Here is a 113596-nt window from a genome sequence, read left to right as displayed (position 1 = left end):
AACGCAAGAGTTTGTTGATAACTACAAAAGCGCACTTGCCGAGTTACAAGGGCTTATACTTCCTAAATCAAAAACTGGTAAGCTAGTCGAAGGTTCATTCGCATGGCTCCTTAAACAGTATTTTAATAGCTCCAATTGGCATAACCTCGCTAAAGCCACAAAGAAACAAAGAGAATACACTCTTATGAAAGTGTGCGATACTATAGGTCACATTTCATACCAAGCAATCGAAAAGAAACATATCATAGCCGGTGTTGAACGGCGCAAAGAAACACCAGCAATGGCTAGAGACTTTCTACAATCCCTAAATGGGCTTTTTAAATGGGCAATTGAACAAGGACTTTTGGAAAGCAACCCTACTTTAGGTATCACAAGACCTCCTCTTAAAAATAAAGAGGGCTTTCCCGTTTGGACAGAAGAAGATGTTGAAAAATATTACCAACGCTGGTCACATGGTACCCATGAACGCGTTTGGATTGATGTTCTTTTATATACGGGTCTGCGTCGTGGTGATGCGGTCCGCATTGGCTGGAAAGACGTCAAAGATAATATCATTCACATCAAAACAGAAAAGAGCCAATTTAAAACAGATGTCTTTCTCCCAATTTTGCCAGAATTAGCCAAAACGCTTGAAGTTGGTCCTATTGGAGAAGAAACATTCATTTGTGGTAAACGCGGGAAAAAAATACCCAAAAAAAGCTTCGGAATTACATTTTATAATGCTTGTACCCAAGCAGGTATCAAAAAATCAGCGCATGGCTTAAGAAAATTAGCAGCAACACGCGCAGCTAACTCTGGTGCAACAGTATCACAACTCAAAGCACTCTTTGGCTGGACAAATGACAGTATGGCATCTCTTTATACCAAGAGCGCAGATCGCAAAAAACTCTCCCTTGAATCGATACAAAAGCTCCAAAAAAGTTAGGGATAGAGATAAAAAAACATAATAGAATCAATAAGCACCTAATCCCTTACTACAAATATAACTTTTTGATTTAATTATTATTTGTTACCGTTGCTAGAAATAACAATGAAATAATGAACTCAAATATTGATGAATGAAACGGAAGGTTTAAATTGAAAATATTAATTCCAGATGACTATCAAAAAGCCACCCTAACATTACAGTCTATTACAAAATTAATGAAATTGCATGAAGTGCTGGTTATAAATAATTTAGCTAAAGAATGTGATTTAGAAGATAAGCTCAAAGAGATAGATATTCTTATCTTAATCAGAGAGCGGACTATAGTTGATAGAAATCTTCTCCTGAAACTGCCAAATTTAAAATTAATCTGCCAAACAGGCCCTATAGGTTCACATATTGATATAGAAACTTGTAGAGACTTAGGAATTGAAATATTAGACGGTGGTGGAGATCCAACTTCTGCTGCTGAATTTGCGTGGCTCTTAATTATGTCTGCGCGTAGAAAACTCTGTAAATCTGTATCTGATATGAAAAAAGGACGATGGCAAACAACATTTGGCAACCAAATGAAAGGGGCTACTCTTGGAATATTCGGGTTTGGCCGTATTGGTAAAATGGTTGCTCAATATGCTCAAGCTTTTGGCATGTCCATTTTGGTTTATGGGAGCGAGCGTTCAACGCAAGAAGCAAAAAATTTAGGTTATCATTTTACGCATTCAAAAGATGAATTTTTTACACGTCCTGATGTTATATCCGTCCATTTACGTTTAAGCGATAAAACCAGAGAAATCATAAAATTAGATGATCTATTGAGCATGAAACCACATGCTATTTTTGTTAACACAGCGCGTTCAGCTTTGGTTGAAAAAGGGGCGATAGAAAAAATACTAAGTTTGGAAAATTCAACTTACTTTGCACTGGATGTTTATGACAGCGAGCCAGTATATGAGAGCAAATTATTGCAATCAGATAGAGTTCTTTGCACACCGCATCTGGGCTATGTGACTGAAGAAAGCTTTGAGAATTATATTGAAAAAGCTTGCCAAAATATAGCGTCTTTTATAAAGAGCGCTTAATGCCGGCTGAGCCAATGTTTGTAAAATTTATCTTATATCGCTAGCCTATCAAATTTGCACGACACATATTGGCTGGACAGATGACGCCATGTCATCTCTTTACACAAAGAGCGCAGACCGTAAAAAACTCGCTCTTGAAGCTATAAAAAAACTTCAAAAAGATGAGGAATAGAGGCAAAAAAACGTAATAGAATCAATAGCGAATAAAACCCTCACTATTAATATAACTTATTGACTTAATTATTATTGAGTATCCATACGGTGGTATTGAATATTCGGTTGAGTTAAAAAAATAGCATTTTCGCTGCTACCACATAGAATATTGACAATTCTTATGAACAAAAAGGGGTCTATTACCCCTAGACCATATTTAATCTTTAAAAACCTTCCTGTTGATAGACAAATTAATACGTCATCTAATCCTTATAATTTAGATGCGTCTTGTAAAAGTGGCTATATTAGCGAAAATTTAATTATGATGTTTTCTGTAGTGATCGGAGAGCCTTATTCAATTAAGTTTGAAGGCGAACATATAGTAAATAACCTGCTTTCTTTAGAGGATAATAAAAAAGATTATACAGAATTAGGATCTGAAGTTGAGTTAGATTTTCATACAGAAAATGCTGCACTAAAATTTATAACGGGTTTAAATTTATCTCCTAAAGGGATCCTTTTATCTGGTGTTCGCAATGATGTTGATGGCCCGTTAACGAGAATATCTGATGCACGTCTAGCTTTAAAACTTTTAAGTGAGGAGGATTTGAGGAGCTTAAGGGATAATTTATATATAATTAATGTTCCCTATAGATGGAGAAAAAATGGGGTAACCTCTACAAGTAAAGTGCCCCTAGTTCACAGGGACAGTGAATTCCCAGATATCAGCGCTGTTTTTTATCCTGGCATGTTAGAACCACAGTCAAAAAAGCCAAGGAAGCTTTAGATCATTTTTATGAAGCTATTAAGGCTGTATCTTTTGGAATTGATGTACCACTAAGGAAGATTATTATACATTGATAACAGAAGGGCTCTACACTCTAGAGATAAATTTTTTGGATCATTTGATAGTTATGAAAATCCAATGCGGTGGATTCAAAGAGTGTTGGTCTCTGCAGATTTATGGAATCATAGATATATAGAACAAATAAAAGAAAGAGTATTTGATTTTCAATGTTAATGTCCTGATAATGATATAATGTTGAGTATTATTCTGGTTTATATATTGACGATACATCTCATATGTATAGGTTTCTCCCGCATAATCAGATGAGGTTACTACCTAATTATAAGCTATGGTAGCCAATTGATTTTCTATGGCTGCATTTGATCTTTGTTATTTTTTCCCTTCCTTCAAGCCGCTAGGGGGATTCCCCTATCAAGCCCTTGAAAAAGCGATTTGGAGTAATTTCATAATGCGAAACCAAAACATAGTGACAAACTTTTCTATTGTTTTCACAAGTATGACGGTTTGCATGGTTGCCCCCTTCAAGCACAGTGGATTTTTTTCTTGCACGATGGAATCTTTCATATATGAGACAACATAATTAATTTATAACAGATAATTCAATGTATTATCTAAAAAATGCAACGAAATAGCTATTAATGTGAACATATGAATTAAAAAAACAAACATCGCGTACAAATAAATTCAAACATAATTGTGCACACGACTTATAACATTTTTTAGATGAACAAATAATAATACACCCCATGTCTTTAAACAAAGAATGAAAATCATAAAATGATCTCTAAGGATAATAGGAACTCTCCACAAAGAAGAGACAGAGATGAGGACTCCAAAGACTTCATCATCACTATCCTTCACCATTTTGTTAACATATTAATTTTATACAAGAATCTTTCCCTCGGAAGAAATAGCATTTGCAATAGCTTCTTCGCTTGCCTCATCGGGTAATAACATCTCATTATGAGCACATCCCGATGGGATCATAGGAAAACAGTTTTCTAAATGATAAACACGACAATCAAAAAGAACAGGCTTATCACAGTCAATCATCTGCTGAATTTTATCATCAAGTTCATCGGGTTTTGAACAATGAATTCCCACGGCTCCATAAGCTTGTGCCAATTTCACAAAGTCAGGCATAGATTCCGTATAAGAATGAGAAAGACGATTACCATGCAGCAATTGCTGCCACTGGCGAACCATCCCCATATACTGATTATTTAAAATGAAAATTTTTACAGGTGTGTCATGCTGAATAGCTGTTGCAAGCTCTTGAATATTCATCTGAATGGAGGCATCACCAGAAATACACACAACAAGCGCATCAGGATGTGCTATTTGAACACCGATAGCGGCCGGAAGACCATACCCCATCGTTCCAAGACCACCAGAAGTCATCCAATGTTTTGGTTCATCAAAATGATAATACTGTGCTGCCCACATCTGATGCTGTCCGACATCCGTTGTAATATAAGCGTTCGCATCTTTGGTAAGGGCATACAGCCGTTCAAGAGCATATTGCGGCATAATGACATCTTTTTTCTCCGCATATGCCAATGAATTACGAGCTTTCCAACGGTTAATTTGCGTCCACCACGCCTCACGGACTTCACTGTTAAACGCTGGTTGCTGTATTTTTAAGAGTTGCGTCATATCTCCTAAAACACAAGCCACATCACCAATAATTGGAACTTCTGCTTTTACAATTTTATTGATGGAAGAAGGATCAATATCAATATGAATAATACGCGCATGAGGTGCAAATGCATCAAGGCGCCCCGTGATACGATCATCAAATCGTGCTCCAACAGCTAACATGACATCACAATCATGCATGGCCATATTAGCCTCATAGGTTCCATGCATTCCAAGCATTCCAAGCCAATTTTTACCGGAAGCAGGATAAGCACCAAGTCCCATTAATGTTGAAGTAATCGGAAAATCCCCCAATTGAACCAAATTACGTAAAAGCTGTATAGCTTTCATCCCCGATGAAATAACACCACCACCAGAATAAATAATAGGGCGTTTTGCCTCAACTAAAAGAGAAACGGCAGATTCAATAGCCTTAATATTCCCTTTCAACGATGGAAAAGAATGTAAAGACTCCTGAACTTGAGGTGCTCTATAAAGTCCTGAAGCAAATTGAACATCCTTAGGAATATCAATCAAAACCGGCCCAGGACGACCTGATTGAGCAAGAGCAAAAGCTTCATGAATAATAGCCGCAAGATCATTGACATTTTTAACCAGCCAATTACGCTTCGTACAAGGCTTTGTAATTCCAACTGTATCAGCCTCTTGAAAAGCATTTGTTCCAATCACCGTTGTTGACACCTGCCCAGAAAAACAAACAAGAGGTATCGAATCCATAAGAGCATCTTGCAAAGGTGTCACAGCATTCGTTGCCCCTGGACCAGAAGTCACAAGCATAACCCCTACCTTCCCTGTGCTGCGTGCATAGCCTTCAGCCGCATGCCCTGCAGCTTGTTCATGGCGCACCAAAATATGCTGGAGTGTATCTTGGTGATAAAGAACATCAAAAATAGGCAAAACAGCCCCACCAGGATAACCAAAAATATGTTCAACGCCTTGATCTATAAGAGCCTGAACCACTATTTCAGCGCCCGACATTATTTTTCCATCTGCACTCTCTTGCTTTCTTGGATCATTTCTCATTTTTCCCACTCACCTACTTTATAGGACAATAAAAAAGCCCCTAACGGAGCCCATAAAAAAAGCCCCCAAAGGAGCCCATTACACAACACATACTGTATGATTACCCCCCATTATTCCAACGTATAAAATATATAAAAAATTCCTTGTAGACAGATTTCTAATTCCATTGATACCATTCGTCAATAAAAAATTATATTTTCTAAAAAATTTCTTTTTTACGAATTATCTTTTATCTTTCGAAAGTTTCTTTGCAAGGCTCCAGCTCTTTTATCAAAAAGTAAGCATCCATTCTTCATCAAATTGATTACGAAACCATGTCATTTGTCTTTTTGCATATCTCCTCGTTTGTATTTTCACCGCTTCAAGAGCACTCTCAAAGCTTCTATATCCATCCAAATAAGCCATAAACTCAGGTATACCAATAGCCTTCATTGCTGGTAATGAAGGGGAAAGTTTAAGTTTTTTCATAGCCACCACTTCTTCTAAAGCTCCTCTTTCAATCATAGAATCCAAGCGTTTATGAATACGTTCATAAAGCAAAGGACGTGGTGGCATGAGAAGAATTTTTTCGGTCAAATTCGGCGCAATGAGAGGTGTTGTTTTTTGTTTCTGCCACCAACTGAGCGTCTTACCGGTTGCATCATAAACTTCCAAAGCACGGACAATACGCTGTCTATCATGCGAAGAAATTTTTTCAGCAACAACAGCATCAATCTGCAACAACTGGCGATAAAGACTTTCAGGTCCCTCTTTATCAAGCAGCAAACGCCACTGCTGCCGCACAACATCTGGAACATGAGGGACTTCCGAAATCCCCTCTAAAAGAGCACGAAAATAAAGTCCTGTTCCACCAACAAAAATAACTGATCTTAAAGAAAAAGTAGCCAATAGCTTCTCGACATCATACAACCATTGCCCTACTGAATAGTTCAAAGTAGGACTCACATGACCATAAAGATAATGGGGAACAATCGCGGTGTCAGCCTCCCCCGGCCGTGCCGTTAAAATATTTAAAACATCATAAACCTGCATTGAATCAGTATTAATAATGAGAGCATTCTTTTCTTGAGCCATTTGCAAGGCAAGTTCTGACTTCCCACTTGCCGTTGGCCCTGCTATCAATGTAATTGTTCTTTGTGCCATAAATAGCAATTTCTCCCAATCAATAACTTATTGCAACATACAGACACCCCCAAAGCCACTATCTTCTCTCCATTATCATAGAGTAAATACTTCAAACAAAAATACGAACACAAATTCCCCTTAAGACAAAGCCCCTTATGAAACTTATAAAAAAGAAAAAATAGACTTAAGAACAACACCAAAGGAATTTCCAAGCATTTTTTGCTATCATAATTCAATAACAAACCACAGCTATAATAATTTTGTCCGTTTAGGCCATTAAAAACATACTCTTTGTCATCATTTATGAAAATAATACTGAGCTTAACCTATACAATCAAACAGCTTTATTTTTTCCTATAAAAACAGCATGCTACTCTGATTTATAATAGGAGATTCAGAAATTGTCTTCTTCACGCTCTTTTTTTATAACTATTTTTTCATCCATCACCAAGAAAGGTGTAAATATATATAACTAATTTAGTCTAATATGATTTTTCTCTGAGAGAGCTTTTTTCAAACTGAAGTGAAAAAACGTTCTCTATAGCACACAAAATACAATCACAAAGTGCTAAAATTCTCACTAGATACAACATTATTTATAATAATAATTGACTTAAATACAAAACATAGATCTCCTATGCACTATTTTAAAGCCTAAGCTGTTGCAAAGTTGGAAATCTAGCAAATCTATGATGGTAGCAACTTGTACTTTTATTTAACGCAAAAATAGAGCTGCCCAATGAATTTTATATTGCACACCCCATGCTCTCTATCGTGAAATGAATTTGAGAAATATTGGACATCACATGCCTAGCTTGCAAAATATCCCATATACTAAGGCTGATAAAAAACAAAAAATAATTTTTAAGGATCAATCCATTAGGAGCGTTACGAACCGTAACTCTCCATCTGGACGCGCTACAATAAATAGAGCATTTTTGCGTCCAGCTTCACGTAATTTATGAATACGTTTTTTAGCCTCATCAATTGTTGTGATAGAACTCTGATTGATATCAACAATCACTTCACCAACGCGAATACGCTTTTTATCCGCTGCACTATTTTGTGCAACAGATGTCACCACTAGTCCTCGAAGTTTATCCGAAATTGAATAACGATGACGCAAATCCTCCGTCAGTTCAGATAACGTCATTCCCATAAATTGCATTGTCACGTTTTTCGACAGATCTTGATTTTTTTTATCATCAACTTCTTCTTCTGTATCTTCATTTGGATCTGTTTCAATCAAACGTCCAAGCTTAACTTTTACTGTTTCTTCTTGCCCATTCCGTAAAACAGTAACATCCACCACCTTTCCTTCTGAACTTTCTGCAACTAAACGCGGCAAATCACGTGCATGCTTAATTTTGGAATTACCAAAAGAAAGAATAACATCTCCAGTTTGTAACTGGCTATTATCTACATTATTTTCTTCCGTCTGTTCTATTTTACCAGCCACCAATGCTCCCACAGCATTGTCCAATTTTAAACTTTTTGCAATATCCTCTGTTACCGGCTGAATACGAATAGCCAACCAACCACGTCTTATTTCTCCAAAATCACGCAATTGATTAATAACAGAAAGAGCCATATCCGATGGAATAGCAAATCCAATACCGATAGATCCTCCCGAAGGTGAAACAATTGCTGTATTAATGCCAATGACTTCACCATTTCTATCAAATAACGGACCACCAGAATTGCCCCGATTAATTGCTGCATCTGTTTGAATAAAATTATCATAGGGACCAGCATTAAGATCACGGTTACGCGCAGAAATAATACCAACCGTCACACTGCCACCAAAACCATAAGGATTACCAATAGCCATAACCCAGTCACCAATACGTGCTTTTTCTGAGTCACCAAAACGCACAGCTTTTAATTTTTTACTTCCTGCATCGACTTGAAGCAACGCCAAATCAGTTTTGCTATCCTTTCCAAGAAGCTTTGCCTTTAGTTTTGTACCATCCGTAAAATTAACTTCAATATCATCAGCATCAACAATAACATGATAATTTGTAACAATAATCCCTTTTTGCGCATCAATCACAAAACCAGACCCTAAAGAACGCACCTTTTGAAATTGACTATCTTTTTGAGCATCCTTGGGTGTAAAAAAATCACTAAAATATTCCTCCAGCAATGAATCTTTTGGGATAACGGGTACCGAGGTATTTTCATCCTGTTCTGTTCCTTCAACAGTCTGTGCCGTGGAAATATTCACAACTGTTTCCAAAAGCTCAGAAGCTAAATCAGGAATAGAAAGCAATGCCTCGCTTGTCTCTGCTCCCCAAGACAAACCTGACCCTGATAGAAACAAAGTCACACAAAAAACAACTCTTGTGATAAAAAACTTTAAAAACGTATTTTTACTCACGACACTTCTATCCATGACATGCCTTTAATCAAAGATGCAAAGAGCCCCACTAAATTTATCTACATAAAACCAGCACGGCTCGATACTCTCTACCACTTTTACCATAAAAGAAAATGGTCACAGATCATTCTTTTCATGCAAAATCTCGTATCTGCAATCCATTATTTTATCTATTCTCTCCCGATTTTGGATCAGTTTTACTAATGCCAGTATTCATTGTCGGTAAGAATGCTTTATTTGCCTGCGGCGGATTACGAAAATAGAAAAAGAAATCCTCATTTGGAGAAATCACCATCGGTGTTTTCTCTAAATTCTTGTATTGTTCCATCGCCAACCAAAAATCGTAAAAAGACGGATTAGCCTCCCTCGCATTCAATAAAAGACGAATACTTTCAGCCTGACCTTCACCACGAGTAATTTCAGCATCACGCTTTGCCGCTGCTACAATTTCTTCATATTCACGATTAGCTTCTGCTACAATACGATCTCGCTCTTGTTGACCACGAGCACGGATATTTTCCGCAGCAGCTTCACGTTCAGCTGCCATTTGCCGATAGACATCTTCTGAAACAGCATCAGTCAAATCGGTTTTACGAATACGCACATCAACAATGGTAATACCCAACGAACCTGCATCTACAGAAAACTGCTTCTGTACTTCAGCCATCATCGCGCCTCGTTCATCCGATAAGGCTGCTTTAAATTCTCGCTTACCATAAACAGCACGCAAAGCGTCAATAAACCGTGGTGCAAGGTTTTCACGTGCCGCAATTTGTGGACGCCCAGAAGCAATGCGCTGTAAAAACAACTTAGGATCTGTAATACGGTAAATAAAGAACGCATCCACCTCATAATACGCACCACCACGAACCTGTACAGATTGTGTAGGAACATCGTAACGCAATAACCGATTATCAACAATGATCATCTTATCGATAAAGGGCGCCTTGAAATAGATTCCAGGATTAGATTCTACCTGAACAATTTGTCCAAAACGCTTAATTGCTACTTGTTGACGAGGATAGACGATAAATACGGACATCCACAAAATCATCAAAACAAACACTATAGCACTAAAAACAAACAAAAAGCGAGATTGCTGCATAATTAATCTCCTCCAGAAATACGAGAATCTAAGAGTAACGCAGGACGCGCTGATGTTGCCTTTACTTTTTCCGATGACTTGCTACGCAACAATTCGTTCAAAGGTAAATAAGGCACCGCTGGAGAATTTGCCTGATCAAGAACCAGCTTATTTGGTGAAGAAAGAATCCGCCCCATCGTCTCCATATAGAGACGATAGCGAGCAGCTTCTGGTGAAATCGCAGCCTCACGAGCTATCGCCTGAAAACGTTCAGCACGCCCTGTTGCCTCTTCAACCATTTGTGCCTTTTCACCTTTTGCGATTTCCCGTGTGCGTGAAGCTTCACCATTTGCTAAACCAATTTTCGTAAAACGCACACGATTCCCCTCTTCAATCATTCTTCCACGTTCCTGCTCCGCCTGCTGAACAGAATTAAACGCAGCAGCAACCTTTGTCGGAGGAGCAGCTTCACTGATAGACACACGACTTATTTCAACACCAAGTTGATATTTATCTACAGTCAACTGAATAATCTTTCTGACGTCATTAGCAACTTCCTCTTTCTTGTCACGTAAAACATCATCAACCGGCCGCGAACCAATGACCTCACGCATTGCACTCTCAGCAACTTGGCGGACTGTTCCCTCTTGATCATTCACATTGAATAAAAACTGACTAGGGTATGAAATCCGATAGTAAACGGAAAAGTTAACATTAACGATATTCTGATCACTTGAAAGCATTAAGCCATCACTTTGTTGCGCCTGACCAGGCTTCCCACCAATCGCAATTGTTTTTTCCGTTAAAGGTACTTTCATATAGGTCTCAATTGGCCAAAAATGAAAATGCAACCCATCACCAATAATGCCTTCTTTAGGGATGCCAAAGCGCAACTCTACCGCTTGTTCATTTTGCTGAACAATATAAATTGACTGGTATAGCCAAAAAAACACAATAAGCAGAAGGAATAAAACAGAAAAACTGCTTCTCCCGAATTGTTTAAACTGATCCTGCCCTTTGCGCAAAATATCATTAAGATTAGGACCATTTTCGCCACCATTACCGCCACCAGAACCAAAGAGATTCTTAGCTGGTGTTTTTTTGTCACCACTGTTTTTATCGCCACTCCACGGGCCACCACCATTTTGATTTGTCCAGGGCATTATCACCTCTTTAACTGATTACCACTACTCGAACACCAACCATTTGCTTGATCTTATAGGGTGTCTCTTACCTCATTACAATACAACTGATAACCCCTTCCACTTCATATTACAAAAAATTATTTCCGCTCATAAACAACAAAACGTGTCGGATGACTATCTTTATCCCCTTTTGGAATATCTTGTGTTTGCACAATAGTCCACTTTTCTTTATCAAAAACAGGAAAAAAACTATCACCTTCTATAGAAGCTAAAACTTCTGTAAGAAATATTTTATCAGCCATATGCAACCCTTGTTGAAAAATTGCACCACCACCAATAATAAAAATTTCCTCTACATCATTTTGAGAAGCAACGCTTGTTGCAAGAGAACAAGCTTGCGATAAAGAGTGAGCAACAACAGCCCCCTCAGCACAAAAGGTACAATCACGCGTAATGACGATATTTGTACGCCCTGATAAAGGTCTCCCGATAGAATCCCAAGTTTTTCTTCCCATAATAATGGGCTTACGCAACGTCAAAGCTTTAAAGCGTTGCAAATCCGTCGATAAATGCCACGGCATTGCACCTTCACGACCGATAACACCATTTTCTGCAACAGCAGCAATTAAACAAATGGAAATCGTCATATTGCTACCGGCGCTTTAATATGAGGTTGTGCTTCATAATTAAGCAACTCAAAATCCTCAAATTGAAAAGAAAAAAGATCTGTTACCGCTGGATTTATGCGCATACATGGCAAAGCATTTGGTATACGAGACAATTGATATTTTGCCTGTTCAAAATGATTAGAATAAAGATGAGCATCTCCCAGAGTATGAATAAAATCGCCTACTTTAAGACCGCTTACTTGCGCAATCATCATCGTTAGCAATGCGTAGGATGCAATATTGAATGGAATACCTAAGAAAATATCCGCCGAACGCTGATAAAGTTGACAAGATAATTTACCCTCCGCAATGTAAAATTGAAAAAGACAATGACACGGAGGTAACGCCATTTCCTCTATTAATGCAGGATTCCAAGCTGATACAATCAAGCGACGAGAATCTGGCGTTTCCTTAATCATCGTTAAAAGATTGTTAATTTGATCAATATGGCGTCCATCAGGAGCAGGCCAAGAACGCCACTGATAACCATAAACAGGACCAAGATTTCCCTTTTCATCAGCCCATTCGTCCCAAATCGACACACCATGCTCTTTCAACCAAGCGATATTTGTATCGCCTTTAAGAAACCACAAAAGCTCATAAATAATTGAACGTAAGTGTAGCTTCTTTGTTGTCAACAACGGAAATCCTGCTTGTAAATCAAAGCGCATCTGATACCCAAAGATAGATCGCGTGCCAACACCCGTTCGATCTGTCCGATCAATACCCTGATTTAAAACATGAGATAAAAGAGCAAGATATGACTTCATAGGGCTATTATGTCCGATTCTTCTCATTATAGAAAATAAAAACTGTAAAATCCGTACAAACATAATTCAAATCTTTTTCCAAAAACATCTTACACAAGAAATTATCATGATCTGACTAAATTTTTGATGCAAAAGATAAAATACTATAGACAGCTTCTAAAAAAATGACATAAATGAACAAAGATGGATAAACATCAAATAAAGGGATCGACTATGGAAAAACAAGAAGCTTTAAAACCACATGATACAAGAAAACGTATCTGGGCTATCGTGTCCAGTGCATCAGGTAATCTAGTAGAATGGTATGACTTTTATGTTTATTCCTTTACATCTATTTATTTTGCATCACAATTCTTTCCCTCAGATGGCAATGTCGTTACGCAACTTTTAAAAGCGGCTGGTGTCTTTGCTATTGGTTTTCTTATGCGCCCAATCGGCGGATGGCTTTTTGGCTTCATTGCCGATCGTTACGGACGCAAACGCTCAATGCTTATCTCTGTTTTTATGATGTGTGGTGGTTCGTTCTTAATCGCCCTACTTCCTACCTATGAAACCATTGGAGTGGCAGCAGGAATTCTTTTACTTTTACTCAGAATGCTTCAGGGGCTTTCTGTCGGTGGTGAATATGGTACAACAGCAACTTATATGAGCGAAATCGCCCTCAAAAATCGCCGCGGATTTTTTAGCTCTTTCCAATATACCACACTGATTGGTGGTCAACTTCTAGCCAGTCTCGTTATATTCATTTTAGCGCTTTATCTCACCGAAGATCAGCTAAAAGCGTGGGGCTGGCGTATTCCATTTGCTATTGGTGGATGCGGCGCAATTGTTGCGATTTATCTACGCCGCACACTCCATGAGACAACGACCAAAGAAAGTCGTTCTAGTGCACAAGCTGGTAGTATTAGGGGACTTCTGAGCAACCACCGAAAAGCTTTTTTTCTAGTTATCGGCTTTACCGCTGGAGGATCGCTCACATTTTACACCTATACGACTTACATGCAGAAATATCTGATCACAACCACCGGCTTTGATAAACATACAGCCACAACTATAATGACTGCTGCACTCTTTGTTTTCATGTTACTCCAACCCCTCTTTGGTTCTCTCGCAGATAAAATTGGAACAAGAACTTCTCTCCTTATTTGGAGTGTCTTATCTATTATCTTTACCATTCCTGGACTTAATATGATTGGTAATACTGATAGTACATGGATTGCTTTATCAGTCATTACTGGAATGCTCTGCATTATGAGCTTTTATACATCTATCTCTGGCATTGTAAAATCAGAAATGTTTCCCGCTTCAGTACGAGCAATAGGAGTTGGGCTCTCTTATGCTATTGCCAACGCACTGTTTGGCGGTTCTGCTGAATATGTCGCGCTTGGATTAAAAGATCTTGGATATGAATCTGTCTTCTATTTTTATATAACCGGCATGATGATTATTGCATTCATTGCTGTTCTCTTAATGCCAGATGCTCGCAAAAAAGGGTATTTACAAGGAGACGATATTCATTAACCTTTAATGTTAACAAACAAGGGTTTCAACAAAAAAAGCAAAGCCCAGTATTCTGGGCTTTTTTATATTCTTTCCAATAGAAGTTTAAAGCTCACAGTTTTTTATCCCTTCAAACACTCTAAAGAAGCAATGTTCCCTCCTACACACGCCGCTTATAAAAACAAATGGCTTCATATTATTATGTAATAAATACTTCTTTTGCTGAATTTAATTCACTGAAGATAAAAAACGTTTGATTTATTTTAATATTCCCATTCCCACTCAACGTTGAAGAAAAGTGATTATCTTTCAAGAAATTTTATCAATAATAAAGATTACACTCATGATTTTGTTTAATACGTTCTTAATAGTACCCCCCTCATGCAAAACAAATCCTTTCATGAAAAATAGAAAATACCATTATATTATGAATTCGCACACTTTTTTGAGAAACATTTCTCAATGCACCCAACTCCATTTCACAACGACACCCGTGAATGACATAACGTAAAAGCCCCGTAAAGTATAAACATGGGCATCACTCTCTTTACACTTAATAAAAGTGCAAGCCGCTATCATTATACTATTGAGGAACTCTTAATATTGTACTCCCCCTTAACACTTAAGATCATTCCTAAAAAGTATTTTAACTGATACACCAACCTCGCATGCAATAGTCAATAACATCATTTTACGAAACAACATCAAGCATATAAACTAAAGAGTATCATATCTTCATAAGCACTCTGCATATGCAAATAATTCACAATCAAACAAAAAATAATATTTCCTTAAGGATAGTAAAAAGCGCATAATTTACGCAATATAACAACACCATAAGCCCAAAACAGCACTGATAGCTCTAGAAAAAATCTTTATGTTTCCCTGAAAAATTATCATGGTACAATGGCGTTTTTATAATGCACATCGTAAATAGCTTTAAAAAGAAGAAAAGTTATAAATCTAAAAGGGGAATACTTCATGAATAATCAAACAACTTTAGACCCACATGATACAAGGAAACGTATTTTTGCTATCATGTCCAGCGCATCAGGAAATCTGGTAGAATGGTACGACTTCTATGCTTACTCCTTTGCATCGGTTTATTTTGCCTCACAATTTTTTCCTGAAGATGAAGATATCGTTACACAACTGTTAAAAACAGCAGGAATCTTTTTTATTGGCTTTCTTATGCGTCCAATTGGAGCATGGCTCTTTGGATTCATTGCGGATCGTTATGGACGTAAACGCTCAATGCTTATTTCTGTTTTTATGATGTGTGGTGGCTCTTTTCTCATTGCCATACTTCCTACTTATAAAACCTTGGGAATAACAGCAGCATTCCTTCTCCTTTTTGTCCGTATGTTTCAAGGACTTTCCGTTGGAGGTGAATATGGTACAGCAGCAACTTATATGAGCGAAGTTGCACCCAAAAATCGTCGCGGGCTCTTTGCTTCTTTTCAATATGCAACAACGATCTCAGGTCAACTTCTCGCAAGTTTTATAATATTTATTTTAGCCCTTTACCTTACTGAAGATCAGTTAAAAGCGTGGGGATGGCGTATTCCTTTTGTGATTGGTGGCTTTGGAGCAATCGTTGCAATTTATCTGCGTAGTTTGCTCCATGAAACAACAACCCACAAAAGCCGCTCTGAAAAACATGCTGGTAGTCTTCGAGAACTTTTTCGCAATCATAAAAAAGCTTTCTTTTTGGTTGTTGGCTTTACAGCTGGTGGATCACTCACATTTTATACATACACTACTTATATGCAAAAATATCTGATCACAACCACCGGCTTTGATAAACAAACTGCAACAACGATAATGACTGCCGCCCTCTTTATTTTTGTGCTACTCCAACCCCTTTTTGGTTCCCTAGCCGATAAAATTGGAGCAAGAGCTTCACTCATTAGTTGGGGGCTATTATCCATTATCTGCACTATCCCTGTACTTAAAATGATCGGTAATGCCCATAATCCATGGACAGCACTCTTAATCATTATTGGAATACTCTGTGTTATGAGTTTTTATACGTCCATTGCTGGTATCATAAAAGCAGAATTGTTCCCTGCTTCAATCCGAGCAATTGGTGTTGGATTTGCTTTTGCCATTGGCAACGCACTCTTTGGCGGTTCTGCCGAATATGTAGCGCTTGGATTAAAAAATATGGGATACGAATCTGTTTTCTTTTTTTACATAGTTGGTATGATGGTCATTGCACTCATCTCTATTCTTCTTATGCCCGATATAGATAAAGGAGGATATCTCGATAAAGACGATAGACTTCATTAAACTTATTTTCTGGATAAAAAAAAAGCCCAAGAAATTGGGCTTTTTTTATCTCCTCTCCATCCTAACAAAGAACGAAAATTCTGCCCCGCATTCGTCTTACAAACAACTCAGTTTCTCTTAAATTGTCTATAGTTACTGCCCTCTTTATGTAATTTACTTGATAAGATTCTATAGGCAAGCCCTACCCTAAATATTTATCATGATATCTGAAAAACACCTCATACGGAAAACCTTATATGAGCCTTACCTCCCCCTCCTAAATAATGATGTGTGGTGATACAACAAGATAAGCAAGGACACAAAATCCCCTTTTACATTATTTAAGCTTTATGAAATGTCTTCAGTTTTTGGGCTTTCTGCTCATAAAGACCATCTCTTCTATAATCTTCCGGTATGCCAATAATTGCATTCTTCTCATAAAGTTTAAAGGTATCTTGATCTACTTTTCAATGTTCTCTCCCTTTAAATGCAACGTGATAACTTTTTATTCTATAACACAAGTAAAAATCTTAAAACGAATGACAACATAACTCTAATAAATCATCTTAAAGAGTTTCCCTAAGAAATTATTATAATACAATTGAATTTTTCTGGAAATCATAAACAATTATGTTTAGAAAATATAAAATATAAATCCAAAAGGGGAACAATTCATGAAAAATGAAACAACTTCAGCATCACAGGATGCAAGAAAACGTGTTTTTGCTATTATAGCAAGCGCATCAGGAAATCTCGTAGAATGGTATGATTTTTACGTTTACTCATTTGCATCAATTTATTTTGCATCACAATTCTTTCCCTCCGATGGTGATACGATTACGCCACTGTTAAAAACCGCGGGTGTGTTTTTTATTGGCTTTCTTATGCGCCCTATTGGAGCTTGGTTTTTAGGATTTGTCGCCGATCGTTATGGACGTAAACGCTCGATGCTTATATCCATTTTTATGATGTGTGGTGGCTCTTTTTTCATCGCCATACTTCCCACCTATGAAACCTTAGGAATAACATCAGCAATCCTTTTACTTTTAGCTCGAATGATGCAAGGACTTTCAGCGGGTGGTGAATATGGTACAGCAGCCACTTATATGAGCGAAGTTGCTCTCAAAAAACATCGTGGGCTTTTTGCTTCTTTCCAATCAGCCACCCTTATTACAGGTCAACTTCTTGCCAGCTTCATTATATTTATTCTAGCATCTTATCTCTCTGAAGATCAGTTAAAAGCATGGGGATGGCGCATTCCTTTTGTGATTGGTGGTTTCGGGGCAGTGATTGCGATTTATCTGCGTCGTTCTCTCCACGAAACAACCACGAAAGAAAGCCGCTCTCACAAACACTCTGGCAGTCTTAAGGAACTTCTCACCAAGCATACAAAAGCCGTTGTCGTAATTGCATGCTTTGCATCAGGAGGATCACTCACATTTTACACCTTTACGACTTATATGCAAAAATATCTAATCACAACCACCGGCTTTGATAAACATACCGCAACAACGATTATGACAGCTGTACTATTTATTTTCATCCTATTCCAACCCATAGCTGGTATCATAGCCGATAAAATTGGAACAAAAACTTTACTTATCATTTGGAGTATACTCTCTGTCATCTTTACATTTCCTGGACTCTGGATAATCGGTAATACGCATAGTATATGGGTTGCCTTTTCCGTCATTATTGGCTTGCTCTTCATTATGAGCATGTATACATCCATCTCTGGTGTCGTCAAATCAGCAATGTTTCCCTCTTCAATACGCGCATTAGGCGTTAGCATCTCTCATGCCATTGGCAACGCCTTATTTGGTGGTTCTGCTGAATACGTCGCGCTTGGATTAAAAAAGTACGGTCATGAATCACTCTTTTATTTTTATATAACCGTCGTGATGATCATGGCATTCATTGCTCTTCTCTTTGTCCCGAGTATGCGTAAAGGAGGCTACCTCCAAGAGGATGAAAAACATTAACCCTTTTTATCAACGAAAAAGCCCAAGAAATTGGGCTTTTTTTATCATTATCACAAATTTAATATTGTTTAAATTTTATGAAGTGCATTAAGGTGCTTAGCAACTAGATAATAAAAAGTCAGTCGACTTTTTCTACGCTCTCCAGACATCATCTCAGCCACTTTTGAAACAGCCATTTTAGCACTCTTCTCATCGGCTTCTAAAACATCTTGAACCCATTTTTCAACACGTTCTAACTCTTTTGGATCCGATGTAGCAACAAGCGCTGCATCCTGCTTTTTCATCACTAAAGCTAAACGACGGCTAAGTCGTTCTACTGCTGCTTCATCGGGATTTGAATCATATAGTTTAATATCTGCTAAATTATTTGTCATTTTGCATCATCTCCTCTCCAAAAATGAGCGGACTATACTTTACAGCCGCATCATATAGCTCCATAAATAATTAGAGGATTAAAAATATTAACAACCCCCCCTTTTCCTAAGACTGTTCTTCATCTATATTTAGAGGGCTGGTTTACCAGCTATGGTAATAAATGGACGGTGAAATAAACCTATTGGACCCGGGGGCGGTACCCGGCGCCTCCACCAAAATATAAGAAACCAAAGTTATATTTTGGTGGGGGCGAAATAGGATCGACAAGGGTGTAAAGATCGCTCTTTTACTCGGCATTGTACCACCGTTATCGGGCTAAATGAGTAGTTGCAAATGACAACTATGCGGAAGCACGTCTCGCCGCTTAAGGTGGTGTGAATGTTTCAATTTGAGCCTTAAACCGTCGCAGGTTTAAGCGGGGTTCGGAGGCACCTGGCAACAGAAGCCTTCACTTTTTTAAATGTTGTTGATTGATCTTTCAGACGTTATCAGACATTATTTACCATAGAGTTTCGTATTTATTCGATTTATTGAGGTGCATCGTAGAAAAAATACTGCTAATTTAAAATATATTCTGTCACACAATATCAATACGCCCCATTCTGCTACGTGAAATAAAAGGAATAAACTTCGATGGTTAAAGATCAAATCCGTTACGATATTCTCGTTCAGGATGCGCTTCGTGGAGTTATCCGTAAAGTTTTATCGGAAGTTGCCAAAGCAGGTCTTCCGGGAAATCATCATTTTTTTATAACTTTTTTGACAAATGCCCCAGGCGTTAAAATTTCTCCTCGGCTAAAAAATCGCTATCCCGAGCAAATGACAATCGTCTTACAACATCAATTTAGAGATCTCAGTGTTTCAGAAACAGCTTTCGAAGTAACCCTCTCTTTCAGGGAAATAACCGAAAAGCTCGTGATTCCTTTTACTTCCATTCAGGTCTTTTATGATCCTGTAGCAGCATTTGAAGCAGCATTTGATCTGCCCTCAAATCTGACCTCTGGAGAAAGTGAAAATTCAGAAAATACCTCAACTACGCCCATTACCTTATCAAACAAACAAAAAATAGAAAATACGCTTACAAAAGAACAAAATCTCAGTACAAACAAAGAACCTTCAAATAACGATGCAAAACAAAGTCAAAGTGCTGATGTTGTCTCTTTAGATTCCTTTCGGAAAAAATAATTTTTCTCATGACTGAATTGATTAATCTTCGCCAATTTCGAAAACAAAAAAAACGTACAGAAAAATCTCTTCGTGCTGAGCAAAATCGTTATCGTTTTGGACGAACAAAAACTGAAAAAAATTTTGAGCAACAAAAATCTTTAAAAACGCAAAAATTTCTTGATCAAAATCGTTTACGAAACGACGAATAAAGGTGGAAAAATGCACGAAAATAATTCTATCGATTGGTCAAAAGTCATTCCACGAAAGATATCTGTTCGCGTTGATGGACACGCAACAAGCGTCTCTTTAGAACCACCATTTTTAGATATTCTAAAAGATATAGCCCGCCAAAAAGGACAATCTTTAGCCTTTATTATCACCGATATTGATAGCAAAAGACCACAACAAGTAAATCTTTCGGCTTCGTTACGCGTTTATGCCCTTCAAAGCGTTCTCACCCAGCGCCTTTAATGTTTGTGCTTATTTTTTTACGTTCTCTTTCTGTCTGTTTAACTGAAACTGTTGTGACTTTTTAAGAGAAGTTTTTTTAATCTAGAACTTCAATAAAAAAAAGACTACAAAAGAGAGATAATGAGTAATTTTTCTGATCACACCATACCTTTCTTTGAAGAAGATTCCCCTCCAGACCATGATAAGAAGAGCTCTGGTTTTTTCTCCCATACTCTAAAAGAACAAAAATCATATAACACAGATTATTTAGAACAACTCAATCCAGAACAGCAACAAGCTGTTATGAATACTGAGGGACCTCTTTTAGTTCTTGCAGGTGCTGGTACAGGAAAAACGCGCGTTTTAACAACCCGTATTTCTCACATTTTACGCTCTGGACTTGCCTCTCCTCAGCAAATACTTGCTGTCACTTTCACCAACAAAGCAGCACGTGAAATGAAAATACGTATTGGTGAACTTATTGGAGAAGTTGTTGAAGGTATGCCTTGGCTTGGAACCTTTCATTCCACTGGCGCTAAAATTTTACGCCGTCACGCAGAACTTGTTGATTTAAAAAGAAACTTTACAATTCTCGATAGCGATGATGTTCTTCGACTTTTAAAACAGCTTATTCAAGCTGAAGGATTAGACGATAAGCGTTGGCCCGCACGAAACCTTGCCATGATGATTGATTCTTGGAAAAATCAAGGACTTTCACCAAAACATATCTCAAAAAGTGATGCTCATTCCTTTGGTAACGGCATGGGACGTGAACTTTATCACAATTATCAAAATCGATTAAAAGATCTTAATGCTTGTGATTTTGGTGACCTTCTACTTCATTCTATCTCTATCTTCCAACATAATCCAGATATTCTTCGCGAATATCATTCTCAATTTCGTTATATTCTTGTCGATGAATATCAAGATACAAATACAGCACAATATCTTTGGCTTCGCCTTTTGGCCCAACATCCTCAAGGTCAACATGTTAATCTTTGTTGTGTTGGCGATGATGATCAATCCATTTATGGATGGCGTGGTGCAAAAGTCGAAAACATATTACGTTTTGAAAAAGATTTTCCTTCTGCTAAAATTATTCGTCTAGAACGCAATTATCGCTCAACATCCCATATTCTCAAAACCGCCTCCCATCTCATTGCTCATAATGAAGAAAGGCTGGGAAAAGTCCTTTTTTCTGCTCAAATAAAGAGTGAGGAAGAAAAGGTAAAAATTCATTCAGCATGGGATTCGGCAGAAGAAGCACGAGCAATCGGAGAAGAAATCGAACGCGCACAACAAACCGGTCATGCATTAAATCATATGGCTATATTGGTACGCGCATCATTTCAAATGCGTGAATTTGAAGATCGCTTTGTAACACTTGGCCTTAATTATCGCGTCATTGGTGGTCCTCGTTTTTATGAGCGAATGGAAATACGTGATGCCATGGCTTATTTACGCGTTGTTGTCCAACCTACTGATGATTTAGCTTTTGAGCGTGTTATTAATACACCAAAACGCGGCATAGGAGATGCAACCCTGCGCATTCTTTATGAGAGTGCACGTGCACGTGCTGTTCCTCTCTTTTCTGCTGCCGCTGACATCATTGAAACAGATGAATTAAAGCCTAAGGCGCGCAGTGCGTTACGAAGCCTCATTGAAAGCTTCCGCCGCTGGCAAAATATGCTTCAAGACACTCCTCATAGAGAACTTGCCGAGATCGTCCTTGATGATTCTGGTTATACAACCATGTGGTTAGAAGATCGCTCACCAGAGGCTCCTACAAGACTAGAAAATCTTAAAGAAATGATTCGTTCCATGGAACAATTTGAAAATCTTCAAAGTTTTTTGGAACATGTTGCACTCGTTATGGAAACGGAAAATAATGAAAATATGGATGCAGTCAACATCATGACACTTCATTCAGCCAAAGGACTTGAATTTGAAACAGTTTTCCTTCCAGGTTGGGAAGAAGGACTCTTTCCCCACCAACGCTCATTAGATGAAGGTGGACGTTCAGGATTAGAAGAAGAACGGCGCCTTGCTTACGTAGGTCTAACAAGAGCAAAAAAACATTTGCATATATGGTTTGTATCTAATCGAAGAATTCATGGACTTTGGCAACCTGCTCTTCCCTCCCGTTTTCTAGATGAATTACCAGCAGAACATATAGAAGTTGTAGAAATGGAAACATCCTATGGTGGTTATGGAAAATCTTCCTTTCAACATCACGATTCCTTTTATACTGACTATGCAACAGCAAGACAAAAGCGTGCACAAAAAAACAAGAATATTGAAGGGAAAGTTATCTCTCAAACAATCTCTCATGCACCATCAGATTTTTCTGTCAATGATCGGATTTTTCACATAAAATTTGGTTATGGTCATATTACAGCAATAGACGATCATAAATTGACAATAATGTTCGAAAAAGCCGGAGAAAAGCGTGTACTAGACAATTTTGTAAACAAAGCTTAATTACAAGTAAACCACGATCAGTTTTTTCAAGAAACCACTTTATTTTATTCTGAATGTCATTTCCATTTACGAACAAAGGCTTCAATGGGCAAATTTTGCATATCAGGCAATGCGTTGTGAATTTTATCAAGCGGCCAATCCCACCAAGCCATATCTAAAAGGCATTCTATCACATTATTGGGAAAACGCATCCGCAACCGTTTAGCAGGCACCCCAACGACAATCGTATAGGGCAAAACATCTTTCGTTATAACAGCGTTCGCGCCAATGATAGCGCCATGACCAATTGTCACCCCAGGCATAATAACCGCACCATATCCAATCCACACATCATGCCCAATAATAACACGTTTTGCACAACGCCTTTCACGAAAACCACTATCTAATGCCATATAACGAAAATATTCGTTTGGACGATAGGTTATTTTATGCGTTGAAACGCGCTCCATAGGATGCTCCAACGCATTCATCCGTACATGAGATGCAATAGAACAAAAACGCCCAATATCGCTATAAATAGCCTCACTATTACGTTCTAAATAAGAAAAATCTCCAACGGTTACATCCCGTAAAATCACCCGCTCATTAATTTCCACATAGCGCCCTAATTTACAACCATGCAGCCGTGCCGTCGTATGGATACGAGGCTCACTTTCATGAAACCGAAGATCGTTCTCAATATTCATGCATCTTTCACCAATGTTTCATCATAGATATGGAAAGACATACCAATCAAGCCAATAAAATCAACCATGAAACACACATTGCAAAACAAACCTGCCGATGTTACAATTTCTCGATCTATTTAAGAGAGTCAAACTATGAAAAATGTAATACGCATCTTGGGGCTGACAATCATATTTCTTGCAGGTGTTTTTATTTATGATACGCTGACAAATAAGCCTTTAGGTGATAACTTTACTCTCACTGATTCTAATGGAAAAAATATTACTGAGGCTGATGTTCGAAGCAAGCCTTCAATAATTTTTTTCGGCTTCACTATGTGTCCTGAAAGCTGCCCTACCACACTGGTGAATCTTGATCGATGGCTTACAGCCCTTGGGCCTGAAGCTGATAAATTAGGTATATGGTTTGTGACTGTTGATCCTGAACGAGACACACCAAAAGTACTCCATGATTATCTCAGTAATTTTAACAATAAAATTGTTGGCATCAGCGGAGATCCTGAAAAAGTTCATAAAATGGTCAATTCTTTCAACATCGTTGCTGAAAAAGTCCCTGAAACAGATGGAAACTATACATATAACCATACAGCAGCAATTTTTTTACTCAAAAAAGGTGGAAAATTAGCTGGCGTTATCCGTTATGACACGAAAGAAAGCGATAGCGAATTAAAAGATGAAATCGCCATTGAACGGTTAAAAAAACTCATCTTAAACTAAAAAAACCGATCAAAAGAAAGAACAGCATGTCGCAACAAATTCGCCTCTATTATACTGCTTCTAAAAATGAAGCAGAACGGTTCTATACCCTTATAGAAACAGCCTTTGATGAAGAAGGTTATCCTCTTGCTCTTACAGAGATAGATGAACAAAATGCTGTATATGAACTTTCTCTATATGTCGATCAAGACAATCAAGAGAACGCATTGAAACGTTTTGCCAAAATTCTTTCTATAGATTTTGATAAAATTAATATGGAAGTTTTACCCAATATTGACTGGGTACAAAAAAGCCTAGAAGGACTAAAACCTGTGCAAGCCGGTCCTTTTTTCCTTCATGGAAGTCATAATAGAAGCGATATTCCAGCCAATGTTCTCCCTATTGAAATTGAAGCTAATCAAGCTTTTGGCACCGGACATCATGGAACAACAGCCGGTTGTTTAGAAATGATTGCCAAAGTCATGAAACACGAAAATCCCCAAAATGCCCTTGATCTTGGTACTGGGAGCGGTGTACTAGCCATTGGCATAGCAATGCTCAAACCAATTACTGTGCTTGCATCCGATATTGACCCAATTGCTGTTCAAGTTGCACAACACAATATCGAATTCAATGGTGTCAAGGAATATGTTACAGCTGTCACAGCAACAGGTTTTGCCCATGATGCAATTGCATCACGAACCCCTTTTGATCTCATCGTTGCCAATATCCTTGCTAATCCGCTTATTGAACTTGCGCAAGAAGTAGTAAAAGCACTTCAAAAAGGGGGATCACTTATACTCTCTGGAATTCTTGAAGAACAACATGCCCATGTTTTGGAGACTTATATAAAACAAGGAATGAAGCATATCGAAACATACCACCGGCAAGGATGGGTTACAATACATCTGAAATAAAATAAAAGAAAAGGACGTCGTTATGTATCAATCTTTTGAGGCGACAACAAATCCTGCTTATGCAGCAGAACGCATTTCTTGCCTTCGTAAAGAACTCGATCACCTTGGACTCGATGGTTTTCTTGTTCCGCGGTGCGATGAGCATCAAGGAGAATATGTCCCCCCTCATGCTCAACGCCTTAGCTGGTTAACCGGCTTTACTGGATCAGCTGGGATTGCACTGATTTTAAAAAACAAAGCCATCATATTTACAGATGGGCGATATAAGCTCCAAGTTCGCCAACAAACTGATCCTGATATTTTTAATTATGAAGATCTCATAACTTGTCCTCCCTCACAATGGCTTGAAAAAAATGGTCAAAAACTTTCTATTGGCTTTGATCCATGGCTCCACACGATTGCTGCCACCGATGCATTGAGAAACGCATTAGAAACGAAAGCAGGTGGAAAACTTGTAGAAGTTCAACATAATCCCATTGATTTGCTCTGGCATAATCAACCAAAATTACCACAATCTGCCTTATCAATTCACCCTCTCAAATATGCTGGGTGCGATACAGATGAAAAACTCGCTTTGATTTACAAAGATATACAGCAAACTCATGCAAATGCTTTTATTTTTACAGACCCCTCTTCCATTGCATGGACATTCAATATACGGGGCAATGATGTTTCCAACACGCCTTTTTCCCTTTGTTTTGCTCTCATTCCACTTAACGAAACACCAACCTTATTCATTGACAGCAAAAAACTTGGTGTAGAACAGAAACAATATCTGGAACGTTATGCAAAATTATATGAACCAGAACAGCTTATTCCCAAGATCAAAGAGTATGTTCAAAAAGGGACCGTGTTTGCCTTAGATCCACAGCTAACATGCGAAAAATTACGAACTGTTATTGAAGAAAAAAATAGCTCTTTTATCACACTTACCGATCCTGCTGCTCTACCACGTGCCATTAAAAATGACACAGAACTCAATGGCGCACGCAAAGCGCATCTACGCGATGGTGTTGCCCTAACCCGTTTTTTTTCTTGGTTAGATAAACAAATACCAGGGTCAATAAGTGAAATTTCTGCTGCTCAAAAATTAGAAGAATTTCGCATAAATACAGCAAACGAAATGGGAGAAAAACTTAAAGATCTTTCTTTTGATACAATTTCAGCAGCAGGAGAAAATGGCGCCATTATTCATTATCGTGTAACAACACAAACAAATAAACAACTCAATGCTGGTGAACTTTATCTTGTTGATTCAGGTGGCCAATATCGTGATGGAACGACAGATGTCACACGTACAGTAGCAATTGGGAATATTGGAGAAGAAGAAAAACGCTGTTTCACTCTTGTTCTCAAGGGCATGATTGCTCTTTCAACTGCTTGCTTTCCCAAAAGAACCCGTGGACAAGACATTGATATTCTAGCACGCATTGCATTGTGGAAAGCTGGTTTTGATTATGCTCATGGCACCGGTCATGGTGTTGGGTCTTATCTTTCTGTTCATGAAGGACCACAAAATATTTCCCGCAAAGGATGCCAAGAACTCATCTCCGGTATGATTCTTTCAAACGAACCAGGATATTATCGCGAAGGTGCTTTTGGTATCCGTCTTGAAAATTTGATGATAGTAAAGCCAGCACAAAAAATTGATGGTGGAGATATAGAAATGCTCTCGTTTGAGACACTCACACATTGCCCCATTGATCGACGGTTAATCCTTCCAGAGCTTTTGACACAAGAAGAACGGCAATGGCTCAATGATTACCATGCGCGCGTTTATCAGATGAATGCACCTTACTTAAATGAAGAAGATAAAAAATGGGCAAAAGAAGCAACAATGCCCCTTTAAATCAAGCAACCTATAACTTTTACCCTTTCTACAAAAACAGCACCGTCTTTTTTAGAGAAAAATATGTACTTGCGTCAGGAAATACAAAAAATATTTCTACAAGATACTTCACGTTTTTTCTGATATGGCAAACACTGACCTAGGTGAAGCAGAGTGAGATACGCCTGCACGTGGTTAATGCTTATTTTGGGTATTACCATCTAGACACTACCATATCCCTAGTTTCTTTATATGGAAACTCTCGTTATATTTTGTAATCCTTCGCATCGTATTTCTAAAACACCTATTATAACCAGCTTATTACGCTGTTTGGATTCAAAAATTCTGCATATTTATTCGAATAAATTTTACCTTTTTGTTTGCTTCACAATGATAATTTATATTATTTTAATTCTTGAATCATTTTCAATAGTTGTAATTCATTATAATACATATTGCTACAATAAAATAGAATCTGCTATGAAATAAAATTAAGTTAGAATTAAAAGAAGGAGCATACTGATAACATCAGCGTTAAAGTTTTTTATTTATTTGCATAGTTAACAGTAAAATATTATTTTCTAGACTATTACTTACTGTTGAAAAAAAGTTACCCACAATATAGATAGTTTCCAACTACACAGTATAAAAACAACATATATGGAGGCATGTGTTTTGACCTGAATGTGTTATTCAGCTAAAAATTAACAACAATAACAGAGGATATGAAAAACTAGATAACACAAAAACAGTCACGTAAATAAAGAAGATTCAAACTCTCTACAGAGTTTTACAAATGCTCTGAAAAATACACAATAAAACGTGTGTCTTATAGCTTGTTAGTTAACAAAATCTTAAGCACAGATCTTAGTAATCTATATCCTTTCCTTATCCAGTATTTTAGAAATAAAGTGACTATCCTAATGCGTATAATTTTATTTTGTTCCGTAATATTATTATTTGGATGCTATATTGGGCCTTCTGTATTGAAGGAAATTACTAAATTTAAGCGAATTCCTATTGCTTTATTTTCTGAAAATCAAGTCATTACTCCAAATCAGTACGATAAATTATACGAAGAGTACGTAAAGACACAATATCCTGATAATATATACGAAGAGCGCCTAGAAATTGCAAAAAAATATCTGGATAATAAGAGTTATGGTGTATATCATGTTCTAAGCCCTGGGATGGTAGTACTAATTCCTGAAAATATAAATCTTATCCATGCGAAAGTTGTTTGGTGTGCATGCCTTGTGGACTTATTACAGGGAGAGTACAATAAAAAATTTCCAGCATTATCCCTACCTACCTACATACATAAGCTACGTTCTCAATATAATTGGAAAGAAAACGATTTCATTTGGGCAAAAAATTTGGTCATGAACTCGACAGATCCAATGTTTAGATACGCACGAATGATATTTAATTCTGAAATATTCTCAATCCAAATACTAGCTCTAATAAACGAAATTTCCTATGCTGAGAAATTTGAGAGAGATGAAGGAAGTCAGGAAAAAAATTATGCTGCTAGACGCATTAGCGAATATCCGAAATTTTGTAATGAAATTGGACAAGTGTACCATCTAATAATGCCTGATAAGTATAGGTACCAGTAATCTTTTATAAATTCAACATAATAAACAACTCGCATTTATATTCCTTATTCATTTATAGCGGAATGTTTTATTATATTTTGTAATCTTCCGCGTTACATTTCTATTACGGCATTTTGGATTAAATTCTACATATTTGTTCAAAAATTTTACCTTTCTTCACAGTAATAATTTATATCTTTTACTAATAATAACCTTGCATATTCTTCATCATAATAGTTTAAGTTTAATATTTAAGTTCAACGTTAATTATTTTAATAACTTAATAAATATCAAAGTATATGGCGCTCTATTTTTGCAAAAAACAGCTCCTATTATCCCCTTTTTGATTTCATCCCCCCAAAAAATGTAAGAAAGATAATCATATCAACAGTATACGATCTTCTGGGAAACACCCTTTAAATATTATGTTTCTCAATCAGCTGTAGCCAAACCTCTTCATCGATAACCTCAACACCTAATTCTTCAGCTTTAGCCAATTTGGAGCCCGCTCCAGGTCCTGCAACAAGAAGATCTGTTTTTTTAGAAAGTGAACCAGATGTTTTAGCCCCTAATCGCTCTGCCAATGCTTTTGCTTCATCGCGTGACATATGCGACAAAGTTCCTGTAAAAACAATGATCTTCTCCGCTATTGGTGAAGAATCTGCTATGATAGGCTCTTCATCAAGAGGTGTTACTTCTTCAAGCAAAACAGATAAAATCTCACGGTTATGCGCTTCTTGATAAAAATCAACAATTGCGCTCCCTACCTGTGGTCCAATTCCTTCGATATTGGTAAGCTCCATCCAAGCCTCATTTCCTTCTTCATTTTTCTTATCACATGGCATAAGTGCTTCCATAGCCGCGGTCTCAAAAGCTGTATAATTTTTATAAGCACGTGCAAGGCGGCGTGCATTCACTTCGCCAACATGACGAATCCCTAATGCAAACAAAAAACGGCTCAAAGGAATTTCTCGGCGCGCATTAATGGCATCATACAATTTCCGCACTGAAACAGTACCAAAACCTTCCATATTTTCCAAACGTATCAAAGATTTTTCTTGGCGCCGTTGTAACGTAAAAATATCGGCTGGTGTATGAATACAAAGCGCTTCATCTTGAACATGGAAAAAGAACTCCACTTGTTTTTTACCCAAGCCCTCAATATCAAAAGCATTGCGTGAAACAAAATGACGAATACGTTCAATCGCTTGTGCCGGACAAATAAGCCCCCCTGTACAGCGACGCACGGCTTCTCCCACTTCACGAACAGCATGACTCCCACAAGCTGGGCACAAATGAGGAAAAATAAAAACAGCAGCATCTTTCGGGCGTTTTTCAATGATAACATCAATAACTTGAGGGATCACATCACCAGCACGTTGTACAATCACGCTATCGCCTACACGGATATCACGTCCTTCACGAATGGGCTCTCCTTTATGACCAATTCCCTTAATATAATCCTCATTATGCAAACTAGCATTGGTCACCACCACTCCACCAACAGTAATAGGCGTAAGACGTGCAACAGGTGTCAAAGCTCCCGTGCGACCAACTTGAATGTCAATATCTTCCAAAAGCGCTATCGCTTTTTCTGCTGGAAATTTATGGGCGATAGCCCAACGCGGCGAACGAGAAACAAACCCCAAACGCTTTTGGAGCATCAAATCATTAACCTTATAAACAATGCCATCAATATCATAGCTTAAAGAATGACGGCATTCTTCGATATCGTGATAATACGAAATAATTTCTTTTACTGTCTTAAAGACTTTTGTTAATGGATTGATAACAAAGCCATATTCTTTTAGCTTTTTCATCATCTCCATTTGACTTTCTGCCAATATTTCACTCACCTCACCACAAGCATAAGCAAAAAATTGAAGTTTTCTGCTAGCGGTTATCCGTGAATCAAGCTGACGGAGTGAACCAGCCGCCGCATTTCGAGGATTGGCAAAGGTTAACTTGCCCTTCTCTTGTTGGCTGATATTCAGTGCTTGGAAATCTTCCCGCCCCATATAAACTTCACCGCGAACCTCAATGATATCAGGAAAATCACTTTGTAAAACTTGTGGAATATCAGCAATTGTTCGGGCATTTGCCGTCACATTTTCACCGACAGTTCCATCCCCACGCGTTGCCGCACGCACAAGCCGCCCCTTTTCGTAGCGTAAAGACAAAGATAAACCATCAATTTTTGGCTCCGCTGTTATTTCCAACACTTGTGTTTCTGGAAGCCGTAAAAAACGACGAATACGCTCAACAAATTCACTAACATCTTCAGAGCTAAACGCATTATCAAGTGAAAGCATAGGCTGTGCATGAACAGATTTTTCAAACTTTTCAGAAATTGGTGCCCCAATTTTATGTGAAGGAGAATCAATACGTATAAGCTCTGGAAAAAGAGCTTCAATTTCTGCATTACGGCGGCGCAAAGCATCATATTCTGCATCAGAAATTTCAGGCTGATCATCACGATTATAAAGCACATCATGACGTGCAATTTCTTTTGCCAACCACTCTAATTCACGTTCTGCTTCAACAGCTGTGAGATTTTTATCTGCATCTTTGTTCATAAAATCTATTCCAAATTACAAGCACTGCCACAAGGATTTCCACACGCATCCTCATCAAGTGAATCTCAATAAATTCAAGCTTTCCAGTATTTTTATCGCTGACTAATTACCTTTATGCTAGAAGCTTTTGAGCCGCTGCACGCGCTTCTTCAGTAATCTGTTCTCCAGCCAACATACGGGCAATTTCTTCTGCACGCTCATGCTCTTCCATTTTATGAATCGCAGTAACAAAGCGTCCTTTATCATGACTCTCAATTTTTGAAATAAGAAAATGACCATGCGCTTTCGATGCAACCTGTGGAGCATGCGTAATAGCGAAAACTTGGACATGTTCTGATAAGCGTTGCAACCGTTGCCCAATAGCCGCTGCAACAGCCCCCCCAACGCCTGTATCAATTTCATCAAAAATCAGCGTCGGTGCTGATCCTCGATCAGATAAAACAACTTTTAATGCCAGCAAAAAACGAGATAATTCACCGCCAGAAGCCACACTAAGCATGGGACCGGCCCGTGAGCCAGGATTTGTTCGCACCCAATATTCAACACGATCACATCCCTCTGCACTCCGCTTTTCCGTATCACTTTGCATTTCAACAATAAATTCAGCCCTCTCTAATTTCAATGCCGGTAGCTCAGTCATCACGCTTTCAGACAAGTTCTTTGCAACCTCTTGACGTTTTATTGACAACGCTTGCGCTAACATATCATATTTTTTTTGTGCTTGTCTTGCCTCATCTTCAAAGCGTGTCAATATAGTCTGAGCCTCTTCAAAATCAGCGAGTTCTGCATCCATTTTATCGCGTAACTGAATCAATTCATCCGCTGAAACTTGATATTTACGAGCAAAACCCCGAAGAGAAAAAAGACGCTCTTCTATCCGTTCCAATTCATCAGGTTCAAAATCTAATGCTCGTATTGCCGTCTCAATACCTTCTTGTGCTGTTGCAAGTGCATGCAATGCCTCATCAATAGATTTCACCACTGGTACAATAAGTTCTTGCGCCTCAGGAATTTTCCGCTCCAAACGCCTCACCAAATTAGAAAGTACTGGGATTGGTGATTTTTGACCCGTTAAAAGATCATCCGCTTCTTTAATATCTGTCGCTATTTTTTCTAATTTAAGCATATCAGCACGACGAAGAGAAAGAGCTTCCTCTTCACCAACTTTAAAATCAAGCTTTTCAAGCTCTTCTACACACGCACGAAGATAATCAACCTCACGTACGGCACTCTCTACTTTAAGACGCTGCCGTTGCAAACGCTCCTCAAATTCACGCCATGAGTGATAACACTGACGCAAATTTTCCACTTCATCTTCAAGACCACCAAAGGCATCTAATAATTGGCGATGTGTAGCAACATCAACAAGCGCACGATCATCATGTTGTCCATGGATTTCAACCAGCAAACGGCCAACACTCCGCATCAATGCAACACTAGACACCTGATCATTGATAAAAACACGGCTACGTCCATCACTTGATTGCACACGTCGTAAAATAATATCACCCTCATCATCAAGACCATTCTCACGAATAAGTTGACGTGCAGGATGTGAAACAGACACATCAAAAACAGCTGTGACCTGCCCGCGGTCAGCACCATGACGCACAAGCGAAGCATCACCCCGCCCCCCTAGAGCAAGTGATAAAGCATCAAGGAGAATAGACTTCCCCGCACCTGTTTCTCCAGTTAAAACCGTCAACCCCGCCGTAAAATAAATATCAAGCGTTTCGATCAAAACAATATTATGAATCGAAAGCTGTACCAACATAGAGAATCAACGTACCCTCTTCTTATCACCACCTAAAGCATTTGAGATCCAAGAAGATTTATGCTCACGTGGCGATATTTTATTCTTCTGCAAGAGATTATAAGAAAATTTATACCACTCACTTTTGGGATAATTACGTCCTAAAATAGCTGCTGCCGTCTGTGCTTCCGCCGTTAAGCCGAGAGCAAGATTAACCTCAGTCAAGCGGAAAAGCGCTTCTTCAATTTGATTTGTATCAGAATACTCTTCAACCACGGTACGAAACCGTCTACTTGCCGCAAGGTAACGCCGCCCCTCTTCATAATAACGGCCAATCTGCATTTCTTTACCAGCCAGCTGTTCGCGACCAAAACGGATTTTATCCTTAGCATCCTTGACATACTCAGAATTAGGATAACGCTCTATAAGAAGCTGCATAGCAGCAATAGCACGTTTCGTATCACGTTGATCACGTGTAACATCAGGAATCCGACGGAAAGAAGAAAGACCAATAATATAATACGCATAAGCCGAGTCAGTCGACCCTGGATAAAGAGTAATATAGCGTTGAGCCATACTAATTGAATCATCATACTTTCCGAGTCGATAATTAGTAAAAGCACCCATGACCAAAGATTTACGCCCCCAGTCTGTATAAGCGTACTGTTTTTCAATCTTCAAAAACTTCTTCGATGCATCCCCAAGCCGCCCACTTTCAAGGCTAGCAAGCGCCTGATTATAGAGAACATCTGGTGGCTCTATTTTCAAAACATAAGCAGATGGATCAAGGGTATTTTTCTCTTTAAAGAGACATCCCGCTAACATACAGGTGCTTCCTAAAAGTACCACCCCCAATATCTTGCGTACAATGTTAGATTTTCTATATGTCATATTTCCAATGCACACATGAGATTTTTTCATAGTTTTTCCGGCCTCCAGAGAATATCACCTTGTAGCAAAAACAATTTATTAAAGTTTTTATACCATATCACTTTAAAATCCACATAACCAATTTAGCAGTTTAGGTCAATCATCCCCTTAAAAATCAAATAAACGATAAAAAAATCTTGTCAATTTTCTTTTACTCTTTCTCTAAAAAGCTTTTTTGGTAATATGATTCGTCTGCCAAAACAGCTTTCACCAATTGCGCATTAATTCTATGCCCACTACAATAAGAACGAAATAATCCAATAAAAGGTGCTCCCAGCAAAGCAGTATCACCAATCGCATCAAGCATCTTGTGCCGAACACATTCATTCTCCCAATGAGGACCATCGGGATTTAAAATTTTATCATTAAGGTCGATAACAAGAGAATTTTCCAAAGAAGCACCTCTCGCCTTTCCAGAAAGCCTTAATTCTTCCACGTCTTTGATAAAACCAAAAGTGCGCGCACGTGACAAATCATCCCTAAACCCTCGTGTGGTAAGATCAAAACTGAAATGTTGCTTACCAATAGCAGAAGAAGGAAAAGAGATCGTTATATCAAAACGACGTCCATCGAATGGCAAAAGCTCTGCAACACCATGAGATCCTTCAACTCGCACCGGCTTTTTTATAATGAAATAAGAACGCAACGCATTTTGCTGTACAATACCAACATCTTCAAAAGCTTGGCAATATAGCCACGCTGAACCATCCAAAATAGGAATCTCATTATGTGACACTTCAATAACAAGATTATCCAAATTATAAGCAGCAATTGCTGCCATCAAATGTTCAATTGTTTCAACCCTTACATCTCCATCTCCAAGTACTGTTGATAATTCAGTTTCTCCTGTTTGCGATGCATGAGCTTGAAATATTTTCTCTGTTCCGTCTAATCCACAACGCTTAAAAACAATACCACACCCAACATCCGCTGGACAAACCTTTACCACTGACAAACAGCCACTGTGAACGCCAATCCCCTTAAATGTTACTGCTTTTTTAAGAGTAGACTGATATTTTGGTACTAAATTCATCATAATCATTTTATTAAATTGCTTGTACATCTTTTAACAAAATTTATAAAATTATAAAGAATATTCATAGTAAATAATAAAAAAAAAAACCGCTTATAATAAGCGGTTTTTTTTAAAACAAAGTATTTTATCAAAAAAACAGCAATATATTTTACTGTATAATTTTTGACTGATCATTAAAGAAATAATAATTTTTCTTACTTTATCTCACTTTTCATCAATTAATTTGCCTGACGACGTAAAAATGCTGGTATTTCCAACTGATCTTCTTCACTTATAAAAGTACGTTGATCTTGTGGCACCTGAGGGTGCAGCTCACCAGAACGACGTGGAACATACACAGAAGCATCTTGAGAAAGCGCCTGAGAATTTTTATTGTAAACATGAGACTCTTTCTGCTGAGATGATCTAACAGCAGGCTCCAGCCTCGCTTCTGGCTCAGCTTCTTCACGATGTGTCAAGCTCTGTTTCAAACGCTGCCAAAGATTACGAGGACCTTGATCAGTCACAAATGTTCTTTGACTTTGTCCATGAGCAACAGGAGGAAAATCCTTTAACTCAGGCATACGCATTGGAGCGCGCGCTTGCATTTGTTGCATTTGTTTTGGTTGCACTGGCTTTTCTTTTTGCTTCACAACCCCTGTCATCTCATCAAGAACATGTGCTGTTGCCTCCATACTCACAGGAGCCGTCATCGCCTGTTGAGAACCACGGCTTACTTGCATACGAGGCACATTGGATCTCTGTTCCTGAACAGCATTTGAACCATACGCAACAGCATTCGTGGCACTTCGTGTCGTCATTGATTCTGCAGGTTGTGCAAAAATTTGACTTTTGGGACGGAACTGTTCTCCGGTTGATTTACCCTTCTCTATTTCAAGTGATTCGATTACTTCTACCATTGACTCAGAACGCAGAGGCGATGACTGAACATGAAAAGAACTGTGTGACGTTCCAGGATCGCTCTTGCGTATTGAAGAAGCAGGTCTTTGAATCTGAGGATGAGAGGACTGAACAACATCACTAACTTCACGATCAATACCGGTGGCAACCACAGAAACACGAATAACACCTTCCAATGACTCATCATCAATAGCGCCAAAGATCACATTCGCATCAGCATCCACTTCTTCACGAATACGATTAGCAGCTTCATCAACCTCAAAGAGAGTCATATCACGACCACCCGTAATAGAAATCAATAAACCACGCGCCCCACGCATAGAGGTATCATCCAACAGTGGGTTTGCAATAGCAGCTTCAGCCGCAGCCAAAGCACGCCCATCACCAGATGCCTCACCCGTTCCCATCATGGCTCGCCCCATTTCGTGCATAACAGAACGAACATCAGCAAAATCAAGGTTAATTAAACCCTCTTTAATCATCAAATCCGTAATGGAAGCAACACCAGAATAAAGCACTTGGTCAGCCATAGCAAAAGCATCAGCAAACGTTGTCTTATCATTTGCAATACGGAAAAGATTTTGATTGGGTATAACAATCAATGTATCGACAGACTTTTGTAATTCTTCAATACCAGCCTCTGCCGTTTTCATACGACGTGCGCCTTCAAACTGAAACGGCTTTGTCACAACACCAACAGTCAAAATACCTTTTTCACGCGCTGCGCGAGCAACAACGGGAGCAGCTCCTGTTCCAGTTCCTCCCCCCATACCAGCAGTAATGAAAACCATATGAGAGTCTGCAAGATGATCAATAATTTCATCAATACATTCCTCTGCTGCCGCTTGTCCAACTTCCGGCAAAGCCCCAGCACCCAAACCTTCTGTCACAGCTGCCCCAAGTTGGATAACACGTTCAGCCTTTGACATAGCCAAAGCCTGTGCATCCGTATTTGCAACAACAAAGTCAACTCCCTGAAGACCAGCATTTATCATATTATTCACGGCATTCCCGCCACCACCTCCAACACCAAAAACGGTAATGCGTGGCTTCAATTCCGCGATATCTGGCCGATGCAGATTAATCGTCATTTTCTTTTCCTTCTCATAAGACACCGCAAGCCAAAGCGATGAAATTTATCCAACTAGACTTAACTAAAAACTCTCACGCAACCACTCACCAACACGCTGAAAATACCCACGCGTGCCCATCGATAAATGATTTCCTGCCGCCTGCATTGTTTTTTCTTCAAAACCCACCAATTGCGGATAAATTAACAACCCAACAGCAGATGTAAACGCCGCCCCTTTTGCAAGAGAAGGAAGCCTCGAAATACCTAAAGGCCGCCCGATACGAACATTTCTTCCTAATATAGTACGTGCCATTTCTGGCAATCCTGTTAACTGGCTTGCTCCCCCCGTCAAAATAACACGTTTACCAATGATGTGACCAAAACCAGAACGATTTAAACAATCACGGACCATTTCTAAAATTTCTTCAACACGCGCACGAATGATACGCCCAAGAACCGCGCGAGGATATTGAGTTTCACGCTGTTCACTCCCAATTTCTGCTACATTAATCATTTGCCGCTCATCAGCACTTGTTAAAAGTGCTGAACCATAAACAACTTTTAAACGTTCCGCCTCTGTTAAAGACATAGAAAATCCGCGCGCAACATCAAGAGTGACATGATGCCCCCCAACAGCAAGAGCATCCGCATGAATAAATTTTCCTTCAAAAAACACTGAAAATGTTGTTGTTCCACCACCAAAATCAATACATGCAGCCCCTAAATGCGCCTCATCATTCATCAAGACAGCAAGACCACTTGCAAAGGGAGTAGCAACCATTGCTTCAACACTCAAATGTGCACGATTAATACAAGTTTCTAAATTACGCAAAGAGGCTGTTTCTGCTGTTACCACATGCACGTCAACACCAAATGTTTCCCCTGCCATGCCAATAGGATCAAAAATTCCTTTATCTCCATCCAATACATAAGAAACTGGAACTGAGTGCATAACATGACGTTCAGCATCAAAGGCTTTACGCGAAACATCTGAAAAGGCCATACGCATATCACGCTTGGTGACTTCACGACCATTCAAATGGACCTTTCCATTAATCAAAGCACTTTGTAATCGACTTGAGGAAAAATTCACAATCACTGAATCCACCACCAAACCCGCCATTTTTTCTGCCGCATCAACAGCCAATCTTATTGATTGTTCTGCTGCAAACATATCCATGACAACACCGGATTTAATACCACGTGAACGCTGCACTCCAAAGCCTAGAATTTCCGTAGAATGTGTACGACCATGTAAATAGTGTGCATGCTTCAAAGGACGCAAACAAGCAATAAGACAAACAATCTTACTTGAACCGACATCAAGTACCGTTAAAAAACGTGTTTTACGCCCCTTCAAATGATGTGATCTGAGTAGCATCATAGGCTTCCTGCCTTTCGCGCTTTTAAAATACGTTCTTCTTCTGCTACAGTAGCATGATAACGCTCCAACGTTTCATCTGATAAAGAAACAGTAATTCGATCAGCAAGACGTAAATCAACACTGAGAATATCGCGAGATAAAAGATCTTGCATTGTACCGGACGAAAAAAGAGAAGAAAGCCTTTCAAGAGCACCATTTTCAGGCAACATAACGCGCATTCCATTATTCAAAACAAGATCCCAACGTCGATCACCTACCCGCACAAAAGCACGAATACGATCATATACTTCCGGATAGACTGACAGCGCTTGAATAAACACTTTAGCAGCATTTTGTGCCCCCTGCCCAACCACAAGAGGTAAATCCCGAACAATTTCCCCTTTAAAAGGCACAATGACACGACCTGTATGATCAACAATATCCATTATGCCATCATGTTGCCAAATGGCATAGGGTTCACGCTCCACGATGGAAATGCGCATTTTATTAGGATAAATTTTCTGAACATTAGCCGATTGCACCCAAGCCTGTTTTTCCAAAAGAGAACGCGCTCTTTCAACATCAAAAGTGAATATAGAAGGCGCAACATCAAGTTTTAAAATTTTAAAAATATCCTGCTTTGCCAAGCGCTTATTACCGCTTATATCAACATGAGTGACCACAAAACTACTATCCAATATGATCGTGTTTACGATCACAGTCATCTGACCACTTGATGAAAGTCCATAAAAAGCCGTAACAAAGAAAAACCATACAACAGCAAAAGAGCCAAAATGGCGTGGAATGTGAATATTAACAAAAACAAACTCAAACATAAACCGAAGAAAACGACGATAAAGACGTGGCAAAGCCGGCACTGAAAGCACCTCCATCGGAACATTTGTTTTACTAACATTCAACGCATACATGATGCGTCCTCCACCATCCATTGAACAATATCGCCGTAAGTACGGCCGCTCGCTTTTGCAATATCAGGAAGAAGAGACGTCGATGTCATACCGGGTTGCGTATTAATTTCAAGCCAAACCAACTCTCCCGTTTTTTCATCAAAACGAAAATCAGAACGGCTAACACCTCGACACCCTATCGCCTGATGGGCTGCTAAAGACATTCTTTGCACACTTTGGTAAATATTTAGTGAAAGTTGTGCAGGACAAATGTGAAGAGAACCACCCGTTTTATATTTTGAGTCATAATCGTAGAATGGAAAGTTTTTATCGGGAAGAATTTCACACACATCCAGCACTTCATTCCCCAAAACAGCACAAGTCAATTCACGACCAGGAATATATTTTTCAATCATCACCTCATCGGCATATCCCCACTCAGCTCCCCCAATATTATGCGGCGGTACAGCTTCATTTCCTTGGACAATGACAACACCAAAACTTGATCCTTCACACACAGGTTTAATTACATAAGGAGGCTCCATGGGATGCGTTCGGCCCAAAGCAAAGCGGCTCATGATACGAGAAGGAGCAACACAAACCCCAACATTTGCAACGATAATTTTTGCACGTCCCTTATCCATTGCCAAAGCAGATGCCATCACGCCAGAATGAGTATAAGGAATTTTTAAATATTCAAGAATCCCCTGAATCCGGCCATCTTCACCAAATGGACCATGCAATGCATTGAAGGCAATATCGGGCTGCAACTGTTCAAGAACAGAAGCAATACGAGCATCAACATCCACGCGGCTCACGCGATACCCCTGTACCTCTAGAACATCAGCACAAGCCGCCCCTGAAGATAAACTTACAGACCGCTCAGAAGAAAAACCTCCCATTAACACAGCTATATGTTTATCTTTCATAATAAATCACCCTCTTTCGCATACTATATGTAGTCTATATAGAATACATCAGCACCATATACAGGAAAAACAAAGTTTATCCTTGCGAATCAATAACCTAGCATTTTGCATAATGAATCAGACTCAAAAGCCTGATGCAAGAGATTCTTTGTTAATTTATTGATTCTTAATAGAAATTTTTTATTATCTCTTTGAAATGACTCAATTTTTTATTTTCACTTTTTTAGTGAACAATAAATCAATGAAATGGATCAAAAGGAGAAACACTTCGACCACGCTCAAATTGACCAATACGCTCTATTTCCCATTGTAAAAGGTGGGCTGAATTTGCAAAAACACGTGCACGCACTGTTTCTCCCAATGCTTCAAGATCATATCCTGTTGCTTGCCCTGTATTAATCATAAAATTACAGTGCATTTCACTCATTTGAGCGCCACCAATCCGTAAACCACGACACCCTGCTTCATCAATCACGCGCCACGCAGATCCATTCCCAGGATTTTTGAAAGTTGACCCCCCTGTTTTTTCACGAATAGGTTGCACTGTTTCTCTGTGGAGGGCAACTTCATCCATAGCAGCACGAATATCATCTTTATTGCCGAGTTTTCCTTCCAATAAAGCAGCCGTAAAAATAAAATCTTTAGGAACATCACAATGGCGATAGGAATAATGCATATCTTTCACACTCAAGATATGACGTTGCCCTTTACGATCCAGCGCATAGACCTCGACAACACGCGCTGCGGTTTCAACACCATTCGCACCAGCGTTCATTTTGAGAGCTCCTCCAAGACCTCCAGGAATACCATGATAAAAATGAAAACCTGCAATCTCAGCTTCTAAAGCGGCAGCAGCTAAATGTTTATCCGCCGCACCAGCACCAACTAAAAAGCCTTGTGGAGAAACCTGCTTCACTTGCCCAAAACTTTTTGGCGAAAGACGAATCACAACACCAGGAACCCCCCCATCACGCACCAGAAGATTAGAACCGATACCGACAATTGTTACAGGAACAAATTCAGGCAAATTTTGAAGAAAGAGAGCCAAATCTTCTTCATCAACAGGCTGATAAAAAAGCTCTGCCAATCCGCCCGTGCGAAACCACGTTACCTTACGCATCTCAACATTAGGTGTAAGTTTTCCTCTCACGCCACCCAACAATGGTTGCAATTGCGCCAATAGCGCCTCACCATCAATGTGCTGAAAATTTATCATGACCATCCAATACCGCTAACTGATGAGGCAACGCACAAGCCCATTGTGTGATATTGCCAGCACCAAGAAAAACAACATAATCCTCTGCCTGAGCAAATTTTGAGACAAGAGACACAACATCTTCCAAACCATGTATCAAGCGCACATCACGATGACCCGCCATTTTAATATGCTCTACCAATTCTTGAGAACCAAATCCTACAATAGGCTCTTCACCAGCCGCATAAACGGGCGTAATCAACACTGTATCTGCATCATTAAAACAAGCAGCAAAATCATCAAATAAATGATACAAACGTGAATACCGATGGGGTTGTGCAATCGCAATAACACGCCCTTTTGCACTCTCACGTGCAGCACGCAAAACAGCCTTTATTTCGACAGGATGATGTCCATAATCATCAAATATTTCAATGCCACGCCAACTTCCTGTTCGCGTAAAACGCCGTTTTACTCCGCCAAATTCTGCTAAGCCCCTTTTTATAGCTTCATTTGAAATGCCAAGTTCATGCGCAATAGCAATCGCCGCCGTTGCATTGGCAACATTATGCTGCCCTGCCATAGGCAAAAGCATATTTTTCAACTCAATCTTTCTTCCTGTTTTGCGTGAGCGAACAAGAACATCAAAATGCGTTTTTTGACCATCCATCGAAAGATTAAGAAAACGAACATCTGCTTGTGGATTTGCACCATAAGTGATCACCCAACGATCATCAATACGGCCCGCCAATGACTGAACCTCTGGATGATCAAGGCACAAAACAGCAAAACCATAAAAAGGAACATTTTCTACGAATTGCCGAAAAGCCTCACGCACAGCATCAAAACTTCCATAATGATCCAAATGCTCAGCGTCAATATTAGTAATAACAGCAATATCAGCAGGCAGCTTTAAAAATGTACCATCACTTTCATCAGCTTCAACAATCATCCAATCGCCATCTCCTGTACGAGAATTCGTACCATAAGCATTAATAATACCGCCATTAATCACCACTGGATCAAAATGACCAGCATCAAGAAGGGCTGCAACCATTGATGTGGTTGTTGTTTTACCATGTGTACCACCCACCGCAATTGCACGCCGAAACCGCATCAGCTCCGCCAGCATTTCTGCACGTCTAACAAGCGGTAAATGTCTTTCCTTTGCAGCAATATACTCAGGATTTGTTTTTTTAACGGCAGTAGAAAAAACAACAACCTCTGCATTCCCTAAGTTTTCAGCACAATGACCTATATGAACGTTAATTCCCTTTTTCCGCAAACGTTCAACATTTGCACTTTCAACTTGATCTGACCCTTGAACTTTATAGCCAAGATTATAAAAAACCTCCGCAATTCCACTCATACCGATCCCCCCGATTCCGATAAAATGGATAACGCCTATATCAAGTGGCATTTTCATTTAAAAGCTCCTCTTTTATATCTGACAACAATCGCCCTGCAATTAAGGATTCAGCCATATCAGCAAGGCAACGGGTTGCATGAGGTTGCCCAACTTTTTTTGCAGCAAGCGCTTGTTTTTCCAATAAATGGGGTGCACAACAAGCGTGCATTAAAAGAGAAAAAAGCTTTTGTGCATTCAAATCTTTTTCTGATACAATTTGCGCACCACCTACACGAGCAAGCAGAGCTGCATTGGCAGCCTGATCATGATCTAAAGCATGGGGATAGGGAACAAGCAAAGCAGGTCTACCAATCACCGCTATCTCACAAACGGACGAAGCCCCAGCGCGCGACAAAATAAAATGAGCATGTGCCATACGTTCAGCCATATCATCAAAAAAAGGAGCAACCTCTGCTTGTACGCCCATATCACGGTAGATTTTGATCAACCCTCCTGCTTCACCGCGAACTTGCTGTACAATTCGTAAACGTTTACGGTTCTTATCATCGAATAAAGCAATAGCTTCTGGAACAATATGTGAAAAAGCAGAAGCCCCTTGGCTACCTCCAAAAATCAAAAAATTAAATGGCTTTTCCCCCTCTGAAGAATGATAAGGAATTTTGGCCGCCTTCAACACAGCCTCACGGACAGGATTCCCCGTCAAAAGTATTTTATGAGCATAAGCGCCATTTGGCGACAACAAACCACCAGCGATTGCACGCACAAAAATTGCCAACACCCGATTGGCACGCCCCATAACAGCATTTTGTTCATGAATAAATGTCACACGCCTCGTTAAAGCCGCAATAAAAAGAGGAGGAAAGCTCGGATACCCCCCAAATCCTCCAACAAGAACAGGACGTAATTTATAAAACAACGCCAACGATTGCCCCATTCCCCTTAGCAAAGACCAAAACGTCTTTATCAGAGCAAAAGGATGACGTCGTATAAACGTTGCCGATGAAACGATATGAATATGCTCTTCATCAAAGCACCGAACAAAAGGTCGTGCTCTTTCATCTGTTATTAAATGAACATCATATCCACGCTTCCTTAATTCAACAGAAAGGGCTTCAGCAGGAAAAAGATGTCCACCTGTACCACCAGCCACCAAAACAATAACTTTTTTATCACTCATAAGGGGTATCCAAGACAGAAGAGGAAGAAAAAGCTGAAAGGCGTGCTTCTGGCCAACGACGTGTTAAACTAAGCAAAATGCCCATTGAAAACGCAATCGCCACCATCGAAGAACCACCGTAAGAAATAAAAGGCAATGTCATGCCTTTTGGAGGAATTAAGTGAAGATTAACAGCCATATTAATAGCTGATTGAAAGCCAATCATCATTGCTATGCCAGTAATACCAAGACGTATAAAGGAATCACGTGTATTCATGGCTATATACAATGAACGCATAACGATAAAGCCAAACAGCATCATAATTAATAAACAAAGAATAATACCATATTCTTCAGCAGCAACGGAAAATACAAAATCTGTATGGCTATCAGGAATGATACGTTTTACTGTTCCCTCCCCAGGACCTTGCCCAAACCAACCACCATTCAAAATAGCCTCACGTCCTACATCCACTTGAAAAGTATCTCCTTCACCTGTCAAAAAACCATTGATCCGCTCGCGCACATGATGCAGAAAAAAATAAGCTAAAATAATTCCTACAACGCCTAAAATGAGAAAGAGAAAAATAATAGTAAGAGGTACACCAGCAATAAAAAACAGCCCCCCCCATGTTGCACTTATTAAAACTGTTTGTCCAATATCAGGCTGCAAAACCAGAAGCACACAACAAATGCCATAAAGTACAATCGCTAACGTATAACCTAGAATTCCCCTCTTGCGTATCTGTTCCGAAAAAAGCCAAGCGGACATAACCACAAAAGCTGGCTTCATAAACTCTGAAGCCTGTACAGAAAAACCAAATAGCTGAATCCATCGCCGTGCTCCCTTTAATTCTGGACCAAAAAATAAGGTTGCAACCATAAGAGCAAGCGTTACAATGAGCAAAAGAGCACATAAACGACGAATATTAGAAAGCGAAAAAAAAGAAATGGTAACCATCGTAAAAAATGCTAAAATGCTGAAAATGATATGCCACCGAACAAAATAAAAACTATCAGCAATTCCGATTTTTTTTGTAATAATGGGGCTGGCAGCAAAAGACAGCATAATGCCAATTCCCATTAAAATTAAACAAGCTGCAAAGATAGAGCGATCAATCGTCCACCACCAATTAGCAATTGGATCTCTATCTGCACGCGTCACCATGATATACACACCTTATCCATTTTATAAATTGTCTCAAAGTGATATGGGTTCCCAGCCTGTTTAACAAACACTTTAAAAACTAAATTACACAAAAAAAGATTCTGGAGTCTTAACGCAAAAATATTTTTTATAATTGATGCTTTTTTTATTGTAACTGCATCACAAAAGAGACAAATGCTTCGCCTCGCATTTCATAATTTTTAAATTGGTCATAACTTGCACAAGCAGGTGACAAAAGAACCGTCACCTCTTTTGCCTTACAGCCTATTGCGTCAACAGCTGCTTCACGCACCGCATTTTTCAAAGTTAAGCTCATAGAAAAGGGAAAAGAAGATCCAATAGTGCGAGCAAATTCTTCCGCCGCGCTCCCAATCAAATAGGCTTTACGAATTTTAGGAAAAAATTCTCTAAGAGACTCTATTCCTCCCTTTTTTGCCTGTCCCCCAACAATCCAAAAAATATCATTAAAGGTGGAAAGCGCAGGAGCTGTTGCATCTGCATTAGTCGCCTTGCTGTCATTGATAAACAAAACCGCCCCCATTTTACGCACCTGTTGCATACGATGATCCAACCCTTTATAACTTGCTAAATGCTTGTCCATAGAAGGATCGGTTATTTTTAAAGCCTGCAACGTTGCTAATGCCATAAGGGCATTTTGCGCATTATGCCTCCCACGTAACACCGCCATAGGAGCAAGATCTGCAAGCATATGACGCTGTCCTTGACGAACAGAAAAGAGCTTGGTCCCATCTGCATAAAAACCATTTTCAACAAAATGATCCTTGGAAATTGCCTCAATTTGCTTCCCCTCATGAAGTAACTGTTGATATAAAACTCGGCAAGCTGCATCATCAACTGAAATAAAAGCCTGAGAAGCCTGAGCAATCAGATGCCTTTTGGTTTGCACATAACAGGCAAAACTTCCATGTCGATCAATATGATCAGGTGTGAGATTTAATAAAAGTCCAATAGTCGGCTGAAGAGAGGGAGTAAGATCAATTTGAAATGATGAACATTCAATCACATAGATACGTTTTTTAACAAAGGGCTTAAGCGTCAATATTGCCTTTCCAATATTTCCCCCCATCTGCACATCATAGCCCATTTTTTCCAACAAATGCGCAAGTAAAGATGTTGTGGTTGACTTCCCATTCGTCCCCGTAATCGCAATGAAAGGAACGTCTTTGTCACAAAAACCATAATGCTGTAAAAATTGATGGCGCGCCCGAACAAATAATTCAATATCACCGATAATTTCTATATTTTTTTTTCGTGCTTTTTCAACAACCCAATGGGGTTGAGGATAACTTAAAGGAACTCCAGGAGCTACAATCAATGCAACAAATTCTGACCAATCTTCATAACGGAGATCTCGTGTTGGAATATTGTGCCGAAAAGCCATTTGCACGCTTGAAGGACTATCATCCCACGCCACCACTTCTGCACCACCACACATCAATGCTTGTGCCGTTGCTAGTCCAGACTGTCCCAATCCAAACAGAGCAACTTTTTGACCTTTATAACACGTAACAGAAATCACATTCTCACCGCAATTTAAGTGTTGAAAGACCTATGAGAGCGAGAACAATCGAAATAATCCAAAAGCGTATCACGACTTGGCTTTCAGTCCAGCCTTTTTTCTCAAAATGGTGATGTATCGGTGCCATAAGAAACACGCGTTTTCTTGTTAATTTGAAATAACCAACCTGAATAACGACCGAAAAAGCTTCCACAACAAAAAGCCCACCAATAAGAACCAAAACAATTTCGTGTTTCGTAGCAACCGCAACAGTCCCTAAGAGTCCTCCAAGAGCCAATGAACCAGTATCTCCCATAAAAATAGCTGCAGGTGGTGCATTAAACCATAAAAAACCAAGCCCTGCCCCAACAACAGCTCCCAATAAAACAGCCAATTCACCTGTACCCGATACATAATGGATTTGGAGATAATCAGCAAAATTCATATTACCAGAAAGATAAGCAATCAGAGCAAAAGATAAAGCTGCAACCATCACAGGAACAATAGCAAGCCCATCGAGTCCATCCGTTAAATTAACCGCATTACCCGTCGCGACAATGACAAACGCAGAAAAAGGAATAAAAAACCAGCCCAAATTGATAAGATAATCTTTTAAAAAAGGCAAAGCGAATCCAGATGAGCCAATTTTCAGAATAACAAAAGCCGCAATTGCGGCAACACAAAACTCTAAGCTTAACCGTGCTTTCCCAGAAAATCCTTTGTCTGTTTGTTTTGTGACCTTAAGATAATCGTCATAAAATCCAATTGCCCCAAAAGAAAGCATAACCAATAGCGATACCCAAAAGTAAATATTCGATAAATTACACCACAAAAATGCCGATACCACAATGCCGGTTAAAATCATCAATCCACCCATTGTAGGTGTTCCAGCCTTTTTAAAATGTGTTTGAGGACCATCAGCACGAATCGGTTGTCCCTTACCCTGCCGCAATTTAAGAGAAGCAATGATGCTAGGTCCAAACAAAAAGACGATAAGTCCCGAAGTAAGCATAGCCGCTATCGTGCGAAAAGTAATATAACGAAATACATTCACACCTGGAAGCCAATCACTAAACGAAGAAAAAAACAGCATCATTGTACAAAAAACCTCTTAAAACTATGAAGAAACCGCTTTATAGCGATCAAGCAATGCAGTCACAATATTTGATGAACAAAGGCTATTGGATGATTTAACCATAAGCAGATCCCCAGAAGAAATTTCTGCTAAAAGAAGCGGTAAAATTTTCTCAATATTTTCAGCATAATGAACCTTAACACCAGTAGACAAATCACTGACTAAAGATTTCATCGCCTCACCAAATAGAAAAACCGGATTAGCACCGGAAAGACGTATTGGTTTTATTAAATCACGATGAAGCTTTTCACTATACTCCCCTAATTCTAGCATATCCCCTAAAATAGCAATTCGCCGCCCCTCTTTCCCTACAGGTCCTGTAGCAAGAAGCTCAAGTGCAGCACGCATAGAAGCAGGATTTGCATTATAGCTTTCATCAATGAGATAAAATTCACCCCCATTTGATAAAGACAATTGATAACGAACACCTCGCCCCTTTTGAGAAGAAAAATGGCGAAAAGAAAGAAAAACAGGCTCTAACTCAACCCCCATAGCATCACAAGCAGCAATAACCCCTAAACTATTTTGCACAATATGGCGTCCTGGAGCACCAATTTGAACCTCCCTATCCCGCCCCCCAATACGCACAATCATAGAAGTACTATCAGTTAGAAGACGTATACCTCGCGCTTGATAATCAGCATCTTTAGTCTCACCAAAGCTTAAGATCTTCTTTACACCGCATTTCTTTGCTTTTTGAACGAGATAAGAAAAAAAATCACTATCCGCATTTAAAATGGCAATTCCTTTTTCATCTAATCCTTCAAAAATTTCAGCTTTTGCCTTTGCTATTTCTTCAAGATTTTTGAAAAAACCCATATGTCCTGCACAAATATGCGTAATGAGAGCAACATGCGGACAAACCAGTTTGACCAGAGGGCGAATTTCATCTCTATGATTCATACCAATTTCAAAGATACCATAATCACTCTCCATAGGCATCCGCGCTAAAGTGAGTGGAACCCCCCAGCAATTGTTTAAAGAAGCGAGATTCGCATGAACATTCCCAGCAGTTGCAAGAGCTTGTTTCAAAGCTTCTTTTGTCGTTGTTTTTCCCACTGATCCTGTTACCGCGATAATCTTAGCTCTTGAACGTTTGCGTGCAGCTTGTGCAAGTTGTTCTAAGGCTTGCAAAACATCAGGAACGACAATGAGTGGAGCCGATATCTTTTTCATATCCCTCAAACGGTGTTCCGCAACGATAAGAACACCTGCACCTCGTTCATAAGCTTGCGCAGCAAAATCATGACCATCAAGATGATGCCCCTTAATGCAGAAAAAAACATCCCCTTCCGCAAGAGTACGGCTATCAATGGAAACCCCAGAAAAAGTTTCTGGCATGCTTCCCATTACAACACCATTAATTGCAGCAACAAGTGCTTGCTTATCCCATAAAGCTGTCATTTCTTTCGGTCCTCTAAAGCTTCTATCGCTTTCAGACGATCTGAAAAAGGATAAGTTGTCTGCCCTATAATTTGGCCATCCTCATGACCTTTTCCAGCAATGATTAATGTGTCACCAACTTTCAAAAGCTCCACCGCGTAAGAAATAGCCTCACCACGATCTGCTATCTCTATTGCTGTTGGCACCGCCTGTAAAATATCCTTGCGTATTTTTTCTGGCATTTCTGTGCGAGGATTATCATCCGTTACAATAACAATGTCCGCTTTATCCGCCGCAATTTTTCCCATCAAAGGTCTTTTTCCTTGATCACGATCTCCTCCACAACCAAAAACAACGATCAAGCGCCCTTGCGTAAAGGGACGAACAGAAAGCAAAACCTGCTCCAAAGCTTCTGGTTTATGGGCATAATCAATATAAACAAGCGCATTATTTTCTGTCTTTCCCACAAACTCTAATCGCCCAGGTGCCCCCTGCAAAGTTTCAAGCGCAGAAAAAACCTTACGAGGTGAAGCACCCGTTGCAATTGCTAACCCCGCTGCCATAAGCGCATTGGCTACCTGAAAATCTCCAGCTAAAGGCAAAACAAATGTATAAATATTGTTTTCCACACGACACTCAATACACTGTTTTGAGCGTTGATGTTCAACACGATTAATCGTGATAAATTGCCCCTTACGACCAATTGTCAAAACACGGCGACGCGCTTGTGTGACAACATCAATAACCTTTTGTGAATAGACATCATCAGCAAAAATCAAAGCAGGAGCAGATACAGGCAAAAGTGTATCAAATAACCTCATTTTAGCCCGCAAATAATCCTCTACCCCCGTGTGATAATCCATGTGATCTCGCCCTAAATTGGTGAAGGCACCAGCCGTTAAACGGACTCCATCAAGTCGCCCTTGATCAAGCCCATGCGAAGAAGCTTCAAGAGCTGCATGTGTCACACCTTCATGAGAAATTTCATAAAGAAGACGGTGCAAGACGACCGGATCAGGTGTTGTGAGAGAACCATAAACATTCCGTTTAGGAGAAACAACACCAACCGTTCCTATACTCGCAGCACAAAATCCAACATAAGTCCAAATTTGCCGAAGAAAAGAGACAACAGATGTTTTACCACTTGTACCAGTCACAGCAACGACCGTTTCAGGCTGAGAACCGTAAAAACGTGCAGCTGCCAACGCTAAACTATGACGAACATTAGAAACACGTAAAATGGGAACAGATAAATCCTCAAGAACAGCATGACAATCTGTAACGATTGCTCGTGCACCACGCTTTATCGCATCATCTATATAGTGTCTTCCATCACTTTTTTTTCCTTGAACAGCAACAAAAACATAGCCTGGCAAAACTTGTCGAGAATCCGCACTTATTCCTGTTATTTCTATTGAAGAAAGACTTTCATCTTCAACGCATTCTGTAAAAACTGTTCCCAACAACATGATAACGCACCTTTATATTCATTTTACCGTTGTTTAACGAAACTTGAATTGCTCTTTTTACTTAAAAGAGGCTCATATTCTTTTTTAAAATCGGGTTTTACACCAAGAAAACTAGCTGTGCGACGAACAATATTAGCAAGCATTGGTCCAGCATTCATCCCCGCTGTTGCTGAACGCTGTCCCTCAGCAGGCTTTGGTTCATCAATAATTGTTAAAACAACATAAGCAGGATCCTCAATAGGAAAAGCAGCAAGAAAACTATTAAAATTTTTTGTTTTAGAATATTTTCCATTTTCAACTTTTTCAGCTGTTCCTGTCTTACCACCTACACGATAACCTTCAACTTTTGCATTACGTCCAGAACCAATATCACTATTTAATTTATAAAGGTAACGCATATTTTGACTTGTTTTAGCCTGCAAAACCCGTTTTGCATGGTGCAAAGTTTGTTCTTTTGGCCGTTTTAAAAATGTCGGAGCAATTAACCAACCACCATTCATTAAAGCAGCAGCCCCGACAGCTGTTTGCAAGGGTGTTGTTGCCATACCATGCCCAAAAGAAATCGTCATAGAATGGATATCCTTCCAATGATTTGGCACAATAGGGTGGGCAACTTCAGGCAACTCTGTTGTGAGACGATCCAGTAATCCAAGTTTTTGCAAAAAACCACGATGTTTATCAATCCCTATCGCCAACGCCTCTTTAGCAGAACCAATATTAGAAGAATAAATAAAAACCTCCCATAACGTTAAGGGTCGATTTTTTCCATGAAAATCATGAATAGTATAGCCACTACTTGCTTTTATTGGCTTTGAAGCATCAATAATACTGTTTAAATGAAAAATATCGGAATCAAGAGCCATAGCGGTCGTAAAACTTTTAATGATCGATCCCATTTCAAAAGCTCCTGCCGTCATCCGATTGAGACGATCACTTTTTAAAGCTTCAACAGGATTTCCAGGATCAAAGTCTGGTAGTGATGCCAAAGCCAAAACTTCCCCCGTATGTATATTTAAAATAACAGCTCCTGCAGCAATTGCCTTATAACGCTTCATAGCCTGAATAAGTTCATCATGAACAATTGACTGAACACGCACATCAATCGAAAGCTGAACTTGTTTTAATGATTCTTCCATGGCAAGACCAGCGGCACGCAAAGCACTCAGCCCCGCATCATCAATGTATTTTTCCATACCTGCAATGCCCTGATTATCAACATTCACCATACCGAGAATATGAGAAGTTACAGGTCCATCAGGATAAAAACGACGAATTTCAGTCCGAAAACCAATTCCTGGTATACCAAGAGCCATAATTTGCGTCTTCTGCATTGGTGTTAACCCACGCTGTATCCAAGAAAAACCAGATTTTCTTTTTAAGCGCTTATAGGTTTCCTGCCAATTAAGATCAGGCAAAACTGTTGAGAGCAATTCAATTGTTTCATCCACATCAATAATACGCCGTGGCTCAGCAAAAAGTGAATAAGTTTTAATATCTGTTGCCAATAAACGACCATTACGATCAACGATATCAGGCCGTGCCATCAATTGAAGTATTCCTGGCCCCTTTGCTTCTTCAATCTGTCCACCTTCCAACCCATAAGAAATAAGGCAAGCCCCCATGATTCCATATAAAATTAAAAAGCAGAACAACGAAAAAAGCAAACGTGGACGACTAGAATAGGGACGACGAACAGAAACATTATGATTATTCAACGAATTCTTTAAACGCTTTTTCTTCTGTGAGAATAAAAAAGTCGATTTCATTACTGCGCGCCTTTTTGGACAACACTATTGATCTGAGAAGCTCGATTATTTGTCAAAATATCCTGATTATCTTCCAAGATATTTTGTTTAATCACTTCTTCAATTTGATCATGTACCTGTACCGGAATGTCTTTAAACTCCACGATTTGACGCGGCTGTATAACCTCTAACCCAAGTTCTTTCTGATAACGTTTCGCAAGTTTTTGCATGCGTGAAGGCCTTATCATCACAGCCCACTCAGCATGAAGCAAACTTACCGTATTTTTTGCTGCAGCAATTTCATGCTCAAGATGAAGAACTTCGTTCATTCGTTTTTGAACATCATATTTTACCTTATAAGTAAGTCCTGCCATACAAATCATAATCAACACTAAAATCATATCAAATGTACGAAAAACTGTCATTTTTTGCTGCCTTCAAAACTGGCAATCTCTGCTAAACCAAATAATTTCATATCTGCTGCAAGAGCCTCTGCTTCAGTCCGTACACCAATACGCAACCTCGCAGAACGTGAACGAGGATTTTTCTGTAACTCCTCTTTAGTTGCCGTGATCCCACCTTTAAACAAAGGAAAAAATGTTGCTGGAGCAGCCTTCATTTCAGGCAGATAGCGTGATCTCATACATTCTCCAGAACGAGCCGAAAAAAATCTTTTGACCATACGATCTTCAAGAGAATGAAAACTGACAACCCCCAAACGGCCTCCAGCTTTTAAAACGCGTTCAGCAGCAAATAAACCACATGCCAATTCACCAATTTCATCATTAACATAGATACGAAGAGCCTGAAATACACGTGTTGCTGGATGAATACGATCTCCCGGTTTACGTCCTATCAACGCTTCGATAGCATACGCCAAATCACCTGTACGCAAAAAAGGCTGTACAACACGACGCTTTTCAATCATCCGTGCAATTCGCCCCGCATAACGCTCTTCTCCTAATATCTTAAAAATACGTGCCAAATCCCTTGCTTTTAAATGATTGACAACATCGCTGGCTGTAAAACCAGTCTGAGCCATTCGCATGTCCAATGGACCATCTTTTTGAAAAGAAAAACCTCTTTCTGCTTCATCCAGCTGCATTGAAGAGACACCAATATCCAAAATAACTGCATCCACCTTCTCTTCAACGACACGATCGAGCTGTGAAAATGCCATATGGACCAAACGAAGACGTGGAAAAAATTCTTCAACAAGCGATTGTCCTGCACTGATAGCATGAGGATCACGATCAAGAGCGATCACCTGTGCCCCTGCCTTTAACAAAGCGCGCGTGTAACCACCAGCACCAAAGGTGCCATCAATTACTTTTGCTCCAACCAATGGCATAAGCCCAGTCAAAACTGGCTGCAACAACACTGGAATATGGCGTTCAGCTCTTTGATCCTGATTTATCAAAATAATCCGTCTTGAAGTTATGCTGTCTCAAATCAACAGCTCTCTCATGGCAACTGATCTTAGAATAACCTAGCCTTCAACTTTCATATTAATCACAATGAACGAAAAAACTAAAGTTATCCCAAAACAGATCCTAACGCATTATACTTAAAGAAATGTTATAATTTTTTAAAACACTCTTTGCTCAAGTGTCCATTTCAAACACATAGACTCCATAAAAGATCATATATAATTGATCTTATAAAATATCGCGTATCATCATGAAATATCAGTCGGCCTATAAGCCGGGTTCTGTAGAGTAAAGCTTACACTTTACATGGCAACCATTCATCTGGGACGGATGTTACCATCCGCCTCGTGCAACCTACCCGAATGACTCGCCCGGAAATCGGCTGCAAATTAAATTTTGCACGTCATTTCTATTTGGTCTTGCTCCCGGTGGGGTTTACCTTGCCACATTCATTACTGAATGCGCGGTGGGCTCTTACTCCACCCTTTCACCCTTACCTATAAAAATAGGCGGTTTACTTTCTGTGGCACTTTCCCTAGGGTCACCCCCGCCGGGTGTTACCCGGCACCGTCTTTCCATGGAGCCCGGACTTTCCTCACCTGCCATATTTCAGCATCAGACAAGCGCGGCTGCCCAGCCGACTGACGCATTAATTTATAAAACATTTTCTGCTCAATGAAAATAGCATCTTAAAATATTTTATGACAAACCTCTCTCAACAGATGTTTTTATTTTAATGAAGCCAGATAAGTTTTCACTTTTGCGCAATATTTCGCCGAAATGGAATTCATTTTTTTTGCAGCATGACCTGCGTTATATTTAAGGATTGTACCACACGTACTTCCACCACTGAGTTTATACGCCCGTGCCAAATAACGCATACCATATTCAAGATTGGTCGCAGGATCGTACAAATCCTGTACAGAACCACTAAAGCCCAACCCTCGTGCCGTAGAGGGTTTAATTTGCATCAAACCTATTTCGCCAGCAGCCCCCTTTATACCTGCCTTATAATTACTTTCAACTTTTACAACAGCATGTGCTAAATTAACGGGAACATTATATTTATTCGCAAGTTTCTGAATAAGAAACTCATAAGGGCGATCAGGAATCTTAGGAGCAACAATCACTGAGGCTTCTCCTGATTCCGAAACATTTAAGACACTATGAGTCCAACTTATGTCAAATACAAAAAATACAGCACACGCTGTATTTAACAAGATTTTCAAAAATTGCATTTTCTTTCTCTTCACTCAAACATTCTCAAATTCTAGCCGCAAGTAATTTGCAAACGTATTATACAAAAAAAGAAAGCAAAAGAACGGCTTGAAAAAGGAAAGAGTAAGACAATTTCAAGATAAAATCATGTAACAAAAGAATATCTCTTTATTCACAAATCATAGATTTCTCTATATCATAAAATAAAAAAATAAAGAAACTATGGTTAATCTTATAGCGTATTAAATAAAATGATATAATCTATAAATTGCTGCTATCGCTATTGTATCACTTAATTTTTATATTAAAAAAATAGCATCTTAACTAGATGTAATATTTTTTACATAAGATTATTAATTTTTTTATTGGGATCAATCCCACAAAGTAAGAGAGACAAGAGCATCTTTTTACCGAAGATGCTCAATATCAAGAAAGTTTCATAAAAATATAAACCGCTATCAACGCTTCTCTCTGGTTAATACCCCCCCCACAGCACTCTTTATATCCGATAAAACCTCAACAAATCACAAAACAAATCCCCCCATTATCGCACATAAAAAATTCATAAATATACTAAAACCATCATACTCTTTACCAATTCAAAATATTGCAACAGACTTTTAGCTCTCAAGATGTCTCAAAGAAGCTTTTTAATTCCTTTTTAAAAGAGCTGTTATCCACACAGTCCTCCCACTGGTAGTGTACTAGAAACTAATTTTGATTTTTTCACCATGGATAAATTTAAAATGAGAAAATTTTACAATTCTTAAGATTCTTATTCAATATAATAATGATAATTTATCATTATAAAACAATATACTAAAGAAGTTACATCCGTCTTTGTCTCTACAATAAAGCCTAACAATTACTTGTGTCTGTTTTTTTGAAAAATGTTAGAAAACTCAATACCCCCAAAGCCTTTTTAAATAAAAATAGACCTCTCACCTTCATTCAAATATTTTTTCTTTGTCACAGACTATCACCTTATCAGCCTTGCACTTCATTTTCAGAAATCATACAAGTGGATAAATATCCTAAAATCCGTAGAACAAAGAAAGCTTAAATCCTTTTAAAAAATTTTATTTTCTCATATCAAATAAAAAAATAACTGGCATATAAAATGCGATTAACGTATTTTATTATAGTCAATACTGCTTTTGTCATTGTAGCGATTGATAATGCAATTAACTTGACCAATACCCTTGATAGATTTTCTATCTCTCCTGTAATGATTGCAACATTACCGTTATACTCCGACTGCACACCTTTTGAGTAAGATAAATTTGTTAATTATCTTACAAATTGATTATCTCCTCGCACTTTTCAAAACTTCACGAAAAGCTCTTTCTCCTTTAAAACCCAAAAGCGCAATTAAAAAATAGCTAAAAATAAGCATTAGCAATGGAAGGACGAGAAATCGCTTTTGAGAGAGCCATAGCAACAGTTTCACCAGATTTTTGAGCCTGCTCACGACTCTGACCACTTTTAGCAGCAAGCGCAATTACATCACGACGCAGCTGCGCAATAAACAACTCTTGCTGTTGAGGGTCCATCTTAGAAAGATGCTTGATAATATCTGGAAAAGACACGGACAATCTCTCTAACAACTCCTCCTCTGTTACATCAAGCTTCTGAGAAGAAAAAGAAGAACGACCGGAAAAAAACTGATAAACAACACCACTTCGAGAAGCAAAAAAGACAGCGCCAAAAATAAAAAATACGAATAAAATAAAAATAATACGATGCGAAAAAGATCCCATTATCTCTTACCTAAAGATCACAGAATACAAACATAGATTCCTTTTATGATTCCCCTTATAGCATTCAACAATGCCTCAATAAAGAAAAATCAAATTATTAAAAATGAATACGCTAACACTCTCCGCCCAATAAGACCCGCCCCTCTATGTATTTAGGTACTATAGGCGAAACAATAACAGATCTTACACTTCCCCCCTAATAACACTTTACATTTCCTAAAATAATTACAAAAAGCCTGACTGAGGAAATCCTCAGTCAGGCCAGACAATCTAGGGGATCCACGCGGGGGGGGGGAGGAGGTTCCCCGATTGTCCTCTTACATCAACCACTAAGATAGCCGATGCAATATTCTTGCTATGGAATAAAATTTTTTAAACAACAAGAAATTCTTATCATCTTCTACGCAAAAAAACATAAAAGAATTATAAATTATTTAAAAATGTTTAAATTTAGGCAAAAAAAGTTCAAAATGACCCAATTTGAAGCAATTTTATTTCTAGAAGCACCAATTAGAATCTACGATCATTATAACTTTTAAATAGTTTCTTTCATAACTCTGATGATCATAATTTAAAAAAAACAGTAATTTCTACGTATCCACCCTATAAAAATCAAACTACGTAAAAGTAGAATCATTTTTCCAACAGCAATCACCACAAAAAGAAAAACGTAGATTTTTAAAATCTTACACAAATAACCGTAAAGAATGAAAAACATCTTCTTGCAAGAAATCTATGAATTATTCATATAAAACAATAAATTAGAGAAATAAAATCTTATCTATTTTTATAAAAAATTGCTGTAAATGATCATTAAAATATTGTTACATCCCTCATGTAAAAATCAATGAAGAATTTAAACTGCTTAATCTTATGAAAAAATGAGAACTCTGAAGGTATTTGTTTCGAATCACGCCCCATCGTCATTCCAAATAACGATAAATCATTTTACAATAACCAACAGTCTCTAACGCATTTTAACATAACAAACCGAAATCAATGCAGACATTTTCTCTTAATCTCTATCATTTAAATGATCCCGTAAAATAATACACACAGTAGTTTCTGTGATAAAAAATTGTATAGTCTGTTCTTCTAACGTAAACAATTCATTGATTTACAATCATAACTCATCATTTACAATTTACATGAGAGATCTCAAGAACGTAAGGTTCCCTTATTTTCAATCTTCATCTATTGAATCAATGAATAGCCATACTATCGCACATTACACACAAGAAGAAGCATATGGATAAAAAACATAAAACGATAATGCCGGCTTACAACTTTTATTTAAACTAAAGACGATGGTGCCCTATCAATTTTACGCTATACCCACGGACTGCGTCATAAGATGAGCGGCAAACATAAAAAGAAAGAAAATACGTTTGGCAAGAACAATGGACTTATTTAATAACCTTCATAACTTCTCAATGATAAAGAGATACGAAACTTTAGTGTAATATCACGCTTTTCTTTCCTACTTTCAGCCACGGACTATCCATAGATCATCGCCGATCTTATTTTTATGAATATAATGCAAAACACATAGATGAACACCATATATGAATGCTTATAGGAAGAAATAAACGTAAAGCCAGATGCGTTATTATAACCGTTGTTGTACAAAATGTTTTTAAAATTCAGAATATCACTCCAATCATTACCAATTTATGAGTAATTTTATGGCGTCATCTACCAAGCTTTTACTTTTTCTATTACTTGTAAATCAACACCTGCTCTAAACATAACAATATGTTTGAAATAAAGATTAGAGAAAATGAGAGCCATGTGAAAAATCCTAGCTTTTATATGCCCAATTAGAGTAAAAATATTTACGTCTGTTTGAGAAATCTTAAAAAGCCATCATTCATTTTGGAAGAAACATAAAATCCCAAAGATAAAAAACTATTGCTATCTTTACCATCCCCTTCATTTGCCTTTACGACTTTCAAACACGCTCATAACGCTGTATTTTAAATAATGAAAATCATGCATTGTCTCACCTTTTTACTTTTTCGTCTTTTTAGAGCATCTTTTTGCACTCCTCACTAAAAGTTCCAAGGCATTTCTTATCTAAGAACCTGTTTTAAAGAGATATTTTAAGACTATTGGACACACCACCTCTGACATTTATGAAGGTATGAGCCATCACTATATTATATGTGCGGCATTATATCATATTGCAGCCGCAAAGATGTATTTTCTTTTACAAACGGTATCATTAAGATAAATACCTTCTTTTGTAACAGACAAACAGACTCTTTTGGATTCTGAAACAGGAAATTTGAAATGAAAAAATATTCCTGTATTCAAACCTCTCATTGAGTCTAAAAAAATCAATGATCTTTTAAAATCAATATATTGGCTAATAACATAAATATGATATCAAGACACCTTAAATAATGTCCTCATAGGCTTAACTCTATAGAAGGTGCTTTCATTATACAGCCTACACGCCGCTATAAAACACCAATACTCCCATATAAAAACATAATACAAATGTAAAAAACAATAGCTTATCAATGATTGAATAAAGTTTTATCTCTACGCTATTCCTTGAGAAAAATCAGAGAATAAAGCACGTTAACAAACGCGATTTATGCAAAATCTACTTGTTTATCTTTGATATCGTCAACCAATAAACGCGGATCACGAGCAAGCCAAAGCGTAACCATACCCTCCTCACTGTTTTCATTTTGTATAGGAGTAAGACAAACCGTTTGTTCTAGAACAAGTCCCGCATTTTTAAGCCATTGTTCTATTTGTAAAGCCGAAAATCCAAGACGCATATGCGCTTGATCGGAATATGAAGGCTCAATTTCATGATAACCAAAATCCACAATCAATAAACGGCCATGAGGACGCAAAACTCTTGATATTTCATGAAGAAATATTTCAGGATTTTCAAGAAAATGTAAAACCCAATGAAGAATAACTAAATCAAAAGTTGTATCTCCAACAGACAAGTGCAAAACATTGCTATCAAGCACGACTTCAACCGCATGCGTATAAAGATTAGAAAACAATTTTAAGATAGAGCCTCCACCTCTTCCAATATTCAGCATCGTCTGAAATGGTTTATCGCCAATGATTTCAAGTAAAGCGTTTTCTACACCCTGATCTGCCATATAGGATGACCGTAATACATCCCATTGCAACGTATTTTGTAAGAAATGCTTCTTCCTCGTTTTTTGACGCTGCTTTTTGACATCCTTCAAACGTTCTAAATCATGCGCTAACAACACATCATGCTTTGGCAAAGCCGAAAGAACACCCATCACAATGTCTTTACCCCAAAAATCATGACAAAGCTTAAAATAAAGGCTATCTCCCTTCTGATAACGCTCAATCAATCGAGCTTCGTACAAGAAACGTAAATATCGTGATATACACGCTTGCGACTGATCAAGAATAAAAATAAAATCAGGAATTGTTAAATCTTCATGACGCAAGAGCGTAAGAACACGTAAATGGCTTACTTCTGCGACCGCTTTCAGCAGCACAATCATTGCATCTAAACTTGCACTTTTTTGCATAATTATCCCCTAAACATTCCTATAAACATTTGTTTATAGGAAAAAAAGTCAAGCATACAACGCATATTCTCATCTATTTTGTTCTCTCTATTTTATCATACTATGAAAAAAATAGGCTAATGTAAAAAACGAACAGATCTTATCTCCCTGCAGCTCGTTATAATGAGAATGCATTGATTTATAATAATAATTCATTCATTGTTAACTTGAATAAAAAACCGGAATACCGTAAATTTTTCTCATTTCAAATCTATTCATGATAAATCAATCCAAATCATTCTCTTACAGCTCATAAACGGAGGGGACATATGGATAAAAATATCTTTTATACCCACCTCAAAACAAGAACTGCATACCATTGAGAAAAAATAAATAACATGATAGTGCCAGCTTGCATTTTTATTAAGTAAAGATAATAATGCTCAATGACCAGAGCATTCGTAGAAATAGTACTATACTCTTCATCCCCTCCTTTTCATTTCAATTTTACAAGCAATAACCGGTTATATATCATGAGTAGAATAACCCTATTTAGGTCATAATTTCATAAAGTGTCTCTTACTCTTTGTTTAATGAATAAAAACTTACACAGAGTACACACACTTTATTTATGAAATAACAAACGCAATAAAGTACACTATTATTCCAACAAAGTTGAGATAAGAAAAAAATTTCTAGCGTGTAAGAGGTTTATAATTTGCATGCTTAGGATTAAGAGATTCCGCCCCAAGACGACGAACTTTATCAGCCTCATATTCAGCAAAATTACCTTCAAACCATTCTACATGACCATCACCTTCAAAGGCTAAAATATGTGTTGCCAATCGATCAAGAAACATACGATCATGCGATATGATAACTGCACAACCAGCAAAATTTTCCAATGCATCTTCCAATGCACCTAATGTTTCAGTATCAAGATCATTTGTCGGTTCATCAAGAAGAAGCACATTCCCCCCCTCTTTTAGAAGTTTCGCCAAATGTACGCGATTGCGCTGCCCTCCTGATAAATTTGCCACCTTCTGCTGCTGATCTGCCCCCTTGAAATTAAAAGCCCCGCAATAAGCGCGGCTATTCATCTCATATTTACCTAATTTAATAATGTCATTTCCACCAGAAATTTCCTCCCAAACAGTTTTATCCCCCACCAAGGAATCGCGACTCTGATCCACATAACTCATGTGAACTGTTTCACCGATACGTATTTGACCTGAATCGGGCTGTTCCTGTCCCGTCAACATTTTAAACAAGGTCGACTTTCCCATACCATTGGCCCCAATAACGCCGACAATGCCACCAGCAGGAAGTTTAAAAGAAAGAGAATCAATCAATACACGTTCACCATAAGCTTTAGAGAGATTATCAACCTCAATAACAACCTGTCCTAATCTTTCTCCAATAGGAATAATGATTTGTGCCTCTCCAGGACGGCGCTCACGGGCTGCTTGAACCAACTCATCATAAGCCTTAATCCGAGCTTTTGACTTTGCTTGTCGCCCCTTTGGACTAGAAGCGATCCATTCTTGCTCACGTGATAAAGCACGTTGACGCGCTGCCTCTTCACGGCCTTCTTGAGCCAAACGCTTGGCTTTAGCCCCCAAATAAGCAGAATAGTTCCCCTCATAAGGAATACCTCTACCGCGATCTAACTCTAAAATCCAACCCGTTACATTGTCGAGAAAATAACGATCATGGGTTATCAAAAGCACAGCCCCTGGATATTCACGTAGATGCCTCTCAAGCCAAGCCGTCGTTTCAGCATCTAAATGGTTTGTCGGTTCATCCAAAAGTAATAAATCAGGTTTTGACAAAAGCAATTTACAAAGTGCAACACGCCGCTTCTCACCACCCGAAAGTTTTGTTACATCCCCATCGGCTGGCGGACAACCAAGAGCAGCCATAGCCATTTCCACTTGACTTTCTAAATCCCAAAGACTTTGACTGTCAATAATGTCCTGAAGCTGTGCACTTTCATCAGCCGTTTCCTCGCTATAATTCATCATCAATTCGTTATAACGCTCAAGAATTTCCTGTTTATCTGCAACACCTTCCATTACATTGCCACGCACATCTTTGCTCGCATCAAGCAAAGGTTCTTGTGGTAGATAACCACAGCGTGCTCCTTCAGAAATCCATGCTTCTCCCGTATATTCCTTATCTAGCCCAGCCATAATACGTAAAATAGTTGACTTCCCCGCACCATTTGGCCCTAAAATACCGATCTTTGCATCTGGATAAAAAGACAAATGAATATTTTCTAGAACTTTTTTATTGCCGTAAGACTTGTTAAGCCCAGCCATATGATAGATAAATTGACGTGCCATAAATTTCTCTTTATATTGTGCGATATTAAAGATTAGGATTTTGAAAAAACTGCTTTTGCTTTTTGAAACTGTACAGTAAATAGCACTTACATCGTATCAAAAGCTTTTCGCTTTATATTGGTACATTTTTTCTAATCTCACAAGCCCCAGTATGGTCCTGAATGCAAAAAAACATCTCCCTAAAAAGCAAAAAGCAAATCTTTTTAGCTGTACCTGAAACCTGTTATCAAACATTACCTCTCTTTTCCATACCAGATATAACATTGTATTTTTATCGTATTAAACCAACTTATCAATGTAATATGGTACCACAAAGAAAAGCAATTCTCTATGCGCCTTCTTTTCTCGCTTTATGGGCTTTATATTACGCAGTAAAAAATCCTTCTCTTTTTTCATCGATTTTTTGCTACGGAAAGCAATGGACTTCACCCCTTGCCTTGATATGGCTTAAATTACGTTTACAAAACGACCGCCGCCTTATGGGATCTGACGTCCCAAGCCCAATGATCATGAAAGCTTTGCATCAACACGTAGCAACAAATGAATACAGTGCACTTCCCATTGGTACGTGGTTACAATTCGTAAAAAATTATAAAACCAATTGTAAAAACTTATCCATCCCCCTCTTTTGGCTTGATAATTATAAAAATAATATCAATATCCAGCACATCATTTCAAAACTTCAAGACGACATATAGCTTTTTAAAAATACGATAAAAGCTCATCTCGTATAGGAATATATTTATGGAAAAAAAAGCCTTAATCGTCATTGATGTTCAAAATGACTTCTTACTAGGTGGAGCACTTGCCGTACCACAAGGTGATGCTATTTTACCCGCCGTCAATAATCTCATAAATCATTTTGACCACGTTATCTTAACCCAAGACTGGCATCCCAAAAACCATTGCAGCTTTGCTTCCTGCTATCCTGAAAAAAAGCCCTATGATACAGTCATTCTTGACTATGGTCCTCAAATACTTTGGCCTGATCATTGCATACGAGGAACACAAGGAGCAGAATTCCATCCATCTCTTAGAGTAGAAAAGGCACAACTTATCCTTAGAAAAGGCTATAATCAAAAAATGGATAGCTATTCTGCTTTTCTTGAAAATGATCAAAAAACACCAACAGGTTTACAAGTTTATCTCAAAGAACACGGTTTTACTAAGCTCATTATGTGTGGCTTAGCAACTGATTTTTGTGTCGGATTTTCTGCTCTTCACGCTATGCAATGCGGTTTTAAAGTCAGTGTTTCATTAAATGCCTGTGCTGGTATTGATGTAAACGGATCACTAAACACTATGCTTAAAACGATGAACGAAGCTGGTATAGAACTTTTAATGGTCTCTTAAAATATCCTTCTCTAATCTACCATTATAATACACTGATTTATAAAGGATAAATTATTTTACACATATTTAAGTAAGAGTCCAGAATATCGTAAATTCTCTCATTTCAAACCTGTTTCAAAAACATTCTCTTACACGTTACAAAGAGAATCAATGTATGAATAAATCATTCAAGAAAACAGTAAGAATGCTTCTTATGACCCATTAAATGCAAGAGCTTGTCATAATATTGAAAGCTGGTAAAAAGTATAACATCAACTTTCTGTCTTATATTTAGGTCAAAAAGTATCCTAGAGATTGTACATTATTCCCTTCATGGGTAGTATCATGCAATGAACTCAACTTAAAAAAAACGCAAATAAGCAATAAAATAGTATTTTATTTTGCATGAAAGACCTCTTTTTATTCAAAGATATGCGATCAACAAAAGCGTGAAAATCTCCATTACTTAGACACAACATGTTTATACAATTGACGATTCTTAAAACGAATCGAAGAATATAATGCCATTCCAATAATACAGATTCCCACAAGTCCTGTTAAAACTTCAGGAACCGATATAATCGTTTGCAGATACATAATCACTGCAAGAACTAGAATTGCATAAAAAGCACCATGCTCTAAATAACGATAATGCAATAATGTTCCCGATTCAACCAACATAATTGTCATAGAACGAACGTAAAATGCACCGATACCAAGACCTATCGCAATAATAAAAAGGTTATGTGAAAAGGCAAAAGCACCAACCACGCCATCGAAAGAAAAACTAGCATCAAGAACTTCTAAATAAAGAAACGCCCCTACTCCCCCGTGAGCTACTGTTGTTAAAGTCTTTTGAGGAGTATCCAAGAGATGACCAACAACTTCAACACCGATAAAGGTCAAAAGTCCATAAAGGGCTGCCAATAAAAAAGTTATTTTATTTTCTGCGTCAATCTGACCTGAAACAAATAAGATCAAAATCAAAACAATTGCAATATCAATTCCAACAAGCGCCCCAAACTTTTGAGCAGGTCTCTCTATAACATTAAGCCAATGCACCTCTTTTTCAGAATCAAAAAAATATTTTAAGCCAACCATCATAAGGAAAGTTCCTCCAAAAGCAGCAATCCCCATATGCGCATCGGTTAAAACTTCAGCATATCGATGTGGTTCCCATATCGCTAATTTGACTGCCGCAATTGGATTAATCCCAACAGCAACGACAACCACCAATAATGGAAAAACAATTCGCATCCCAAATACAGCTATCAAAATGCCCCATATAAGAAAACGACGACGCCACAATGGACTCATTCTACTAAGAACACGCGCATTGATAATAGAATTATCAAAAGATAAAGAAATTTCCAAAATTCCTAAAACAACGCAAATAAAAAAATATTTAAGAAAACCAGTAATACTTTCCGTCTCAAACCAACCAATAACCCCTCCTAAAAAGACACCAATAATCGTGAAAAAAAAAGCAAACCCAAAATAGCGTAATAGGGCCATGATCATTCCTCAAAGTTTATTTTCTACTTCATCTAAAGCACACCCAGTACAAATCCAAAGTTTGCATCTCTTTAAAGTTGCATCTATTAATGCAGAGGTGTATAGAATATATATGGTAAAGTTACATGAAAATTCTCTCAAAAAAAGCAAGAGACAAATGTAGCAAACAAGGAATTTTGTTTTGAAGTGAATATCAATTGTCAATACAATAAGTGAAAGATTGCTTTCTATCCACGAAAATAAAAAGAAATTAAAGCTATAATATTGACATTATATCATAGAATATTAATACATAGTGTGCTTTTATTATTTAATGATTTATACCATGATGATTTACCGAGGGAGATAATTCGTGGCACGTCCTGAAACTGAATCAAAAACCATATTTGGAAAACGTTTACGTTATGTACGTCTTGCTTTAGGCGATCCATCACGTGAAACCTTAGCTAAAAGTTTTAGCATGACAAAAAATTCCATTGCTTTTTATGAGCGTGGAGAGAGAGAACCCAATCTTAGTGTCTTACAAACATACCGCACGTTATACGGTGTCAATATTAATTGGCTTTTAACTGGACAAGGAAAAATGTTTGACACCGAATATACAAAAGGTGATTTTGACTGGAATTATTTTATTAAAAAAATCGAGGGACTGGAAGAAACACTTGCCGATAGTGATCGTAACGAAAAACTAAATCAAGAAAAAATCGACAGTTCTTATGAAAAATTGCAGCAATATTTGTCAAGACAAGGTTTATCAAATAGTTTTAACCCTAAAACTACAACCTCTCTTATCGATATGAAAGCTAAAATGGCCAATTCTTACACCCTTAGCTTATTCATTGATTTACTCATTCGAAGCGTATCCCAAAAAGAGGTTATAGCTAATCAATAAACGTCTATTTCAAAAGAAAAAACAAGAAATGATTAAACTCTACCAGTATGGAGAAAAGTGTTTTTACTTTATCCGTGCTGGTGAAATTTTGTATAATTTATAAATTTTGTTTCTGTAACGACAATAAAAATATTTGCGTTGTAAGTGAAAGTATAGTGTCTTTAACTTAAAAAAATAATTTTATAGTATAAAATTCTCATTCATATCTTATTGACAAGAAATTTTTTCTTGTTAAAAGAATAATAGCTCTCATAGAAATTATTTTTTTAAGTCAGAAAATTTAAGGGGAATATATTGACGACTTCCTATAGAGACATACATTAATGTTTACAAACGGATTAGTTAAATATTTATCCTGAAAATTATCAGCTATTTTATGAGGTGAGAAACATGTATTTTGAGGTGTTTCAAGGAGTTCACAATCAATGGTACTGGCGTTTAATCTCAGGAGATGCACAAAAAATTGCTTTTTCTAGTAAAGGCTATCCAACAAAACAAGATATCCTAATCAATATTGAGCAAATAAAAGAAGTTACACATAAGGCTCTTATTAGAGAACTACAATCCTAACGTTCTTTACCATTAAAACAAGCGTTTATTTTGTATAATGGTATGTTGAGTTATTTTTGTGACAAATGAACAGTGATTGTTTTTCCCTCAATGGGAGGGTGTTTTTTGTATTATTTCTGACGCTTACAAATAACAGTCATATTCTTACAGATTATGTGTTTATTTTCAATCACACACAAATCTCTATAGCCTTTATCAAAAAGAAAATCTCTTAAGTCTTGTATTTTTCATAAAAAATAAACGCACATGAAGAGAAGATAAACATCAATGAGAGATATAATTACTCTACAAGATATTAATATCTTTTACGTTCATATTCCTCTTCTGTATCTGATAATCATAACTGACTTACCCATTTCATCTTCATAAAAAGCAAATATCTCTTTCTTCCTATTATCATGCAATTTTTTATACCTATTAGCTGAAACTATCGTAGCATTTATACCTTACATCTAAAAGGAACGTGCAAAATTGTTTCCAGCAATAATATAAAATTTCTGGATTGTATAGACGCGCTTTTTAATAACCAGCCTACCTATAAACTGGTTTATCATCATAAACTCTTATTTTATGACCAACGACGCTCTGTCTTATAAACTTAAATGTTTTCATAAAATCAGAGTAAACTTGAATATTCTCTTCTAATACAATATCTCCATCAGCACCATAATTGGCTTCATTAAAGTTTATCTCTCTCGTCATTCCAATCTTCCTAACACATTTTCAAACCCTTTAATGCAAAATATGAATACAATCACTCTTTATCATCTTCAGATTTAAGCATTTTTTTATATTTCTTTTCATTTTTTTCATATTGCTTAATTTGTTTTTTCAGTTTTTCAATTGCTTGGTCACGTCTTTTAATCACCATACTTTGCTCTCTAATAGCTCTATCTCGTTCTTCAGTCATCTTCATAGAATCTCTTAAAAACTCATGCTTTATTCTTCTAGATTCCTCTTTTAAAATTTTCACTTGACTGCGATAATATAAAGAAAACCGAAATATAACCCCGCTGCACAACAAAACAACAACCATTGCTCCCAATAAAATTTCGTTTACACTCATTTGGATCTCCCTTAATTGTCGCTCAAGTGATCATCTTGACCAATTTATTTCATCCTCAATCAAAAAAAGAATGCAATAAATCGCATGTTCCAAGTGTGAACAATCACTCTCGGCATTCTTATTTTCTCCATTAAAGCATTGATCAATGGCGCAAACAAATCTCTGAAAGCGGCTAAATCTACACTCACACCAATTATTTGCGACACATTTATTGACACAAAATACAAAAAATAAGGAACGTCAAATAAAACTAACGACGCAATGCAATCATAAAAGCCTTGCCCAAATCGTTCCTATCTTCCTTTTTACGCCATGTGGAATGCGGCTATATGAAAGTTTTTCATTATTACAAAAATCTTCACTGTCATAAAGCACAGCATTTCTGTAAAATTTTGCCTTCCCACAAATCTTTACATCACCATAAACTAAAGCATCATTATAAACTCGAGCCTTTCTACAATCACGAGTATCACCATAAAATTCAATACATTGAACATTCAAAACTTGATCAAAAAAGACCGCATTAGCGTAAACATATGCATCTCCACTCATATTCAAATAACGATAAAGTTCTTATTTTTCATAAACATGCAAACTCTTACGAACGACTACACAACCATATGTTAATGCATTGTTATAAATAACAATATCATTGTAAACACAGACTTCATTATAAACCGCAGCATCATAAAAACACACTCATCCCCATAAGGGCATTGATCGAATGTATAATTCCACCAAACAACCACCTTTGTGGATCAGATTACCTTCCTATTTAATAAAATATCCAAGATCACTTTTTTGATATTTCCCAATTTTTTAATGCATATATACGATATACCATCTGATAGTGATCTAATTTATTACAATAAAGGAGAAATCAGTATTCTTTGCCTATGAATTTACATTTTTTCTACAGCCATTATCCTATCTCTTAAGGCTCTAAAGCTTCGTTATATTCACATACTACCTCAACGCAGAATTTTTTTTACAAATTCTGATGTTGGGGTATATCTTGATTTATAATGCTGCTACGTATACTATCACAGTGAAATCTCATAAACATACGAGTGTGTATCGCCCTTTCTGGTATACACATTTACTTTTTCACAACCGTGGAACTAAGCAACCATTTTTATTGATTCGAATCTGAAAGTGTATGGGGACATTTTGTTATTAGTTAAAAACAACTCTATATGCTTCCTTAGCGAAGAGCTACACATGGATATTTTCACGCTCCTTGTATCATATATTCTGGATTCGCAACGCAATATTAACGCTATAGCGTAAATATGTAAAGGTCTAAAAATGACAAAGACTGAAAAAGATTGGTTCCAACGCTTAGTTGAATTGATAAAAAGTGACGGACGAACAATGATTGAAATAAGCAGAGCTGCAGGCTGTGGACAAAATTACGTCCAACAAATGATAAATGGGGGAAAGAGGCCTTCTGTAGATAAACTCATGGCTATTTTGAACACACTGGGAAATGCTAGTGCCATATATGTAATAACTGGTTTCAACATCTCCGATGAAGATTTAAAACTCATAACTTTGATTTCGTCTGGAGATAAAAAGAAGATTGAAGCCTTAAATGTTCTGTTGAATGAGCAGAATCTGTAGAATTTTCTACTTTATCCAATATCGCTTGCTTTTGAGACGTCGATAAAGACTCCCATTTCACAATAATATCAGATAAAGTTGTTTCAAATTTTTTATCATTCTTCATAGTCATACTCCATGTAGTCAAACTATATAACGCTAAAGCGTTCAAATATATCTCATACCTTAGAAAAAAATATTTGCAATAGGCAGTATGGAAGCAATTGTGTACAAACTTATTTTACAAAATCAGATGAAGTTCTATTAGTCATGTACCATGGTGAAACAAAAGGCATCACACGATCCAGACCTTACTTATGAAAATTGGTATAATCTATCAAAAACGCGAATAATGTTACGCAGATCTTGCGATTCGGACCAATGAAAACTAATGTGAAAATATCCCTGAAGACACTCCTGAACTCTATATAAGAGAACACGAAAAAGCTTTTTGAAAAAATACATCACAATTTTATGCTACATAGCACTATCTATGTTTTTTAAACAATATTGCAAAGCAAGAATATAACAATGTTATAGGAATAAATTCTTATAAACAGAGCCACACTACCTAAAACTCTGTAACACGTTTACAGGTAACCTCCCCTCTAAACACACCTTGTAAATACTAATATAAGTCTCTATCATGAGCAAAAATGATATTCTTAAAAAATAAAACGAATCACCACGCACAATCTTTGTACGTAAATTGTATACAGATTTACAACAAGAGAGAAATTCCCTTATGCAAATGAAGAATTATATTTTCAAAGTATGATTTTGAAGAAGAAGTGTACTTTTACAAAAAAATCCCCCTCTCTGCCAATACTTTTTCATAAGAGAGAAAACTCATAACAAAGATAAAACTCTCTACACGATCAATACGAGAAAAAGGTTAGCAATACAAAAAAGTGGTAGGTTTACCGCAATATTGCCAATCCCTTATGAGAGTAAAATTAAAAAAGACATCTGCTCTTCAATAATAATTCGGATCACATGAAAACTCTATAATTTGAACATTAAGAAAAAAATACACAAAGACAGAAAATGGCATTTTAACGATTTTTTTAATATCATAGAAAACATTTCTTACAGAATAATAAAATGCTTATTACAATAAAATCTGGATGATGCAAAGCGATAGAAACAATCACTCAATTGATTTTTCAAAGAACAATTGATGAAATTCTTTTCAAAGAACACGCCTCCGTCACTATGAACAATATTTCTCAAAAATCAAATAGAACTCCTTTCTTGGGAAAAAGAAAATATCAACAAATGTTATCATCGTTGACCCCATGATACATATGAACGCCTATAGATCACATTCTCTTATATACAACCTTTCATCACGATGATGCTATTCGAACGTCTAAAAGACATTAACATCACTTAGAAAAAAGCAAATTTACACTAAATGTTTTTTGAGCCATTTGTTCTGAACAGGTCCAATCTTTAAAATTTGTTTTATTGAGATCTGTTTATTTGCAGAACAAGTATAAATAAATTTATCTAATGAAGCTTTTAGTCTTCTATTTTATGAAGCACATCACACAGGAAAAGTACAAAACAGTATATGAATTAAGCAAGTAAATAGCGACACATATCAGTTAATCAAAATGCTACAATGTTGCAAATGAGAGAACTTCTTTGATGAGACTAAAAAAATGAAACAAACAACGACTAAAGGATTTTAGAACAAACAGGAAAATAAATAAAAAAAACGAAAAAGGTAGAATCTCAAAACTTTTATATAAGCGATCCATTTTTCTATTGGATATTTCCCTATTGGTGGGCCCGGAGGGACTCGAACCCCCAACCAAGCGGTTATGAGCCGCTGGCTCTAACCAATTGAGCTACAGGCCCCACATAGGTTGTTTCTCTCTAAACTAAAATGCCCTATGATACAAGAGCTGACAAAGATTATAACCCATCTTTTTCTCTTTTCTATTGGTTTTTTTTTCAGTGCTCTAATTTCTTTACAAAAACTCTTAAAAATGAGAGAATAATTAACTGACAAATATAAAGGTATAGATATGATAGAAAAGAAAATTCAACCACTGAAGGGTTCTCTGGTTAAAACAGTTATATTAGCATTTACACTCTTAACCACATCGTTGACTGTACGTGCTTATGCTGAAGAAAATAAAATGAAAAATGCAACAATTACAGTGACAGCAATCGGAGAAAGTCAAGCCGCACCGGATATGGCAATTATTAATCTAGCCGTTGTTACCTATGATAAAACTGCCCAAAAGGCATTAGCTTCCAATAATCAATCCATCAATGATATTATAAAAGCTTTTAAAAACAATGGTATCCAAGCAAATGATTTGCAAACATCAGGCTTATCCATTTATCAGTCAACCTCTGATAAACAGCACGAAAAAAAGAATAATGAAAAACTCTATCATGTTTCAAATTCTTTAACCGTACGCATTCGTGATCTTACCAATGCTGGTAAAATCTTTGATCAAGCGATGTCACTAGGTGTTAATTCAGTTAACGGCATTACTTTTACCAACGCAGATACAAAGCCATTTTATCAAGAAGCACGTAAAAAAGCCATTACTGAAGCCATTGAAAAAGCGCAAACGATAGCGCAAGCGGCCGATTTAAAATTAGGAAAAATTATTGAAATCAATGAAAAGGATGATTACTATCACCCAACACCACGTCTCATGAGTAGAGCAGCAGATGTAAGCTACGCAAATACAAATTTTGCTGGTGGTGAGTTAAATTATAACGTGAGCGTCACTGTAGTCTTTGCGATCGATTAAGTCACAAACAGTTGTATAAAAATTACATTACTGGCCTTCACGTAGAAGACCAGTAATGTGATAAAGATATTCTTCCTCAGATAATAATTCGTCTTCGTAAACCTCTATTTGTCCGCGTGCAGAAATACGCGCTGTATGTACCGTCTGACAATCTCCTGATACTAATGGATGCCACCAATGAAGATCTTTTCCCTCATAAATTAATCTATAAGCACAACTTTCTGGAAGCCAACGCGCTGTTTTAACTGTCGTAATGTCTAGCGACATACAATCTGGTACAATTGATTTACGATGAGCATAATCTCGACACCTGCAAGTTTCCCCATCTAAAAGACGACAAGCAATACTGGTTGCATAAAGGTCACCCGTATCGTCGTCCTCAACTTTATGGAGACAACAACGGCCACAGCCATCACAAAGGCTCTCCCACTCAGAAATGGAAATCTCTTCTAATTTTTTTACTTTCCAAAAGGGGAGTTCTCCACTCATAAACTCAGACACACCTTTTTTAATTAAGACGATCTATAAAAATAAAACGTTTAATTTCTATAATTTCATCTATTTCTGTCTCTTAAAAAGATTCAACTCAATGTATACTTTAAACCATGTTCTTAAAATCTATCTGAATAAAAAGAGAATATTCAAAAAATAGCGCATATAAATGAACATAACCTATTGAAAAATCTCTTTATAAACTGACAAAGAATAAAATGCGTCACCTAAAATGATAGAAAAATCCCGCAAAAGAATACACATTTTTCATCAAAAAGTCCGTATGTTGCAATATAAGTTTATTCCTAATAGATCCCATTTCTTAAAAAACGAGCTGCGCTATACGCAAAGTAATGTTTTTATCGTTCATTTCTTGAAAGCCCCCCTACTCTCTACTCCATAAACACCCTTTGCCCTATATCTATTCTTTTGAGACAGAGAAGTATAAAGCCCCAAAGCTAAGAAAAACATTAAACATCGCAAACTTTCTAGATTATTCAAATTCTTCCCATGTTTTTCTCAAGAAAGTATCCAAGTACAACATGACGCACCTCCCCCCCTTCATTAAGAAGAAAGAGGAAGTTATTAAAATGCACAAGAATTCCTTTATTTAAGAATCGAGAAAACTGCGCAATTTTCGTGAACGGCTAGGATGTTTCAATTTACGAAGTGCCTTTGCTTCAATCTGACGAATACGCTCTCTTGTAACTGAAAATTGTTGTCCTACTTCTTCCAACGTGTGATCTGTATTCATCCCTATTCCAAAACGCATCCGCAAAACACGTTCTTCCCGCGGTGTTAATGAAGCAAGAACGCGTGTTGTCGTATCTCGCAGATTAGCTTGGATAGCTGCATCAATTGGTAATAACGCATTCCTATCCTCAATAAAATCACCCAAATGGGAATCATCTTCATCACCAACAGGCGTTTCGAGAGAAATAGGTTCTTTTGCAATTTTAAGAACTTTTCGTACTTTTTCTAACGGCATAGAAAGCTTGCTAGATAATTCTTCTGGTGTTGGTTCTCGTCCAATTTCATGGAGAATCTGACGCGAGGTACGAACGATTTTATTAATTGTTTCAATCATATGAACAGGGATACGAATTGTACGTGCCTGATCTGCAATTGAACGTGTAATAGCCTGACGAATCCACCATGTTGCATAAGTTGAAAACTTGTAGCCGCGCCGATATTCAAACTTATCCACAGCCTTCATCAAACCGATATTGCCTTCTTGAATAAGATCAAGAAACTGCAAACCACGATTAGTGTATTTTTTTGCAATTGAAATAACAAGACGCAAATTAGATTCTACCATCTCTTTTTTCGCAATAGTTGATTCGCGTTCACCTTTCTGCACCTGCATAACAATCCGACGAAATTCACCAATCGAAATAGCCGTTTCTTGCGCAAGATTTTGTATCTCACTTCGCAGTTTTTGGATTTCTTTTGCTTCACGCACCGAAAACTCTTTCCAACCAGGTGTAGGCAAAGCAGCAATATAATTCATCCAATCTGCGTCCAATTCACGCCCTTGGTATTCTTTTAAAAAGTCCTCATGGCCAATGCCATAGCTATTGGCAATCCGTTTCAGCTTACCTTCATTATGAATCAATCTCTTATTGATGTCATAAAGCTGTTCAACCAAAGCTTCAATACGATTTTGGTTTAAAGAAAGAGATTTTACTGCTTGAATCAACTCACCCTTTAATTGAATATATTTCTTCTTCTGAGAAGAAGTAAGGGCCCCCTCTTTACGCTCTGCCAAACTGCTTTCAACATGCTGATCTTGTAATTTTCGTAATTTCACATAGGTTTGAGCAATAAAATCCAATGTTTCCATAACTTGAGGACAAAGCTCATTTTCCATTGCAGCAAGCGATAAGTTAACATCGTCATCGTCTTCTTCATCATCGTCTTCAATATTTCTCTCTCCTGCGCTCTCCCCCATATTACGTATACCAGAAGACATTTTTTCTTCTACCGTCTTATCAACTTCACTTCGCTCAATAATAGGAGCCTGCTTTGCTTCTGGACCAGCATAAGTCGTTTCAAGATCAATAATTTCACGAAGAAGAATACGCTGCTCTTTTAACTCGTCACGCCAGATAATAAGAGCCTGAAAAGTCAAAGGACTCTCACAAAGTCCCGCAATCATTGTCTCACGCCCTGCTTCAATACGCTTAGCAATGGCAATTTCGCCTTCCCGCGAAAGAAGCTCAACAGCTCCCATCTCACGCAAATACATACGCACCGGATCATCCGTACGATCTGTTACTTCGCGTTTATTCGTTGTCGTTGCAATTGCGTGGCTAGAGGCTTCTACTAAATCACCACCCTCTACCGTAACTTCTTCTTCATAATTTTCAGACTCAACTTCATCCTCATCATCCACAACATTAACCCCCATCTCAGAGAACATCGCCAAGATATCTTCAATTTGTTCGGATGTAACCTCGTCAGAAGGAAGAACTGCATTGAGTTCATCCATTGTTACGTAACCATTTTTTTTGGCAAGCTTAATCATTTTCTTGATGGCATCATCAGAAAAATCAAGAAGAGGACTATCCAAACTCGCTTGGCTTGTTACTTCTGCATTATCTTTCTGTTTAACCTTTGTTGCCATACCATAACTCCACTCGATCACTTCACAGTTTCCATGTAACCATAGTTTCCATGTGACCAGTTTGTTTGTTCTCACTAAAATCTACCAATAGTTACTCATATATACTTCCTTTTAAGAGATTACTATTGGAAAGAATACATTTTGTATATGCCCTGACATCCAGACAAACTCGACATCCAGACAAAAACGCGGGAAAACTCCAGAAGTTTCCCCGACACCTCTCAGCCCTTCTGAGATAATCTCTGTACCCTATCGTAAGAACCAATTTCCCGCTTTTCCTAAAATTTACCCGCTTTTTCTAAAATTTAATTGTCATCTTTATAAAAATGTCACTCCACATAAAGTTCCTCATCTAAAATTTAAGTGACTGATTCGCATTAAAAAAGCGAATCATTTTATCGTATCTTGTGTATTCCCGTCTATTTTTTCATCCAACCAACTTCCAAACCCTTCAATTAACGCTTCTGTTGCCTGCATCTGCTCCAGCTCATTTTTTACCTCACGAAGCAGATCAAAAACCTCACTCTTAGGATTTTCTACAAGTTGCTCTTCAATATCCTGTAATCTCTTATGTAGGTGGTGTTCTTGAAGATGCAAGTAGACAGCTTGTTTTAATATAGCACGTGCATCTTCTATAGGGGCTCCACCAAGGATAATACGCATACCAATATTTTGCACAAGATGTTTCATACGCTCTAACAGAGCTTTTTGTTCTCTTTTCTCTAAGAATGCAACCATCGTCTCTTTATCATGAAGCTGTTGGTCCCCAAGAATTTCCAACATAGCTTGATGAAGAGTTATCAATTGAGTATTTTTTAATTCTAACTCAGAAAGAATTTCAAAATTTTCATACCACAACTCAGGATAGTAAGCTAAAGTGAGTAAAATCACTGCTTCACGCAAAGGAATAGATTGCGAAGAATTTCGTACTATTTCAGAATTTGCTAACAGAGAAAAGGTTTGATCTTTAAAGGTCCTATTTGGTGAAGATTGATCATATCGCCCTCCCCCCTTTTTTTTCGAAAAAGAGGGACGAAAAAAATCAAAAAGGCGTTTTTTTACATCTTGCAAATAATAACGGCGGACATCTTCATCCTTAATCGTAAAAATTTGTTGTTTCAGTTGTTTTTCTAGCGCTGCTCGTGTCTCTGGAATTTCAAAATGCTTTCCATAGGTAGCTCGCCACCATAAAAGCTCACTCAAAGGAATTGCCTTTTGCAAAAAAGAAGAAAAAAGCTGTGCTCCACCAGCACAAACAATTTCATCAGGATCTTTCCCTTGTGGCAACAAAACAAAGCGTACACAAACCCCAGCCTTTAAAAGAGGCAACACACGATCAGCAACACGAAAAGCAGCTTTTAAACCAGCATCATCACCATCAAAACACAAAATGGGCTCCTTCCCCATCTGCCATAAAAGCTCAATTTGCGCTTCCGTTAATGCTGTCCCTAAGGGCGCTACGACTCCTTCAAAACCAGCTTTAGTCAATGCAATGACATCCATATACCCCTCAACAACAAGAAGTGAATGAATTTTTTCATCGCCAACAAAGCGACTATTTTTGCGAGCTGCTGCCGCGTTATAAAGTATATTTCCTTTATGAAACAGCACTGTTTCAGGGCTATTGAGATATTTTGCTCGTGTCTCTTTCTCTAATGCACGCCCTCCGAAAGCCACCACACGTCCGCGCAAATCTTCGATAGGAAACATAATGCGATTTCTAAATCGGTCATAAGAATCCGCGCTCTCCTCATGCACTGAGAGAAGCCCACATTCTTCCATTTGCTTTATTGAAATGCCCCGTGCACTCAAAGCTTCTTTCAAAGCTGTACGCCTTACCGGTGCAAAACCAATGCGGAAACGCTCTACAAGCTCTGGTGTAACACCACGTGCATCCAGATAACGACGTGCTTGCGTACCTTCTTTATCGCGTAAATTATATTGGAAAAAATCTGTAGCAATTTTCATCACATCATAAAGGTCAGCTTTTTCCAGTTGACGTTTATGACTCTGTGAATCCAAAATAGGGAGTTTTATTCCCGCAAAATCAGCCAAACGCTCTACACTTTCTGAAAAGTGCAATCCATCAAGCTCACACAAAAAGGTAAAAATATCTCCACTTACACCACAACCAAAACAATAATAGCGCCCTTTATGATCATCACAATGAAAACTTGGCGTTTTTTCACCATGAAATGGACAGCAACACCAAAAGTCTCCCCGTGAAGGCTTACTTTTTCGAGGATCAAAATCCACCCGTTGCCCAATCACTGTTGAAATTGGGAGTCTCGTACGCAGTTCATTAAGGAAATCGGGCGGAAAACGCATTATCTCTCACAGAGTTTGAAAATTCTTTTTTGCATATTTAACGACTTTAGAGCATAATTCCAATACTTCCTCTTAAGCAGTTGTAAAATTTTAAACCCTCAACTGCATATATTTTTAGAAATGGAGAATAAAAAAGTGATCGAATTTATTGTTCAATATCCGTGGTTAGAGGCTATTTCTTGGCTTATTATTCTTACTATAGCTGCCCTTTTAGTGAACTTTCTAGGACGAAAATTACTTATTCACGGAGCAAAAAAACTCTCTTCTTTTCTCCCCAAAAATACAACGATCGATATTAATAATGCTATTCAATACATGGCAAATATCACTTCAGCTTTTATTCTTTCAATTGGTGTTAATTTTATTCCAACATTGCCCGATGCATTTAGCACTGTCATCGGTAATGTTGCCAACGCCTTCATTATCTTTTTTGTTGTCCTGACAATTTCTTCCTGTCTCAATGTCATTAACATCCTTTACGAACAACGACCAACAGCACGACTAAAACCAATAAAAGGTTATATTCAAATTGCTAAAATTGCACTTTTTGCTGTTGCAACAATTTTAATGGTTGCTACATTGATTGACCGCTCCCCTCTTATTCTCTTCTCCGGTCTTGGTGCAATGGCCGCGGTTCTCATGTTAATTTTTCAAGATACGCTCCTTTCTCTCGTTGCCGGTATTCAAATTTCATCCACTGATATGGTTCGCGTTGGAGATTGGATTGAAATCCCCAATCTCGGTGCCGATGGTGATGTTATTGAAATTGCCTTGCATACTGTTAAAGTTCAAAATTTCGACAACACCATCACCTCAGTTCCTATCCGTAAACTTGTGACCGACCCTTTTAAAAATTGGCGTGGCATGCAAGAATCAGGTGGCAGACGCATCAAACGCTCCCTTTTTATTGATCAATCAAGTATCCATTTTCTCACAGAAGAAGAACAAAAATATCTTTCTCGATTTAATTTATTAGAAAATTATTTCACGCAAAAAGTAGCAGAAATTGATCAATGGAATGCTCAATTAGATAAAAATCATGATGTCTTAGCCAACACGCGCCGTTTAACCAACATTGGAACTTTTCGTGCTTATGTTTTTGCTTATCTACAACAGCATCTAAATATCAACCCTAATATGACCTATATGGCAAGGCAATTACCTCCTACAGAAAATGGTTTACCCTTAGAAATCTATTGCTTTACGAACACCACCGTTTGGATAGACTATGAACAAATTCAAGGCGATATTTTTGATCACCTTTATTCTATTCTGCCCTGTTTTGGTCTAAAGGTTTTTCAAAATCCAAGCGGTTATGATTTTAATCAAGTATTAAAAGCAAAAGTGAAATAAAAACAATAAACTTCAATTTATTAATTTTGAAGTAACCACATTCACAACAACAAAGAAAGAATAAAGTATCATGAATGGTTCATTGGTACTCCTTCATCTTGCCGGCGCTATTTCTTTACTTCTCTGGGCCACACGCATGGTGCGCACAGGAATTGAACGCGCCTATGGTGACAGACTTAAATATAAAATGTGCCACGTCATTTCAAAACCATTGTTTGCTGTAAGTTTTGGACTTTTTACAGCAATGATTTTACAAAGCTCTACAGCAATAACGCTCCTCGTTGGTTCTTTCGTTGAATCTGGTTTTGTCTCTGGAGTAGCAGGACTTATGGCTGTACGTGGAGGAGAATTAGGGTCAGCAATCGTTGTAAAAATTCTCACCTATGACCTCACTCTTGTTGTGCCCTTGTGTCTTTTAATGGGCACTTGTATCTTCATGACAACAGAAAAACGTGAATGGCGTCAAATAGGACGTATTGTCATCGGTATTGGTCTTTTGATTTTATCTTTAGAGATGATAAGTACAGCGACAGAACCTTTACGTGAAAGCGAAATTTTGCCTAGCATCATTCGTTATCTTTCAACCGATCCTGTTTCCTCTTTTTTGTTGGCTGCTGGCTTAACCTACCTCTTACATTCATCCATCGCAGGAATCATTTTGCTGGTCAATTTTGCCAATTACGATCTTATTCATACGCAACTCTGTGTTGTCATGGTTCTTGGTGTCAACTTTGGCTCTTCTCTTATAGCACCACTTTTAACGCGCAACGCCTCTCCTAATACCCGCCTCGTTCCCTTAGGAAACTTACTCATGCGTGGGGCCGGTTCAATCCTTATACTTATCTTATTTCTCTCCTTTCACCCTCCCATCACATGGCTTGGCAATAACGCCCCTACTCAAGTAATCAACGCCCATATCATTTTTAATGTTTTCATTCTCCTTGCTGGAATACCACTTTCAAAATGGGTTTTAAAATTAACCACTCAGATCGTGAATATAAGTGCAAAAAAAATGCAAGCTAACAAAACGCTCAATTTATCCGATCAAACAGCTCTTGATGACAGTGTTCTTGAACGCCCAACTCTCGCTCTCTCAAATGTCATGCGTGAAGTCATTCATATTTGTGATCTTGTAGACATCATGCTAGAAAAAATCATGGGACTTTATGAAAATCCTGACCCCAATATTATTCGTGAACTCAACCAACTCAACACCATATTGGACAAAAAACATATCGCCATCAAACTTTATCTTGCACGATTAGCGGGACAAAAATTATCTGACGAAGAAGCTCTTCAAACGCAAGAACTTCTAGGCGCCTGTATAAAATTAGACCAAGCAGGCGATATCATTATTCATAATATGCTGATGCTGGTTAAAAAGAAACAACAAAAAGGTTTACAGTTCAGCAGCGAGGGCTGGAGTGATCTCCTTCGTTTCCACGCCATTGTACTAGCCAACGCGCATATAGCATTTAACGTTCTCGTCTCACGTGATACACATACTGCACACCTATTGGTACAAAAAAAAGATCAACTACGAAACTTAGAAAAAGAGATGAGTTTAAAACATTTTAAACGTCTGCGTGAAGGGGATCTCAAAAATGTAGAATCATCCAGTCTTCATCTCGACACTGTGCGCGACCTCAAACAAATCAACTCTCTTTTGACCTCAATGATCTACCCCATTTTAGAAGAACAGGGACTTCTTCAAAGTTCTCGTCTACGCACCCCTGCTGAAGAACAAACAGAAAAAACTTAAACTTTTCAAATAACTTGAATAAAACACACATCACATCGATTATTCAATTTTGAATATGGTCAAGATATTGATTTAATCAAAACATCTTATTATTTGACAATTTAAATGAGCTTTCTTCATCGTAAATTTCTTTCATTTAAAATCTATTCATGATGAATTGCTCAAAGTCATTTGCTTGCACATTACAAACAAAGCAGCATGTAGAATAGAACTCTTGAAGAAAGACATAAAAATGCCTAACCATCTCAAAGCCAAGACTGTTAAACACATAAAGAATAGGTCAAGAGTATGATAGTTCCAACCTAAACTCGCCTTGTAAAAAGGGGATCGCTTCACAGTAGCAGCAAAACAGAAATGCTCTATAAGGAATGCAAAACCCCACAAAAATGCAATATTTATATCAAGATCTGTAGAGGTTAAACCTATACAGCCACGCTATAACGTGTCAACAAAGCAGTTTTAATTTCAAACATCATTGATATCAATTGGCAAGCTCCAAACTTTTAAATATCCATTTTACTTATTGCTTTAATCACAGTTGTTTTTTTCAATTTAAGAGAGAGCTTTAAAAAGCTTATAAATACACTTTATGAGTTATTAAAACATTTTCACTAATATTTTCTTATTTTATTCGTATTTCTAAATTAATTAATTTGTTTATAAATTAAAATGTATTATATATTTATACTTATTAAGTATTATTATGATACAAATGTGAATATTATTTTAATATAAAGGAAAGTAATAAGTAAAATATCTAAAAGCAATATCCTTTCCACTGGGTAAAAAAGGAATAAACCTTGATTTTTACAAAGTTTACTCTAGTTACAATTTAAATTCAGGCAAAGGAGGGTATCATGGAAAATGCAAACATCGGCTGGATTGCAGCTATTGTCATTGGCGGGATTGCAGGTTGGGCTGCACAGTATATTATGAAAAGCCAAACAGGAATATTGTTAAATATTATCTTAGGGATTATTGGCGCTGCGCTAGCAAGCTTTCTTTTTAGTCTTTTAGGTGTAAGTTTTGCTGGTTGGCTTGGCTATCTTATTTCAGGTTTTATAGGAGCCTGTATTCTTATATGGATAGGACAAAAAATTCGATCATAGAGTATTTATTTTTTACACCTTTTGGAATTCAATACAAAACTAGGAAACAACTAGCAGAGTTTGAAATATTTTCTTGTAACTTGGTGTTACCAATTTTGATATGATGGTGAGATGCTTAAGCTGCGATTTTAGGCATACACCATCACCGTATTATAAAACGAAATGCAGTAAAGAACTTTATAACGCACCATTTCATACCTATATAAACTTACGCATATCAGGAGAGATATGTTGCGTTATTTTAACGAAATACGAACTGATTTTTGTACCACGTGCGCAAATCCAGCATATCTCACTGTAATAACAATTCATAAGGTTACAAAAATCACTAACGATGATTAAAAATTCTACCGTATAATGCTAATACCTATACACTCTATCAACAATACCCTTTTTACCAAGAAAACTCGAAGAGCTTTTTTGCATCTTAAGAAATAAAGAGAGACGGTAAGAACAAAATGATAAAGAATTTTTTCTAATCTATGAAAGAAAATAGTATATAAAATAAATATGAAATAATATTAATGTAACTTTATTATAGAATTACTACAAATTATGTTATGTGAAGTAATTTTTAACAATTTTAACAATATAATGTATTTTAAAGTTTTCAAAAATATATGCATTAATATAAATTTCTTGATTATAAAGAATACGATCCCCTTTACATCTCAATTCAAAAGATTTGAATACCTCTTCACTTTCTAAAGTATAAAATAAAGTTTTGTTCCTCTTAAAACTTCCTCTTTATATCATCTTGCATAGATGAATTTTTAGCTCTTCTTTATATGCGTTACAAACGAATTTTAAAGTACGAAACATTTTTCCCATTGCTCTCATGCGATAAAGAAATTTCCGTAACGCATTGTGAAAGCGCCTTGGATAAAACATAATACCTTATTTTGCTTTTTTAATGAAAATAACCCTATAATATATACTTCCCGCATATCTTCTTTTAAAGACCTTTGCAATCGACTTTCCCTTTGATATCTTCCTGTTAAAATCTTGCTGCTTTTATACTCCTTGTATTACAATAGAGCTATCTATTTAACCCAACATAACATATGGAATAAGACTTTAGCTGTGGAGTAAAACGATGTCTGATCTTGAAGATTCCATCTTACCGCCTCTAACGTGGTTCTCTGATCAAAATCCTCCAATACCAGAAAACGTTCGCGATTGGCTCATGGAATCGGGCTCGATGACGCTTCGATTAAAGAAATATTGTACCTGCCTCCAAGTTCAACCACAACGCGAATGTTTTATTACGCAAGATAAATTAACAGAAGAAGCAGAGCATCTCCCCGAAAGTGCGCGTTATTGGCTACGCGAAATCATATTAATGGGAGATAATAAACCTTGGCTCCTTGGACGCACTGTAATTCCACAAGAAACCCTCCTACACAATCAAGCCTTGATGCATTTGGGAACTGTACCTCTAGGACATTATTTATTTAACAATGACAAATTAACCCGCGATTACATTCATATTGGTCAACAAGGTGCACTATGGGCACGCCGTTCCCGTTTGCGGTTAACGGGTAAGCCATTGTTGCTAACTGAACTATTTTTAACAGATTCACCACTGTATCCCCACAAATAGAGGTTACTCATTTTATTCTGCATAATTTATAGATTTTATATAGCTTATAAGGGATTTAATCAGAGAAAAGAATTTCAAAATTATCTCAAGAACACATTAAAAACAAAGATTTCTTTTCAAAATATCCTTTTATTTCATAAACTCAGCTTAAAAAATCTCTTCCCTAGAAAAAACGTTCTAAAATTCTGATTTTCTTATCATTAAAACCAGCACTTGAATTAAAAAGATACACGCCATATTGATAAAACCATCTATATTTAAATTTCTTACCGAATAATCACTACTCTAAATATGGTAACTCTTTATCAAACAAATGCTTTGAAACAGCAAAAAAAGACAATAATACACTCCCCAAAATTGGAAATCTGTATCAATTAACTTAATCATCCTGTTTTAAAATTTTTAACAGTGCAAATAATAGATCTTTTTTAAAAAGTAAAAACTCTATAACCTTTTTGTTTTTTAATGATCTAACAGCTTTGAAGAACAGAAAAATATAATACATAAAAGAATGTTTATTGCTCTATAAGAGCCAAAAAAACTTCGTTGATTTCAAAAAAATATTTTTTTGATAATAGTATGTATATAAAAAATAAATGATATTTATCAACATCCTACTGATTTATAAAGGTGACGCACAATAAAAAATATTTTCCCATCCCCTTGAATTAACAAGATCTATTGCAATTTTTTACGAAGACTATTGCACACTTTAGAAAAATTCATTTGCCCCGCATACCGTTCCTTAAGCCATGCCATCACCTTACCTATATCGCGTAATTTTTCAGCCTTTGTTTGTGCCAAAGCTTCACAAAGAACCTGTTCTACTTCCATCTCCTTAAGTTGATAGGGAAGAAATTCACGAATAACTTCTATTTCTGCTTGTCCTCTCTCTGCCAATTCCAAGCAACCAGACTCTTTATAGGCTCGCATCAATTCTTCACGCTGTTGAAGCATTTTAGTGAAAACAGACTGTATCTGCTGATCATCCACTTCTAGCTTCCCCTCATCATAATAAAGAATATCACGATCCCTAACTGCAGCATTCATTAAACGAAGTGTAGCAAGACGCGCACTATCTTGCACTTTCAAAGCAGCCCTAAGAGCCCCATCAATCTGGTTACGCAACATAAATTTATCCAATTTTGTTCAAGAAGAATATGCCTTTTAACCAATCTTTATCCATCTTGCAATGGAAGATAAAAAAATAATTAAGGACTCGATCTTCGAAAAGCTAAAACAAGACTTTACCTCTTCATGGAATGTACTTATACTGCCTATTTCAAGCGAAACGTTACCAGAATAATATACACAGCATCTGTTAAAGGTATGATTTTTGTGTAAAGTTGGTCATTATACCTTTCAGAGAATAAATTGTGGATACATACTATGATACAAGCAACTTCACCCAGCCACCCTTGGAGTATCAAAAAACCGACAGCCCTCTTAGTCTTAGCAGATGGAACCGTTATTGAAGGCAAAGGAGCAGGTGCTACAGGTATCGCTGAAGCTGAAGTGTGTTTTAACACCGCCATCACAGGCTATGAAGAAATCCTCACCGACCCATCATACACACAACAAATCGTTAATTTTACTTTTCCTCATATAGGAAATGTAGGGGCAAATAGCGAAGATATTGAAGATCTCTCTCCTCTCAATTGTCATGGTGCTGTTGGCGCTATTTTCAAAGCAGATATTACACATCCCTCAAATTATCGATCCAATGAAAATCTTCATCAATGGCTTAAAACGCGTAAAATTATTGCACTTTGTGGTATTGATACACGTGCACTCACAATTCTTATTCGTGAAAAAGGTGCACAAAATGCTGTCATTGCACATGATGCTAATGGAAACTTTGATATTCCTTCTTTAAAGAAACGTGCGCAAAAATGGCACGGTCTCGTCAATCTTGACCTTACGAAAGACGTGACATCTCAATCATCAATGCAATGGAATGAAAAACCATGGAGTTGGAATAAAGGATACGGTACAAACAATGTGCACAATCTTCATATCATTGCAATTGACTACGGTATTAAGCGCAATATTCTTCGCCTTATGGCAACACAAAAAGCCCGCATTACTGTTGTGCCTGCCCACACAACTGCAAAAGAAATTCTGGCAATGAACCCTGATGGCATTTTTCTTTCTAATGGACCAGGAGACCCCGCAGCTACGGCTCAATATGCCATTCCAACAATTAAAACATTAATTGATCATAATTTGCCAATTTTTGGAATATGTCTTGGTCATCAACTTCTCGCTCTTACGGTTGGTGCAAAAACCGTGAAAATGCACCAAGGACATCATGGTGCCAACCACCCAGTTAAAGACCTTAACACTGGAAAAGTTGAGATTGTATCGATGAATCACGGTTTTACCGTAGATTCTTCCTCTTTACCACAACATGTTCAAGAAACACATATTTCTCTCTTTGATGGTTCAAACTGTGGTATTCGAATCATTGGAAAACCTGTTTTTTCTGTTCAATATCACCCCGAAGCTTCTCCTGGACCACAAGATAGCCACTACCTCTTTCAGCATTTTTGTGATCTCATTATGAATTATAAAAAAATATCTTAAAATAAAAAGCCTCACCTTTTAACTTCTCTCCTTTAAATTATATCATCTTCCTACGCACAATTATATTATTTTTATACCTACAACTTATTGAAGTTGTATTATTATTTATCATTCTGATAACTAAAAAGAGCGCACTGAATAGCTTAAATTTTTCTCCTTCCTCTTCTCTTAAGGTCGTATCCATCAAAATCATTGGCTTCTCCCCCCAAGCAAGGTAAGTGTATCGATAAAAACTATTTTTAAAAAGAGTAAAGTGTCTAACATTCAAAAAAGTGCCTAAACTTCAAATAAGCATTTGATTCACAATACAATTTTAAGCATTCTATTTTGCATGAGAAGCATAACTCCTCCTAAAGAATAAAAAAATTAAAGTGTGAGACAATGCAACAAATCTCTACTTTTTAAAAGATATTGCCGTAGATGGTTTTGAAAACTGTAAAGCCGAATAAAAAAGTAATAGCAAAACAGAAAACATCTTTTCAATTTTACAACTTTATATTCTTCCAAAATGAGGTTTTCTTTCGATTCCAGAAGTTATGCCAACAAATATAAGCAATATTTACTTCCAATTTGCCATATAAAATTTGGAATTGTTCATACAATACTGATACATCTAACGCAGATACGTTTTAATCTTTTGTTTTCAATATGCTGCTGCATTAGCACTGGATATTAATTTGCAAGCAATAGAAAAAATACGGACTCCCCTATACAAACAATATCACAAAATAAAAAAAATTATTTGCACTAAATGAGAAGGATATATCGATATTTTATATAACACTTTGTTAAACAAATATTACAAAAAACTTTCTGCCTATAAAATGATACATTTTGTTTATCTTGTGCATTCTTCTAGCAAAATAGTACGTACCGGCCTCTCTCAACAAATTAACGTACCCGCAAGGCAAAAATAACTGTCGCAACGACAAGAAGAAAAAAGCCTCCAACAAAAGGAGCACCTGAAAAATAAAACAGTGCATTTTTATCTGTAAAACATTCAAAAAGAAACACATAAAAAACAGAACCAAATGTTAAACTTAATGAAATAACAGATGTCATCGCTCCTTGCAGTTCTCCTTGTACATTTGTCGGTACCTGCGCTGAAGCAATCGCACGTATAGGTGCATGAACAAGATATTCAAGCATTGTACACATACAAACCATATAAACCATCCACCCCTGCGTCGCGAATGTATAGCCCAGCATAGCAACAGAGGCAAACAAAAGCCCCACTATAACAATATGCCAATCACTCCATCGTTTAGAAAAATAAGGCAAAAAGAGAGCGACTACAATAAATTGGCCTATCCCAAAAACACTATAGGAGAGTCCAATAGAAAAAGAACTCCAATCATAGCGTTCTTTTGCAATGAACGCCCAAATGCTTAACCATACAGATTCCGCAAACCAATAAAGAAAAAAGACCAATAACACCCAAAGAACCATCGGATATTGTTTCAGGTGCCAAAAAGCACCTAAGGGATTTGCCCGCTTAATATCAAAAAAGCGCCTATTCCATAAAGAAAGGGTTTCTGGAAGCATAACCCAAGAAAAAATAAAATTAATGAGTGAAAAACCAACAGCAAAATAAAACGGAATACGCGGACCAAACTGACCTAAAAAACCACCAATAAACGATCCTAAAATAAACCCCAATGCGGATGCAATGCCTAACAGACCAAAATTGCGTGTACGGGTTTTATCATCAGATATATCCGCAAGATAAGCTGTACAAGTTGCAAAACTAGCGCCACTTATCCCTGACAAAAGACGCCCGATAAATAACATAGAATAGCTCCATGCTATAGCACATATGAGATTATCAAGAGCAAAGCAGATAATAGAGAGAAGCAAAATAGGACGACGACCATAACGATCAGAGAGATTGCCAATAACAGGAGCAAACAAAAACTGCATCACTGAATAAGCTGCAAGTAATTTTCCTCTTTCTACAAAAGATGTACTGACCTCTTTTCCAGTTAATTGAGAAAAATATTCAGGCAAAACAGGACAAATGATCGCAATACAAAGAATATCTAACAATAAAGTGATGAACACTAAAATGAGCCCACGCTGAACAAATTTCGGATTGAGCATTTGGTCTTGCATAACATACACACTATTTTACGCATACAATTACTTCCCCGCTATATTTTAACTCCCTTTTCCTTTTAAAAGTATTCTATACCGTATACTTTTCACATATGAAATAATAACAAAGTAAAAATTTAAGTAAGAGTCAAGATAAAACTGTAAAATTACGTTTTAATTGGTGTATCTTTAGTTGCTATCTCATTGTCAAAGAATAAAAATTTTTTTTTGCATTACACAAACAAAATATTTGTGCGACAAACTCATGAACAAAATTTCATGAAACACAGAGTATTTCCAATAGTTTTAGAGACATTACGATGAATTTTATCAGACATCATTTTCCCCTCTCATCCCACCGTTTTCAGGAATCTCAATTCCATTGGATACGTTAGATATCCTATAGTAATTGAAACCTTTTAAAAGATAAGCTCTTAAAAAATTTTCTTACCCTCAGAATATGCTATAAAGTTAAAGCAGCAACACCAGAATAGCTTAACAACGTAAAAAGCTCATCATATTTTTAAAAATATTTATTTGACAATAATTTTGATTAAAAAATAAGTATATTATAGAGAAAAATCCTTTAATTCTATAATCTTAGAAAAGATTCATATCGTTTGCAATTTGTGTAACCTTAAAAACCATGATTTTATCTTTATATTCATTGATACTCTTAATGATTGTATGCTAGCATTAAATCTAACGATGATCATGATAAGCATTTAAAAAATAGCACTTTTAGAAATAGTTCGTCATGAATTTTTAATTCAAAATGGTGTATAAAATGCGAAAAATATCCCTATTAATTCTCATATTAATGTTGGTAACAGGATGTGATGTTCAGGATTCTGATTCACAAGAGAGTACTGTAGAAAATAAAATAAAAACACAACAAACAACCAACGTAAACCTAGATCCCTATACTCTAAATAAATTAAATGCTCTTCTCAAAAAACGTTCAGAAACAAATTATCAGGAAAAAGGGGCACTAATTGACTTTCTTTCTGAAGCTTTTTTAGGGACACCTTACCAAGCAAATATGTTACATGGCTCAGAAAATACACCAGAAAAACTGATTATTGATTTTAGAGGCTTAGATTGCTTCACTTATCTGGATTATGTTGAAGCATTGCGCAAATCAACATCCCAAACAGAATTCATAAATAACGTCATAAAAACGCGTTATATTAACGGTAATGTTCATTTTTTAAATCGGAAACATTTTTTTACGGATTGGGCTTATAGAGAATATAAACTCGCCACTGATATTACCGCTGAAATAAGTCCCCATGCGGTAAAAATAGAAAAATATCTCAATAAAAAAGCTGATGGTGGAAGCTATCTACCTGGGTTGCCAGTTGTGAAACGCACAATAACGTATATTCCAAGTAACTTTATTAATGAGGAGGTTATAGGTCGTTTACAGTCTGGTGATTTCATTGGTATTTATACGAAACTTGCTGGATTGGATGTAACACATGTGGGCTTCTTTATCATGACAGATAAAGGGCCAATGTTAAGAAATGCTTCTTCACGAAAAGAAAACGAAAAAGTCGTTGATTCTCCTTTTATGAATTATGTTGAAAAAACACCAGGAATCATTGTTTTAAGAGCTCTTGAATAACATCATAGCGATATGAAATATCTTCTCTATTCTTAAAATATATACTGTCGTTATTCAGGTAAACATCTAACTTCGTTCAAGCTATACGGATACAATATATTTGTTTACAGTTTTAAGAGAAAAAAGTCGTTTTGATCTAACTTTGTTTATAAGTATGACAAAATCATTTTTGGAGAAATTACGGATTTGTAATCACTTTTACTGGTTGAACGATAAAGACAGAAAAAACTCTATTATAGTATCACGCTTTCCTTTCATATTCTCAACCAAGAGTTATCTTTAGATTACCGCTAATCTGATCTTTACGAATATAACGCAAAAGACACAAACGAACGTTTGTAAAAATAAGTAAAAGTAAAGCCAGATATGTTTGGTGGTTGTTTCATAAAGTATTCTATAAAAATTCGATCTACCTCTCTAATTTATTGCATATAAATTTTTGACTTTATAGCTTTTTTTTCCTTATAAAGTCTTTGCTTTTTGTTATTATCTATAAATTAAAATAGCCCTGATATAGCAGCATATTATGATTAGGATGCACCAGTACTGTACGAGTCCTTGTAAAATTTTGATGCCAGATTGGAATGAAAATATGAAGGCATCAATTAAAAACCAGTTTCTATCTTTAGCATCATTCTTTAGTTCAGCTTTACAATTTTCTACAGTAACGACAATAATATCCTTTAAAGAGTAGAGTTATGAGCATGATTTTTGTTTTTTCATCTTTTAATGAGTCCCCCATCCTTCATGCAATAAAGAACACTCTAAACAGAACACATTGTATCGATAAAACAACACATTTATTAGCAACAATAATGACGATTAATCTATGATCACAAACTTTAAAACCCTATTCATAACTTTTATACAAAATTTATAATTAAATCTCATTAAACTTATTACGAAGGCTTCACTCCTCCTCGCCCTAAGAAACGAAACATCTACTCCCGACAGTCTGTAAACGATCCGTTTTCTTAAATGGATTTAAGCTGCTAACCATTTCATGAGATTCACTTACAAAAGAATACACCGGCAAGTCCTATTTTGAATATTTACTCCATACTCTAAAAACACTTAATAGATCAAATTTTATATGCCTTATCTCACCACACCTTAAATGACAGTGTTTTAACGAAATAGAATAAATCTTGCCTTAAATACTCTGTTTAACCTTGTATACTTGATTGATGCAAAAATTAAATCAACAAAAGAGCATCATTGTATTTTCGAGAGGTATGAATCACCCCATCATAAAAAAACAGTCCTCATAACATAACAGACAATTTGAAAAATCTTTTTATATAAAAGGGATCACCGTTGTACCGGGAGGCAATTTTGCCTCATCTTCAGGCTCGACATGAATAGAAATACGCACATTATCAAATTCTTTTTGAAGAACAGCTTCGATTTTATCACAAATTTTATGTGCTTCTCCTACCTGCATTATAGCAGGCACAACCAAATGAAACTCTATAAAAGTAACCCTTCCAGCAACACGCGTCCGCAAATCATGGACCTCAAGCGCACCCGATGCATTTGCAGAAATCAGCTCCCGAATCCGCATGCTTTCATTCAATTCAACGCCAACATCCATTAACCCCTGAACAGCATTTCTAATCACCTTCCAGCCCTGTAAGAGAATATTAACGGCAACGATTATCGCTAAAATTGGATCTAAAGCTCCCCATCCCCCGACAAAACCGGCAATCAAACCAATTAAAATTGCAAGCGAAGTAAAAACATCTGTTATAAAATGCACTCCATCAGCTTTAAGAGCCGGTGAGCGATGGAGTTTTCCCTGCCAAATAAGAACCATTCCCCACATACAATTTATGACAGTTGCAATAAGATGAATAACAAGCCATATTCCAGGTTTCTGCAACAATTTAACGGTAGAAAGAGCTATCCATGCTTCTCTTAAAATAACAATTGCGGCAATAATAATGAGTACCCCTTCAAGAATTGCGGAAAAATATTCCGCTTTATGATGCCCAAAGGGATGATCATGATCTGCTGGCTTCATACTCACTTTAACAGCCCACCATGCTGCCAATGACGCAAGGATATTAACAATTGATTCCAATGCATCAGAATAAAGTGCAACCGAACCTGTGATGTGATATGTCCAATATTTCAAAGCAAAAACAATACACGCAATAAAAATAGAGTATAAAGTCAAGCTTTGTATATTGATTTTTACATCCATGAACCTCATCCTTTTCTTCACGAAATAGGGAATTAATATTTTCAACCATATCATTATACTTTTGGCATAACGACGATCTTTCCTCAATATTACAGAAGCTTCATCATACAATAAACGCCTCAGCTCACCATTATTATCGTAAAAACTGCTCAGTTACACGAACAGCACCAATAAATAAAGAAGAGAGAAAATAATAGAAAAAAGAGCTTTCCCAAGAGCAATCAAACACATAACCTTCATTATTAATCGTTTTCTGAATAACTTAAAGCCATCTCACTTCTCATAAACGAAAAACTTGTTTTTGCTCAAATCTATCATGATCATGCATTATTTTTCAGTCTTATGATGTGCATTATACCCCATTTATAAGCCATCGTTGCACCTTAGAAAAAATATCTTAGCACTCTACGGTAACTTTACAGGTCAACTGGATTTTAAAATATGATTTACTAAAAAATTTAGATATAAAAAGAAGAACAATGATTACCCTCAAAAAAAAGAATCTGGGCATTGGGGACCCAGATTCTTTTCCCTTAGAAATTAAGGGCATACAGAACTTGGGAAATAGCGGGGACCCAAGACACTGCACCCGATACGAGAAAAAATATATGATTCCGTATCAGTATTTTTACATTATACCTATGGTTGCATATTGTCAATACAAATTCTACCATAAGTTTTAAAATAATGTTTTTTTATCTCTTTTTTTTAAATAAAACAAATTCTAACATCTGGAAATCATAAGAAAAAAGCACTAAAAATCTCGCATGCATTTGAATATCACAACAATCAATGAAACAGATGATCCACGCCTAAAAGCCTATCATAATATCCGTGAAAAAGATCTTGTTGGACGGCAACATCAATTTATTGCTGAAGGCAAAGTAACATTGTCCGCATTACTACATTCGAAAGAGTTTTCTGCCATCTCACTGCTCATCGTAGCAAACCGTCTCTCTGGACTTCTACCGCTTTTAGAAAAAACACAGCCTCTATGTCCCATTTATTGCGTTCCACAAAAAGTTATGGATAATATCACCGGCTTCCATGTTCATCGTGGTGTTCTGGGTATTGGTAAACGCAAAATACTGCCATCCTTACAAAGTTTTTTACAACATCTTCCAGAAAAAGCTTTGATTCTTGTTTTATGTGGTATCTCGAATCACGATAATATGGGATCAATTTTTCGTAATGCAGCAGCCTTTGCCAGTAATGGCATTATTGTCGACAAAACCTCATGCGATCCACTTTATCGCAAATCAATAAGAGTGTCTGCCGGCGCTGCTTTAAAAGTACCCTATACGCAAAACGCTGATATAGATGACATTATAGCTGCTCTAAACGATGAAAACTTTCATCTTTATGCACTCTCCCCTTCTGCCTCACACACTCTCAAGCAAGCCAACAAAACCAAAAGAATAGCACTTATTTTTGGAACAGAAGGCGATGGCTTACCACCCCATATACTACAACAATCAAACACCTTACGTATTCCCATGACTGACGGTTTTGACAGCCTTAATGTTGCCACAGCCTCAGGTATTGCACTTGCTCATTTTACCAACTTTGACCACTAAAGATGATAACACTTCAAGTTATAAAACATACCCAATGTTGTATGTTATCTACCAGTCTCCAATAATATTGCCGTTCCCTAGCCTTTGAAAGCATTGATAAAAAACATTTTTACATTTTCTTTATCATCACTTTCCACACCCTAACCCCGCTTATGACGTGCAGAAGATATAATTTTGATGGATTCAATCATAAAACAAACTTTCAATGAGAAAATCTTCCGGAAGTCTCTCATTCAAGTTTAAGATTAAAAAATATCATTATAAATCAATTTACTATGCTTTATAAAGCTGTTGTTTTTAGTTCTGAGGAAACAGGATCTTTTGTTTCGAGATTGCATAAAACGCGCTTCAACATCATTTCAGTATCAGCTGCACGTTCTGAATGTGTTACAAATCCTCCCCCAAGAATACGCGCCTCATGACCATTTCCATCATAAAGAACGCAAGCTTGCCCTGGTGCCACACCATTTTCACATTCCAATAAATCAACGGAAAAAATACCTTCTTTATAATGTAAGCGCGCAAGGTGAGGAGGACGCGTTGAACGCACCTTTACAGCCACCTCAATACCTTGAGAAGGGAAATTATCTAACGACTCATCACCAAGCCAATTCACATCACGTAAAAAAAGCTTATGCGTTTCTAACATTTCACGCGGTCCAACAATAACACGTGCATTTTCCACATCGAGATAAACCACATAAAGCGCTTCACCCGTTGATACCCCAATACCACGACGTTGACCAACCGTATAATTAACAATTCCCGAATGTTTACCTAAAATCTTTCCATCAATATGGACAATAACGCCAGGATTAGCTGCTTCTGGACGCAGTTTTGCGATAACATCTGAATATTTTCCTTGTGGAACAAAACAAATATCCTGACTATCATGCTTATTGGCAACCACAAAGCCCATTTCTGCTGCCATTTCACGAACGCGGGCTTTTGGAAGGTCACCAAGTGGAAAACGCAAATAATCAATCTGTTCTTGTGTCGTTGCAAAGAGAAAATAACTCTGATCACGATCATTATCGAGAGGACGAAAGAGTGCTCGATGCGCTCCGTTGGAACGCGAACGAATATAATGTCCCGTAGCCAAAGCATCTGCCCCCAATTCGCGTGCCGTTGCTAATAAATCAGCAAACTTAACCGTTTGATTACATGCAATACATGGTACTGGGGTCTCTCCATGAGCATAACTTTCTGCAAAAGGATCAATAACAGCTTCACGAAAGCGCTTTTCATAATCAAGAACATAATGAGGAATTCCTAGTGTTTCTGCAACGCGGCGTGCATCCTCAATATCTTGTCCTGCACAACACGCCCCCACCCGATGCGTTGCTTCCCCATGATCATAAAGCTGCAACGTAATGCCAATAACATTATATCCTTCCTTTTTCAAAAGACCTGCAACAACCGATGAATCAACCCCCCCCGACATTGCAACAACAATGCGAGAATCTTCAGGTTGTCCTGGTAAATCAAGACTGTTTAAAAACATGTATTCATTCTCTATTTACTGCTCTGTTTAATGGCTACCCATATGTTGACATTCTGATGCACGCTCTTCAGCACTTTTACACGATTGATTGCCTTTATATTATTTTTTTATCCTTTCCACAACCATAGGCATTACTTTCTTAAGAGCTGCTGCAAACAAAAAAAGAATGATGGAAATAAGGCATAATGGTAATCGTTTAGGAGAAATCCTTTTTTGCTCTTTTGAAAAATCCGGTAAAATATTGCAAGAATCTCTTCTTCACACTTCAACTTGAGCTTCTTTTTACATACCCAATCACTTTATTAATTTTTTCTTTCAGCGCTTTTAGCTCTTTTTTAAATTTCATGCTCTATAAACGAATCAAGTCCTTGACTAAAGGTAGAGGATACGAATGAGCAACTTGATAAAAACACAAATGAAATATGTTATTGGGCCAGATGGAAGTCCGCTTACAATTGCCGACCTACCGCCGCAAACAACACGGCGCTGGGTGATTCGTCGCAAAGCTGAAGTTGTTGCGGCTGTCAGAGGTGGATTGTTAAGTCTTGACGAAGCGTGCCACCGTTATACTTTGACTGTAGAAGAATTTCTTTCATGGCAAAGTTTAATCGATGAACACGGTTTAGCGGGATTACGAACGACCAAGATTCAACACTACAGGCATTAAGTTGCCATTGATTACGATTTGATAACATAAAGCAATCTATAAAACAGCCAAACTTGATAAAAGTTTGGCTGTTTTATACTATATCCAAAAGATAAACCTGAAAGAATGGATTCTTCAATAATTGCTTTTATTAGCCAACCATTGAATTAGATTGAATCAAAATATCCTTATCATCCGCAACAATCTTCTTTTCTCGTGCTTCCAAAAGCTGTGCACGTTGCAGCTCTGTATTAGCTTCATGGAGAGCAATTTCAGCGTTTGTTTTTTGAAGTTCTAAATCACGAATTGAATTGATCAGATTATCACGTCTTTGCCGCGCTGCACGCGCAAAAGCAGAATAAGCAAAATGGTGAACATCATTGTTTCCAGATTTACGTTCTTCATGAGTAATCTGTGCTTCCAACTCTAACACCATTCGTTCAAATTCTGCGATCATCATCTCAAGCTGTGCAATTTCACGGCGCTTTCCACGCACTTGAAACATCCTCAATCGCACCATATTTTCTCGTGGCTTCATACTCACTACTCCTTGATTGCGCCAACTCAAAACTCGCATTCACACCCAATAAATATCTTTTAGTTATATGTCTATCCGACAAAAACAGTCTATTAACTTGAAATTATAATAATTTTTGCCTTGCATTAAAGCATCTGAAAATACAATCTGCTTTAAAGAGCAATAACTATTTCTTTAACTTTTCCCCCCATTATAAATGAAGAGGTTTAAAGCTCAGTAAATAAACACTGAAATTGTAAAAAAGTAATTTATAACGCTCTTTTACAATTTTTTTTTTAAGTTAAAGTTTATAGAAAAAGCCCTTCTTTGTTTATTATGTTAAAAAATATGGGATTTTTCTAAAATAATTTTGTAGCCTCTTTCAAAAATAAAAATATTTTGTTAACCACTATCATGGATAGTGGGGAATTTAGTAGTGATTGTTACGCGTACTACTGAAATGTTCATAAACACTTTGTTATAAGTGTTTGATTTAATGAATTGTTTTTATAACAGTGGTTTTGCTAACTGATATAAAATAGAAATGCTCCTTATGATTCGTGAAGGAGCAAAGTGAGGGATCTAAAATGCGCGTATTATTAATTGAAGATGATAGAGCAGTTACTCAAAGCATTGAGTTGATGTTAAAGTCGGCTAACTTTAATGTTTATATCACTGATCTGGGTGAAGAAGGTATCGATTTAGGAAAACTCTATGATTATGATATCATTTTGCTTGATCTGAATTTGCCTGACATGTCAGGGTATGATGTCTTGCGGACTCTAAGATTGGCAAAAATAAAAACTCCTGTCTTAATCCTTTCTGGTATGAATGCCATTGAAGACAAGGTTCGTGGTTTTGGCTTTGGAGCAGACGACTATATGACGAAGCCTTTTCATAAAGATGAGCTCATTGCACGTATCCATGCAGTTGTTCGTCGTTCTAAAGGACATGCACAATCGGTTATTGTTACCGGAGATCTCACCGTTAACCTTGACACAAAAACTGTCGAAGTTGCAGGGCGCCCTGTTCATTTAACCGGTAAAGAGTACCAAATGTTAGAGCTTCTCTCTTTACGCAAAGGTACCACCCTTACCAAGGAAATGTTTCTCAATCATCTCTATGGTGGAATGGATGAACCAGAACTAAAGATTATCGATGTTTTTATCTGTAAATTGCGGAAAAAATTGGAAGCAGTCTCTTCTAGTGTAAATTACATTGATACAGTTTGGGGACGTGGTTATGTATTACGTGATCCAGTTGAAGAGAACGTACGAAAAACCGCTTAAGCAGTGAACATGCACATTGTAAAATCTCGGAGTGTAGCGGGCCGAGATTTTTTCCCGAGATCTTTTCTCTGTTAAAAGTAGAAAACTCGCACACCAAAAATCTCATATAGAAAGCGCTTAAAGCTTAAGAAGTAACCACACCAAATTTACACATATAACCTTATCGCTCATAAATTCAATCGAAGCCACTTTTCCCAACACAGCTTAAGCGCTTCTCTCTTATTCAAAGCTTTTTTATACTTTCTAAAACAATACAACCATCACTTTCATCAATATTTATTTTCATCTCTGTCATCTGAGCAAGTAACATTGTGTAATAAAATTGGATGACATGTGCATCAACAAGCTCTTCTTGAACTTCTCCACGGAATAACGCAAGAAAATGAGGGGGTATACGGAGAGTTCTACCGAAAACCTCAAATCGAAAAGAACGTTTATTTTCTTCTTGCAAAATCATAACAACAATTTCACCACCACGAGAAACTGTTGCATTTGCAATCAATAATAAATTAAGCAAAAGTTTAACTTCATCTTTTTCTAACAATAAAGAAGAAGCTTGCCATTTTAATGTTGCTTTTTCTTCTTTCATATATTGTTGAGCAACCTGCTCTGCAGCCCGTGTATCTATTTGTCCTCCACTTGCACCAGCAAAACCAAAAGCCAATCGCGCAAATTGTAGACGTGCAGCAGCACTTGCAACGGATAAACGCACCAATTGTAAAGCATCTTCTTCAGCTCCTCCTTCATCATAAAGCTCCATTGCATTTTGAATAGCCCCCACAGGTGAAATCAAATCATGGCAAATACGACTACAAAGCAAAGCAGCAAGATCCATAGGCTTCAAAGAAATATCTAACGTCATAATGATTGAAAACTCCTAGATTCAAAAAAACAAACTTTATTTTAAAGAAAAACTCTTAACATCTGATGCATAATAGGAAATATTAACAATCATGCTAAAAAATCAGAAATAAATTCAAGAATTTAAATAACCTTATATCTTATTTTTTATTTGAATAGCATGAAAATTCTAATATTATCTTTTTGTTTATCACTAATAAAAGGAGAAAACTCCATGGCTCTCTCTCTGCTCAAATACTGGTACAAAAATATTATATCTTTAATCTTCCTTTTATTCATCACCATAAACACCACACATGCTCAACTAAAACCAATAGAGCAAAACGAGCCTCATTATTCACTCCAAGAAATTATTGATTCTGGTCATATTTTTTTTGGAAAAACAGCCAGTGGTTTGGCTGTTGCAATTCAAAATATTTTTTCAAAATACGGTTATCCCAATGCCTATATTTTAGGAGAAGAAGCTTCTGGTGCCTTTTTTGCTGGATTAACCTATGGCGAAGGAAGGGTTTTTACCAAAAGCTATGGTCAACATAAAGTTTTTTGGCAAGGTCCCTCAGTAGGATGGGATTTTGGCGGCCAAGGCTCCCGTTTAATGATCTTAGTTTACAATCTTAATGGCATAAATAATTTATGGAGACGCTATGGTGGTATTTCAGGTTCGGCCTATTTAATTGCAGGTGTTGGTTTTCATGTCCTAAAATACCATAATACCTTGTTAATCCCAATACGTACAGGAGTCGGCGCACGCCTTGGTATCAATGTAGGATATTTAAAATTAACACCTAAACCGACATGGAATCCGTTTTAAACGTATTCTTATTTGAAAAGGGGTATTATGCTTATTCAATCATTTCTTTTTTTTATACTCGGAGTTGCTTTCACTTCTTGGTTACTGGTGCTTTTATCTCCTTTTATTTGGCGGAAAGCCGTTCATTTTGCGTATAAAGATGTTTGTGCGAAAATGCCATTATCACTCGCGGAAATAGAAGCAAATCACGATTTTCTTCGTGCACAACATGCTGTAGAATTAGCAAACAACCAACAAAAGTATGAATTTTTGCAAAAAAAATATGCCCAACAAAAAATACAACTGAGCCAAGTAACAGAACAATTTTATCGGCTATGCCTCCCCACAAAAGATACTCTCACCAAAGAAGCGATAGCAATCAAACAAAATATCGCCACACTACACACTTTCAAAGGAAAGAAAAATGATGCGTGAAAAAATCGCACTCTATCAGCAACGCTTACAAAAAATCCAAACTCATGAGCTTGACCCGACTGCTAACCACCAATTGCTGGAAGAACTCCGTGAAGAAACAAAAGAACTTGCAGCAACATTGGCAGCTCAAATAGCGCTACAAGAGGGGAATACATCACCCATCAACACATTGATTCAAAAATCAAAAAACAAAAATGACCTAGCCTCACGTATTCGCAAAAAAATAACTTTTCTCTCCCAAAGCCCTGTTAAATAAGTTATCTTTTAAAACACCTTAAATGAAGAGTAAAATCAACAAAGGTTCATTGTAACTTTCATAACCCAAATCCTTTTTATTAAACGTGACTTTTCTGCTAAGCTAAAGAACAAAGTTTTTTAGCCTATACCGTTCTGTTAAAAAATATCTTCTTGTCTAGCAGATTCACTTTCTAATCATATCACCGCTCTAAAGAACAACATTTCATAGGTTCTAGAAAGCAAATAATACCAAAGACATTGGTCACACACTCTAACAAAAAATACCTTCTAAGATGGATCACCAATAGAGATTTGACCATAATTTTAAGGATAAAAACACGCTCTCAAGAGTGATAAAAATCTCTTATTTTTTGGATAATCATATCCTGATCCGTTTGTGTCAAGTAAGGATGCATTGGTAAACTTAAAACGCACTCTCCTAAAGATTCTGAAACAGAAAGGGAATCTTTTACATAAGGGAAGTGTTTATAAGCTGGCTGTTGATGTAAAGGAGTTTTATAATAAATCATTGTAGGGATAGAATTTTTTTGTAAAAAATCTTTTAATTTATCCCGTTCTTTTACCTTAATCGTATATTGTGCATAAGCAGAACGAATATTTTCTCCTATTTCTGGAACTGTAACAATATCTCTTAAGCCATTGGAATAGCGTTGAGCAATTTCTACACGCTTTTCCATTTCATCTTCAAAGATCACAAACTTTTCTAGTAAAATTGCAGCCTGAATGCTATCTAGGCGCGAATTCATACCAATACGTACATTGTCATATTGCGTTTCACCTTTACCATGAAACAAAATAGAGCGTAAAAGTTTTGCAAAATGATCATCATTGGTCATCATAGCGCCTCCATCGCCATAACATCCTAATGGTTTTGCAGGATAAAAACTTGTAGCAGCCACATCACCAAAAGCACCACACATAGTATTACCGCTTCTCCCCCCCATAGATTGAGCAGCATCTTCAATTACAAAAAGATTTTCCTTGGCAGCCACTTGAGCAATTTGCACATAGTCAGCAGAAAGCCCAAATAAATCAACAGCAATAATAGCCTTTGGCTTTAGACGTCCTTCTTTTTTTATCATTTCGATAGCGTGAGAAAGTTTTTCAACATCAATATTGAATGTATCAGGTAAAACATCGACAAAAACAGGTTCAGCCCCCACCAAAGCAACCACTTCAGCCGTTGCTGAAAATGTAAAACTAGGACAAAAAACAGCATCCCCTAGACCAATATTTTTAGCCATAAGAGGCATCTTCAAAGCATCTGTTCCATTAGCACATGCAATCACATGTTTAACGCCAAGATATTCTGCCAATTTCTCTTCAAATTCTGTTACTTTTGGCCCCAAAATATACTTACCACTAGCGACTACATGCGCAATTGCAGAATTAATTTTATCTTCAATACGCGCACGCTGCGCCCCAAGGTCGATGAATTGCATATTAACTCCATTGATCATCACAAGAATGCAAAAGCGCTACCTATCTCTTTTATCTATCATAATTGACATCAGCAGCTGTTAAAATCCGTAAAACAGCAATAGCATCATCACCATTTGTACGAGGTGATTGACGCGTTTCAATACAATGAAGGAAATGCCGTAATTCGCAAGTAAGCGGCAAGTCTTCACAAACATCAATGTAATTCAGCTCATCCATGCTAAAAGCCCACTCTTGATTTTCTTTCCAAACGGCAAAATGGTGCATTGCCAATTTACGACTCCACGGTTCCATATCATCAAAAACGAGTATAGCCTTTGTTCCAACAACAGTTAAACGCCTCTCACGATAAGAACTTAAGCGTGAAGTAAAAAGATGACTACGCACACCATTTGGAAAAATCATATGAATATGAGAAAAATCAGAAATCTGATCAATGACAGCAGCCCCCTCACCGCGAATTTCGGAAGGTTCGCATCCTGTCAACGCCAAAATCATTGAGAGATCATGAGGGGCAAGATCCCATAAAGCATCACTGTGTGTGTGAAATTTTCCAAAGCCTAATCTATGAGAATAAATATATCGCACATCTCCCACATCTCCGTTTTTCACCAATTCACACATTTTTTCAAAAGCCGGATGAAAACGTAAAATATGTCCCACCATAAAAACTCGCTCATAGGCCTCAGCCTCCTGAACTTGGCGTTTAGCATCAGAAACATTCAAGGCTATTGGTTTTTCCACCAAAACATCTTTACCATTTTTAACAGCACGGAGCACATTTTGCGTATGCAATTGTGGCGGCAACGCTAATACCAACGCATCAATATCTCGATGAGTAAAAAGATCATCTGGTGTAACAACCTCTACACCATACAGTGTTGCAAAACTAGCAGCACGATCATTATCAATATCAGAAACTGCTGCTAAAGCTCCGAGAGCGTGGAGTGTCCGTATATGATTTTCACCCCAATGACCGCATCCTAAAACCGCTACACGTGGCACCATTTTCATGCCTTACCTTACTTTATCATATAAAATTACACTTTTACATATCGAGGATAATATAGAATGACAAGAGAAAAGCTTAAAAACGATGCTTGACATCTTACTATTCTACCCCTTATATCCGCAAAAGATATAATTATTGACAATTATGATTGCTTATTTTGGCGGAGTAGCTCAGTAGGTTAGAGCAGAGGAATCATAATCCTTGTGTCGGGGGTTCAAATCCCTCCTCCGCTACCATTACTTTTTTATTGTGTGTAGTTTGTCAGCAGTGTAGCTTGCCTGTAGCTTGCCAGCGGGTTTTGTATATTTTGACACTAGTTTTTGTACCAATTCATTTTTTTTCAAAGAGTTTTAAAGGGGTTCTCAAAGGGTCATCAAAGACCTTTAAAAGGGTATTTAAAGCTCCTTTTTCTTTTCTACTCAAAATCGCAATTTGAGATGATCAACTCCTTGAGTTGGAATCGCATTATTAGAGAAGCAGCATTTATAAGATGTAATGACCTCTTTTAGTCAAATTGACTGATAATTTTTCTGTATCCTAAGCACATTAATTAAAAAGAGAAGCATTTAAAGAATTCGGTCAAGTTGCCCCTTTGATTTTCTGTCACTCAGAGGTTTCCTTTTCTCCTGCCTCTTTTCCCTTGTTTGGTGCCTCAAAGGTGATTTCTGTTGTGTATCCGCTTTGCTTCTCATAGCAGTGGGTGACGGTTGCAGCTTTCCATGGACCATTGATTTGCCCACGAAACCCTTGCAATAAAAGAGGTTGATCCGCCATGACTTCGGGACGCCCCTCAAGGGTCAAAGAACCACTGCCCACAGCACGACACAACCTGTCCGACTCGGAAGCAGCAGCAGCTCGTGCTTCCTCCTCACAAGTGTAACAACTGCGAAGACGCCGCACGGGACCACTAAACACTGTCTGATGCTTGACTTGGCACTGTTGCCCTTTTGAGCGATCAAAATAAGAAGCTTCGATGGTGCCATATTGTGTACGTAGCTCTAGGGTAAATTCCCAGTTGGAACAGTCGTGCTTATGGATGTCGAGTGCTGGTAAATTATCTCCGCTTAAAAACAAAAACTTATTGTCTTTGATTAAAAAACGTGCCCGCATGCGATCGGCAAGGCGGGTTAAAAAATCAACAGCCGATTGATCTGTACGAATCACATAAGACAAAGTTTGTGTGGTGACCTGAGGACTGACCTTTGCTTGATAGCCATGGCGTTTGGCAAGTGTCTCAACAATCTCACCAACAGTTTTGTGATCAAAATGCTCACTCACCTGTTCTTTGAGCTCTTTACGCATCGAGGCACTTTTGCCACAAAGGCGCAAGATCTCTCCATCACTGCCACCACAACTTACAACCGACTCGACAACAAAACGCCCCATAAATGCACTGATGCTGTTCTCATAACCAAAGATCACCTGTAGCGCACTATTGCTTGAGGGAACCTCTAAATCATTGCCACTATCATCAAACTCTGCTTCAAATGTATCGGCTTCATTACCGGCATGGTCCGTAATCGTTGCGGTTAAAAGACGCTGGTAAAAAACCTCATGAACAGGTTTGTCTCCCACCTTGACCACAATAAAAGGGTGTGTACGCATTAATCCCATAACCGCTTCACCATGCTGTTCTTTTCTTGGCTAACAAATTCAGGCAGAATGACCTTTAAGCCCCGTGGTAAAAACACACCATATTTGGCAATCTCTGGATTAGCTTCCAGTGTGGCTTCTAAATAACCGTTTAGTGCCCCAACTTGGATGCGGTCTCCTAACACAGCCAGAAAGAAAAGGAGATCGAGGCTCATATCCTCTAGCTCTACAATAACGCGCTTTTTGGGTATCTTCATGGGGTAGGTTCCTCTTGGTAATACCCCATTTGATATTGTCTCTCTTGGTATTGTCCTTGTGGTTTTCCGCCATTAAAAAAGGGCAAGAGCGTAATGGAATAGCGGATGCGTTGGGATTGACCAGAGCGACTGATATAGTCATGGGCTTTATTGATCGTGGTGATTACTACGGGTCCATGGAGAAGGACACTATAGGTGGTATCATTGATCCACCGAAGCATCTGAACCGGCTTGGCTCTTCGACTAGTTGTAGTGATGGCATCACTGGCTACCCGATCACCAAATTCTTCTGGAAACCAAACTCCATGAATGGGCTTTGCATCATTGCCATAGCCGGTAAATTGAAAACTGGGTGCCTTGCCAAAACGCTCCATACAAACCCATAAGGCATAAAACTCTTCTGCAAAAGATTGGAAATTCAGCCAATCCACATAAAATTGATGCGGTCCTAACATCATCAAAGGATCTCTCATAGGCTCCCTCCCATTGATTGTATCCCTTCCAGCACGTCATCTCTTTCGAAACGTATCATTGCATCTCTCCTACCATTGCGCCCTCCTAGCACTTCATCCCTCCCCTCATTGTGTTCTTTCCAGCACGCCGTCTTTTCCCTTATTCTGTAACCCGTATCATTCTGTCCCGCCATGCAGGGCATTAGCGCGTGCCCGTTGNGTCCCGCCATGCAGGGCATTAGCGCGTGCCCGTTGCAAAGCATGGGCAACCGCACGACCAGTGGCCATGGGTTCACGCGCCCCATTAACATGCACTGTGACATTTTGATTGTGTGTGATGGTGGAGCGCTCTTTGCCTTTTGCTTCTGTGAAAGGGGAATTTGCACGCCCCGCCCCCGCAAATTGTGCTATGGGCTGGATTGGCGTTTTGCCCCCCAAAAAACTTGGCAAAAACTCTCTTAACATCAATCGACCCAATCCACCCCTTCATGCGATGGGGCAAAGATTTACAAAAATCTGTCAGTTGTGAGATGGTGCCCATAAAACCATCGACAATCGAATTAGCCAGATCTTCGCCCGCTTGTTCCATACTTGCCTTGGCAGCATCAGAGAGCTTTTCGCGGGCAAAAAAACTCTTTCTAAACTGAAACTTCTTAAAATCCCCTTTTTACACCTCTCTCAAAGCAAAGATAAAACTGCCAAGACACGTGAGAGTCATCTAAGGATAATTGCATGAGACCATAACAGCTATAAACAGACTCCAATATTTGTATCATATTATTGTAACGATTTACTTACGTATAAAAGAAGAAGATAAAATTGTAATACAACTAAAATTTCATACGATTAATCAAGAGAAATTATACAGCATCACAAAACATCAATTGTTTGAAGATTATAAGTAAAAAATTGATCAAAATAAAAAGCTTTTCTTATGAAAAAGAAAAGTGTTGCCCATGAGTAGATATTATAAGCTCTAATAAAGGGCATAACTTAATAATTATACCGCAACAAATTAATAAAAACAGCCTTCTTGATGATTCTGGACAACAAGTGCTAGCAAATTATGAACACACCCTTGACAAACTCCCCTTTCTTCAAAGATGAAAGCCTAAAAAGAAAAAATAGAATAACAAACCATTATTCTGCTTTGTATTAAAGCTCAGTTCACATTAAACCATTGCACTTATAGCGTATAACCTGAAATCTTAGCAGCTTTGAAAAAAATATGTCTGATTTTTCACTCTATTTCTAAGTAACATTTAGACACTCCTACTGCTCTTCAAGTCCGCACATATAATACGTTTTTTCCCTCATGCTTTAAGACAAAGAAACAAATCCTATTATAACTTACTGCAACTTGCCGAAAATTGAGTGTCTTTCCCTATAACACCAAGATCTTTAATTAAAAGCGGTTTTCCTATTTCTCCATTATAGGCTTTAACGTGAATGGTCTTGCCTTTCACATCTAAGAGGTAATAATCTCCATTAAAAAGCGCACCAGCTGTATATATAGGGATATTTCCAAAAACCTTATCATTTTTCGCACGGCAATAAGACTGATAATGCGTGTGACCCACGAAGATTGCTTTAACATTATGAGAGGTAATAATTGACTTAAAGACCGACAAATCTTTAGCATTCTTTTTACGAATAAAAAAGGATTCACCATCAATGGAAGCAGCACGCGCATCATGAAAATTAATGATTGTCACTTTACCTCTTGCATCAGCAGCAGCTAAATCGTTCCTAAGCCAATCTAAAGATTTATTGATTTGCACTTCTGTAGACTGCCCCTTCAAACCAACCGTATAGCTTGGATAATTGTGAAGCTGCACATAGTGAACATCTCCATAATCCCAAGAATAACTCAAACTCCCCCTTATCGAGCGAATATTTCCACCCGAAATGGGAACCAAGCTTTCAGTAACATCTGCATTGAAATGCGATAATTGACTACGGTATTTTTTGATTTCCGATACCATTCTTGAAACTGCACTTATAGCACAAGCATCTTTGTAAAAACTGAATTCTTGAGGATTTGTACAATTACCAACATTATTGGCATAATCGTGATTCCCTAGCCCCTCATAGACAGGTGCTCCAAGAGTTTTATAAACATTTTCATAATCATCATAGTTTTTTTGTTGTCCAAACTCCGTCAGATCACCATTGACAATATGGAATGCAGCCTTGTGCGCTTTTATCACACCAGCAACCTGCTCATTTATCTTTAACCATGGCTCTCTGTTTGATATTCCATTGGCATCACCAGAGTTTAAACGCCACGGTTGCGGATCAGCCATAATGATAGCAGTATAATTTTTTGTAAGAGACTTTTCTTTCATAGACCAATCCATGAATGCATCATGATGAAGCCTCTTGTCTCTTTTTATTTTTTCAGAATCAAGATTAAAACAACCAGAGAGAGTAAAAGCAATCACGGTGATTACCAATTCAACTTTATATCTCATAAACCTATCACCATAAAAACGTTACATATTTTTTATATTAAAAAATTCCTCAGAGACAATTTTTTTAGATTTTATTGTCAAAAATATGTCAAAAATTCGAAATAACGAAAGCAATGATCCTTCAATGAAGGTGCACTTTGATGATATAAAAGCACTGTTGATTTCAAGCCTTCAACTTCAAGAACTTTAATTGATTAAGATTTATAAGCTTGGGCTCTGGCTCTTTCAAATGTCATCGATACATCAACAGCTTATAAAAACTTAGTCGTATACTATTAAAATATCCCCAACAGGAGAAAAAATATATTCTTATACTAGAGTGCCCAACTCCTTTGGATATCAAGATCAATTATATTATAATATTATGATAAATAAGGTATAAATAATCAAAAGTGCTAGCAACAGTGTTATAGTATTACCGTCATCATTCACTTTGATAAGCTATAAAAATGCAGCAATACTACATAAAATACTATTATTACTTTATAAAAAATAATATAAATTATGTAAAGTATAATAATAATAGTTATAATTTCTATAATGTAGATTTACAATAAATTTAATTATATAATATAAATCATTACAAGCACATTGTGTGTTAAATATAAATTCATACAAATTTAATATTATTTATTTTTTAATTTTGACAAAAAATCAAAAATGTCTTACCAAATAAAGAAAATTATCGAAATTAATAACAACTATCCATTTTCACTTCTTCTTATGAAGTTTGCGGGGAAATGAATATTTGGGGGCTCTCATAAGGAGAATACTGGTGTATAAAACATCCCTTTTATCATGCACGGCTGCGGCTGCTATCATCCTATTCAACATCCAGTTCACTGCACATGCTGAAACTCTTGGCGTTGCCAACGAAGAAAAAGATATATCCGGAAAAACGTACGAGACTATTTATGTAAAAGACAAAGGAAAAATCACCGGCAGTACTGTAACTGTAACTGGAAATGAAAACACAAATACAGACACAGGTAGCGATAAATATGTTGTAACAGTTGAAGGTGCTAACAGTGCGCTTGAATTAAATGGCTTAAATATTCAAGGCACTGATTCTGATGTTCGTTTCGGTATTTCTGTAAAAGACGGCGCTAACATCAACCTGACCGGGGGGAACATTACAGCTTCTCAAACTGGCGTTTATATTGATGGTAGTAAGAATAGTAGAAGTATACTGCAAAATGTAGTGATATCAGATAATAAAAATGAAGCATCATCACTCCTTGGAATAGAAATAAACAACGAAAGTTTAATTACTTTAGAAAATGTAACAGTTAAGCAAGCAGAAACTGGTATACTTGCGGATGACGTTTCTCAAGTTATAGTATCCGGAGGATCATTCGAGGGTAAAATGGATGGCGTATATGCTATGGGCGGCACCACCATTACTGTAGATGGCGGTACTAACATTACCTCATCTAATGGTAACGGACTCCATGCCGATGATGAAAATACCACCATAAAAATGACTGGAGGAAGCGTAACTGGAAAAGACGCAGCATTGTATACAAACGACGGTGGTCATATTAAAGTCACGGGTGGTACTCTAACAGCAAAGGGAGATACCACAAGTGCACCTACTACAGAAGGGGATAATCCTGCATCTAATAAGGGTACTAAAATTGAGAGTGGATTCGGCGCCTTGTCTCAAGGTGAAAACAGTGTGATTGAATTGTCTGATACAAAGATCAAAGATGCTACAATCGGGTTGAAAACACAAGAAAGTGGCGCAATCGCAATGACTGGGGGAAGCATTACAGCGTCCAAAGTTGGTGCATTCTTTTTGGATAGCAAAAGCAAAGAAAACGAACTGAAAGATGTAGTGACATCAAGTGGGAAAGATGATGCGCCACTAATCAATGGAATCAAGGCAACTAACAGTAATGTCACTTTAAATAATGTAACAGTGACGCAAGCACAAACTGCCATAGATGCATATGATTCCACAGTAAAAGTTTTAGGAGGATCATTTGATGCAGAAAAAACAGCAATATTTGCTCAAAACGGCGGCAACATCACTTTAACTGGCGGTGCAAAAATTACATCATATAATGATGCTGGACTCCATGCGGCAAGTTCAAAGTCCATCATCGAAATGACAGGAGGGAGCATTACAGCGAAAGAGGAAGCAGTAACGACAACATACGGTGGCCATATTACTGTTACAGATGTCACCCTAAAAACAAATGGTGATGGATTTGGTGTAGCTTCTGATGACTTTGGTAGCATGATTGAATTACTTGGAAAGACAACGATTAGTGATAGTGCAGTCGGGCTTCAAGCACAAAACGGTGGTGTAATCAAGATGACTGGGGGAACCATTACAGCTTCCAAAGCTGGTGCTGGATTCTTAAACAGTAACAGCCGTGAAAACAAACTAGAAAATGTGACAATATCGAGTGGTAAAGACGATGCGCCACTGAACTTTGGAATAAAAGCAGATAAAGGTACCGTCACTTTAAAAGATGTAACAGTGATTCAAGCAGCCGCCGGTATACTTGCAGATCATGATTCGACAATAACAATCTCGGGAGGATTATTTGATGCAAAAGGTGCAACAATATCTGCTCAAAACGGCAGCGCTATCACTTTAACAAATGGTGCAAAAATTACATCATCTGGTGATGTTGGATTCTATGCAAAAGGTTCAAACTCCTCCATCACAATGATAGAAGGAAACGTCACGGGAAAAGGGAATGCTTTGACTGCTGAAGATGGTGGCCATATTACTGTTACAGATGTTACCCTAAAAATAAATGATAGCGATAAGTCATCTGGTGTATTTTCTAATGGCGCAAATAGTGTAATTGAATTGCTTGGAAAGACAACAATTAGTGATAGTGCAATCGGGCTTGTAGTACAAAATGATGGCGCAATCAAGATGATTGGGGGAACCATTACAGCTTCTGCAGCTGGTGCTGGATTCTTAAACAGTAACAGTCGTGAAAACAAACTAGAAAATGTGACAATATCGAGTGGTAAAGACGATGCACCACTGAACTTTGGAATAAAAGCAGATAAAAGTACCGCCACTTTAAAAGATGTAACAGTGACTCAAGCAGCAGCCGGTATATTTGCAGATCATGATTCGACAATAACAATCTCGGGAGGATCATTTCATGCACAAAATACAACAATATCTGCTCAAAACGGCAGCGCCATCACTTTAACCAACAATGCAAACATTACATCATCTGATAACGTTGGACTCTATGCAAATAGTTCAAACTCCACCATCAGCATGACGGGAGGAACCGTCACGGGGAAAGGTAATGCATTGGTTGCTGAAAATGGTGGCCATATTACTGTTGCAGATGTAACCCTAAAAACAAATGATAGCGATAAGTCATCTGGTGTATTTTCTAATGGCAAAGGCAGTGTAGTTGAATTGCTTGAAGGGGCAACGATTAGTGATAGTGAAATTGGACTTACAACAAACGATGGTGGCGCAATAAAAATGACTGGAGGAACCATTAAAACTTCTCTAGTTGGTGCTGTCTTCTCAAGCAGCAGCAATGAAAACAGACTAGAAGGTGTGACGATATCAAGTGGTAAAGACGATGCGCCACTGAGCTTGGGAGTAATAGCAGACCAAAACAGTATCGTCACTTTAAAAGATGTAACCGTCATGCAAGCAACCAATGCCTTAGTTGCAGATGATCACTCGACAATAACAGCCTCAGGAGGATCATTTCATGCACGAAATACAACAATATCTGCTCAAAACGGCAGCGCCATCACTTTAACCAACAATGCAAACATTACATCATCTGATAACGTTGGACTCTATGCAAATAGTTCAAACTCCACCATCAGCATGACGGGAGGAATCGTCACGGGGAAAGGTAATGCATTGGTTGCTGAAAATGGTGGACATATTACGGTCACAAATGTGTCTCTAAATGTTACAGATGTATCTGTAGATGACGAAGATATATCGTCTGGTGTATTTTCTAATGGCGAAGGCAGTGTAGTTGAATTGCTTGAAGGAACAACGATTAGTAATAGTGAAATTGGACTTACAACAAACGATGGTGGCGCAATAAACATGACTGGAGGAACCATTAAAACTTCTCTAGTTGGTGCCAGCTTCTTAAACAGTAACAGCGGTGAAAACAAGCTAGAAGGTGTGAAGATATCGAATAGTAAAGACGATGCGCTACTAAACTTTGGAATAAAAGCAGACAAAAGTACCGTTGTTTTAAATAATGTAGAAGTGACTCAGGCAGCCGCCAGTATAGTTGCAAATGATCACTCAACAATAACGGTCTCAGGAGGATCATTTAGTGGACGTGATGTAGGAGGAAGCGCCGAAGCCAGCAGTACGATTATCTTAAAAAACAATGCTAACATTACATCATCTGATGGCGGAGGACTCCTTGCAGACGGTTCAGGATCTAAGATCATGATGATGGGAGGATCCGTAGCCGCGAACGAAACAGCGTTATTCGCAATCAACGGAGGGCATATTGATGCCACAGATGTTGCTCTAAAAACAGAGGGAAAAGGAAACGGTGCATTTGTAAGTGGCAATGACAGCACAATTCAATTGCATGGTGATACAATAATTAACAATACTTTGGGCGGCCTTGGAGCAGTTGACGGTGGTAAAATCACCAGCAAAGATTTAACAATAATCGGTGGTGAAGCACTTGACGGCCCCGACAACGAACGCACTGGTATATGGACATCGGACTCTGGTAGTGAAGTTAGGTTAATGGGCAAAACAACCATTCAAAATGTTGATGAAGGGTTTTATGCAGACGGTGGAAGTCAAATCATTAGCGGAGATTTAATTATAACCGGTGGTGAAAGTAAAACAATGACCGTTGCTGTAAACGTTGCAGAAACTGATAGTTTAATTAAGTTAAATGGTAAAACAATCATTCAAAATTTTGATGTTGGTCTCACCGCAGAAAATAATAGCACGATTAAGATGACGAATGGTTATATTGGAGCAGCAGAGAATACAATAAAAAATAAAATAGAAGCAAAAAAAGTTGCACTATGGGCGGCATTTAACGGACATATTGATGTCGTGAATACTTCTATGATAGCAGGAGTTGCTGGTTTGCAATTTATAGCTCTCTCTAATCCTGATCTAGATTATCCAGATGATCCACAAAAACGTAAAAGCAGTGAAATCAATTTAACCAATGCAGATGTTCACGCTGAAAATGGTACTGGAATTTTTGTTGGAGCTTTTACTAACACAAACATGGAAGATATTCCAGGTTTGTCAATCGGTACAGTCAATCTCAAAAATTCAGAAATCCATGCTGATGTATTGTTAGGAGATGGTCTTTTCGAAGATCCAAAATCTTGGAAAAATGACAATTATTGGAACAATAAAGAGGTTAAAGCGATCTCCAACGGCACCTTCACATTAAGCGCTGATCATTCAACTTTAGAAGGCAGAGCAAATATTTCTAAAGACAGAAATGTACGTTTTGATCTAAAAAACAAGACACAATGGATCGTAAAAACCAGCGCAACAGAACTCAATGCTGATGGCAATCTGCTTGATATCGCTCAAAGATCTCGTTCTGATATTTCCACGCTTAATCTCAACAATAGTTCTATTATCTTTAATGGACCAACAGAAGATCATTATCACACATTGCATATAGGATCTGGTAAACCAGATACGCAAGAAGTCTACAACGCAACGGGTGATGCAAAGATTTACTTCAACATTGCTTGGAGTGATGGCGTAAAAAGTGCCGATCAAAAAACCGATAGACTTCTGATCCACGGTGATGTCTCAGGCTCCACAACAGTTTATATCAAAAGCGATTCAGGAGATGAAAGTAGTGTAGTAAATGCTGCTGATCCTTCCAATATAGGTGGCCTCTCGCTCATTCAAGTATCTGGAAAAGCACAAGAAGACTCTTTCAAACTCGAGAATGGCTATACCACAAGAAATCGTTTGCCTTATAAATATACGCTAACGGCCTATGGACCAGAGTCAAGCCACGGTACAGCCGATGTTGCACAAAGCCTCTTTGATGAAAAGAATGAAAATTTCTGGGATTTCCGCTTACATAAAGAAATTCTTGAAACGGATTCTGGTTCTGGTCCAAGTGTGATCGTCCCTGTAGCACAAACAGCAAGCTATTTGGTCATGCCAAATGCTCTCTTCTATAGTGGATTAACCGATATGGCTAAACAAAACGCACTCTTAGCCAATATCAGAACATCTGTCTTAGGAAAAGAAGAAGAAAAACAAACCGGTTTCTTCCTCTATACTTACGGAAACACAGGAACCTTATCTTCTGAACGCGGA

86 protein-coding genes, 2 tRNA genes, 2 other RNA genes and 1 pseudogene are annotated in these 113596 nt (G+C 37.5%); 37 read left to right on the top strand and 54 right to left on the bottom strand.

Annotation, left to right across the window (positions count from 1 at the left end):
* The 4 genes and pseudogenes from ACFILD_RS03975 to ACFILD_RS03960 all read left to right on the top strand — a co-directional run.
* A partial coding sequence (locus ACFILD_RS03975; protein ID WP_375664793.1) for a tyrosine-type recombinase/integrase occupies nucleotides 1–925 on the top strand: 925 nt, incomplete at its 5' end.
* A gap of 152 nt (nucleotides 926–1077) precedes the next feature.
* Nucleotides 1078–2004 carry a D-2-hydroxyacid dehydrogenase family protein gene (locus ACFILD_RS03970; RefSeq protein WP_375664083.1) on the top strand — a complete coding sequence of 309 codons (927 nt, stop codon included), beginning with the start codon at nucleotides 1078–1080 and terminating at the stop codon, nucleotides 2002–2004.
* Between the two features lie 70 nt (nucleotides 2005–2074).
* A pseudogene (locus ACFILD_RS03965) lies at nucleotides 2075–2176 on the top strand (integrase); the annotation flags it as partial.
* A gap of 162 nt (nucleotides 2177–2338) precedes the next feature.
* Nucleotides 2339–2944, top strand: coding sequence for a hypothetical protein (locus tag ACFILD_RS03960; RefSeq protein ID WP_375660750.1), 606 nt, complete (start codon nucleotides 2339–2341; stop codon nucleotides 2942–2944).
* Between the two features lie 903 nt (nucleotides 2945–3847).
* Here ACFILD_RS03960 and ACFILD_RS03955 read toward each other — a convergent pair.
* The 7 genes from ACFILD_RS03955 to ACFILD_RS03925 form a co-directional block, all read right to left on the bottom strand.
* Nucleotides 3848–5647 (bottom strand): acetolactate synthase 3 large subunit, encoded by a 1800-nt coding sequence (locus ACFILD_RS03955; protein WP_375664791.1) that lies wholly within the window; start codon nucleotides 5645–5647, stop codon nucleotides 3848–3850.
* A gap of 270 nt (nucleotides 5648–5917) precedes the next feature.
* Nucleotides 5918–6790, bottom strand: a complete 873-nt coding sequence (gene miaA / locus ACFILD_RS03950) for a tRNA (adenosine(37)-N6)-dimethylallyltransferase MiaA (RefSeq protein WP_375631163.1) — start codon at nucleotides 6788–6790, stop codon at nucleotides 5918–5920.
* 853 nt (nucleotides 6791–7643) lie between these two features.
* Nucleotides 7644–9167, bottom strand: a complete 1524-nt coding sequence (locus ACFILD_RS03945) for a Do family serine endopeptidase (protein ID WP_273790754.1) — start codon at nucleotides 9165–9167, stop codon at nucleotides 7644–7646.
* 151 nt (nucleotides 9168–9318) lie between these two features.
* Nucleotides 9319–10257: a protease modulator HflC gene (gene hflC, locus ACFILD_RS03940; RefSeq protein ID WP_273790755.1), complete on the bottom strand. Its 939-nt coding sequence runs from the start codon at nucleotides 10255–10257 to the stop codon at nucleotides 9319–9321.
* Between the two features lie 2 nt (nucleotides 10258–10259).
* Nucleotides 10260–11399, bottom strand: coding sequence for an FtsH protease activity modulator HflK (hflK, locus tag ACFILD_RS03935; protein WP_273790756.1), 1140 nt, complete (start codon nucleotides 11397–11399; stop codon nucleotides 10260–10262).
* 119 nt (nucleotides 11400–11518) lie between these two features.
* Complete coding sequence (locus ACFILD_RS03930; protein WP_273790757.1) at nucleotides 11519–12028, bottom strand: dihydrofolate reductase; 510 nt, start codon at nucleotides 12026–12028, stop codon at nucleotides 11519–11521.
* Nucleotides 12025–12819 (bottom strand): thymidylate synthase, encoded by a 795-nt coding sequence (locus tag ACFILD_RS03925; RefSeq protein WP_273790824.1) that lies wholly within the window; start codon nucleotides 12817–12819, stop codon nucleotides 12025–12027. The genes ACFILD_RS03930 and ACFILD_RS03925 overlap by 4 nt, the downstream gene beginning before the upstream one ends.
* A 213-nt stretch (nucleotides 12820–13032) precedes the next feature.
* Between ACFILD_RS03925 and ACFILD_RS03920 the strand changes: the two genes are divergently transcribed.
* The 3 genes from ACFILD_RS03920 to ACFILD_RS03910 all read left to right on the top strand — a co-directional run bounded on the left by ACFILD_RS03920 (nucleotide 13033) and on the right by ACFILD_RS03910 (nucleotide 18572).
* On the top strand, nucleotides 13033–14340 hold the full coding sequence (locus ACFILD_RS03920) for an MFS family transporter (RefSeq protein WP_375643461.1): 1308 nt from the start codon (nucleotides 13033–13035) through the stop codon (nucleotides 14338–14340).
* A 960-nt stretch (nucleotides 14341–15300) separates the two neighbouring features.
* Entirely contained in the window at nucleotides 15301–16611 is a 1311-nt protein-coding gene (locus tag ACFILD_RS03915; protein WP_273790759.1) for an MFS family transporter, read from the top strand.
* Between the two features lie 653 nt (nucleotides 16612–17264).
* Nucleotides 17265–18572, top strand: a complete 1308-nt coding sequence (locus ACFILD_RS03910) for an MFS transporter (protein WP_273790760.1) — start codon at nucleotides 17265–17267, stop codon at nucleotides 18570–18572.
* 68 nt (nucleotides 18573–18640) lie between these two features.
* Here ACFILD_RS03910 and ACFILD_RS03905 read toward each other — a convergent pair whose 3' ends face one another.
* Nucleotides 18641–18946, bottom strand: a complete 306-nt coding sequence (locus ACFILD_RS03905; RefSeq protein WP_273790761.1) for a DUF2853 family protein — start codon at nucleotides 18944–18946, stop codon at nucleotides 18641–18643.
* A gap of 97 nt (nucleotides 18947–19043) precedes the next feature.
* On the opposite strand from ACFILD_RS03905, the gene ssrA reads away from it, so the two are divergent.
* The 5 genes from ssrA to ACFILD_RS03880 all read left to right on the top strand — a co-directional run bounded on the left by ssrA (nucleotide 19044) and on the right by ACFILD_RS03880 (nucleotide 23045).
* Nucleotides 19044–19400, top strand: a transfer-messenger RNA (tmRNA) gene (gene ssrA / locus ACFILD_RS03900).
* Between the two features lie 180 nt (nucleotides 19401–19580).
* Nucleotides 19581–20132 carry an SspB family protein gene (locus ACFILD_RS03895; protein ID WP_375631167.1) on the top strand — a complete coding sequence of 184 codons (552 nt, stop codon included), beginning with the start codon at nucleotides 19581–19583 and terminating at the stop codon, nucleotides 20130–20132.
* Between the two features lie 8 nt (nucleotides 20133–20140).
* Nucleotides 20141–20323: a DUF4169 family protein gene (locus ACFILD_RS03890; RefSeq protein WP_273790763.1), complete on the top strand. Its 183-nt coding sequence runs from the start codon at nucleotides 20141–20143 to the stop codon at nucleotides 20321–20323.
* Between the two features lie 10 nt (nucleotides 20324–20333).
* Nucleotides 20334–20585: a ribbon-helix-helix domain-containing protein gene (locus ACFILD_RS03885; protein ID WP_273790764.1), complete on the top strand. Its 252-nt coding sequence runs from the start codon at nucleotides 20334–20336 to the stop codon at nucleotides 20583–20585.
* Nucleotides 20586–20705: 120 nt separating this feature from the next.
* Nucleotides 20706–23045, top strand: coding sequence for an ATP-dependent helicase (locus tag ACFILD_RS03880; RefSeq protein ID WP_375664789.1), 2340 nt, complete (start codon nucleotides 20706–20708; stop codon nucleotides 23043–23045).
* A gap of 56 nt (nucleotides 23046–23101) precedes the next feature.
* On the opposite strand, the gene ACFILD_RS03875 is transcribed toward ACFILD_RS03880, so the two are convergent.
* On the bottom strand, nucleotides 23102–23731 hold the full coding sequence (locus ACFILD_RS03875) for a DapH/DapD/GlmU-related protein (protein WP_375643457.1): 630 nt from the start codon (nucleotides 23729–23731) through the stop codon (nucleotides 23102–23104).
* A gap of 135 nt (nucleotides 23732–23866) precedes the next feature.
* Between ACFILD_RS03875 and ACFILD_RS03870 the strand changes: the two genes are divergently transcribed.
* The 4 genes from ACFILD_RS03870 (at nucleotide 23867) to ACFILD_RS03855 (ending at nucleotide 28791) form a co-directional block, all read left to right on the top strand.
* Nucleotides 23867–24448, top strand: a complete 582-nt coding sequence (locus ACFILD_RS03870; protein WP_375664788.1) for an SCO family protein — start codon at nucleotides 23867–23869, stop codon at nucleotides 24446–24448.
* A 26-nt stretch (nucleotides 24449–24474) separates the two neighbouring features.
* Complete coding sequence (locus ACFILD_RS03865; protein WP_375664787.1) at nucleotides 24475–25344, top strand: 50S ribosomal protein L11 methyltransferase; 870 nt, start codon at nucleotides 24475–24477, stop codon at nucleotides 25342–25344.
* Between the two features lie 22 nt (nucleotides 25345–25366).
* Nucleotides 25367–27193, top strand: coding sequence for an aminopeptidase P family protein (locus ACFILD_RS03860; protein WP_375664786.1), 1827 nt, complete (start codon nucleotides 25367–25369; stop codon nucleotides 27191–27193).
* Between the two features lie 902 nt (nucleotides 27194–28095).
* Nucleotides 28096–28791, top strand: a complete 696-nt coding sequence (locus ACFILD_RS03855) for a hypothetical protein (protein ID WP_375654486.1) — start codon at nucleotides 28096–28098, stop codon at nucleotides 28789–28791.
* 395 nt (nucleotides 28792–29186) lie between these two features.
* Here the strand turns inward: ACFILD_RS03855 and ligA are convergent, their stop codons facing one another.
* The 21 genes from ligA to ACFILD_RS03750 all read right to left on the bottom strand — a co-directional run bounded on the left by ligA (nucleotide 29187) and on the right by ACFILD_RS03750 (nucleotide 55044).
* On the bottom strand, nucleotides 29187–31346 hold the full coding sequence (gene ligA, locus ACFILD_RS03850) for an NAD-dependent DNA ligase LigA (protein WP_375637655.1): 2160 nt from the start codon (nucleotides 31344–31346) through the stop codon (nucleotides 29187–29189).
* Between the two features lie 112 nt (nucleotides 31347–31458).
* Nucleotides 31459–33120: a DNA repair protein RecN gene (gene recN, locus ACFILD_RS03845; protein ID WP_375658192.1), complete on the bottom strand. Its 1662-nt coding sequence runs from the start codon at nucleotides 33118–33120 to the stop codon at nucleotides 31459–31461.
* 6 nt (nucleotides 33121–33126) lie between these two features.
* A complete protein-coding gene (locus ACFILD_RS03840) occupies nucleotides 33127–34020 on the bottom strand; it encodes an outer membrane protein assembly factor BamD (protein WP_375612003.1) in 894 nt (297 codons plus the stop codon).
* Nucleotides 34021–34180: 160 nt separating this feature from the next.
* Nucleotides 34181–35065: a UDP-3-O-acyl-N-acetylglucosamine deacetylase gene (gene lpxC / locus ACFILD_RS03835; RefSeq protein ID WP_375658212.1), complete on the bottom strand. Its 885-nt coding sequence runs from the start codon at nucleotides 35063–35065 to the stop codon at nucleotides 34181–34183.
* A 218-nt stretch (nucleotides 35066–35283) separates the two neighbouring features.
* Complete coding sequence (gene ftsZ / locus ACFILD_RS03830; RefSeq protein WP_375637656.1) at nucleotides 35284–37056, bottom strand: cell division protein FtsZ; 1773 nt, start codon at nucleotides 37054–37056, stop codon at nucleotides 35284–35286.
* A gap of 63 nt (nucleotides 37057–37119) precedes the next feature.
* Nucleotides 37120–38421, bottom strand: a complete 1302-nt coding sequence (ftsA, locus tag ACFILD_RS03825) for a cell division protein FtsA (protein WP_273790775.1) — start codon at nucleotides 38419–38421, stop codon at nucleotides 37120–37122.
* Complete coding sequence (locus tag ACFILD_RS03820; RefSeq protein ID WP_375631205.1) at nucleotides 38418–39329, bottom strand: cell division protein FtsQ/DivIB; 912 nt, start codon at nucleotides 39327–39329, stop codon at nucleotides 38418–38420. Before ACFILD_RS03820 ends, ftsA begins: the two co-directional genes overlap by 4 nt.
* Nucleotides 39317–40237 (bottom strand): D-alanine--D-alanine ligase, encoded by a 921-nt coding sequence (locus ACFILD_RS03815; protein ID WP_273790777.1) that lies wholly within the window; start codon nucleotides 40235–40237, stop codon nucleotides 39317–39319. The genes ACFILD_RS03820 and ACFILD_RS03815 overlap by 13 nt, the downstream gene beginning before the upstream one ends.
* Nucleotides 40238–40475: 238 nt before the next feature.
* Nucleotides 40476–41453: a UDP-N-acetylmuramate dehydrogenase gene (gene murB, locus ACFILD_RS03810; RefSeq protein ID WP_375664785.1), complete on the bottom strand. Its 978-nt coding sequence runs from the start codon at nucleotides 41451–41453 to the stop codon at nucleotides 40476–40478.
* Nucleotides 41431–42858, bottom strand: a complete 1428-nt coding sequence (murC, locus tag ACFILD_RS03805) for a UDP-N-acetylmuramate--L-alanine ligase (RefSeq protein WP_273790779.1) — start codon at nucleotides 42856–42858, stop codon at nucleotides 41431–41433. The genes murB and murC overlap by 23 nt, the downstream gene beginning before the upstream one ends.
* The gene (locus ACFILD_RS03800) at nucleotides 42842–43978 is read right to left on the bottom strand and encodes a UDP-N-acetylglucosamine--N-acetylmuramyl-(pentapeptide) pyrophosphoryl-undecaprenol N-acetylglucosamine transferase (protein WP_375664784.1); all 1137 of its coding nucleotides are present in this window, start codon (nucleotides 43976–43978) and stop codon (nucleotides 42842–42844) included. Before ACFILD_RS03800 ends, murC begins: the two co-directional genes overlap by 17 nt.
* The gene (locus ACFILD_RS03795; protein ID WP_273790781.1) at nucleotides 43971–45125 is read right to left on the bottom strand and encodes an FtsW/RodA/SpoVE family cell cycle protein; all 1155 of its coding nucleotides are present in this window, start codon (nucleotides 45123–45125) and stop codon (nucleotides 43971–43973) included. Before ACFILD_RS03795 ends, ACFILD_RS03800 begins: the two co-directional genes overlap by 8 nt.
* Before the next feature lie 145 nt (nucleotides 45126–45270).
* Entirely contained in the window at nucleotides 45271–46665 is a 1395-nt protein-coding gene (gene murD, locus ACFILD_RS03790; RefSeq protein WP_375664783.1) for a UDP-N-acetylmuramoyl-L-alanine--D-glutamate ligase, read from the bottom strand.
* 4 nt (nucleotides 46666–46669) lie between these two features.
* On the bottom strand, nucleotides 46670–47740 hold the full coding sequence (mraY, locus tag ACFILD_RS03785) for a phospho-N-acetylmuramoyl-pentapeptide-transferase (RefSeq protein WP_273790783.1): 1071 nt from the start codon (nucleotides 47738–47740) through the stop codon (nucleotides 46670–46672).
* A gap of 21 nt (nucleotides 47741–47761) precedes the next feature.
* Nucleotides 47762–49183 (bottom strand): UDP-N-acetylmuramoyl-tripeptide--D-alanyl-D-alanine ligase, encoded by a 1422-nt coding sequence (gene murF / locus ACFILD_RS03780; RefSeq protein WP_375664782.1) that lies wholly within the window; start codon nucleotides 49181–49183, stop codon nucleotides 47762–47764.
* Nucleotides 49180–50631, bottom strand: coding sequence for a UDP-N-acetylmuramoyl-L-alanyl-D-glutamate--2,6-diaminopimelate ligase (locus ACFILD_RS03775; RefSeq protein ID WP_375631181.1), 1452 nt, complete (start codon nucleotides 50629–50631; stop codon nucleotides 49180–49182). The genes murF and ACFILD_RS03775 overlap by 4 nt, the downstream gene beginning before the upstream one ends.
* A 23-nt stretch (nucleotides 50632–50654) precedes the next feature.
* A complete protein-coding gene (locus tag ACFILD_RS03770; protein ID WP_375658189.1) occupies nucleotides 50655–52397 on the bottom strand; it encodes a peptidoglycan D,D-transpeptidase FtsI family protein in 1743 nt (580 codons plus the stop codon).
* On the bottom strand, nucleotides 52397–52801 hold the full coding sequence (locus ACFILD_RS03765) for a hypothetical protein (RefSeq protein ID WP_273790787.1): 405 nt from the start codon (nucleotides 52799–52801) through the stop codon (nucleotides 52397–52399). The genes ACFILD_RS03770 and ACFILD_RS03765 overlap by 1 nt, the downstream gene beginning before the upstream one ends.
* Nucleotides 52798–53796 carry a 16S rRNA (cytosine(1402)-N(4))-methyltransferase RsmH gene (rsmH, locus tag ACFILD_RS03760; RefSeq protein ID WP_273790788.1) on the bottom strand — a complete coding sequence of 333 codons (999 nt, stop codon included), beginning with the start codon at nucleotides 53794–53796 and terminating at the stop codon, nucleotides 52798–52800. Before rsmH ends, ACFILD_RS03765 begins: the two co-directional genes overlap by 4 nt.
* A 264-nt stretch (nucleotides 53797–54060) precedes the next feature.
* Nucleotides 54061–54451, bottom strand: an RNA gene (rnpB, locus tag ACFILD_RS03755) — RNase P RNA component class A.
* Nucleotides 54452–54534: 83 nt separating this feature from the next.
* The gene (locus tag ACFILD_RS03750; protein ID WP_375631183.1) at nucleotides 54535–55044 is read right to left on the bottom strand and encodes a lytic transglycosylase domain-containing protein; all 510 of its coding nucleotides are present in this window, start codon (nucleotides 55042–55044) and stop codon (nucleotides 54535–54537) included.
* Between the two features lie 1100 nt (nucleotides 55045–56144).
* Between ACFILD_RS03750 and ACFILD_RS03745 the strand changes: the two genes are divergently transcribed.
* A complete protein-coding gene (locus ACFILD_RS03745; protein WP_273790790.1) occupies nucleotides 56145–56300 on the top strand; it encodes a hypothetical protein in 156 nt (51 codons plus the stop codon).
* 106 nt (nucleotides 56301–56406) lie between these two features.
* Here the strand turns inward: ACFILD_RS03745 and ACFILD_RS03740 are convergent, their stop codons facing one another.
* The 3 genes from ACFILD_RS03740 to ettA form a co-directional block, all read right to left on the bottom strand.
* On the bottom strand, nucleotides 56407–56784 hold the full coding sequence (locus ACFILD_RS03740; RefSeq protein ID WP_375631184.1) for a hypothetical protein: 378 nt from the start codon (nucleotides 56782–56784) through the stop codon (nucleotides 56407–56409).
* Between the two features lie 2600 nt (nucleotides 56785–59384).
* Nucleotides 59385–60323, bottom strand: a complete 939-nt coding sequence (locus ACFILD_RS03735; protein WP_273790792.1) for a methyltransferase domain-containing protein — start codon at nucleotides 60321–60323, stop codon at nucleotides 59385–59387.
* A gap of 674 nt (nucleotides 60324–60997) precedes the next feature.
* The gene (gene ettA, locus ACFILD_RS03730; protein WP_375643447.1) at nucleotides 60998–62647 is read right to left on the bottom strand and encodes an energy-dependent translational throttle protein EttA; all 1650 of its coding nucleotides are present in this window, start codon (nucleotides 62645–62647) and stop codon (nucleotides 60998–61000) included.
* A gap of 161 nt (nucleotides 62648–62808) precedes the next feature.
* On the opposite strand from ettA, the gene ACFILD_RS03725 reads away from it, so the two are divergent.
* Both ACFILD_RS03725 and pncA read left to right on the top strand, forming a co-directional pair.
* Complete coding sequence (locus ACFILD_RS03725) at nucleotides 62809–63345, top strand: hypothetical protein (protein ID WP_273790794.1); 537 nt, start codon at nucleotides 62809–62811, stop codon at nucleotides 63343–63345.
* A 46-nt stretch (nucleotides 63346–63391) separates the two neighbouring features.
* On the top strand, nucleotides 63392–64000 hold the full coding sequence (pncA, locus tag ACFILD_RS03720) for a bifunctional nicotinamidase/pyrazinamidase (RefSeq protein WP_273790795.1): 609 nt from the start codon (nucleotides 63392–63394) through the stop codon (nucleotides 63998–64000).
* A gap of 441 nt (nucleotides 64001–64441) precedes the next feature.
* On the opposite strand, the gene ACFILD_RS03715 is transcribed toward pncA, so the two are convergent.
* Entirely contained in the window at nucleotides 64442–65494 is a 1053-nt protein-coding gene (locus ACFILD_RS03715; protein ID WP_375658186.1) for a DUF475 domain-containing protein, read from the bottom strand.
* Nucleotides 65495–65846: 352 nt separating this feature from the next.
* Between ACFILD_RS03715 and ACFILD_RS03710 the strand changes: the two genes are divergently transcribed.
* Entirely contained in the window at nucleotides 65847–66386 is a 540-nt protein-coding gene (locus ACFILD_RS03710) for a helix-turn-helix transcriptional regulator (protein ID WP_273790797.1), read from the top strand.
* Nucleotides 66387–66776: 390 nt separating this feature from the next.
* Nucleotides 66777–66956 (top strand): DUF1508 domain-containing protein, encoded by a 180-nt coding sequence (locus ACFILD_RS03705; protein WP_273790798.1) that lies wholly within the window; start codon nucleotides 66777–66779, stop codon nucleotides 66954–66956.
* Nucleotides 66957–67487: 531 nt separating this feature from the next.
* Here ACFILD_RS03705 and ACFILD_RS03700 read toward each other — a convergent pair.
* The 3 genes from ACFILD_RS03700 to ACFILD_RS03690 form a co-directional block, all read right to left on the bottom strand.
* On the bottom strand, nucleotides 67488–67658 hold the full coding sequence (locus ACFILD_RS03700; RefSeq protein WP_375631186.1) for a hypothetical protein: 171 nt from the start codon (nucleotides 67656–67658) through the stop codon (nucleotides 67488–67490).
* 52 nt (nucleotides 67659–67710) lie between these two features.
* Nucleotides 67711–68022, bottom strand: coding sequence for a hypothetical protein (locus ACFILD_RS03695; protein WP_273790799.1), 312 nt, complete (start codon nucleotides 68020–68022; stop codon nucleotides 67711–67713).
* Nucleotides 68023–68289: 267 nt separating this feature from the next.
* Entirely contained in the window at nucleotides 68290–68574 is a 285-nt protein-coding gene (locus tag ACFILD_RS03690) for a hypothetical protein (RefSeq protein ID WP_375645318.1), read from the bottom strand.
* A 756-nt stretch (nucleotides 68575–69330) separates the two neighbouring features.
* Between ACFILD_RS03690 and ACFILD_RS03685 the strand changes: the two genes are divergently transcribed.
* A complete protein-coding gene (locus tag ACFILD_RS03685) occupies nucleotides 69331–69645 on the top strand; it encodes a helix-turn-helix domain-containing protein (RefSeq protein ID WP_007347852.1) in 315 nt (104 codons plus the stop codon).
* On the opposite strand, the gene ACFILD_RS03680 is transcribed toward ACFILD_RS03685, so the two are convergent.
* Both ACFILD_RS03680 and ACFILD_RS03675 read right to left on the bottom strand, forming a co-directional pair.
* A complete protein-coding gene (locus ACFILD_RS03680; RefSeq protein ID WP_273790801.1) occupies nucleotides 69569–69751 on the bottom strand; it encodes a hypothetical protein in 183 nt (60 codons plus the stop codon). The genes ACFILD_RS03685 and ACFILD_RS03680 overlap by 77 nt on opposite strands.
* Before the next feature lie 1662 nt (nucleotides 69752–71413).
* Nucleotides 71414–71490 (bottom strand) — tRNA-Ile (locus ACFILD_RS03675).
* A gap of 170 nt (nucleotides 71491–71660) precedes the next feature.
* On the opposite strand from ACFILD_RS03675, the gene ACFILD_RS03670 reads away from it, so the two are divergent.
* Entirely contained in the window at nucleotides 71661–72404 is a 744-nt protein-coding gene (locus ACFILD_RS03670; protein ID WP_273790802.1) for an SIMPL domain-containing protein, read from the top strand.
* A gap of 27 nt (nucleotides 72405–72431) precedes the next feature.
* Here the strand turns inward: ACFILD_RS03670 and ACFILD_RS03665 are convergent, their stop codons facing one another.
* The 3 genes from ACFILD_RS03665 to dnaG all read right to left on the bottom strand — a co-directional run bounded on the left by ACFILD_RS03665 (nucleotide 72432) and on the right by dnaG (nucleotide 77850).
* Nucleotides 72432–72893, bottom strand: coding sequence for a YcgN family cysteine cluster protein (locus tag ACFILD_RS03665; RefSeq protein WP_273790803.1), 462 nt, complete (start codon nucleotides 72891–72893; stop codon nucleotides 72432–72434).
* A gap of 613 nt (nucleotides 72894–73506) precedes the next feature.
* Nucleotides 73507–75522, bottom strand: a complete 2016-nt coding sequence (gene rpoD, locus ACFILD_RS03660; protein ID WP_273790804.1) for an RNA polymerase sigma factor RpoD — start codon at nucleotides 75520–75522, stop codon at nucleotides 73507–73509.
* 390 nt (nucleotides 75523–75912) lie between these two features.
* On the bottom strand, nucleotides 75913–77850 hold the full coding sequence (gene dnaG, locus ACFILD_RS03655) for a DNA primase (protein WP_375631189.1): 1938 nt from the start codon (nucleotides 77848–77850) through the stop codon (nucleotides 75913–75915).
* A 135-nt stretch (nucleotides 77851–77985) separates the two neighbouring features.
* Between dnaG and ACFILD_RS03650 the strand changes: the two genes are divergently transcribed.
* The 4 genes from ACFILD_RS03650 to ubiC all read left to right on the top strand — a co-directional run bounded on the left by ACFILD_RS03650 (nucleotide 77986) and on the right by ubiC (nucleotide 83677).
* Nucleotides 77986–79203 carry a mechanosensitive ion channel family protein gene (locus ACFILD_RS03650; RefSeq protein ID WP_375631190.1) on the top strand — a complete coding sequence of 406 codons (1218 nt, stop codon included), beginning with the start codon at nucleotides 77986–77988 and terminating at the stop codon, nucleotides 79201–79203.
* A 70-nt stretch (nucleotides 79204–79273) separates the two neighbouring features.
* Entirely contained in the window at nucleotides 79274–80965 is a 1692-nt protein-coding gene (locus ACFILD_RS03645; RefSeq protein WP_375664781.1) for a Na/Pi cotransporter family protein, read from the top strand.
* Between the two features lie 857 nt (nucleotides 80966–81822).
* On the top strand, nucleotides 81823–82074 hold the full coding sequence (locus ACFILD_RS03640; protein ID WP_273790808.1) for a GlsB/YeaQ/YmgE family stress response membrane protein: 252 nt from the start codon (nucleotides 81823–81825) through the stop codon (nucleotides 82072–82074).
* A gap of 1096 nt (nucleotides 82075–83170) precedes the next feature.
* A complete protein-coding gene (gene ubiC / locus ACFILD_RS03635; protein ID WP_375621383.1) occupies nucleotides 83171–83677 on the top strand; it encodes a chorismate lyase in 507 nt (168 codons plus the stop codon).
* Between the two features lie 678 nt (nucleotides 83678–84355).
* Here ubiC and ACFILD_RS03630 read toward each other — a convergent pair.
* The gene (locus ACFILD_RS03630) at nucleotides 84356–84808 is read right to left on the bottom strand and encodes a GatB/YqeY domain-containing protein (protein WP_273790810.1); all 453 of its coding nucleotides are present in this window, start codon (nucleotides 84806–84808) and stop codon (nucleotides 84356–84358) included.
* Between the two features lie 258 nt (nucleotides 84809–85066).
* Here ACFILD_RS03630 and carA point away from each other — a divergent pair, with 258 nt between their 5' ends.
* Nucleotides 85067–86263, top strand: coding sequence for a glutamine-hydrolyzing carbamoyl-phosphate synthase small subunit (gene carA, locus ACFILD_RS03625; protein ID WP_375664780.1), 1197 nt, complete (start codon nucleotides 85067–85069; stop codon nucleotides 86261–86263).
* Between the two features lie 891 nt (nucleotides 86264–87154).
* Here the strand turns inward: carA and ACFILD_RS03620 are convergent.
* Nucleotides 87155–88375: an MFS transporter gene (locus tag ACFILD_RS03620; RefSeq protein WP_273790812.1), complete on the bottom strand. Its 1221-nt coding sequence runs from the start codon at nucleotides 88373–88375 to the stop codon at nucleotides 87155–87157.
* 769 nt (nucleotides 88376–89144) lie between these two features.
* Here ACFILD_RS03620 and ACFILD_RS03615 point away from each other — a divergent pair.
* Nucleotides 89145–89984, top strand: a complete 840-nt coding sequence (locus ACFILD_RS03615; RefSeq protein WP_375623436.1) for a DUF1460 domain-containing protein — start codon at nucleotides 89145–89147, stop codon at nucleotides 89982–89984.
* Nucleotides 89985–91281: 1297 nt separating this feature from the next.
* On the opposite strand, the gene ACFILD_RS03610 is transcribed toward ACFILD_RS03615, so the two are convergent.
* A complete protein-coding gene (locus tag ACFILD_RS03610; RefSeq protein WP_273790814.1) occupies nucleotides 91282–92190 on the bottom strand; it encodes a cation diffusion facilitator family transporter in 909 nt (302 codons plus the stop codon).
* Between the two features lie 767 nt (nucleotides 92191–92957).
* Here ACFILD_RS03610 and ACFILD_RS03605 point away from each other — a divergent pair.
* The gene (locus tag ACFILD_RS03605) at nucleotides 92958–93767 is read left to right on the top strand and encodes an RNA methyltransferase (RefSeq protein ID WP_273790815.1); all 810 of its coding nucleotides are present in this window, start codon (nucleotides 92958–92960) and stop codon (nucleotides 93765–93767) included.
* 280 nt (nucleotides 93768–94047) lie between these two features.
* On the opposite strand, the gene mnmA is transcribed toward ACFILD_RS03605, so the two are convergent.
* Entirely contained in the window at nucleotides 94048–95271 is a 1224-nt protein-coding gene (gene mnmA / locus ACFILD_RS03600) for a tRNA 2-thiouridine(34) synthase MnmA (protein ID WP_375621388.1), read from the bottom strand.
* Nucleotides 95272–95662: 391 nt separating this feature from the next.
* Between mnmA and ACFILD_RS03595 the strand changes: the two genes are divergently transcribed.
* A complete protein-coding gene (locus tag ACFILD_RS03595; RefSeq protein ID WP_273790817.1) occupies nucleotides 95663–95938 on the top strand; it encodes a DUF1153 domain-containing protein in 276 nt (91 codons plus the stop codon).
* A 130-nt stretch (nucleotides 95939–96068) separates the two neighbouring features.
* Here the strand turns inward: ACFILD_RS03595 and ACFILD_RS03590 are convergent, their stop codons facing one another.
* Nucleotides 96069–96455 (bottom strand): flagellar export protein FliJ, encoded by a 387-nt coding sequence (locus tag ACFILD_RS03590; protein ID WP_273790818.1) that lies wholly within the window; start codon nucleotides 96453–96455, stop codon nucleotides 96069–96071.
* Nucleotides 96456–97021: 566 nt separating this feature from the next.
* On the opposite strand from ACFILD_RS03590, the gene ctrA reads away from it, so the two are divergent.
* Nucleotides 97022–97723 (top strand): response regulator transcription factor CtrA, encoded by a 702-nt coding sequence (ctrA, locus tag ACFILD_RS03585; RefSeq protein WP_273790819.1) that lies wholly within the window; start codon nucleotides 97022–97024, stop codon nucleotides 97721–97723.
* A gap of 223 nt (nucleotides 97724–97946) precedes the next feature.
* Here the strand turns inward: ctrA and chpT are convergent, their stop codons facing one another.
* Nucleotides 97947–98585 (bottom strand): histidine phosphotransferase ChpT, encoded by a 639-nt coding sequence (gene chpT, locus ACFILD_RS03580; RefSeq protein ID WP_273790820.1) that lies wholly within the window; start codon nucleotides 98583–98585, stop codon nucleotides 97947–97949.
* A 213-nt stretch (nucleotides 98586–98798) separates the two neighbouring features.
* Here chpT and ACFILD_RS03575 point away from each other — a divergent pair, with 213 nt between their 5' ends.
* The 3 genes from ACFILD_RS03575 to ACFILD_RS03565 are packed head-to-tail and all read left to right on the top strand — an operon-like array spanning nucleotide 98799 to nucleotide 100065.
* Nucleotides 98799–99395 carry a DUF1134 domain-containing protein gene (locus ACFILD_RS03575; RefSeq protein ID WP_273790821.1) on the top strand — a complete coding sequence of 199 codons (597 nt, stop codon included), beginning with the start codon at nucleotides 98799–98801 and terminating at the stop codon, nucleotides 99393–99395.
* Nucleotides 99396–99422: 27 nt separating this feature from the next.
* Nucleotides 99423–99809: a hypothetical protein gene (locus tag ACFILD_RS03570; RefSeq protein ID WP_375631197.1), complete on the top strand. Its 387-nt coding sequence runs from the start codon at nucleotides 99423–99425 to the stop codon at nucleotides 99807–99809.
* Nucleotides 99799–100065 carry a hypothetical protein gene (locus tag ACFILD_RS03565; RefSeq protein WP_375631198.1) on the top strand — a complete coding sequence of 89 codons (267 nt, stop codon included), beginning with the start codon at nucleotides 99799–99801 and terminating at the stop codon, nucleotides 100063–100065. The genes ACFILD_RS03570 and ACFILD_RS03565 overlap by 11 nt, the downstream gene beginning before the upstream one ends.
* A gap of 325 nt (nucleotides 100066–100390) precedes the next feature.
* Here ACFILD_RS03565 and ACFILD_RS03560 read toward each other — a convergent pair whose 3' ends face one another.
* Nucleotides 100391–101509 (bottom strand): DegT/DnrJ/EryC1/StrS family aminotransferase, encoded by a 1119-nt coding sequence (locus ACFILD_RS03560; protein ID WP_375660761.1) that lies wholly within the window; start codon nucleotides 101507–101509, stop codon nucleotides 100391–100393.
* Nucleotides 101510–101558: 49 nt separating this feature from the next.
* Nucleotides 101559–102515 (bottom strand): Gfo/Idh/MocA family protein, encoded by a 957-nt coding sequence (locus ACFILD_RS03555; protein ID WP_375664797.1) that lies wholly within the window; start codon nucleotides 102513–102515, stop codon nucleotides 101559–101561.
* Between the two features lie 163 nt (nucleotides 102516–102678).
* Between ACFILD_RS03555 and ACFILD_RS03550 the strand changes: the two genes are divergently transcribed.
* Nucleotides 102679–102755, top strand: a tRNA-Met gene (locus ACFILD_RS03550).
* A 367-nt stretch (nucleotides 102756–103122) separates the two neighbouring features.
* Here ACFILD_RS03550 and ACFILD_RS03545 read toward each other — a convergent pair.
* The 4 genes from ACFILD_RS03545 to ACFILD_RS03530 form a co-directional block, all read right to left on the bottom strand.
* Entirely contained in the window at nucleotides 103123–104124 is a 1002-nt protein-coding gene (locus ACFILD_RS03545) for a phage late control D family protein (protein WP_375664795.1), read from the bottom strand.
* A complete protein-coding gene (locus tag ACFILD_RS03540) occupies nucleotides 104124–104369 on the bottom strand; it encodes a tail protein X (protein ID WP_375664779.1) in 246 nt (81 codons plus the stop codon). Before ACFILD_RS03540 ends, ACFILD_RS03545 begins: the two co-directional genes overlap by 1 nt.
* On the bottom strand, nucleotides 104366–104842 hold the full coding sequence (locus ACFILD_RS03535) for a phage tail protein (RefSeq protein ID WP_375664778.1): 477 nt from the start codon (nucleotides 104840–104842) through the stop codon (nucleotides 104366–104368). The genes ACFILD_RS03540 and ACFILD_RS03535 overlap by 4 nt, the downstream gene beginning before the upstream one ends.
* 1322 nt (nucleotides 104843–106164) lie before the next feature.
* Nucleotides 106165–107295 carry a metallophosphoesterase gene (locus ACFILD_RS03530; RefSeq protein WP_375631202.1) on the bottom strand — a complete coding sequence of 377 codons (1131 nt, stop codon included), beginning with the start codon at nucleotides 107293–107295 and terminating at the stop codon, nucleotides 106165–106167.
* A gap of 775 nt (nucleotides 107296–108070) precedes the next feature.
* Between ACFILD_RS03530 and ACFILD_RS03525 the strand changes: the two genes are divergently transcribed.
* Nucleotides 108071–113596: right-handed parallel beta-helix repeat-containing protein (locus tag ACFILD_RS03525; RefSeq protein ID WP_375664776.1), on the top strand; the 5526-nt coding region annotated here is incomplete at its 3' end.

This window comes from Bartonella sp. CL162QHHD, from assembly GCF_042195435.1.
GTDB lineage: Bacteria > Pseudomonadota > Alphaproteobacteria > Rhizobiales > Rhizobiaceae > Bartonella.
The sequence above is the reverse complement of the archived record's forward strand: the minus strand, read 5'-3'. Positions and strand labels throughout refer to the sequence as shown.

Excerpts from the sequence above, each read along its gene's own strand:
- ACFILD_RS03885 (WP_273790764.1), top strand. The coding sequence starts at position 20,334 with ATGCACGAAAATAATTCTATCGATTGGTCAAAAGTCATTCCACGAAAG.
- ACFILD_RS03890 (WP_273790763.1), top strand. The coding sequence starts at position 20,141 with ATGACTGAATTGATTAATCTTCGCCAATTTCGAAAACAAAAAAAACGT.
- ACFILD_RS03740 (WP_375631184.1), bottom strand. The coding sequence starts at position 56,784 with ATGGGATCTTTTTCGCATCGTATTATTTTTATTTTATTCGTATTTTTT.
- ettA (WP_375643447.1), bottom strand. The coding sequence starts at position 62,647 with ATGGCACGTCAATTTATCTATCATATGGCTGGGCTTAACAAGTCTTAC.
- ACFILD_RS03840 (WP_375612003.1), bottom strand. The coding sequence starts at position 34,020 with ATGAAAAAATCTCATGTGTGCATTGGAAATATGACATATAGAAAATCT.
- ACFILD_RS03665 (WP_273790803.1), bottom strand. The coding sequence starts at position 72,893 with ATGAGTGGAGAACTCCCCTTTTGGAAAGTAAAAAAATTAGAAGAGATT.
- ACFILD_RS03800 (WP_375664784.1), bottom strand. The coding sequence starts at position 43,978 with ATGAGTGATAAAAAAGTTATTGTTTTGGTGGCTGGTGGTACAGGTGGA.
- ACFILD_RS03590 (WP_273790818.1), bottom strand. The coding sequence starts at position 96,455 with ATGAAGCCACGAGAAAATATGGTGCGATTGAGGATGTTTCAAGTGCGT.
- mnmA (WP_375621388.1), bottom strand. The coding sequence starts at position 95,271 with ATGTTTTTAAACAGTCTTGATTTACCAGGACAACCTGAAGATTCTCGC.
- ACFILD_RS03770 (WP_375658189.1), bottom strand. The coding sequence starts at position 52,397 with ATGAAATCGACTTTTTTATTCTCACAGAAGAAAAAGCGTTTAAAGAAT.
- ACFILD_RS03775 (WP_375631181.1), bottom strand. The coding sequence starts at position 50,631 with ATGTTGTTGGGAACAGTTTTTACAGAATGCGTTGAAGATGAAAGTCTT.
- ligA (WP_375637655.1), bottom strand. The coding sequence starts at position 31,346 with ATGAACAAAGATGCAGATAAAAATCTCACAGCTGTTGAAGCAGAACGT.
- ACFILD_RS03910 (WP_273790760.1), top strand. The coding sequence starts at position 17,265 with ATGAAAAATGAAACAACTTCAGCATCACAGGATGCAAGAAAACGTGTT.
- rpoD (WP_273790804.1), bottom strand. The coding sequence starts at position 75,522 with ATGGCAACAAAGGTTAAACAGAAAGATAATGCAGAAGTAACAAGCCAA.
- hflK (WP_273790756.1), bottom strand. The coding sequence starts at position 11,399 with ATGCCCTGGACAAATCAAAATGGTGGTGGCCCGTGGAGTGGCGATAAA.
- ACFILD_RS03545 (WP_375664795.1), bottom strand. The coding sequence starts at position 104,124 with ATGCGTACACACCCTTTTATTGTGGTCAAGGTGGGAGACAAACCTGTT.
- recN (WP_375658192.1), bottom strand. The coding sequence starts at position 33,120 with ATGTTGGTACAGCTTTCGATTCATAATATTGTTTTGATCGAAACGCTT.
- ACFILD_RS03575 (WP_273790821.1), top strand. The coding sequence starts at position 98,799 with ATGGCTCTCTCTCTGCTCAAATACTGGTACAAAAATATTATATCTTTA.
- ACFILD_RS03915 (WP_273790759.1), top strand. The coding sequence starts at position 15,301 with ATGAATAATCAAACAACTTTAGACCCACATGATACAAGGAAACGTATT.
- murB (WP_375664785.1), bottom strand. The coding sequence starts at position 41,453 with ATGATAAATTTTCAGCACATTGATGGTGAGGCGCTATTGGCGCAATTG.
- ACFILD_RS03620 (WP_273790812.1), bottom strand. The coding sequence starts at position 88,375 with ATGCAAGACCAAATGCTCAATCCGAAATTTGTTCAGCGTGGGCTCATT.
- ctrA (WP_273790819.1), top strand. The coding sequence starts at position 97,022 with ATGCGCGTATTATTAATTGAAGATGATAGAGCAGTTACTCAAAGCATT.
- ACFILD_RS03750 (WP_375631183.1), bottom strand. The coding sequence starts at position 55,044 with ATGCAATTTTTGAAAATCTTGTTAAATACAGCGTGTGCTGTATTTTTT.
- ACFILD_RS03865 (WP_375664787.1), top strand. The coding sequence starts at position 24,475 with ATGTCGCAACAAATTCGCCTCTATTATACTGCTTCTAAAAATGAAGCA.
- ACFILD_RS03960 (WP_375660750.1), top strand. The coding sequence starts at position 2,339 with ATGAACAAAAAGGGGTCTATTACCCCTAGACCATATTTAATCTTTAAA.
- ACFILD_RS03535 (WP_375664778.1), bottom strand. The coding sequence starts at position 104,842 with ATGAGAGATCCTTTGATGATGTTAGGACCGCATCAATTTTATGTGGAT.
- hflC (WP_273790755.1), bottom strand. The coding sequence starts at position 10,257 with ATGCAGCAATCTCGCTTTTTGTTTGTTTTTAGTGCTATAGTGTTTGTT.
- ACFILD_RS03820 (WP_375631205.1), bottom strand. The coding sequence starts at position 39,329 with ATGTATGCGTTGAATGTTAGTAAAACAAATGTTCCGATGGAGGTGCTT.
- ACFILD_RS03560 (WP_375660761.1), bottom strand. The coding sequence starts at position 101,509 with ATGCAATTCATCGACCTTGGGGCGCAGCGTGCGCGTATTGAAGATAAA.
- ACFILD_RS03715 (WP_375658186.1), bottom strand. The coding sequence starts at position 65,494 with ATGGCCCTATTACGCTATTTTGGGTTTGCTTTTTTTTTCACGATTATT.
- ACFILD_RS03765 (WP_273790787.1), bottom strand. The coding sequence starts at position 52,801 with ATGACAGTTTTTCGTACATTTGATATGATTTTAGTGTTGATTATGATT.
- ACFILD_RS03700 (WP_375631186.1), bottom strand. The coding sequence starts at position 67,658 with ATGACGAGAGAGATAAACTTTAATGAAGCCAATTATGGTGCTGATGGA.
- ACFILD_RS03815 (WP_273790777.1), bottom strand. The coding sequence starts at position 40,237 with ATGAAAGATAAACATATAGCTGTGTTAATGGGAGGTTTTTCTTCTGAG.
- ACFILD_RS03925 (WP_273790824.1), bottom strand. The coding sequence starts at position 12,819 with ATGAAGTCATATCTTGCTCTTTTATCTCATGTTTTAAATCAGGGTATT.
- dnaG (WP_375631189.1), bottom strand. The coding sequence starts at position 77,850 with ATGCGTTTTCCGCCCGATTTCCTTAATGAACTGCGTACGAGACTCCCA.
- ACFILD_RS03930 (WP_273790757.1), bottom strand. The coding sequence starts at position 12,028 with ATGACGATTTCCATTTGTTTAATTGCTGCTGTTGCAGAAAATGGTGTT.
- ACFILD_RS03690 (WP_375645318.1), bottom strand. The coding sequence starts at position 68,574 with ATGAGTGGAGATGCATATGTTTACGCTAATGCGGTCTTTTTTGATCAA.
- ftsZ (WP_375637656.1), bottom strand. The coding sequence starts at position 37,056 with ATGACGATTAATCTGCATCGGCCAGATATCGCGGAATTGAAGCCACGC.
- ACFILD_RS03605 (WP_273790815.1), top strand. The coding sequence starts at position 92,958 with ATGCATTTGAATATCACAACAATCAATGAAACAGATGATCCACGCCTA.
- ACFILD_RS03680 (WP_273790801.1), bottom strand. The coding sequence starts at position 69,751 with ATGAAGAATGATAAAAAATTTGAAACAACTTTATCTGATATTATTGTG.
- murF (WP_375664782.1), bottom strand. The coding sequence starts at position 49,183 with ATGACAGCTTTATGGGATAAGCAAGCACTTGTTGCTGCAATTAATGGT.
- ACFILD_RS03570 (WP_375631197.1), top strand. The coding sequence starts at position 99,423 with ATGCTTATTCAATCATTTCTTTTTTTTATACTCGGAGTTGCTTTCACT.
- murC (WP_273790779.1), bottom strand. The coding sequence starts at position 42,858 with ATGAAAATGCCACTTGATATAGGCGTTATCCATTTTATCGGAATCGGG.
- ACFILD_RS03920 (WP_375643461.1), top strand. The coding sequence starts at position 13,033 with ATGGAAAAACAAGAAGCTTTAAAACCACATGATACAAGAAAACGTATC.
- ACFILD_RS03610 (WP_273790814.1), bottom strand. The coding sequence starts at position 92,190 with ATGGATGTAAAAATCAATATACAAAGCTTGACTTTATACTCTATTTTT.
- ACFILD_RS03875 (WP_375643457.1), bottom strand. The coding sequence starts at position 23,731 with ATGAATATTGAGAACGATCTTCGGTTTCATGAAAGTGAGCCTCGTATC.
- ACFILD_RS03860 (WP_375664786.1), top strand. The coding sequence starts at position 25,367 with ATGTATCAATCTTTTGAGGCGACAACAAATCCTGCTTATGCAGCAGAA.
- ACFILD_RS03645 (WP_375664781.1), top strand. The coding sequence starts at position 79,274 with ATGAATGGTTCATTGGTACTCCTTCATCTTGCCGGCGCTATTTCTTTA.
- ACFILD_RS03640 (WP_273790808.1), top strand. The coding sequence starts at position 81,823 with ATGGAAAATGCAAACATCGGCTGGATTGCAGCTATTGTCATTGGCGGG.
- ACFILD_RS03670 (WP_273790802.1), top strand. The coding sequence starts at position 71,661 with ATGATAGAAAAGAAAATTCAACCACTGAAGGGTTCTCTGGTTAAAACA.
- ACFILD_RS03735 (WP_273790792.1), bottom strand. The coding sequence starts at position 60,323 with ATGCAAAAAAGTGCAAGTTTAGATGCAATGATTGTGCTGCTGAAAGCG.
- ACFILD_RS03895 (WP_375631167.1), top strand. The coding sequence starts at position 19,581 with ATGGTTAAAGATCAAATCCGTTACGATATTCTCGTTCAGGATGCGCTT.
- ACFILD_RS03795 (WP_273790781.1), bottom strand. The coding sequence starts at position 45,125 with ATGGTGACGCGTGCAGATAGAGATCCAATTGCTAATTGGTGGTGGACG.
- ACFILD_RS03855 (WP_375654486.1), top strand. The coding sequence starts at position 28,096 with ATGCGTATAATTTTATTTTGTTCCGTAATATTATTATTTGGATGCTAT.
- ACFILD_RS03955 (WP_375664791.1), bottom strand. The coding sequence starts at position 5,647 with ATGAGAAATGATCCAAGAAAGCAAGAGAGTGCAGATGGAAAAATAATG.
- ACFILD_RS03540 (WP_375664779.1), bottom strand. The coding sequence starts at position 104,369 with ATGAAGATACCCAAAAAGCGCGTTATTGTAGAGCTAGAGGATATGAGC.
- ubiC (WP_375621383.1), top strand. The coding sequence starts at position 83,171 with ATGTCTGATCTTGAAGATTCCATCTTACCGCCTCTAACGTGGTTCTCT.
- ACFILD_RS03630 (WP_273790810.1), bottom strand. The coding sequence starts at position 84,808 with ATGTTGCGTAACCAGATTGATGGGGCTCTTAGGGCTGCTTTGAAAGTG.
- ACFILD_RS03555 (WP_375664797.1), bottom strand. The coding sequence starts at position 102,515 with ATGGTGCCACGTGTAGCGGTTTTAGGATGCGGTCATTGGGGTGAAAAT.
- ACFILD_RS03695 (WP_273790799.1), bottom strand. The coding sequence starts at position 68,022 with ATGAGTGTAAACGAAATTTTATTGGGAGCAATGGTTGTTGTTTTGTTG.
- ACFILD_RS03945 (WP_273790754.1), bottom strand. The coding sequence starts at position 9,167 with ATGGATAGAAGTGTCGTGAGTAAAAATACGTTTTTAAAGTTTTTTATC.
- lpxC (WP_375658212.1), bottom strand. The coding sequence starts at position 35,065 with ATGATGAATTTAGTACCAAAATATCAGTCTACTCTTAAAAAAGCAGTA.
- miaA (WP_375631163.1), bottom strand. The coding sequence starts at position 6,790 with ATGGCACAAAGAACAATTACATTGATAGCAGGGCCAACGGCAAGTGGG.
- ACFILD_RS03905 (WP_273790761.1), bottom strand. The coding sequence starts at position 18,946 with ATGACAAATAATTTAGCAGATATTAAACTATATGATTCAAATCCCGAT.
- ACFILD_RS03565 (WP_375631198.1), top strand. The coding sequence starts at position 99,799 with ATGATGCGTGAAAAAATCGCACTCTATCAGCAACGCTTACAAAAAATC.
- mraY (WP_273790783.1), bottom strand. The coding sequence starts at position 47,740 with ATGATGCTGTTTTTTTCTTCGTTTAGTGATTGGCTTCCAGGTGTGAAT.
- ACFILD_RS03615 (WP_375623436.1), top strand. The coding sequence starts at position 89,145 with ATGCGAAAAATATCCCTATTAATTCTCATATTAATGTTGGTAACAGGA.
- ACFILD_RS03685 (WP_007347852.1), top strand. The coding sequence starts at position 69,331 with ATGACAAAGACTGAAAAAGATTGGTTCCAACGCTTAGTTGAATTGATA.
- ACFILD_RS03530 (WP_375631202.1), bottom strand. The coding sequence starts at position 107,295 with ATGAGATATAAAGTTGAATTGGTAATCACCGTGATTGCTTTTACTCTC.
- pncA (WP_273790795.1), top strand. The coding sequence starts at position 63,392 with ATGGAAAAAAAAGCCTTAATCGTCATTGATGTTCAAAATGACTTCTTA.
- ACFILD_RS03745 (WP_273790790.1), top strand. The coding sequence starts at position 56,145 with ATGCGATTAACGTATTTTATTATAGTCAATACTGCTTTTGTCATTGTA.
- ACFILD_RS03870 (WP_375664788.1), top strand. The coding sequence starts at position 23,867 with ATGAAAAATGTAATACGCATCTTGGGGCTGACAATCATATTTCTTGCA.
- ACFILD_RS03595 (WP_273790817.1), top strand. The coding sequence starts at position 95,663 with ATGAGCAACTTGATAAAAACACAAATGAAATATGTTATTGGGCCAGAT.
- chpT (WP_273790820.1), bottom strand. The coding sequence starts at position 98,585 with ATGACGTTAGATATTTCTTTGAAGCCTATGGATCTTGCTGCTTTGCTT.
- ftsA (WP_273790775.1), bottom strand. The coding sequence starts at position 38,421 with ATGATGCTACTCAGATCACATCATTTGAAGGGGCGTAAAACACGTTTT.
- carA (WP_375664780.1), top strand. The coding sequence starts at position 85,067 with ATGATACAAGCAACTTCACCCAGCCACCCTTGGAGTATCAAAAAACCG.
- ACFILD_RS03705 (WP_273790798.1), top strand. The coding sequence starts at position 66,777 with ATGTATTTTGAGGTGTTTCAAGGAGTTCACAATCAATGGTACTGGCGT.
- ACFILD_RS03880 (WP_375664789.1), top strand. The coding sequence starts at position 20,706 with ATGAGTAATTTTTCTGATCACACCATACCTTTCTTTGAAGAAGATTCC.
- ACFILD_RS03725 (WP_273790794.1), top strand. The coding sequence starts at position 62,809 with ATGCAAAAAAACATCTCCCTAAAAAGCAAAAAGCAAATCTTTTTAGCT.